The sequence below is a fragment of the Klebsiella sp. MISC125 genome (assembly GCF_051131775.1).
In the GTDB taxonomy this organism is placed as follows: Bacteria; Pseudomonadota; Gammaproteobacteria; order Enterobacterales; family Enterobacteriaceae; genus Klebsiella.
This window is the reverse complement of record NZ_CP180448.1, coordinates 5622004-5734974: the sequence shown is the minus strand read 5'-3', so window position 1 is coordinate 5734974 and position 112971 is coordinate 5622004. Positions and strand designations below refer to the sequence as shown.

Annotated in this window: 113 protein-coding genes, 4 tRNA genes and 1 pseudogene (1 of these 118 only partly in view); 54 read left to right on the top strand and 64 right to left on the bottom strand. The window is 53.1% G+C overall.

The window, feature by feature from the left end:
- The 12 genes from phnP to ACMYSL_RS26805 form a co-directional block, all read right to left on the bottom strand.
- On the bottom strand, positions 1-528 hold the 5' portion of the coding sequence (gene phnP / locus ACMYSL_RS26860) for a phosphonate metabolism protein PhnP (RefSeq protein WP_434660573.1). The gene continues 231 nt to the left of window position 1, outside the view; 528 of the gene's 759 nt are visible here — the first part of the coding sequence; it begins with the start codon at positions 526-528; its stop codon lies off the left edge, out of view.
- A gap of 18 nt (positions 529-546) precedes the next feature.
- On the bottom strand, positions 547-1110 hold the full coding sequence (phnN, locus tag ACMYSL_RS26855; protein WP_434660571.1) for a ribose 1,5-bisphosphokinase: 564 nt from the start codon (positions 1108-1110) through the stop codon (positions 547-549).
- Positions 1110-2246 carry an alpha-D-ribose 1-methylphosphonate 5-triphosphate diphosphatase gene (gene phnM / locus ACMYSL_RS26850; RefSeq protein ID WP_434660569.1) on the bottom strand — a complete coding sequence of 379 codons (1137 nt, stop codon included), beginning with the start codon at positions 2244-2246 and terminating at the stop codon, positions 1110-1112. The genes phnN and phnM overlap by 1 nt, the downstream gene beginning before the upstream one ends.
- Positions 2243-2929 carry a phosphonate C-P lyase system protein PhnL gene (phnL, locus tag ACMYSL_RS26845; protein WP_434660567.1) on the bottom strand — a complete coding sequence of 229 codons (687 nt, stop codon included), beginning with the start codon at positions 2927-2929 and terminating at the stop codon, positions 2243-2245. The genes phnM and phnL overlap by 4 nt, the downstream gene beginning before the upstream one ends.
- A 215-nt stretch (positions 2930-3144) precedes the next feature.
- Positions 3145-3903 carry a phosphonate C-P lyase system protein PhnK gene (gene phnK / locus ACMYSL_RS26840; protein WP_181483976.1) on the bottom strand — a complete coding sequence of 253 codons (759 nt, stop codon included), beginning with the start codon at positions 3901-3903 and terminating at the stop codon, positions 3145-3147.
- A complete protein-coding gene (locus tag ACMYSL_RS26835) occupies positions 3900-4748 on the bottom strand; it encodes an alpha-D-ribose 1-methylphosphonate 5-phosphate C-P-lyase PhnJ (protein ID WP_434660565.1) in 849 nt (282 codons plus the stop codon). The genes phnK and ACMYSL_RS26835 overlap by 4 nt, the downstream gene beginning before the upstream one ends.
- Complete coding sequence (locus ACMYSL_RS26830) at positions 4741-5805, bottom strand: carbon-phosphorus lyase complex subunit PhnI (RefSeq protein WP_434660563.1); 1065 nt, start codon at positions 5803-5805, stop codon at positions 4741-4743. Before ACMYSL_RS26830 ends, ACMYSL_RS26835 begins: the two co-directional genes overlap by 8 nt.
- Positions 5805-6389: a phosphonate C-P lyase system protein PhnH gene (phnH, locus tag ACMYSL_RS26825; RefSeq protein WP_434660561.1), complete on the bottom strand. Its 585-nt coding sequence runs from the start codon at positions 6387-6389 to the stop codon at positions 5805-5807. Before phnH ends, ACMYSL_RS26830 begins: the two co-directional genes overlap by 1 nt.
- Positions 6386-6838, bottom strand: a complete 453-nt coding sequence (phnG, locus tag ACMYSL_RS26820) for a phosphonate C-P lyase system protein PhnG (protein WP_110274526.1) — start codon at positions 6836-6838, stop codon at positions 6386-6388. Before phnG ends, phnH begins: the two co-directional genes overlap by 4 nt.
- Entirely contained in the window at positions 6839-7564 is a 726-nt protein-coding gene (gene phnF / locus ACMYSL_RS26815; RefSeq protein WP_434660558.1) for a phosphonate metabolism transcriptional regulator PhnF, read from the bottom strand. It abuts the gene before it with no gap.
- Between the two features lie 313 nt (positions 7565-7877).
- Positions 7878-8312, bottom strand: a complete 435-nt coding sequence (gene yjdN, locus ACMYSL_RS26810) for a VOC family metalloprotein YjdN (protein ID WP_434660556.1) — start codon at positions 8310-8312, stop codon at positions 7878-7880.
- 212 nt (positions 8313-8524) lie between these two features.
- A complete protein-coding gene (locus ACMYSL_RS26805; RefSeq protein WP_139540880.1) occupies positions 8525-8860 on the bottom strand; it encodes a zinc ribbon domain-containing protein YjdM in 336 nt (111 codons plus the stop codon).
- A 539-nt stretch (positions 8861-9399) separates the two neighbouring features.
- Here ACMYSL_RS26805 and proP point away from each other — a divergent pair.
- Positions 9400-10902: a glycine betaine/L-proline transporter ProP gene (gene proP, locus ACMYSL_RS26800; RefSeq protein WP_434660554.1), complete on the top strand. Its 1503-nt coding sequence runs from the start codon at positions 9400-9402 to the stop codon at positions 10900-10902.
- A gap of 51 nt (positions 10903-10953) precedes the next feature.
- Here proP and melR read toward each other — a convergent pair whose 3' ends face one another.
- Positions 10954-11895 (bottom strand): transcriptional regulator MelR, encoded by a 942-nt coding sequence (melR, locus tag ACMYSL_RS26795; protein WP_434660552.1) that lies wholly within the window; start codon positions 11893-11895, stop codon positions 10954-10956.
- Between the two features lie 237 nt (positions 11896-12132).
- On the opposite strand from melR, the gene ACMYSL_RS26790 reads away from it, so the two are divergent.
- Positions 12133-13479 carry an alpha-glucosidase/alpha-galactosidase gene (locus ACMYSL_RS26790; RefSeq protein ID WP_304255223.1) on the top strand — a complete coding sequence of 449 codons (1347 nt, stop codon included), beginning with the start codon at positions 12133-12135 and terminating at the stop codon, positions 13477-13479.
- Positions 13472-13666 carry a hypothetical protein gene (locus ACMYSL_RS26785; RefSeq protein WP_434660550.1) on the top strand — a complete coding sequence of 65 codons (195 nt, stop codon included), beginning with the start codon at positions 13472-13474 and terminating at the stop codon, positions 13664-13666. The genes ACMYSL_RS26790 and ACMYSL_RS26785 overlap by 8 nt, the downstream gene beginning before the upstream one ends.
- Positions 13667-13931: 265 nt before the next feature.
- On the opposite strand, the gene cbpM is transcribed toward ACMYSL_RS26785, so the two are convergent.
- The 3 genes from cbpM to ACMYSL_RS26770 form a co-directional block, all read right to left on the bottom strand.
- Positions 13932-14237 (bottom strand): chaperone modulator CbpM, encoded by a 306-nt coding sequence (gene cbpM / locus ACMYSL_RS26780; protein ID WP_139540885.1) that lies wholly within the window; start codon positions 14235-14237, stop codon positions 13932-13934.
- Positions 14237-15157, bottom strand: coding sequence for a curved DNA-binding protein (gene cbpA, locus ACMYSL_RS26775; protein WP_434660547.1), 921 nt, complete (start codon positions 15155-15157; stop codon positions 14237-14239). The genes cbpM and cbpA overlap by 1 nt, the downstream gene beginning before the upstream one ends.
- Positions 15158-15301: 144 nt before the next feature.
- Positions 15302-15982, bottom strand: coding sequence for a TerC family protein (locus ACMYSL_RS26770; protein WP_434660545.1), 681 nt, complete (start codon positions 15980-15982; stop codon positions 15302-15304).
- A 222-nt stretch (positions 15983-16204) separates the two neighbouring features.
- Here ACMYSL_RS26770 and ACMYSL_RS26765 point away from each other — a divergent pair, with 222 nt between their 5' ends.
- Positions 16205-16987: a DsbA family protein gene (locus tag ACMYSL_RS26765; protein WP_434660543.1), complete on the top strand. Its 783-nt coding sequence runs from the start codon at positions 16205-16207 to the stop codon at positions 16985-16987.
- A gap of 32 nt (positions 16988-17019) precedes the next feature.
- On the opposite strand, the gene ACMYSL_RS26760 is transcribed toward ACMYSL_RS26765, so the two are convergent.
- Positions 17020-17616, bottom strand: coding sequence for a TetR/AcrR family transcriptional regulator (locus tag ACMYSL_RS26760; protein WP_434660541.1), 597 nt, complete (start codon positions 17614-17616; stop codon positions 17020-17022).
- 114 nt (positions 17617-17730) lie between these two features.
- On the opposite strand from ACMYSL_RS26760, the gene ACMYSL_RS26755 reads away from it, so the two are divergent.
- Positions 17731-18318, top strand: coding sequence for an NAD(P)H-dependent oxidoreductase (locus ACMYSL_RS26755; protein WP_434660539.1), 588 nt, complete (start codon positions 17731-17733; stop codon positions 18316-18318).
- A 46-nt stretch (positions 18319-18364) separates the two neighbouring features.
- On the opposite strand, the gene ACMYSL_RS26750 is transcribed toward ACMYSL_RS26755, so the two are convergent.
- The 7 genes from ACMYSL_RS26750 to aspA all read right to left on the bottom strand — a co-directional run bounded on the left by ACMYSL_RS26750 (position 18365) and on the right by aspA (position 26335).
- Positions 18365-18440 (bottom strand) — tRNA-Phe (locus ACMYSL_RS26750).
- 115 nt (positions 18441-18555) lie between these two features.
- Entirely contained in the window at positions 18556-20643 is a 2088-nt protein-coding gene (locus ACMYSL_RS26745) for a DUF1176 domain-containing protein (protein ID WP_434660537.1), read from the bottom strand.
- 68 nt (positions 20644-20711) lie between these two features.
- On the bottom strand, positions 20712-21287 hold the full coding sequence (locus ACMYSL_RS26740; protein ID WP_434660536.1) for a transcriptional regulator: 576 nt from the start codon (positions 21285-21287) through the stop codon (positions 20712-20714).
- Between the two features lie 35 nt (positions 21288-21322).
- On the bottom strand, positions 21323-23086 hold the full coding sequence (locus tag ACMYSL_RS26735) for a protein-disulfide reductase DsbD (protein WP_434660535.1): 1764 nt from the start codon (positions 23084-23086) through the stop codon (positions 21323-21325).
- Positions 23062-23385 (bottom strand): divalent cation tolerance protein CutA, encoded by a 324-nt coding sequence (gene cutA / locus ACMYSL_RS26730; protein WP_112216238.1) that lies wholly within the window; start codon positions 23383-23385, stop codon positions 23062-23064. Before cutA ends, ACMYSL_RS26735 begins: the two co-directional genes overlap by 25 nt.
- A 93-nt stretch (positions 23386-23478) precedes the next feature.
- Positions 23479-24780 carry an anaerobic C4-dicarboxylate transporter gene (locus ACMYSL_RS26725; RefSeq protein ID WP_110274511.1) on the bottom strand — a complete coding sequence of 434 codons (1302 nt, stop codon included), beginning with the start codon at positions 24778-24780 and terminating at the stop codon, positions 23479-23481.
- Positions 24781-24898: 118 nt separating this feature from the next.
- On the bottom strand, positions 24899-26335 hold the full coding sequence (gene aspA, locus ACMYSL_RS26720; RefSeq protein ID WP_110274510.1) for an aspartate ammonia-lyase: 1437 nt from the start codon (positions 26333-26335) through the stop codon (positions 24899-24901).
- A gap of 338 nt (positions 26336-26673) precedes the next feature.
- Between aspA and ACMYSL_RS26715 the strand changes: the two genes are divergently transcribed.
- Positions 26674-27150, top strand: a complete 477-nt coding sequence (locus tag ACMYSL_RS26715) for an FxsA family protein (RefSeq protein ID WP_434660533.1) — start codon at positions 26674-26676, stop codon at positions 27148-27150.
- A gap of 26 nt (positions 27151-27176) precedes the next feature.
- Here the strand turns inward: ACMYSL_RS26715 and yjeH are convergent, their stop codons facing one another.
- Positions 27177-28427, bottom strand: coding sequence for an L-methionine/branched-chain amino acid transporter (gene yjeH / locus ACMYSL_RS26710; RefSeq protein WP_434660532.1), 1251 nt, complete (start codon positions 28425-28427; stop codon positions 27177-27179).
- Between the two features lie 233 nt (positions 28428-28660).
- On the opposite strand from yjeH, the gene ACMYSL_RS26705 reads away from it, so the two are divergent.
- From ACMYSL_RS26705 to ACMYSL_RS26695, 3 genes are all read left to right on the top strand, one after another.
- Positions 28661-28954 (top strand): co-chaperone GroES, encoded by a 294-nt coding sequence (locus ACMYSL_RS26705; RefSeq protein WP_003855929.1) that lies wholly within the window; start codon positions 28661-28663, stop codon positions 28952-28954.
- A 44-nt stretch (positions 28955-28998) separates the two neighbouring features.
- Entirely contained in the window at positions 28999-30645 is a 1647-nt protein-coding gene (gene groL / locus ACMYSL_RS26700; protein ID WP_182235703.1) for a chaperonin GroEL, read from the top strand.
- Between the two features lie 134 nt (positions 30646-30779).
- Positions 30780-31133, top strand: coding sequence for a DUF4156 domain-containing protein (locus ACMYSL_RS26695; RefSeq protein WP_434660530.1), 354 nt, complete (start codon positions 30780-30782; stop codon positions 31131-31133).
- Positions 31134-31192: 59 nt separating this feature from the next.
- Here ACMYSL_RS26695 and yjeJ read toward each other — a convergent pair whose 3' ends face one another.
- The 8 genes and pseudogenes from yjeJ to ACMYSL_RS26655 all read right to left on the bottom strand — a co-directional run bounded on the left by yjeJ (position 31193) and on the right by ACMYSL_RS26655 (position 41189).
- Complete coding sequence (yjeJ, locus tag ACMYSL_RS26690) at positions 31193-32056, bottom strand: YjeJ family protein (protein ID WP_434660529.1); 864 nt, start codon at positions 32054-32056, stop codon at positions 31193-31195.
- Positions 32057-32079: 23 nt separating this feature from the next.
- Positions 32080-34203 (bottom strand): peptidase domain-containing ABC transporter, encoded by a 2124-nt coding sequence (locus ACMYSL_RS26685; RefSeq protein WP_434660528.1) that lies wholly within the window; start codon positions 34201-34203, stop codon positions 32080-32082.
- Positions 34196-35482, bottom strand: coding sequence for an HlyD family secretion protein (locus ACMYSL_RS26680; protein WP_434660527.1), 1287 nt, complete (start codon positions 35480-35482; stop codon positions 34196-34198). Before ACMYSL_RS26680 ends, ACMYSL_RS26685 begins: the two co-directional genes overlap by 8 nt.
- Before the next feature lie 103 nt (positions 35483-35585).
- Entirely contained in the window at positions 35586-35954 is a 369-nt protein-coding gene (locus tag ACMYSL_RS26675; protein ID WP_434660526.1) for a hypothetical protein, read from the bottom strand.
- Between the two features lie 292 nt (positions 35955-36246).
- Positions 36247-37281 carry a fimbrial protein gene (locus ACMYSL_RS26670; protein WP_434660525.1) on the bottom strand — a complete coding sequence of 345 codons (1035 nt, stop codon included), beginning with the start codon at positions 37279-37281 and terminating at the stop codon, positions 36247-36249.
- 21 nt (positions 37282-37302) lie between these two features.
- Positions 37303-39846 (bottom strand): annotated as a pseudogene (locus ACMYSL_RS26665) (fimbria/pilus outer membrane usher protein).
- 35 nt (positions 39847-39881) lie between these two features.
- A complete protein-coding gene (locus ACMYSL_RS26660) occupies positions 39882-40568 on the bottom strand; it encodes a fimbrial biogenesis chaperone (RefSeq protein ID WP_434660524.1) in 687 nt (228 codons plus the stop codon).
- 57 nt (positions 40569-40625) lie between these two features.
- Positions 40626-41189 (bottom strand): fimbrial protein, encoded by a 564-nt coding sequence (locus ACMYSL_RS26655; RefSeq protein WP_434660523.1) that lies wholly within the window; start codon positions 41187-41189, stop codon positions 40626-40628.
- Positions 41190-41684: 495 nt separating this feature from the next.
- Here ACMYSL_RS26655 and ACMYSL_RS26650 point away from each other — a divergent pair, with 495 nt between their 5' ends.
- Positions 41685-42239, top strand: coding sequence for a winged helix-turn-helix domain-containing protein (locus ACMYSL_RS26650; protein WP_434660522.1), 555 nt, complete (start codon positions 41685-41687; stop codon positions 42237-42239).
- 167 nt (positions 42240-42406) lie between these two features.
- On the opposite strand, the gene epmB is transcribed toward ACMYSL_RS26650, so the two are convergent.
- On the bottom strand, positions 42407-43435 hold the full coding sequence (epmB, locus tag ACMYSL_RS26645; RefSeq protein WP_434660520.1) for an EF-P beta-lysylation protein EpmB: 1029 nt from the start codon (positions 43433-43435) through the stop codon (positions 42407-42409).
- 42 nt (positions 43436-43477) lie between these two features.
- Between epmB and efp the strand changes: the two genes are divergently transcribed.
- From efp to sugE, 4 genes are all read left to right on the top strand, one after another.
- The gene (gene efp / locus ACMYSL_RS26640) at positions 43478-44044 is read left to right on the top strand and encodes an elongation factor P (RefSeq protein ID WP_110274494.1); all 567 of its coding nucleotides are present in this window, start codon (positions 43478-43480) and stop codon (positions 44042-44044) included.
- 70 nt (positions 44045-44114) lie between these two features.
- Positions 44115-44246, top strand: coding sequence for an entericidin A/B family lipoprotein (locus ACMYSL_RS26635; protein ID WP_434660519.1), 132 nt, complete (start codon positions 44115-44117; stop codon positions 44244-44246).
- 162 nt (positions 44247-44408) lie between these two features.
- On the top strand, positions 44409-44555 hold the full coding sequence (ecnB, locus tag ACMYSL_RS26630; RefSeq protein ID WP_434660518.1) for a lipoprotein toxin entericidin B: 147 nt from the start codon (positions 44409-44411) through the stop codon (positions 44553-44555).
- 139 nt (positions 44556-44694) lie between these two features.
- A complete protein-coding gene (sugE, locus tag ACMYSL_RS26625) occupies positions 44695-45012 on the top strand; it encodes a quaternary ammonium compound efflux SMR transporter SugE (protein WP_434660517.1) in 318 nt (105 codons plus the stop codon).
- Here sugE and ACMYSL_RS26620 read toward each other — a convergent pair.
- The 5 genes from ACMYSL_RS26620 to frdA form a co-directional block, all read right to left on the bottom strand.
- Complete coding sequence (locus ACMYSL_RS26620) at positions 45009-45539, bottom strand: lipocalin family protein (protein WP_434660516.1); 531 nt, start codon at positions 45537-45539, stop codon at positions 45009-45011. The two genes, sugE and ACMYSL_RS26620, sit on opposite strands and share 4 nt — an antisense overlap.
- A 141-nt stretch (positions 45540-45680) precedes the next feature.
- The gene (gene frdD, locus ACMYSL_RS26615; RefSeq protein WP_434660515.1) at positions 45681-46040 is read right to left on the bottom strand and encodes a fumarate reductase subunit FrdD; all 360 of its coding nucleotides are present in this window, start codon (positions 46038-46040) and stop codon (positions 45681-45683) included.
- Positions 46041-46050: 10 nt separating this feature from the next.
- On the bottom strand, positions 46051-46446 hold the full coding sequence (frdC, locus tag ACMYSL_RS26610) for a fumarate reductase subunit FrdC (protein WP_112216222.1): 396 nt from the start codon (positions 46444-46446) through the stop codon (positions 46051-46053).
- 10 nt (positions 46447-46456) lie between these two features.
- On the bottom strand, positions 46457-47191 hold the full coding sequence (locus ACMYSL_RS26605; RefSeq protein WP_434660514.1) for a succinate dehydrogenase/fumarate reductase iron-sulfur subunit: 735 nt from the start codon (positions 47189-47191) through the stop codon (positions 46457-46459).
- On the bottom strand, positions 47184-48974 hold the full coding sequence (gene frdA / locus ACMYSL_RS26600; RefSeq protein WP_434660513.1) for a fumarate reductase (quinol) flavoprotein subunit: 1791 nt from the start codon (positions 48972-48974) through the stop codon (positions 47184-47186). Before frdA ends, ACMYSL_RS26605 begins: the two co-directional genes overlap by 8 nt.
- A gap of 276 nt (positions 48975-49250) precedes the next feature.
- On the opposite strand from frdA, the gene epmA reads away from it, so the two are divergent.
- Positions 49251-50228, top strand: a complete 978-nt coding sequence (gene epmA, locus ACMYSL_RS26595) for an elongation factor P--(R)-beta-lysine ligase (protein WP_142514463.1) — start codon at positions 49251-49253, stop codon at positions 50226-50228.
- A 151-nt stretch (positions 50229-50379) separates the two neighbouring features.
- On the top strand, positions 50380-51882 hold the full coding sequence (yjeM, locus tag ACMYSL_RS26590; protein ID WP_434660512.1) for a glutamate/gamma-aminobutyrate family transporter YjeM: 1503 nt from the start codon (positions 50380-50382) through the stop codon (positions 51880-51882).
- A gap of 36 nt (positions 51883-51918) precedes the next feature.
- Here yjeM and mscM read toward each other — a convergent pair whose 3' ends face one another.
- The 3 genes from mscM to rsgA all read right to left on the bottom strand — a co-directional run bounded on the left by mscM (position 51919) and on the right by rsgA (position 57385).
- Positions 51919-55245 carry a miniconductance mechanosensitive channel MscM gene (mscM, locus tag ACMYSL_RS26585; RefSeq protein ID WP_112216218.1) on the bottom strand — a complete coding sequence of 1109 codons (3327 nt, stop codon included), beginning with the start codon at positions 55243-55245 and terminating at the stop codon, positions 51919-51921.
- 24 nt (positions 55246-55269) lie between these two features.
- Positions 55270-56232, bottom strand: coding sequence for an archaetidylserine decarboxylase (gene asd, locus ACMYSL_RS26580; RefSeq protein WP_434660511.1), 963 nt, complete (start codon positions 56230-56232; stop codon positions 55270-55272).
- 94 nt (positions 56233-56326) lie between these two features.
- Complete coding sequence (gene rsgA, locus ACMYSL_RS26575; protein ID WP_434660510.1) at positions 56327-57385, bottom strand: small ribosomal subunit biogenesis GTPase RsgA; 1059 nt, start codon at positions 57383-57385, stop codon at positions 56327-56329.
- Positions 57386-57479: 94 nt separating this feature from the next.
- Here rsgA and orn point away from each other — a divergent pair, with 94 nt between their 5' ends.
- Entirely contained in the window at positions 57480-58025 is a 546-nt protein-coding gene (orn, locus tag ACMYSL_RS26570; protein ID WP_112216216.1) for an oligoribonuclease, read from the top strand.
- A 41-nt stretch (positions 58026-58066) separates the two neighbouring features.
- Here orn and ACMYSL_RS26565 read toward each other — a convergent pair whose 3' ends face one another.
- The gene (locus ACMYSL_RS26565) at positions 58067-58798 is read right to left on the bottom strand and encodes a transporter substrate-binding domain-containing protein (RefSeq protein WP_304255318.1); all 732 of its coding nucleotides are present in this window, start codon (positions 58796-58798) and stop codon (positions 58067-58069) included.
- A gap of 286 nt (positions 58799-59084) precedes the next feature.
- Here ACMYSL_RS26565 and ACMYSL_RS26560 point away from each other — a divergent pair.
- The 3 genes from ACMYSL_RS26560 to ACMYSL_RS26550 all read left to right on the top strand — a co-directional run bounded on the left by ACMYSL_RS26560 (position 59085) and on the right by ACMYSL_RS26550 (position 59360).
- Positions 59085-59160, top strand: a tRNA-Gly gene (locus ACMYSL_RS26560).
- A 24-nt stretch (positions 59161-59184) separates the two neighbouring features.
- Positions 59185-59260: transfer RNA gene (locus ACMYSL_RS26555), tRNA-Gly, on the top strand.
- Between the two features lie 24 nt (positions 59261-59284).
- Positions 59285-59360: transfer RNA gene (locus tag ACMYSL_RS26550), tRNA-Gly, on the top strand.
- A 272-nt stretch (positions 59361-59632) separates the two neighbouring features.
- Here ACMYSL_RS26550 and queG read toward each other — a convergent pair.
- The gene (gene queG / locus ACMYSL_RS26545) at positions 59633-60772 is read right to left on the bottom strand and encodes a tRNA epoxyqueuosine(34) reductase QueG (protein WP_434660508.1); all 1140 of its coding nucleotides are present in this window, start codon (positions 60770-60772) and stop codon (positions 59633-59635) included.
- Between the two features lie 13 nt (positions 60773-60785).
- On the opposite strand from queG, the gene nnr reads away from it, so the two are divergent.
- From nnr to hflC, 9 genes are all read left to right on the top strand, one after another.
- Entirely contained in the window at positions 60786-62297 is a 1512-nt protein-coding gene (gene nnr, locus ACMYSL_RS26540; RefSeq protein WP_434664279.1) for a bifunctional ADP-dependent NAD(P)H-hydrate dehydratase/NAD(P)H-hydrate epimerase, read from the top strand.
- Entirely contained in the window at positions 62290-62751 is a 462-nt protein-coding gene (tsaE, locus tag ACMYSL_RS26535; RefSeq protein WP_112216212.1) for a tRNA (adenosine(37)-N6)-threonylcarbamoyltransferase complex ATPase subunit type 1 TsaE, read from the top strand. Before nnr ends, tsaE begins: the two co-directional genes overlap by 8 nt.
- Before the next feature lie 16 nt (positions 62752-62767).
- Positions 62768-64105, top strand: coding sequence for an N-acetylmuramoyl-L-alanine amidase AmiB (gene amiB / locus ACMYSL_RS26530; protein WP_434660507.1), 1338 nt, complete (start codon positions 62768-62770; stop codon positions 64103-64105).
- 10 nt (positions 64106-64115) lie between these two features.
- Positions 64116-66005, top strand: a complete 1890-nt coding sequence (gene mutL / locus ACMYSL_RS26525; protein WP_434660506.1) for a DNA mismatch repair endonuclease MutL — start codon at positions 64116-64118, stop codon at positions 66003-66005.
- Positions 65998-66948 carry a tRNA (adenosine(37)-N6)-dimethylallyltransferase MiaA gene (gene miaA, locus ACMYSL_RS26520; RefSeq protein WP_112216209.1) on the top strand — a complete coding sequence of 317 codons (951 nt, stop codon included), beginning with the start codon at positions 65998-66000 and terminating at the stop codon, positions 66946-66948. The genes mutL and miaA overlap by 8 nt, the downstream gene beginning before the upstream one ends.
- Positions 66949-67040: 92 nt before the next feature.
- Positions 67041-67349, top strand: a complete 309-nt coding sequence (hfq, locus tag ACMYSL_RS26515; protein ID WP_110274473.1) for an RNA chaperone Hfq — start codon at positions 67041-67043, stop codon at positions 67347-67349.
- A 75-nt stretch (positions 67350-67424) separates the two neighbouring features.
- Positions 67425-68705 carry a ribosome rescue GTPase HflX gene (gene hflX / locus ACMYSL_RS26510; RefSeq protein WP_434660504.1) on the top strand — a complete coding sequence of 427 codons (1281 nt, stop codon included), beginning with the start codon at positions 67425-67427 and terminating at the stop codon, positions 68703-68705.
- A gap of 65 nt (positions 68706-68770) precedes the next feature.
- Complete coding sequence (gene hflK / locus ACMYSL_RS26505; RefSeq protein WP_182235728.1) at positions 68771-70027, top strand: FtsH protease activity modulator HflK; 1257 nt, start codon at positions 68771-68773, stop codon at positions 70025-70027.
- Positions 70028-70029: 2 nt separating this feature from the next.
- Positions 70030-71034, top strand: coding sequence for a protease modulator HflC (hflC, locus tag ACMYSL_RS26500; RefSeq protein WP_181483922.1), 1005 nt, complete (start codon positions 70030-70032; stop codon positions 71032-71034).
- A 62-nt stretch (positions 71035-71096) separates the two neighbouring features.
- On the opposite strand, the gene ACMYSL_RS26495 is transcribed toward hflC, so the two are convergent.
- The gene (locus tag ACMYSL_RS26495; RefSeq protein ID WP_434660503.1) at positions 71097-71384 is read right to left on the bottom strand and encodes a hypothetical protein; all 288 of its coding nucleotides are present in this window, start codon (positions 71382-71384) and stop codon (positions 71097-71099) included.
- A 218-nt stretch (positions 71385-71602) separates the two neighbouring features.
- Between ACMYSL_RS26495 and ACMYSL_RS26490 the strand changes: the two genes are divergently transcribed.
- The 6 genes from ACMYSL_RS26490 to ACMYSL_RS26465 all read left to right on the top strand — a co-directional run bounded on the left by ACMYSL_RS26490 (position 71603) and on the right by ACMYSL_RS26465 (position 78832).
- The gene (locus ACMYSL_RS26490) at positions 71603-71800 is read left to right on the top strand and encodes a DUF2065 domain-containing protein (protein WP_004097978.1); all 198 of its coding nucleotides are present in this window, start codon (positions 71603-71605) and stop codon (positions 71798-71800) included.
- Between the two features lie 102 nt (positions 71801-71902).
- The gene (locus ACMYSL_RS26485; RefSeq protein WP_110274469.1) at positions 71903-73201 is read left to right on the top strand and encodes an adenylosuccinate synthase; all 1299 of its coding nucleotides are present in this window, start codon (positions 71903-71905) and stop codon (positions 73199-73201) included.
- Between the two features lie 151 nt (positions 73202-73352).
- Complete coding sequence (gene nsrR / locus ACMYSL_RS26480) at positions 73353-73778, top strand: nitric oxide-sensing transcriptional repressor NsrR (RefSeq protein ID WP_110274468.1); 426 nt, start codon at positions 73353-73355, stop codon at positions 73776-73778.
- Positions 73779-73815: 37 nt separating this feature from the next.
- The gene (gene rnr, locus ACMYSL_RS26475; RefSeq protein WP_434660502.1) at positions 73816-76263 is read left to right on the top strand and encodes a ribonuclease R; all 2448 of its coding nucleotides are present in this window, start codon (positions 73816-73818) and stop codon (positions 76261-76263) included.
- 89 nt (positions 76264-76352) lie between these two features.
- Positions 76353-77084 carry a 23S rRNA (guanosine(2251)-2'-O)-methyltransferase RlmB gene (gene rlmB, locus ACMYSL_RS26470; RefSeq protein WP_304255345.1) on the top strand — a complete coding sequence of 244 codons (732 nt, stop codon included), beginning with the start codon at positions 76353-76355 and terminating at the stop codon, positions 77082-77084.
- A 125-nt stretch (positions 77085-77209) separates the two neighbouring features.
- Positions 77210-78832: an isovaleryl-CoA dehydrogenase gene (locus ACMYSL_RS26465; protein ID WP_434660501.1), complete on the top strand. Its 1623-nt coding sequence runs from the start codon at positions 77210-77212 to the stop codon at positions 78830-78832.
- On the opposite strand, the gene ACMYSL_RS26460 is transcribed toward ACMYSL_RS26465, so the two are convergent.
- From ACMYSL_RS26460 to bsmA, 3 genes are all read right to left on the bottom strand, one after another.
- Positions 78829-79554 (bottom strand): glycoside hydrolase family 25 protein, encoded by a 726-nt coding sequence (locus tag ACMYSL_RS26460; protein ID WP_434660500.1) that lies wholly within the window; start codon positions 79552-79554, stop codon positions 78829-78831. The two genes, ACMYSL_RS26465 and ACMYSL_RS26460, sit on opposite strands and share 4 nt — an antisense overlap.
- A 45-nt stretch (positions 79555-79599) precedes the next feature.
- Complete coding sequence (gene yjfN, locus ACMYSL_RS26455; RefSeq protein ID WP_181421806.1) at positions 79600-79875, bottom strand: DUF1471 family protease activator YjfN; 276 nt, start codon at positions 79873-79875, stop codon at positions 79600-79602.
- Between the two features lie 137 nt (positions 79876-80012).
- Positions 80013-80321, bottom strand: a complete 309-nt coding sequence (bsmA, locus tag ACMYSL_RS26450) for a biofilm peroxide resistance protein BsmA (RefSeq protein ID WP_220022289.1) — start codon at positions 80319-80321, stop codon at positions 80013-80015.
- 197 nt (positions 80322-80518) lie between these two features.
- On the opposite strand from bsmA, the gene yjfP reads away from it, so the two are divergent.
- A complete protein-coding gene (yjfP, locus tag ACMYSL_RS26445; RefSeq protein WP_434660499.1) occupies positions 80519-81235 on the top strand; it encodes an esterase in 717 nt (238 codons plus the stop codon).
- Here the strand turns inward: yjfP and ulaR are convergent.
- Both ulaR and ulaG read right to left on the bottom strand, forming a co-directional pair.
- Positions 81232-81987 carry an HTH-type transcriptional regulator UlaR gene (ulaR, locus tag ACMYSL_RS26440; protein ID WP_142514473.1) on the bottom strand — a complete coding sequence of 252 codons (756 nt, stop codon included), beginning with the start codon at positions 81985-81987 and terminating at the stop codon, positions 81232-81234. The two genes, yjfP and ulaR, sit on opposite strands and share 4 nt — an antisense overlap.
- Before the next feature lie 118 nt (positions 81988-82105).
- Positions 82106-83170 (bottom strand): L-ascorbate 6-phosphate lactonase, encoded by a 1065-nt coding sequence (gene ulaG, locus ACMYSL_RS26435; RefSeq protein ID WP_182235735.1) that lies wholly within the window; start codon positions 83168-83170, stop codon positions 82106-82108.
- A 365-nt stretch (positions 83171-83535) separates the two neighbouring features.
- Here ulaG and ulaA point away from each other — a divergent pair, with 365 nt between their 5' ends.
- Genes ulaA through ACMYSL_RS26405 form a run of 6 tightly spaced genes read left to right on the top strand, consistent with a single transcriptional unit; the run spans position 83536 to position 87944 of the window.
- Positions 83536-84936 (top strand): PTS ascorbate transporter subunit IIC, encoded by a 1401-nt coding sequence (gene ulaA / locus ACMYSL_RS26430; RefSeq protein WP_434660498.1) that lies wholly within the window; start codon positions 83536-83538, stop codon positions 84934-84936.
- Positions 84937-84948: 12 nt separating this feature from the next.
- Complete coding sequence (ulaB, locus tag ACMYSL_RS26425; protein ID WP_045439008.1) at positions 84949-85254, top strand: PTS ascorbate transporter subunit IIB; 306 nt, start codon at positions 84949-84951, stop codon at positions 85252-85254.
- Between the two features lie 9 nt (positions 85255-85263).
- A complete protein-coding gene (gene ulaC, locus ACMYSL_RS26420; protein WP_110274457.1) occupies positions 85264-85731 on the top strand; it encodes a PTS ascorbate transporter subunit IIA in 468 nt (155 codons plus the stop codon).
- A 12-nt stretch (positions 85732-85743) separates the two neighbouring features.
- The gene (ulaD, locus tag ACMYSL_RS26415; RefSeq protein WP_110274456.1) at positions 85744-86394 is read left to right on the top strand and encodes a 3-keto-L-gulonate-6-phosphate decarboxylase UlaD; all 651 of its coding nucleotides are present in this window, start codon (positions 85744-85746) and stop codon (positions 86392-86394) included.
- A 9-nt stretch (positions 86395-86403) separates the two neighbouring features.
- A complete protein-coding gene (gene ulaE, locus ACMYSL_RS26410) occupies positions 86404-87258 on the top strand; it encodes an L-ribulose-5-phosphate 3-epimerase UlaE (protein WP_434660497.1) in 855 nt (284 codons plus the stop codon).
- The gene (locus ACMYSL_RS26405) at positions 87258-87944 is read left to right on the top strand and encodes an L-ribulose-5-phosphate 4-epimerase (RefSeq protein WP_434660495.1); all 687 of its coding nucleotides are present in this window, start codon (positions 87258-87260) and stop codon (positions 87942-87944) included. Before ulaE ends, ACMYSL_RS26405 begins: the two co-directional genes overlap by 1 nt.
- A 154-nt stretch (positions 87945-88098) precedes the next feature.
- Here ACMYSL_RS26405 and ACMYSL_RS26400 read toward each other — a convergent pair whose 3' ends face one another.
- Positions 88099-88374: a DUF1471 domain-containing protein gene (locus tag ACMYSL_RS26400; RefSeq protein WP_181483908.1), complete on the bottom strand. Its 276-nt coding sequence runs from the start codon at positions 88372-88374 to the stop codon at positions 88099-88101.
- A gap of 340 nt (positions 88375-88714) precedes the next feature.
- Between ACMYSL_RS26400 and rpsF the strand changes: the two genes are divergently transcribed.
- The 5 genes from rpsF (at position 88715) to ACMYSL_RS26375 (ending at position 91230) form a co-directional block, all read left to right on the top strand.
- Complete coding sequence (gene rpsF / locus ACMYSL_RS26395; RefSeq protein ID WP_004098001.1) at positions 88715-89110, top strand: 30S ribosomal protein S6; 396 nt, start codon at positions 88715-88717, stop codon at positions 89108-89110.
- Between the two features lie 5 nt (positions 89111-89115).
- Positions 89116-89430, top strand: a complete 315-nt coding sequence (gene priB, locus ACMYSL_RS26390) for a primosomal replication protein N (RefSeq protein WP_110274451.1) — start codon at positions 89116-89118, stop codon at positions 89428-89430.
- Positions 89431-89434: 4 nt separating this feature from the next.
- Positions 89435-89662 (top strand): 30S ribosomal protein S18, encoded by a 228-nt coding sequence (rpsR, locus tag ACMYSL_RS26385; RefSeq protein ID WP_002210155.1) that lies wholly within the window; start codon positions 89435-89437, stop codon positions 89660-89662.
- Between the two features lie 39 nt (positions 89663-89701).
- The gene (gene rplI, locus ACMYSL_RS26380) at positions 89702-90151 is read left to right on the top strand and encodes a 50S ribosomal protein L9 (protein WP_110274450.1); all 450 of its coding nucleotides are present in this window, start codon (positions 89702-89704) and stop codon (positions 90149-90151) included.
- A gap of 146 nt (positions 90152-90297) precedes the next feature.
- Positions 90298-91230, top strand: a complete 933-nt coding sequence (locus ACMYSL_RS26375; RefSeq protein WP_182235742.1) for a DMT family transporter — start codon at positions 90298-90300, stop codon at positions 91228-91230.
- 53 nt (positions 91231-91283) lie between these two features.
- Here the strand turns inward: ACMYSL_RS26375 and ACMYSL_RS26370 are convergent, their stop codons facing one another.
- The 6 genes from ACMYSL_RS26370 to ACMYSL_RS26345 all read right to left on the bottom strand — a co-directional run bounded on the left by ACMYSL_RS26370 (position 91284) and on the right by ACMYSL_RS26345 (position 98756).
- Positions 91284-92564, bottom strand: coding sequence for an MFS transporter (locus ACMYSL_RS26370; protein WP_112216190.1), 1281 nt, complete (start codon positions 92562-92564; stop codon positions 91284-91286).
- 126 nt (positions 92565-92690) lie between these two features.
- A complete protein-coding gene (locus ACMYSL_RS26365; RefSeq protein ID WP_434660494.1) occupies positions 92691-94775 on the bottom strand; it encodes an FAD-binding protein in 2085 nt (694 codons plus the stop codon).
- On the bottom strand, positions 94772-96313 hold the full coding sequence (locus tag ACMYSL_RS26360; protein ID WP_434664278.1) for an acyl CoA:acetate/3-ketoacid CoA transferase: 1542 nt from the start codon (positions 96311-96313) through the stop codon (positions 94772-94774). The genes ACMYSL_RS26365 and ACMYSL_RS26360 overlap by 4 nt, the downstream gene beginning before the upstream one ends.
- Before the next feature lie 10 nt (positions 96314-96323).
- Positions 96324-97100, bottom strand: a complete 777-nt coding sequence (locus ACMYSL_RS26355) for an enoyl-CoA hydratase/isomerase family protein (protein ID WP_434660493.1) — start codon at positions 97098-97100, stop codon at positions 96324-96326.
- Positions 97101-97109: 9 nt separating this feature from the next.
- Entirely contained in the window at positions 97110-97955 is an 846-nt protein-coding gene (locus ACMYSL_RS26350; protein ID WP_434660492.1) for a sugar phosphate isomerase/epimerase family protein, read from the bottom strand.
- 9 nt (positions 97956-97964) lie between these two features.
- Positions 97965-98756, bottom strand: coding sequence for a 3-ketoacyl-ACP reductase (locus tag ACMYSL_RS26345; RefSeq protein WP_434660491.1), 792 nt, complete (start codon positions 98754-98756; stop codon positions 97965-97967).
- A gap of 209 nt (positions 98757-98965) precedes the next feature.
- On the opposite strand from ACMYSL_RS26345, the gene ACMYSL_RS26340 reads away from it, so the two are divergent.
- Positions 98966-99616, top strand: coding sequence for a TetR/AcrR family transcriptional regulator (locus tag ACMYSL_RS26340; protein WP_434664275.1), 651 nt, complete (start codon positions 98966-98968; stop codon positions 99614-99616).
- Here the strand turns inward: ACMYSL_RS26340 and ACMYSL_RS26335 are convergent.
- Complete coding sequence (locus tag ACMYSL_RS26335; RefSeq protein WP_434660490.1) at positions 99600-100262, bottom strand: OapA family protein; 663 nt, start codon at positions 100260-100262, stop codon at positions 99600-99602. The two genes, ACMYSL_RS26340 and ACMYSL_RS26335, sit on opposite strands and share 17 nt — an antisense overlap.
- Before the next feature lie 255 nt (positions 100263-100517).
- On the opposite strand from ACMYSL_RS26335, the gene fklB reads away from it, so the two are divergent.
- Together fklB and cycA are read left to right on the top strand one after the other, a co-directional pair.
- The gene (gene fklB, locus ACMYSL_RS26330) at positions 100518-101138 is read left to right on the top strand and encodes an FKBP-type peptidyl-prolyl cis-trans isomerase (RefSeq protein ID WP_182235749.1); all 621 of its coding nucleotides are present in this window, start codon (positions 100518-100520) and stop codon (positions 101136-101138) included.
- Positions 101139-101444: 306 nt separating this feature from the next.
- A complete protein-coding gene (gene cycA / locus ACMYSL_RS26325; RefSeq protein ID WP_434660489.1) occupies positions 101445-102848 on the top strand; it encodes a D-serine/D-alanine/glycine transporter in 1404 nt (467 codons plus the stop codon).
- A 115-nt stretch (positions 102849-102963) separates the two neighbouring features.
- Here the strand turns inward: cycA and ytfE are convergent, their stop codons facing one another.
- The 4 genes from ytfE to ACMYSL_RS26305 form a co-directional block, all read right to left on the bottom strand.
- The gene (ytfE, locus tag ACMYSL_RS26320) at positions 102964-103626 is read right to left on the bottom strand and encodes an iron-sulfur cluster repair protein YtfE (RefSeq protein ID WP_181483897.1); all 663 of its coding nucleotides are present in this window, start codon (positions 103624-103626) and stop codon (positions 102964-102966) included.
- A gap of 83 nt (positions 103627-103709) precedes the next feature.
- Complete coding sequence (locus tag ACMYSL_RS26315) at positions 103710-104681, bottom strand: DMT family transporter (protein WP_434664273.1); 972 nt, start codon at positions 104679-104681, stop codon at positions 103710-103712.
- Positions 104682-104756: 75 nt separating this feature from the next.
- Positions 104757-105581, bottom strand: coding sequence for an AraC family ligand binding domain-containing protein (locus ACMYSL_RS26310; protein ID WP_434660488.1), 825 nt, complete (start codon positions 105579-105581; stop codon positions 104757-104759).
- A gap of 80 nt (positions 105582-105661) precedes the next feature.
- Complete coding sequence (locus ACMYSL_RS26305) at positions 105662-106510, bottom strand: SDR family oxidoreductase (RefSeq protein ID WP_434660487.1); 849 nt, start codon at positions 106508-106510, stop codon at positions 105662-105664.
- A gap of 90 nt (positions 106511-106600) precedes the next feature.
- On the opposite strand from ACMYSL_RS26305, the gene ACMYSL_RS26300 reads away from it, so the two are divergent.
- Positions 106601-106978 (top strand): winged helix-turn-helix transcriptional regulator, encoded by a 378-nt coding sequence (locus tag ACMYSL_RS26300; RefSeq protein ID WP_112216241.1) that lies wholly within the window; start codon positions 106601-106603, stop codon positions 106976-106978.
- Between the two features lie 28 nt (positions 106979-107006).
- Here the strand turns inward: ACMYSL_RS26300 and ACMYSL_RS26295 are convergent, their stop codons facing one another.
- Positions 107007-108959, bottom strand: coding sequence for a bifunctional 2',3'-cyclic-nucleotide 2'-phosphodiesterase/3'-nucleotidase (locus tag ACMYSL_RS26295; RefSeq protein ID WP_434660486.1), 1953 nt, complete (start codon positions 108957-108959; stop codon positions 107007-107009).
- Positions 108960-109148: 189 nt separating this feature from the next.
- On the opposite strand from ACMYSL_RS26295, the gene cysQ reads away from it, so the two are divergent.
- Positions 109149-109892 (top strand): 3'(2'),5'-bisphosphate nucleotidase CysQ, encoded by a 744-nt coding sequence (gene cysQ, locus ACMYSL_RS26290; RefSeq protein ID WP_434660485.1) that lies wholly within the window; start codon positions 109149-109151, stop codon positions 109890-109892.
- Here cysQ and ACMYSL_RS26285 read toward each other — a convergent pair.
- Positions 109882-110439: a YtfJ family protein gene (locus tag ACMYSL_RS26285; protein ID WP_139540969.1), complete on the bottom strand. Its 558-nt coding sequence runs from the start codon at positions 110437-110439 to the stop codon at positions 109882-109884. The genes cysQ and ACMYSL_RS26285 overlap by 11 nt on opposite strands.
- A 322-nt stretch (positions 110440-110761) precedes the next feature.
- Here ACMYSL_RS26285 and ACMYSL_RS26280 point away from each other — a divergent pair, with 322 nt between their 5' ends.
- Together ACMYSL_RS26280 and ACMYSL_RS26275 are read left to right on the top strand one after the other, a co-directional pair.
- Entirely contained in the window at positions 110762-110968 is a 207-nt protein-coding gene (locus ACMYSL_RS26280; protein ID WP_110274431.1) for a DUF1107 domain-containing protein, read from the top strand.
- Positions 110969-112300: 1332 nt separating this feature from the next.
- Positions 112301-112882: a hypothetical protein gene (locus tag ACMYSL_RS26275; RefSeq protein WP_182235763.1), complete on the top strand. Its 582-nt coding sequence runs from the start codon at positions 112301-112303 to the stop codon at positions 112880-112882.
- Positions 112883-112971 lie beyond the last annotated feature (89 nt).

Genomic DNA, 112971 nt, shown 5'->3' with positions numbered 1-112971 from the left:
CAGGAACTTCAGCGTTTTTTCCGGCAGGGCGGTGGTGTCGGACAGCCAGGCAACCCGGCTATGGGCTGCCTCCAGCAGATAGCCGAAAGTCAGTTTTGAGTGGTTTAGCGGCAGCGGGGTCACGCGTAGTCCTTGCAGCTCAAACATGACAAACGGCTCGACGGTGTGGCTAAAATCGAGCAGCCCCGGATGCTTAAACAGGTCATCGCAGCCCTGTTCATCAGGCGGGCCGTAGACCGTAATAGGCTTGCCCACGCCCCAGCGTAGCGGGAACAGGCCCTGAACATGATCCATATGATAATGGGTGAGCAAAAACTGCTGAAAGCTACCGGCAGGCCACTGCTCCATCAGATCCGGCAGCCCGGCATCGAGCAGCGTTACCGCGCTGTTGAATTTGACCACCGCGCTACAGGGGCGACGGCGATGAGTCTCGTCGCTGCGGGCGCGGCGGCAGGCGGGGCAATCGCAGCCGAAAACCGGCACCAGCTGCGCACCGCCGGTGCCGGTTAAGCGGATAGTCAGGCTCATGTTTTCACCTCGCGTCATTCAGGCAAGCTGCTGTTCGCGTCGGTTGCCGTGAACGCGGATCAGCGACACCAGGGCATCCACCGACTGGCTCAGGCGACCATCGTTGTTGAGGGTTAGGCACGCGCTCGGCGTATAACGTGCCGCGCGCTCCAGCCGCTGAGCGATCTCCGTTTCGTTCTCTCGCCCGCGCTGCTCCAGACGTTGACGCAGTACTTCTGGCGAAACCTGCAAACAGATGGGCAGCAGGGCGTCAGCATAGCGCGTTTTTGCCTGAGCCAGATGAGCGCGGGAGCCGTTAGCGACGACGTCAAACCCGGCGTGCAGCCACAGGTCAATCTCGATGCCAATGCCGTAGTAATTGTTATTGGCGTGCCAGCTAAGCGCAAACAGATGCTGCTCGGCGCGGGTGAAAAACTCATGCTCGCTGAGGGCAATATGGTTCTCACAGCCCGCATTGTGCGGGCGAGTAATGTAACGGTGCGCCACCAGTAGCTGCGGGTGTTCGCGCTGGCGCAGCGCCGCCAGCAGGCTATCTTTGCCGGAGCCGGATGGGCCGACCAGCCAAATCAGTTTCCCTGCCATTAAAAGACCCTCTTACCTTGACGCCAGACGTTATCGATATGGACATGCTCGCCGCGACGGTGTGCCAGCACCAGATCCGCGCGCTTACCTTCGGCAATCGCGCCGCGATCGTGTAGCCCCAGCGCCTGCGCGGGGTTTTTGCTCACCAGACGAATAGCCTGGGCGAGGGTAAACGCGTTGCCGTCGTCATCGGCGATGCGGAAAGCGGCATCCAGCAGGCTGGCGGGATAATAGTCGGAAGAGAGAATATCCAGCAGGCCGTTGCTCGCCAGGTGATGAGCGGCGACATTGCCTGAATGCGAGCCGCCACGCACGATGTTCGGCGCGCCCATCAGGACGTTCATCCCGTGCTGACGCGATGCCTGCGCTGCGGCTAATGTGGTAGGAAATTCGGCGATCACGCTGCCAAGCTGGTGCGATTCGACCACATGTTCATGGGTGGCGTCGTCGTGGCTGGCCAGCGCGATATTGCGCTCGCGGCACATGGCGGCGATGGTTTGCCGGTTGGGCTGTGACCAGGCCGCCGCCAGCGCCATCTGCTCCTCTTCGAATTTATCCATCTCTTCGTTGGTCAGATGATATTTCCCCTGGTAGTAGTCGCGATATTTGCTGCGGTCGGCGTACTGGCGCTGGCCCGGTGAGTGATCCATCAGGGAGACCATGCTTACCGGCTCGCGGCTAACCAGCTTCTCAAACAGCGGCAGAGTGGTGTGATGCGGCAGCTCGCAGCGCAGATGCAGCCGGTGCTCGGCGCGGTTGAGGCCGCGTTTTTGCGTCTCTTCCACGGCATTGATCATCTTTTCCAGATTCTCCAGACGGTCGCCACCATCGCGCACGTCACCAATGGCGACGGCATCCAGCACGGTGGTGATGCCGCTGGCGATCATCAGCGCGTCGTGGCTGCTCATCGCCGAGTGGGCGGGCCAGTCCACCTTGGGACGCGGGGTGAAAAACTTGTCCAGATTGTCGGTATGCAGTTCAATCAGCCCCGGCAGCAGCCAGCCGCCTTCGCCGTCAATCGCTTCTGCCAGGCGACTCTGGCTTTCGGCAAAGGCAGAAATTCTGCCATCCTGCACTTCCAGCGAACCGTTGATCACCTCATCTTCGAGGACCAGCTTTACATTATTGATAATCATGCTGAAATCCCCATAGGGTGCAGGCGGTCGGCGACCTGATTACGCGTTGCCTCATCGTGAAAAATGCCGACGATGGCCGCGCCGCGCGCTTTAGCTTCGTTAATCAGTTCCACTACCGCAGCGCTGTTTTTCGTGTCCAGCGAGGCAGTAGGTTCGTCGAGGAGCAAAATCGGGTAATCGACCGCGAAGCCGCGGGCGATGTTGACGCGCTGCTGTTCGCCGCCGGAAAAGGTGGAAGGAGCCAGGTGCCACAGGCGTTCAGGGACGTTCAGGCGCGTCAGCAAGCGGGCGGCCCTTGCGGCGCTCTCTTCGTGCGGAATACCCAGTTCGAGCAGCGGCTGCATCACCACGTCGAGAGCCGAGATGCGCGGGATCACCCGCAAAAACTGACTGACCCAGCCGATGGTGGTTTTACGGACTTCCAGCACTTTACGCGCCGAGGCGCTGACCAGATCGACCCATTCGTCGCCGTGGCGAATATGGATGTGGCCGCTATCGGGCAGGTAGTTGGCGTACAGCGAGCGCAGCAGGGTTGATTTTCCGCTGCCGGAGTGGCCGTGCAGCACCACGCATTCACCGGTGTTAACGGTTAGCGAGGCGTCGGCGAGAACCGGCAGACGAGCGCCGTGCTGCTGGTGCAGAACAAAGGTTTTATATACGTTTTCAACGCGGATGGCGTTCATTTGTTGCCTCATCGTGCCTGAGTTTCCCCGGATCGCGGCGTAAACGCCTTATCCGGGCTACCGATTCAGTGGTTCCAGTTAGCGTCGCGGACCAGGGAATTCCCGGAGGCGGCGCGGTGCGCCTGTCCGGGCTACCGTTCGCTGCGCCTTACCCGGCCTACAGGTGCGCTATTCGTAGGCCCGTGCAAGCGAAGCGCCGCCGGGCAACAGCAACATCAGTTCTGCAATACCGACGACACCAGCAGCTGGGTGTAGGGGTGATGCGGATCGTCGAGCACCCGGTCGGTTAAGCCGCTTTCCACCACCTGACCCTGCTTCATCACCAGCAGGCGGTTAGCCAGCAGGCGGGCGACGCCGAGGTCATGGGTCACAATCACCACCGCCAGGTTCAGCTCTACCACCAGACCACGCAGCAGGTCGAGCAGGCGCGCCTGTACCGAAACATCCAGCCCGCCAGTAGGCTCATCCATAAACACCAGCTTCGGCTGGGTCACCAGATTACGAGCGATCTGCAAACGCTGCTGCATGCCGCCGGAAAAGGTGGTGGGCAGGTCGTCAATGCGTGAAGGCGGGATCTCTACCTCCTGCAACCACTGCTCGGCGGTGGCGCGAATATCACCGTAGTGCCGCGCGCCGGTCGCCATCAGGCGCTCGCCGATATTGCCTCCCGCCGACACCTGGCGGCGCAGGCCATCCATCGGATGCTGATGCACTACGCCCCATTCGGTGCGCAGCAGGCGACGGCGATCCGCTTCGCTCATCGCGTACAGCGAACGACTCTGATACAGCACTTCGCCCTGCTGCGGCGTCAAGCGGGCGGAAATCGCCTGCAGCAGAGTGGTTTTCCCCGAACCTGATTCGCCGACGATACCCAGCACTTCGCCCGGCCACAGTTCAAACGACACATCGCTGAAGCCTTTGCCCGGCGCATAAAGGTGGGTCAGGTTATTGACCGCCAGTAACGGATGACTCATTTTTTCTGCGCCTCGCTCTGTTGGCGGCAATAGTCGGTATCGGAGCAGACAAACATTCGTTTGCCGCTGTCGTCGAGCACCACTTCATCAAGATAGCTATGGCGCGACCCGCAGATGGCGCACGGCTCATCCCACTCCTGAACGGTAAAAGGGTGATCGTCGAAATCGAGGCTTTCCACCGGGGTATAGGGTGGCACCGCGTAGATGCGTTTTTCGCGCCCGGCACCAAACAGCTGTAGCGCAGGCATCATATGCATCTTCGGATTATCGAATTTAGGAATCGGCGACGGGTCCATCACGTAACGGCCATTGACCTTTACCGGATAGGCGTAGGTGGTGGCGATATGGCCGAAACGGGCGATGTCCTCGTACAGCTTCACCTGCATCACGCCGTACTCCTCCAGCGCGTGCATGGTGCGGGTCTCAGTTTCGCGCGGCTCGATAAAACGCAGCGGCTCCGGGATCGGCACCTGGAAGATCAGGATCTGATCTTCAGCCAGCGGCGTTTCCGGGATCCGGTGACGGGTCTGGATCAGCGTGGCGTCTTCGGTGCATTCGGTGGTGGCGACGCCGGTGACGCGCTTGAAAAACTGGCGAATCGACACCGCGTTGGTGGTGTCGTCGGCGCCCTGATCGATGACCTTCAGCACGTCATTTTCACCAATGACGCTGGCGGTAAGCTGAATACCGCCGGTTCCCCAACCGTAGGGCATTGGCATTTCGCGTCCGCCGAACGGCACCTGGTAACCGGGGATCGCCACCGCTTTGAGAATAGCGCGGCGGATCATGCGTTTGGTCTGTTCGTCGAGATAAGCAAAGTTGTAACCGGTCAGCGCGTTAGCCACGTGGATTCTCCCGTTGCAGGCGTTTGAGTAGCGCCAGTTCGGCCTGGAAATCGACATAGTGGGGAAGTTTGAGGTGCGAAACGAAACCGGCGGCCTCGACGTTATCGGCATGAGCCAGCACAAACTCTTCGTCCTGGGCGGGGCCAGCCACCTCTTCGCCATACTCCGGCGCCTGGAGCGCGCGGTCCACCAACGCCATCGCCATCGCTTTGCGCTCGCTCATGCCAAACGTCAGGCCGTAGCCGCGGGTAAAGTGCGGCGGCTCATCCTGCGGGTCGACAAAGCCGTTAACCATTTCACATTCGGTCATCAGCAGTTCACCGATATTGACAGTGAATCCCAGCTCTTCAGGGGTAATTTCCACCGCGACGTAGCCGCTACGGATTTCGCCAGCAAACGGGTGATTGCGCCCGTAGCCGCGCTGGGTGGAGTAGGCCATCGCCAGCAGATAGCCTTCGTCGCCGCGCACCAGCTGTTGCAGGCGCGACGAGCGCGAACAGGGATAAACCGGCGGATGGCGGGTGATGTCATCGGGCTGCGCGTTGCTGTCTTGCTCGGCTTTTGCCAGTTCTTGCTGGACCAGCAGATTAAAGACGTGCGGCGTCGGTTCCTGTGGTGCGCTGTTGGCCGCCAGCGTCGGCGTTTCGCCGTTAGCCAGCAGGGTAAAATCGAGCAGGCGATGGGTGTAATCGTAGGTCGGGCCGAGCATCTGGCCGCCGGGGATATCTTTATAGACCGCCGAAATTCGGCGCTCAAGGCGCATATTGGCGGTATCGACGGGCTCGCTGACCGCCAGCCTTTGCAGCGTGGTGCGGTAAGCGCGTAGCAGAAAGATGGCTTCAACGTTATCGCCGCTGGCCTGCTTCAGCGCCAGCGCCGCCAGCTCCCGGTCGGCGATGCCGCCTTCGGTCATCACCCGGTCCACCGCCAGGTTGAGCTGCTGGGTAATCTGTTCAACGCTGATTTCCGCAAGCCGTCCATCGCCCCGGCGTTTATGTTCCTGTAGGGCGTGAGCGGCGACGATCGCCTTCTCACCGCCTTTGACGGCTACGTACATTAGCAGACCTCTACATGGGTGGTGCGTGGGATGGCCAGCAGCCGTTCGCCGCAGGTCAGGATCAGGTCGATGCCCAGCGGGAACGGGTGCGGGCGCTCGGTCAACTCTTCAATAATGCATTCCGGCAGCTGCGGGGCGATCATGCGCTCTTCAGCGATACCCGCGCCGGTCAGACGCAGCATGCGTCCGCCGCTAAGGCTGGCAAGCTGGACAATCAGCGTCACACCAGTTTCAGGGGCGACGACGGTTCCGGAGGAAAGTACGTTCAACTGTTCGGCGCTGATGCTGTCGTTGGCGATGGCGAAGGTCGCCTGCTGCGGCTGTTCAACCAGCGGCGCGCCGGTATGAAAGCGTAAATTCTGCCCGACGAGGTCGTTATGCAGCGCTGGAGCCAGCCAGACCGGCGTGTCGTGATCGACCAGCGTCAGCAGCAGGCTGGTGGAGGCGATATTCAGCGGCTGCCAGCCATGCTGGAGCTGTTGCAGGGAGACGATCACCCCCGGCTCGCTCATCGCTTTCAGCAGACGGCGGAAACTGTGTTGGGCGTCCTGCACAGCCAGGGTAAAAGCGGGTTGTAATGTCATGCGTTATCTCCGCGAACCAGAGTAAAGAAGTCGACCCGGCTGGCGTTGACTTCGGCGCGTCGGGCTTCAATGCGCGCGCTACGTTGTTCTTCCAGCGGGGTTATCAGGGTTTCCATCAGGGTGTGAAAATGGTGTGGCGACTGCATCAGGGCATCGATAGCCGCACAGCGTTCGGCGTGCGGACGGTCGCGGCCCAGGATCCAGCTATAGCCGAGCGTTCCGTCGGCCAGGCGAATCGCGGCGCGAGTTAATGTGGTATCACCAGCAAAGAAACGATCGCCGATGCCGCCCATGCGCGCCTGTAGCTGCACCAGGCCGGTTTCCGGGGTGCGAATCAGCTCATACTGCGGCGCGAGGTTTAGCGTTTGCATCCGCGCAGCAAGTTCTTGTGGTTCACTGTGGGCCAGCACGGACATCCAGCGCTGGCGGGTAGCGGTATCAAAGTGCATTCAGTGCTCCATCGTGAATTCAATCATGTCGGCGCGGGTCAGGCTGACGGAGTACTCCGTCGCGCTCTGTTCGTTCTGACGATGATTCAGCGTGCGCACGCACAACAGCGGCGCCATATTGGGAATGTTGAGGATCTTGCTCTCTTTGGCCTGCGCGCGGCGGGCGCTGATTTTGGTGCGTACGCGGGTCAGCTCGATATCAAGCTGGTCGCGCAGCAGGTCATGGAGAGAGCCGTGGGTAAAGGTTTGCAGCACCGGCCACAGGCGCAGGTCGGTAAAGTAGTGGTCAATCAGGCACAGGGCGACGCCGTTAACGCGGCGCAGGGTGCGCAGGTGAATAACGTTATCGCCTTCGTTAATGGCAAAGGCTTCGGCCACGTGACTGCTGGCCGGGCGCAGGACCGACAGCAGCTTCTCGCTGGTCGGATGGCTGCCCTGTTCGAGAAGATTCTGGCTAAAGCGTGCCTGGGCATTGAGCGGATAATCAATCGGGCGCATCAGCACCAGTACGCCGATGCCTTGACGGCGCTGGACCCAGCCGCGATCAACGAGCTGATCGATAGCCCGGCGCAGGGTATGGCGGTTGACTTCGAAGCGGGTCGCCAGCTGCTGCTCAGCGGGAAGATAGTCGCCGCAGCGGTAGTGGTGGCGAAGCTCTTGCTCAAGTTTGGCGGCAATTTCCTGATACCGTGTCGGGTAACTGGTCGGATGTCTGGATAAGTACATGTCAATCGAGCCTCACTAAGGACAAGAAGGTTTTCCCCTCTGAGCGTGGGCCGATCCTGACGGATTATTGTTACATTTCGGTTAAAATATGATGACCGGAGGATGAAGAGTGGGTGCCAGTGAGATGACAAGGTGAGGGGATATCTGCGCGCTGACCCTCACCCCGGCCCTCTCCCGGAGGGAGAGGGAGAAAAGCGGGTTCGGAGTGGTCTGCCTGCGGGGCTAACAGAACGGCTCAGTAGCTGAAGATGGTACCGTCCTATCCCCTCTCCCTTTTGGGGAGAGGGTTAGGGTGAGGGGGGAAATATAGGCTTCAAGGCTCTTTCACCACGTTGACCATCCAGGGGACGCCGAAGCGGTCGGTCACCTTACCGAAACCGTGGGCCCAGAAGGTTTCCTGCCAGACCATCTCTATCTGCCCGCCGTCGGCGAGGCAGTCAAACCAGCGTTTACCTTCCTCAATATCTTTTGGATCCAGCACGAGGGTAAACCCGGCGTAGCGCTCCGTTTTGCTGGAGGGACTGTCGCTGAGCATCAGGATGCCGTCCGCCACGCGCAGGCTGGCGTGGGCGATACCGTCGGCGGCGAGATGCTGGCCCGAAGGGCAACCGTCTTCGGCATCCTGTATATCCTGCGGCATTTCGCCATAAGTGATTTGGTGGATGAGCTCAGCACCCAATGCCTGCTGGTAGAACGCGATGGCTGCGGCGCAGTTGCCGCTAAAAGCGATGTAGGGACTTAAGGGCATAACCATTACCTCGGGTAACGAATATCTCATTAAGCGTAGAAGGGGATTGCAAAATTAAGCCAGGCGGCAGCGGCGGAATACCAGATACGCCAGCAGGTCTGCGTAGGGTGACCGGGGAATAATGACCACTTTTCAGATTTTTCTATCGAGAAATATATTCCCGCCCGACGGCGTGCGCTGGGGAATAATAGCGACGCCGGGCAGGAAATAAATCAGTTCTTTTTAACAAATTCAGATTTTAACTTCATCGGGCCAAAACCATCGATTTTGCAGTCAATATTATGATCGCCTTCAACGAGGCGGATATTCTTCACTTTTGTGCCGATTTTCAGCATAGAAGAGCTACCTTTAACCTTCAGATCTTTCACCACGGTAACGCTATCGCCGTCGGCCAGTAAATTACCGTTGGCATCTTTGACAATCAGCGCGTCGTTATCGTCAGCAGGCTCGGCATTGTTCCATTCGTGGGCGCATTCCGGGCAGATAAACATGCCGCTGTCTTCATAAGTGTATTCAGAATGGCATTTTGGGCAGTGTGGCAGTGACATGACGTTCCTCGCGATTACTGGATAAAACAGGACGTTGGTCCATTAAATGGCGGCTGATAGCCGAAAGTAACGCTGATTATAACGCAATTCCGCACTTTTGTCGGGCCTTTTTTACGGGCGTTCTCGGGGAAGAAAGCAAATATATATCGCGAAAAACCGCCAGGTTATTTCCATAAAATCGGCCAGATATTTCCGGAAATGTATCGTTAACTTCCAATATTCATTGAACTTATTGGTTTTGGGTGACTCTGTTTAAGGGTAGGTAAATTTTTGTGAAGTTGATCCCATAATTAAACGCTGTTAGGGTAAAAAGGCGAGATCGCAAATTCACCATACTTATAGCGACTCCGTTTATTCATTTATGGCCAGAGCAGGCGTCAACAGGTTCGGTTGTACAGACTGTCAGCAGACAGTGCAGGCAAACCTGCTACGCTTGAAAGGTGGAGCACAGCAATGAATTGCTCCCAACGCATGACGCGAATGACCTTGTCATTCGGCGGAGATTCGTGCGCTCAAGGCGAGAGCAAAAGAGGAAAATTATGCTTAAAAGGAAAAAAGTAAAGCCCATCACGCTTCGGGATGTGACCATCATTGATGACAGCAAACTGAAGAAAGCGATTACCGCAGCCTCGCTGGGTAACGCGATGGAATGGTTCGATTTTGGGGTTTATGGTTTTGTTGCGTATGCCTTAGGTAAAGTCTTCTTCCCCGGTGCAGACCCCAGCGTGCAGATGATTGCCGCACTCGGTACATTCTCGGTTCCCTTCTTAATTCGTCCGCTAGGCGGCCTGTTCTTCGGGATGCTGGGCGATAAATATGGCCGACAAAAGATTCTGGCGATAACTATCGTCATTATGTCGATAAGTACATTCTGTATCGGTCTTATTCCGTCGTATGCCACCATTGGTATCTGGGCACCGATCCTGCTGCTGCTGTGTAAAATGGCGCAGGGCTTCTCGGTAGGCGGGGAATATACCGGTGCATCAATCTTCGTCGCTGAATACTCGCCTGACCGCAAGCGTGGCTTTATGGGCAGCTGGCTGGACTTTGGTTCGATTGCCGGTTTTGTCATGGGCGCGGGCGTGGTGGTGCTGATTTCCAGCGTGGTGGGCGAAGAGAACTTCCTCGACTGGGGCTGGCGTATCCCGTTCTTCCTGGCGCTGCCGTTAGGGCTTATTGGTCTTTATCTGCGTCACGCGCTGGAAGAGACCCCGGCGTTCCAGCAGCATGTTGATAGCATGGAGCAGGGCGATCGTGAAGGCCTGCAGGAAGGACCAAAAGTCTCGTTTAAAGAAATCGCCACCAAACACTGGCGCAGCCTGCTGACCTGTATCGGTCTGGTGATCTCCACTAACGTCACCTACTACATGCTGCTGACCTACATGCCGAGCTACCTGTCGCATAACCTGCACTATTCGGAAGATCACGGGGTGCTGATTATTATCGCGATTATGGTCGGGATGCTGTTTGTGCAGCCGGTTATCGGTATGCTCAGCGACCGCTTTGGTCGTCGCCCGTTTATTCTGGTGGGTAGCGTAGCGCTGTTTGCGCTGTCGATTCCGGCCTTTATCTTGATTAACAGTAACGTTCTCGGCCTGATTTTTGCCGGTCTGCTGTTGCTGGCGGTGATCCTGAACTGCTTTATCGGGGTGATGGCTTCGTCGCTGCCGGCGATGTTCCCGACCCATATTCGCTTTAGCGCCCTGGCCAGCGCCTTCAACATCTCGGTGCTGATTGCGGGTCTGACGCCAACCCTGGCCGCCTGGCTGGTGGAAACCACGCAGAACCTGATGATGCCAGCTTACTATCTGATGGTGATTGCGGTTATCGGTCTGGTTACTGGCCTGTCGATGAAAGAGACCGCCAATCGTCCGTTGAAAGGGGCGACGCCTGCGGCATCCGATATTCAGGAAGCGAAGGAAATCCTCGGTGAGCACTACGATAACATCGAGCATAAAATCGAAGATATCGATCAGGAAATCGCCGACCTACAGGAAAAACGTTCTCGTCTGGTGGATCAGCATCCGCGTATTAACGACTAATCTGTTAGCGTTGTGAATCATGCCGCCGCGGGCTTTCCCCGGCGGCATTTTTTATGACTCGGCGGGCGGCAGGCTGTGGCGACGCTGTTGGCTCAGCTTGCGATACTGCTGCGGCGGCATGCCGACATACTTGTTAAAGGTGCTGTAGAAGCGGCTGCTGGAGCGAAAACCGGCGGCCAGGGCAATATCAAGAATGGTTTTATCGGTGTCGCTGAGCAGAGCGCGAACGTGATTAATGCGCATCGTCGTAATGTACTGCTTCATGGTCTGCTGCATCACCCGCTGAAAAATCCCCATCGCGTAGTTGGCATTCAGCTTCACGTGTTCGGCGACGTCGTCGACGGTGAGCGCCTGATCGTAATGGGCAGCGATATATTCCAGCATCTGGCTAACGTAAAACTGGGCGTGGCGCGACACGCTGTTCTTGTGCGTACGCGAGGTTTTGTTTACCAGAATTGGCTGCCAGCCGGAGAGGCTCAGGCGTTTGAGCATCAGGGCAATTTCATCGATCGCTAGCTGGCGGATCTGTTCATTGTTGCTGTTCAGCTCATGCTGCCAGCGCTGGATTTCAAACACGCTCAACTGCTGGGCGGCTAGCGATTTCACCACCATCCCGTGAGTGACGTGGTTGATAAGCTCCCGGTCCAGCGGCCAGGACAAAAACAGATGCATCGGCAGGTTAAAGATAGCCATCTGCTTGCAGTCGCCGGGACGAGTCAGCCGATGAGGCGTGCAGGCCCAGAACAATGTGATATAGCCCTGCTTAATGCGTACTACTTCATCGTTGATCAGATATTCCACATCGCCATCGAAGGGAACGTTTACCTCCACCTGACCGTGCCAGTGGCTGGCGGTCATCGCATAAGGCGTGCGCAGTTCGATATCCATCCGCTGATATTCAGAGTAGAGCGCCAGCGGGCTGCGGGGTTGATGCTCATCGCTACTGCTCATATAGGAGTCGGCAGGCTGCGCCGCGTGGGATTTATCGATCATGATGTGGATTCCTGAATCATCATACTTGCCGATTTTTGCGCCAGTGAGCCCTCATCTTAGTCGAAATAACGGCCCGTTTTCTCTTCTTTTCCGTCTATTTATTCCCAGAACCTCATATTTTATGCTTGCAGATTGTCGATCTGAGCTTCCGGGAATGCTCCAGGGGGAACAGGGCAGCGCGGCAAAGGCCCGACGTGCCACTCTGTCACCGTTCAATGACCTTATGGAGAGAGCCCTATGTCTGCCCCAAAAATTACCTTTATCGGTGCCGGTTCGACGGTGTTCGTCAAAAATATTCTCGGTGATGTTTTTCAACGCCCGGCGCTGAAATCGGCGCATATTGCCCTGATGGATCGGGATGCGACCCGTCTGGAAGAGTCACATACTGTGGTGCGTAAACTGATGGATTCACTCGGCGCTGATGGAGAAATCAGCTGCTATCGCGACCAGAAAGCGGCGCTACAGGATGCGGATTTCGTGGTGGTGGCCTTCCAGATCGGCGGCTATCAGCCCTGCACGGTGACCGATTTTGAAGTCTGTAAGCTGCATGGCCTGGAGCAAACCATTGCCGATACCCTTGGCCCGGGTGGGATCATGCGCGCGCTGCGTACCATTCCGCACCTGTGGCGCATTTGCGACGACATGACTGAAGTTTGCCCGAACGCCACGATGCTTAACTACGTCAACCCGATGGCAATGAATACCTGGGCGATGTACGCCCGCTATCCGCATATTAAGCAGGTTGGGTTGTGCCATTCGGTGCAGGGGACGGCGGAGGAGCTGGCCCACGATCTGGACCTCGACCCGGCGGATTTACGCTACCGCTGCGCCGGTATCAACCATATGGCTTTTTATCTGTCGCTGGAGAAAAAGCTTGGTGACGGCAGCTACGTCAGTATTTATCCGGAGATGTTGCAGGCGTTTGCTGAGGGCCGCGCGCCGAAGCACCGCGAGGATTCGCGCTGCCAGAATATCGTGCGCTACGAGATGTTCAAAAAGCTCGGCTACTTCGTGACGGAATCCTCCGAGCACTTCGCCGAATACACCCCGTGGTTTATCAAACCGGGGCGTGAGGACCTTATCGAGCGTTATCAGATACCGCTGGACGAATACCCGAAACGCTGCGTGGAGCAGGTGGCAAACTGGCACAAGGAGCTGGAGCTGTATAAAACCAGCGAGCGTATTGAGGTGAAACCGTCGCGCGAATACGCCAGCACCATTATGAACGCCATCTGGACCGGTGAGCCGAGCGTGGTGTACGGCAACGTGCGCAACGATAATCTTGTCGACAATCTGCCGCAGGGGTGCTGCGTGGAAGTGGCCTGTCTGGTGGATGCTAACGGCATTCAGCCGACCAAAGTGGGCAAGCTGCCTGCTCATCTGGCGGCAATGATGCAAACCAACATCAACGTGCAGACTCTGCTGACCGAGGCGATCCTCACCGAAAACCGTGACTACGTCTATTACGCGACCATGATGGACCCGCATACGGCGGCGGTGCTGGGTATTGAAGAGATCTATGCGCTGGTGGATGACCTGATCGACAGCCACGGCGACTGGCTGCCGGCGTGGGTGCATGGTTAATTATTGTGCGGTATTTGTGCCGGATGGCGGCTTTGCGTTTTTCTCCCGGCTCGCGCTGCGCTTAGCCGGGCTACTGGTTCACTGTTATCTGCGGATGGGTAGCCCGGACAAGGCGCGTCAAGCGCCGCCTCCGGGGAAACAGCGTACAATGTTGCTTCAGGTTATCTTCCCGGTGGCGCTGCGCTGACCGGGCTACGGGTTCACCGCCGTCTGTGGACGGGTAGCCCGGACAAGGCGCGTTAAGCGCCTTGTCCGGGGGAACAACGCGCAATGGCGCTTCATATTATCTTCCCGGTGGCGCTGCGCTGACCGGGCTACGGGTTCACCGCCGTCTGTGGACGGGTAGCCCGGACAAGGCGCGTCAAGCGCCGCCTCCGGGGGAACAACGCGCAATGGAGCTTCAGATTATGTTCCCGCTGGCGCTACGGGTTCACCGCCATCTGCGGACGGGTTTAACTATGCGTCAGAAAGCGCGCCAGCCGATGCTGCAGGATTTGATTTTCGCGGCTCAGGCGCGCGTTCTCATCCAGCAGCGTCAGCGCCACGGCGATACCCGGCCAGTCCAGTTCCAGCTCCTGTCGCAGGCGTAGGGCGCGGTGAACGAGCGTCACCGCGCTATCATCAAACAGCCAGTTTTCCCGCTGCGGCTGGCGTGGTTCAATCATGCCGAGGCCGACGATTTCGTTCAGCTCCTCCTCGGAAACGCCGGTGTGGAGACAAAACTCGGTAATCGTGAACGTCACTGTTATCTTAGCCATCAGGCTTTCCCCCATGTCTTACGCGGCTCGAAGCTGGCTTGCGCATCGGCCAGCTGTTGCCAGAGCGCGCGGCTCTTCTCATCTGGTTTTGGCGGCATAACGATTTTAATCACCGCATACAGATCGCCGGTGGTGGTTTTACTGACCAGCCCTTTACCTTTCACGCGCAGGCGCTGCCCGGCCTGGCTGCCCGGTGGGATAGTCAGCAGAATGCTCTCTTTCAGCGTCGGGATGGTGACTTTGGTACCTAACGCAGCTTCCCACGGTGACAGCGGCAGGACGATTTCAAGATTATGGCCGACGACATCAAACAGTGGATGCGGAGCGATATGAATCACCAGCCACAGGTCGCCGTTCGGGCCGCCATTTTCGCCGGGGGTGCCCTGGCCTTTGAGGCGGATGCGTTGACCGTCAACCACGCCCGCAGGAATTTTCACGTTCAGCGTTTTCGGCGTTTCGCTTTCAACCATGCCAAAGACGTTATAAACCGGCAGCTTATAGCTGATGGTGCGCGTCTGCTCGGCCAGAGTCTCTTCGAGGAATACCGCGACTTCTATCTCTAAATCGTGCCCCCGGACGCCGTGCTGGCGGCGGCTGTGGTGTGCCTGCTGGCCAAACATGGTTGAGAAAATATCGTCGAAGTCCTGCTGGCTGTAGCTCTGCTCGTGGGAGTGTTGCTGCTGACGACCAAACTGCGGATCGTTGCGGTGCTGCCAGAGCTGGTCATATTCGGCACGGCGCTGGTCGTCTTTGAGCACTTCCCAGGCTTCGGCGAGGTCTTTGAATTTGGCTTCGGCCTCGGTTTCTTTGCTGACATCGGGGTGATATTTGCGTGCCAGACGGCGATAGGCGGTCTTGATAGTTTTCAGATCGTCCGTTGGCTGAACCCCTAAAATGGCATAATAATCCTTTAATTCCATGATGTTATCTCATTTATGCGCAATATTACGGTTACAGATCCCTGGATCAGGTGTCTTTAATAAGCGTAGGGCAAATGAGAGCAGGTGTGGGGGAAAAGTGGCGCAAACTTGACGCCGTCGGGATTGACGGCGCCAGAGTGGGCGCTATTCGGCGGAGGGCTTGCGGTTTCTGCGTAGCCCTTCCAGCAGCACCAGTATTGCGCCAACCGCCCCGCCTATGAGCGGTAGCGCGTCGGGCGCGTTGGGGAACAGATGCACGATGGTCACGTCGGTCACCATCATCGAACCGGCAATCCAGCCAATCAGCGCGCCGCCCAGCATCACCACGGACGGGAAGCGGTTAAGGATTGCCAGCACCAGTTTACTGCCTGCGACGATAATCGGGATGCTGATCAGCACGCCCAACGCGACCAACACCAGGTGGCCTTTCCCGGCTGCGGCAACCGCCAGCACGTTATCTAGCGACATAATCACATCGGCGACGGTAATAGTGACCGCGGTGCGCCACAGACTGCTGGAGCTGCTGACTTCGCTCTCTTCTTCCTGATTGGTGACCAGCTTGATGCCAATCCACAGCAGCATCAGCGCACCGACCACTTTTAACCACGGTAGTGAGAGCAAATAGATAGCCACTGCCAGCAGCAGCACGCGCGCCACTATTGCGCCGAAGGTGCCGATAATAATGGCTTTGGTTCGCTGATGTGGCGGCAGCTTACGGCAGGCCATCGCGATCACCACCGCGTTGTCGCCGCCTAATAACAGGTCGATAGCAATAATTTGCAGCAGAATAACCGCCACGTCCCACTGACTGAAAAACTCGTTCATACCCAACTCATCTAACTAAAAAAGGATCCCACAGGGAAAAGCAGGGGGCGAAGCGTACTCCCGTTCGGTCGCGTTGACCACCGGGCGGAAAGCCGGAACGTATCCGGTTATTGAAAAATATAGTTACCAATCATTGCCCTGTCTGGTGATGATTCGCCGGCAAAGGATGATATTTTGTGCATAAGACTCACCTGCCGTTTACCTATCGCAAGGACTACCCACATGCCCGGCCATAAGAATTTACTGACACTCGCTTTTATTGGCGCCGCTCTGCTTCCGGTGATGGCGACCGCTGCTGATGCGCCAACCTTCACGCCCGAACAGGAAGCCCGTATTGGCAAAATTGCCGCGGATTATTTAGTCGCGCATCCGGAAGTGCTATTGCAGGCCAGCCAGAAGCTGCAACAGATTCAGGAGCAGCAGCAGGCCAGCGCCGCAACTCAGGCGGTACTGAAGAACGCCGCCGCGCTGACTCAGGATAAAAATACGCCGACCTATGGCCCTAAAGAGGGCAAAGTGACGGTCATTGAGTTCTTTGATTATCAATGCGTTTATTGCAGTCGTCTGGCGCCGGTTATGGAGCAGGTGATCAAAGAGAACCCGCAAACTCGCTTTGCTTTCAAAGAGTGGCCTATTTTCGGCAGCCGTTGGGAAACCTCTCTGGAAGCGGCGAAAACCGGCCTGCAGATTTACCAGCAGAAGGGCGCAGAGGCCTATCTGACCTACCACAACGGGATCTATTCCACCGGGCATAACGAAGGCAAGCTGACGGCTGCCGACATCCAGCAGCAGGCGAAGAAAGTGAATTTCGACGCGAAAAAAGCGACGGATGTTGGAGCGGTGCTGGATGGCACGAATCAACTGGCGCAGGAAATCGGCCTGAGCGGCACGCCCGGGGTTATCGTGATGCCAACAACGGGTGCCACGGAAGCGACGATTACCGTGTTCCCAGGACTGGCGGATAAAGCCTCGCTGGATGCGGCGATTAAGAAAGCAGGCGGCTGATAAGCAAAGCGTCCGCCGCCAGCGGACGCTTCTTAACCACGGCAGCAGCGCTGCAACATCGACATAATCACCTGAAATAGCTCATCTTTAGCCTGTTGTTCTGTGATGACGCCGTTCACTACCGCGGCCGCTAGCCCGTCAGCGGAGCCGAGCATGGCAAGAATGGCGGCCTTGCTGAGATTATCGCTGCCACAAAGCGGTGAAAAGTATTGCCGGCATTTTGCGGTAAATGCGGCGATGCACTCTTGTTTGATCTTCTCCAGCTCAGGCGTCCCGGCCAGCGCGGCCATCACGCTCGGCATTTCCCGTCCCTGATGTAACACGCACTCGATGTAAGCGTTGGCTATCGCCGAGGCCAGTTTTTCCGCATCAGGCTCGGTGTTGCGCAATATCTCATCCATCTTCACCGTCTGGCGTTGGTCGTACTCGGTATAAAGTGTGGCGAAAAGTCCCGAACGGCTGTCAAAATGATCGTAAACCACCGGTTTGGTGACGCCCGCCTGTGTCGCCAGGTAGCCTAGCGTCAGGGCTTCGGTCCCTTCTTCACGAATAATATGCCAGGCGACATCAACCAGTTGCTTGTGCCGCTCTTCTCGCGATAAACGCTGCCGTACGAGTGGTTCAGACATAGAGCATTCTCCCGTTGACAAGCTTATATACCAAAGGTAACTTACCATTGGTAGGTTACTGTTAGTATATAAGACTACGTCCGATATCGTCATATGGCAACTGGAGTCTCCGTCATGCATGCATTAATCGTGGTTTCTCACCCCCTCAACACTTCTTTGACGCATAGCGTCGCCACGGCGATTGCCCAAGGGGTCGCTGAATCTAACCCGCACAATACTGCTGAACTCGCTGATTTAACTCAGGAAGGTTTTAACCCCGTTTTTGCTGCGCCGGATATCGCAGCTTTCCTGCAAACCGACGTCACGCCGGCAGATGTGATTGCTGAACAGGCCCGGATCGACAACGCCGACGCGCTGGTGCTGGTTTTCCCTATTTATTGGTGGTCGATGCCAGGGCTGCTAAAAGGATGGATCGATCGCGTGTTCTCAAATGGCTGGGCTTATGAGGAGACCGCCGATGGTAACGTAGTGAAGAAGCTGGGCCACCTGCGGGTGCATCTGGTTGCCTTAGGCGCAGCGAATCAGAAAACGTATGATAAGCATGGGTTTACGGATGCGTTTAATGCACAAATCTCCCATGGAATTTTTGACTATTGCGGAGCTATGGTGGTGAGTTCTCGGATGATGTTGTTGCCGGAACTGGAAACGGCGGAAGCTCATCTGGAAGCGGGGCATCAGCTTGGAAGGACGATGTTTAGCTGAAAGCAGAAAAGCAAAAACCCAGCCATAGGCTGGGTTCTTTAAATAGTGGTGCCCGGACTCGGAATCGAACCAAGGACACGGGGATTTTCAATCCCCTGCTCTACCGACTGAGCTATCCGGGCAACGGGGCGCATTAAACCGTAATCCGTACGCTCCGTCAATCAAATTTCTCGATTTATCTATCGGTTGCTTAACTTTGCGGCAATTCTGCGCCTGAAGGCGCTTTTTTGCCCAAAATCACATCATGCCGTTATCGCCTTCGCGGGTTTTCCAGCCGCTGGTCACCGAGATGGCGTGGCGTAATCCGGATATCGTGTAGTCGCCGATGACCTCTTCATCATCGCGCGGTGAGCTGATGGTGATTTCCGCATCAACGCTGTGACGGTATGCACCGTGGTGGCTAAAGATGGTACCGATAAAACATTTTTCGTTCAGCCAAACCGGAATGTAAGCCACGGTTTCATAAATATAATTAGACGCCACGCCGCTGTAGTAGCTATCCGCATCGTCGGCTGATGTACCTGGGGGAATAGGGCAAATCGGCGCGTCGCTGTCGCTCTGTGGCTTATCCTTCAGCAGGCTGCTCTGCATCACTTCTAGCGACTTCAGCAGATCTGACTTTTCCCCGTCGCTCAGTGCAGGCGTCAGCGGCTGGTCTTTTTCCGGCGAGCTGATGTCGTCGAGGCTGTAGCGATAGCGAATTGTCACCGCCGGGGTGCTGCTGGAGGGGCTGAATGGGCGTAATAGATAGAGATTATCTTCGCCAAACTGGCCGTTGTACCAGAGGGCATACACCTGGCCGTTAATTCGCACCCAATGGCTCCATTGGTTAGCGCCGCGACCGTTAAGGGAATAGAGTGCACCAGGAACGCCTGCGTCAAAGTCATCGCCGTTGCCGCTGTCGTCGTTATTGACCGCATCAAAAGCATCATCCCCGCGTTTTAATACGCCGGTGTAGCTAAAGAGGCCCGTGCCGCCGACGTAGCTGTCGATGATTAAATCGCGTCTGCCGTCGCCGTCGAGGTCCACTAGCGTAAAGCTGACTTTGCCGTTTTCGGAGTCGGCGCTGATATCGGACTGGAGAAACGCCTGCCACTCATCATCGCTAATATCGGCGGAAGGCTTCGTCGTCGTTACCAGAGAGTCATCTGCATAGCTCAGCGTAAAATGGCTGACATGACCGCTTAGCGGGAACTGTTCGGCGATTTTATTGAGATCCAGTTCCGGGTTGGCCTTTTGCTCTTTTAACACGGCGCTGTACAACGCCTTCAGTGCGCTGTTATCGGCATCTTTCTGCTGCTTTGGGATCACCTGGCTAACGAACGTTGGCAGCATCCATGCACCGCCGGGGGCGATTTCACGGCAGTCGCCGGTGGTGTATTTCAGGCTCTGGACAAACGTTTTGCCATCCCAAACGCGCTCTTCTCCGCTAATACAGTCGGCGATACCGCGGCCTTTGTGGAAAAAGGTGATAACACCATCGGCATAGCTGGAGGCGTCGGTGGTTACCAGTTGAGGCTGAGTCAGCAGCGTTTTATCCACGACCCACATGGCGTAGCCGTCGTTATAGGCCGCGCGCCAGCACAGCGCCTCAATCAGCATATGATTTTTATCCAGCGGAGTTGAGGTGAGTTGTCGTTCCGACGCCGGGATATCTGCGTTTTGCCAGTCATCACAATGACTGTTAAGCGCTGGCGTCAGCCGCGGCAGGAGTTTCTCCCGTAGCTTTGTCGTGAGTGCCGTGGAGGCTGCATTGTGAATGACCGGCGCGGCGATAATTTCCGGCGCAGGCGTTGCCGCCAGGATGTTGTCATCTCCGGCATCGCCTTTACGCACTAGCGCATCGGCGGTGCCCAGACGTTGCTGAAACTCATCCATTTTCAGAAATACTGCGCTGCTGCCTGTGCTGGAGAGCTGCTTGCGCTCGTCGTTAAGCGCCAGCTCAATTTTGCCGCTGTGCTCCAGAGCCTGAATTAGCGCGGCGGTCTGGGTATCGTCAAAGCGAAAATGGCTCTCGTCGTTGGCATCAAGCGCGCCGTTATCCTGACCGTCGATGAATAAATTCACCGTCGCATCGGGCGGAATATCGTGCTCGGTTTGGGCGAAGGTGGCGAGAGCGATGACGTGCTGTGCCTCGCCCGCGTTACGGGTCAGCAAGACGCTGACTTCACCCATTGTCGTGCCATAGCCCGCAGCCCGACAGGTGCCGGTGTTGTCGCAGGCAAGTTCCCAGTCTTTGTGCGCGAAAGAAAAACCTTGCGGGGAAGCTGCCAGAAGCGGTGTTGAACACAGCCCCATGATGGCAACCCAAAGAAGAGAACGCATATAAAACCCTGTCAGCATATCCGTGAGGGGGAAATTATATGCGTGATGTATCGGTTAAGATATCGGAATCAGGTTAGAGCCCCGCCCATTCGACACTGAGCAAAACGCAAAATGTCTTCCGCCAGGCGACGTGCGGTATCGACATCGGCCTGACTGCGTTTGATCAACAGGCGACTCAGGCAGCCTTCGATGATAAGTTCCATCTGCTTCGCAACCATCCCCGGATCGTCAACTTCGAGCTGGCTAAGCAATTCATGAGTGTAGGCTAACGAAGCCTGCTTTTGCTGCTCTGCCAGTTGATGGATCGGATGCTGGGCGTCCGGATAGAACGTACAGGCAGCAATAAACAGACAGCCTGGATAGCGATGATTACTCACGCATGTGGTCAGCGCAGCGTAACGCGCCAGCAGCTTCTGCTCCGCGCTTAGCGACTCGTCCAGCAATAGCTGACGACGCCAGACGTCGACCTGATGGCTGAGATAGCGTAGCGCGTCATACAGCAGGGCTTCGCGGTCGGGCCAGAAACGTTTGAGGTCATCGAGCGGGTAAGCCACGCGCTCGGCGACCATTTCCAGCGTGGTGTTCGCGATACCCTCGATTTCGAGGATTTGGATGGCTTCACCCAGGACATCTTCACGTTGCACGGTCTTCTCCTCCATTTTTCCTCCTAAAGTGTCGCTCACGGTTGTCGATCGCGCAAATGGGCGCTGAATGCCGTAGCATCCATAAAACCCGTGACGCGCTGTGCGGGCTGTTCCTCTCCCTGTTCGTTGAAGAACAGAATCGTGGGTAGGCCGAGCACCTGCAGGTGCTTCAGCAGAGCCGCGTCTTCAGCGCTGTTCTTTGTGACATCCACTTGCAACAGAACGGTATCTTTTAGGGCCTGCTGTACGTCAGGCGAACTAAAGGTGTATTTCTCGAACTCTTTACAGGCCACGCACCAGTCGGCATACAGATCGAGCATCACCGGTTTGCCTTTAGCCTGCGTCAGCGCCTGGTTGAGCTCGGCGATATTATTGATACGGGTAAATTCCAGATGCGCCTGCTGTTGGGCGACCGCTGTGCCGAAAGCCCAGTCCTGTAACGGACGAGCGCTGACCAGCGCGGCACCAAGCATCACAATCTGCACAATGCGCAACCATGGACGGGTGGCGCCAAGCGAGGTAATAAACGCCCAGCTAAAGAAGGCGACACCAAGCAGAGACCAAAGCCGCAGGCCCCAGAGATCGCCGATGATACGTTCCAGTAAAAATACCGGCAGGGCGAGGATCACAAAACCAAAGGCGGTCTTGACGTGAGCCATCCACGGGCCGCTTTTGGGCAGCAGGCGGTTGCCGAATACGGTCACCAGGATCAGCGGTAGTCCCATACCGAGCGCATAGAGATACAGCGTCCCGCCGCCCAGCCACAGATTACCGCTCTGGGCGATATACAGCAAAATGGCGCTCAGTGGGGCGGTCGTGCAAGGCGAGCAGATGAGTCCGGCAATCGCCCCCATCGCAAATACGCCACCCGGCGAACCGCCCTGACGTTTGTTGCTCATCAGCGTCAGACGCGTTTGCAGCGACGAAGGCAATTGCAGCGTAAACAGACCAAACATCGACAGCGCCAGCAGGATAAATACCACCGATAGACCGATTAGCACATAAGGATGTTGTAGCGCCGCCTGGAACTGTAAACCCGCAGCGGCGACCACCAGTCCCAGTGCAGTATAGGTTAACGCCATCCCCTGAACGTAAATAAACGCCAGCAGCAGAGCGCGGGCGGTGGAAAGCCGCTGCTTACCGCCCAGCACGATGCCGGAAATCAGCGGGTACATCGGCAGCACGCAGGGGGTAAACGCGATGCCGATACCAATTAACAGCGCCCATAGCGCGGTAAAGGGCAGGTCAGAACCTTTGTTATCCGGGGCCGGAGAAGAAAGATCAGACGGCGACTCTACCGGCAGCGTCGGGCGTGTTTCCAGTGGCAGAGGCGGATTGAGCTTCGGGGCTACAGCGTCGCTGCTGGAGAGGGCGAGCGCCTTGCCGAGCGGCACAATTTTAGTTTCTGGCGGATAGCAAAAACCGGCATCCGCGCAGCCCTGATAAGTCACGGTAAGGGTTGCGCCTGCGGCTGCCTGAGTCAGGGTTACCGGTACGCTCAGGCGCTGGCGGTAAATTTCACTTTTGCCGTAGAACTCATCTTCATGCCATTCTCCTGACGGCAGAGAGGGTTCGGTAAACGTCGCATCGGCGGACGTCAGTTTGATCTGCTTGCGATAGAGATAGTAACCATCCTTGATTTGCCAGGTCAGATTTAAGTCGTGTTGATTCTGCTGAAAATCAAAGGCGAAAGCCTGATCAGCAGAAACAAAGTTCGAACGGCCAGGAGTGTCGAACAGTCCGGCAATGGCTGATGTGCTGCAAAGTAGCAGGATCAGCGTAATGATGCGTTGAGCCATGAGAGGTAATCGTTGTCTCCGTGAATGACGGGCAGAACCAGAAGTTCAGGGGTTTGATACGGGTGATGGGACTTCAGGCAGTCCAGCAACGCCTGCTGGTGGGCGAGATCGGTTTTCAGCAGCATTTGTACTTCATACTCCTGCTCCAGCTTCCCTTCCCAATAGTAGAGCGAAGTCGCTCCCGGCAGGAGAGTGGCGCAGGCGGCGAGTTTTTCCGCCAGCACTTTGGCCGCCAGATCCTGGGCGGTTGCTTCATCCGGCGCGGTACAGAGTACAACAACAGCATCAGGCGTAGTCATCGTGAACCTCGTATCAGCGAAAAGAGGCACTATAGCACGCAAGGTAAAGGGATTAACGAAACGGGCCAGGATCTGGCCCGAATTTGAAGAGATTTACAGCAGAATGCCACCAAAAATAAACCCGAGGATCACGCACAGCGTAATGGCGATCACGCCGGGGATCAGGAAGGCATGGTTAAAGACGTATTTGCCAATGCGGGTCGAGCCGGTGTCATCCATTTCGACTGCTGCCAACAGCGTTGGGTAGGTTGGCAGGACGAACAGCGCGGAGACGGCGGCAAACGAGGCGATGGCGGTCAGCGGCGTCACGCCCAGCATCAGCGCAGCGGGCATCAGCGCCTTGGTGGTGGCGGCCTGGGAGTAAAGCAGCGTCGCGGCGAAGAATAACACCACCGCCAACAGCCACGGATAGTTGTGCAGCAGGTCGCCTGCGACGGTCTGAATATCGCTAATATGCGCTTTGACGAAGGTATCCCCCAGCCAGGCGACGCCGAGAACGCAGACGCAGGCGCTCATCCCGGATTTAAAGGTGCTGGCGTTGAGCACTTCACCAGTATCGATTTTGCAGGTGATGCTAATCAGCGTGGCGATGGTCAGCATAAACACCACAATCGCTTCATTACGCGGCAGGACCGGGTTTTGAATCAGGCCAACGGTGTCGCTGATGGCGGTGGCGTAGAACATCACTGCCACAATACCGACCAGGAACAGCAATACGGAGCGTCTGGCGTGTGGCTTAAGCTCAAACACCTGGCTACCGCGCAGTTTGACTTCCCCTTTTGCCAGACGCTCCTGGTAGACAGGGTCATCTTTGAGCTCACAGCCGAGGAAGTTACATACGATGGCGGTGAGCATGACGGCAACCAGGGTTACCGGAATACAGATCGCCAGCAGGGTCAGGTAGCTCACACCCAGCGGTTCGAGGATCCCGGCAAAGAACACCACTGCTGCGGAAATCGGCGAGGCGGTAATCGCAATCTGCGAGGCCACCACGGCGATCGAGAGCGGGCGTGAGGGGCGAATACCCTGTTCTTTCGCTACTTCGGTGATAACCGGCAGAGTGGAGAACGCGGTATGCCCGGTTCCCGCCAGCACGGTCATAAACCAGGTGACCAGCGGGGCGAGAAAGGTGATGTATTTAGGATGACGCCGGAGCATTCGTTCGGCGAGGCTGACCAGATAGTCCATCCCCCCGGCGACCTGCATGGCAGCGATAGCGGCGATGACCGCCATAATGATTTCGATGACGTCGAAGGGGATCGCGCCGGGTTGAATTTGAAAGACGAGGGTCAGGACGAGGACGCCCAGGCCACCGGCAAAACCAATGCCGATGCCTCCGAGTCTGGCTCCCAGATAAATAGCCAGCAGGACAATAACGAGTTCTGCACTAAACATATATGCCTTCCTTGTTTTATTAACAAGTTGATATTGGATTGTTGTAATTTGGTGGAACTATAAGAACAAAAAAGGCATGTCATCGCTGACATGCCTGTGGTTAGTTTAATCGGAAAGCTTACTGTTCGCTTTCATCGGTGTATCGCTTCGCTTTATAGGCCGGATGCATCAGGTTCTGCGCAGAGAAGATGTCATCCAGCTCGGCTGCGGTCAGCAGCCCGCGCTCAAGCACTACGTCCCTGACGCTCTTACCCGTTTCGGCGCAAATTTTGCCGACGATATCGCCATTGTGGTGGCCAATATACGGGTTGAGATAGGTGACGATGCCAATCGAGTTATAGACGTAGCTTTCACATACCGCTTTGTTGGCGGTGATGCCGCTCACGCATTTTTCCAGCAGGTTGTAGCAGGCGTTGGTCAGAATATGGATAGATTCAAACATCGCCTGGCCAATCACCGGTTCCATGACGTTCAGCTGTAGCTGACCGGCTTCGGAAGCCATGGTGACGGTAGTGTCGTTGCCGATAACTTTGAAACAGACCTGGTTCACAACTTCCGGTACCACCGGGTTAACCTTGGCTGGCATGATGGAAGAACCCGCCTGCAGTTCCGGCAGGTTGATTTCGTTCAGGCCAGCGCGCGGACCGGAAGAGAGCAGGCGCAGGTCGTTACAGATTTTCGACATTTTGACCGCCAGACGCTTCAGGGAGCTGTGTACCATCACGTAGGCACCGCAGTCTGAAGTGGCTTCAATCAGATCTTCTGCTGGTACAACCGGTAGGCCGCTGACTTCTGCCAGCTTTTGTACCGCCAACTGTTGATAGCCATCCGGGGTGTTCAGGCGGGTACCGATAGCGGTCGCGCCGAGGTTCACTTCCAGTAGCAGTTCAGCAGTGCGCAGAATGCATTTGGTTTCTTCGTTCAGTAGAACGCTAAATGCATGAAATTCCTGGCCGAGGGTCATCGGTACCGCATCCTGCAGTTGGGTACGGCCCATTTTCAGAATGTCCTGGAACTCGACGGCTTTATGCTGGAAACCTTCGCCAAGCTGGTTGATAGCATCGATCAGCTTGAGGATTGAGGCGTAGACCGCGATGCGAAAACCGGTCGGGTAGGCATCGTTGGTGGACTGGCATTTGTTAACATGGTCGTTAGGGTTGAGGTACTGGTATTCACCTTTCTGGTGACCCATCAGCTCAAGGCCGATGTTCGCCAGCACTTCGTTGGTGTTCATGTTAACGGAGGTACCTGCGCCGCCCTGGAATACGTCAACCGGGAACTGGTCCATGCATTTACCGTTGTTCAGCACCTCGTCGCATGCGGCGATAATCGAGTTCGCTACGCTCTTGGGGATAGTTTGAAGTTCCTTGTTAGCCAGCGCTGCGGCCTTCTTCACCATCACCATGCCCCGGACAAATTCAGGGATGTCGCTGATTTTGCTGTTGCTGATGTAGAAGTTTTCAATCGCTCTCAGAGTATGAACGCCGTAGTAGGCGTCAGCTGGAACTTCCCTGGTACCCAACAGATCTTCTTCGATACGAATGTTGTTTAACATGTGAACCTTCTTTTCAAGCTGCTATATGAATTCACCCAATACGCAGAATTTATGAGATCTCGCGCATTTTCTAGCCGCAGATTATTTCTTTAACCGGCCCGGTGCCCACGATCATATGCTGATGATAGCGAATATCAGTCATCCTGATCACTTATTATGTAGTGAATTCTATAAGAATTATTAATTTGTGAAATGAATCACCGCTTTTCCATTCTTGAAAAAAATAAGCTTTTTTTACGATTGAAAAATGGCGCTTTGGCCCAACATCTTACTAATGCGAATAGCACATCTATGACTACGGGCGCCGACATCGGCGTCTGTTAATGAAGGAGACGCCGGTGCGTTGGATTCCGTTAATTGCCGTTTTTTTATACGTTTACATTGAGATATCGATCTTTATCCAGGTCGCCCACGTGCTTGGGGTGCTGCTGACGTTGATTCTGGTGATCTTTAGCTCGGTGGTGGGGATATCGCTGGTGAAAAACCAGGGCTTTAAAAACCTCATGCTGATGCAGCAGAAAATGGCGGCAGGGGAGAGTCCGGCTGCTGAGATGATCAAAAGCGTATCGCTGATTATCGCGGGTCTGCTGCTGCTGTTGCCGGGATTCTTTACCGACTTCCTGGGTCTGCTGTTGCTGTTGCCGCCGGTACAGAAACACCTGACGTTGAAGCTGATGCCGCACCTGCGCTTTAGCCGGATGCCGTGCGGTGGATTTAGCGCCGGAACGGGCGGCGGTGATACTTTTGAAGGTGAGTATCAGCGTAAAGACGATGAGCGCGACCGTCTGGATCATAAAGACGATCGCCGCGACTAAGATTCCTCAGGCCGGGCAGCCCCGGCCTATAGTATCCTCTCAGCTAATCTGCGCTTTGGTAAAAACAGCCACAGCACCGCCAGCATGATAAATGCGTACAGGCTCTTCCAGCCAACCATCGCCAGCAGCAGCAGGCACAGCACGCTGCCAATCGCCGCCAGTACGCGATAACGCCCCTGAAGTAACCGACAACCCGCCAGCATGCACAGCAGATAGATCATGATGAAAATGCCGTTGGCGTAGACGATCAGGGCATCGAGATTGATATTGAGTGCATAAATGCACAGAGCGCTGATCACACAACAGCCCAGCACCGCATTCAATGCATTGCGCGGAATTTGCCGTGGCGACAGCCGGGCCAGATAGCTATCTGGCTTGTATTGCGCTTGCGACCAGACCAGTCGGGCAAAGCTCTGAATATAAATATTGAGGCTGGCGAAGCAGGCGAGGTAACCAATAACACAGGCAATCCACAGTGCCTGAACGCCGAACAGACGCACGACGATATTGGGCAATGACGCAGCGGCGGCCATCTCTTCGCCAAAGGCATGAAAATGCAGAACCAATACGGTACATGCCCAGTAGACGGAACCTGCGAGCAATAAGCCAATCATCAGCGCACGGGGAAAATCACGTTCCGGTTGCTTAAATTCAGACGCCAGATGAGCGAAAGCCTCAAGGCCGACAAAACACCAGAACATCACCGAGAGCGCAGAGAAAAGCTGTGAACTGTCGATATCAGCAGCGGCAGGAAAGGGGATCTGCGTTGGGTTGATTCCGCCACGCCACCAGATAGCGGCGATCAACGCGACAATGAGGACCGCAACCAACGTTTGCAGATTGGCGCTGGAGCTGGCACCGCGTGAGCCGACCCACCAGATGATCGCCAGCGTTCCCAGCTCGGCCAGCAGCAACTGGCTATCATGCCAGCCAAAAAGCGCCTGACCAAAGCCGGTGGCAATATGCAGCGCAGCAGGCAGTCCTACCGGGATCACCGATAAAAATAGCCAGCCGGTAACGCGAGCCAGGCGCGGGCCAAAGGCCATATCAACAAAATGCGCGACGCCACCTGCGCTGGGAAAATGGCGACCAAGGATGGCAAAGACGATAGCTATCGGGAACACCAGCAGGATCAACGCAGGCCAGGCCCACAGGCTATTGTCACCGGCGACCAGTGCAGCCAGTGCCGGGACGGCAAAGACACCGGTTCCCAGTAATGATGTGGAAAGTAACCCAACTCCTTGAGCAAGCCCCAACTCCTGTTTCAAACCACTCATGATTCAACCTTGCGCCCGGCAAAAAATGAATGGTATCACAATCGCTTTTGCTTATGACGGCTGGCTGCAGCCGCATTTTTGTGTGCGTAAGAGCACGACGGCAAATTTTTTTTTAGTTTTCCCCTTGAAGCGGGAAATCCCCATCCCCATCTCTCAGGGCACTAGCCGGAAAACAGTGTGCGGACCGGCGTCATCCATAACTGATAATGACTTTCTCAAAGGAGAGCTATCAAATGAGTATTCGTCCGTTACATGATCGTGTGATCGTCAAACGTAAAGAAGTTGAAACCAAATCTGCTGGCGGCATCGTTCTGACCGGTTCTGCGGCAGCCAAATCAACTCGTGGCGAAATCATCGCTGTCGGTAAGGGCCGCATCCTGGAAAACGGAACCGTGCAGCCGCTGGACGTTAAAGTTGGCGATATCGTGATTTTCAACGATGGCTACGGCGTGAAATCTGAGAAGATCGACAATGAAGAAGTGTTGATCATGTCCGAAAGCGACATCCTGGCAATTGTTGAAGCGTAATCCGCGAACGACACTGAACATACGAATTTAAGGGAAAGATTAAAATGGCAGCTAAAGACGTAAAATTCGGTAACGACGCTCGTGTGAAAATGCTGCGCGGCGTAAACGTACTGGCAGACGCAGTTAAAGTAACCCTGGGCCCGAAAGGCCGTAACGTGGTTCTGGACAAATCCTTCGGTGCACCGACCATCACTAAAGATGGCGTTTCTGTAGCACGTGAAATCGAGCTGGAAGACAAGTTCGAAAACATGGGCGCGCAGATGGTGAAAGAAGTTGCCTCTAAAGCGAACGACGCTGCTGGCGACGGTACCACCACCGCAACCGTACTGGCGCAGGCTATCATCGCTGAAGGCCTGAAAGCCGTTGCTGCGGGCATGAACCCGATGGACCTGAAACGTGGTATCGACAAAGCTGTCGTTGCTGCTGTTGAAGAGCTGAAAACCCTGTCCGTACCGTGCTCCGACTCTAAAGCTATTGCTCAGGTTGGTACCATCTCCGCTAACTCCGACGAAACCGTAGGTAAACTGATCGCGGAAGCGATGGATAAAGTCGGTAAAGAAGGCGTGATCACCGTTGAAGACGGTACCGGTCTGGAAGACGAACTGGACGTAGTTGAAGGTATGCAGTTTGACCGTGGCTACCTGTCCCCGTACTTCATCAACAAGCCGGAAACTGGCGCTGTTGAGCTGGAAAGCCCGTTCATCCTGCTGGCTGATAAAAAAATCTCCAACATCCGCGAAATGCTGCCGGTTCTGGAAGCAGTAGCAAAAGCTGGCAAACCGCTGGTTATCATTGCTGAAGATGTTGAAGGCGAAGCGCTGGCGACTCTGGTGGTTAACACCATGCGCGGCATCGTGAAAGTGGCAGCGGTTAAAGCACCGGGCTTCGGCGACCGTCGTAAAGCTATGCTGCAGGACATCGCAACTCTGACCGGCGGTACCGTTATCTCTGAAGAGATTGGTATGGAGCTGGAAAAAGCGACTCTGGAAGACCTGGGTCAGGCGAAACGTGTTCTGATCAACAAAGACACCACCACCATCATTGATGGCGTGGGTGAGGAAGCTGCAATTCAGGGCCGCGTGACTCAGATCCGTAAGCAGATCGAAGAAGCGACTTCTGACTACGACCGTGAAAAACTGCAGGAACGCGTTGCTAAACTGGCAGGCGGCGTTGCGGTAATCAAAGTCGGTGCGGCTACCGAAGTTGAAATGAAAGAGAAAAAAGCACGCGTTGACGATGCTCTGCACGCGACCCGTGCTGCAGTAGAAGAAGGCGTGGTTGCCGGTGGTGGTGTTGCGCTGATTCGCGTGGCAAGCAAACTGAGCGACCTGCGTGGTCAGAACGAAGATCAGAACGTGGGTATCAAAGTTGCGCTGCGCGCAATGGAAGCTCCGCTGCGTCAGATCGTTCTGAACTGTGGCGAAGAGCCGTCTGTAGTGGCTAACACCGTGAAAGCGGGCGATGGCAACTACGGCTACAACGCTGCAACTGAAGAATACGGCAACATGATCGACATGGGTATCCTGGACCCAACTAAAGTGACTCGTTCTGCTCTGCAGTACGCGGCCTCTGTTGCTGGTCTGATGATCACCACCGAGTGCATGGTCACCGACCTGCCGAAAAGCGACGCACCTGATTTAGGTGGCGCTGGCGGTATGGGTGGCATGGGCGGTATGGGCGGCATGATGTAATCGTGCGCTATACCCCTTAGAAACAAAGAAACCCTCGGGCAGAAATGCTCGGGGGTTTTTCTTTTTGTCGTCTTTTTAGTATAAGGTTGTACATCCGGGCCAGCGCGTCCAGCTCATTGATCGTGGGGAATAACATGCAGGTAAAATATTTAGCAGGGATTGTCGGCGCAGCATTATTGTTAGCAGGTTGCAGCTCCAGCAACGAACTGAGCTCTGGGGGCCAGAACGTCCGCTTCATCGAAGATAAACCGGGTTCGGAATGCCAGCTGTTAGGAACCGCGACGGGGACGCAAAGTAACTGGTTATCCGGGCAGAATGGCGACGAAGGTGGCTCTATGCGCGGCGCAGCAAACGCCCTGCGTAATCAGGCGGCAGAAATGGGTGGCAACGTGATTTATGGCGTCAGCAGCCCGACGCAGAACCTGCTGTCGAGCTTTGTCCCGACCGATAGCCAAATGAATGGCCAGGTTTATAAGTGCCCGAATTGATTTAACAGGTGCCTCTCTTTCGTTAAGTGAGGCACTGCTTTCTATTATGGCTTTCAGGGCTAAGCGTTGATTTGCGCCTGGGTTTCAAGGTAGAAGGCATGCAAAGGACGTAAACACTCTTCCAGCGTCATCATTTTCCCTGGCTGAGACGGAATGATTTGGCTAACTATTTGGCTGGGTTGATGTTGTGCATGAATTTCTTTTAGTTTTGGACTTCTCTCGACTAAGCGCATCACGATGCTATTTTCATGTTCTGATGGATGCGGAACGCTGGTTTTAATGACGGCACCAGAGACAATCTTCTTACCTTCATCTGTATCACAACAAAATAGTACGCCCAGATAATGGGAAAATAAATTTAGCTTCCACTCATCCTGAAGATATTGTTGGTAATCGACGCTCTGGGTATTAGTTAAATCCACGGCATACAGCATCAGAAAATCCAGCGATGAGCCTAAATACTCAATTACTGCATCATCGCCGGTGTTTTTTAACGCTTGTTGAATTCCAATCAGCAATGCTTCGACCTGCATATCGTCAATGCGCAGCGAGGCGATTTGTTCGTTTTGCAGCACCAGAATCAGCGTTGACCAGCTCTCGCCCGGCTTTAAGGTAATGGACATCACGCGGCGTTCTGGATTGGGTTGCTCCAGTTCAGTCATATCTACCGTTGGCGTATTGGCGAGAAGTTGCTCATTAAACGCAACCAGCTCAGCCTGATAGTCTTCACCTTCATTCTTTAAGCGCTGCAGTACGATCATCATTCTGTTTTGCAGTACTAATAGCAGGTCAGTAAGCACCTGGGCCTGGAGATAATAGGTCTGGCAGAGCTGGTTTTGCTGTTTAGTTTTAAGCATTAAAGCTAAAAAACTGTCTTCATATTTTATCCCTGCGGTATTAAAACCAATAAATGTTCCTTGCATATGGTTCTCCTTTTCCTGGGTGATTACGCTGTTGCTAATGAACTGGGCTGAGATAAATCAATGATGCGATCGGCTGAGGCAATGGTGGATGGCCGATGAGCAACAATAATGCGGGTAATACTCAAACCAGATATAGATTGGTTAATGACCGATTCATTTTTAAGGTCGAGATGGCTGGTGGCTTCATCCATAAACAGAATGCTGGGTTTACGATAGAGCGCACGGGCGATTAAGATTCGCTGTTTTTGCCCGCCAGAGATGCCTAAACCCAGTTCACCGACAATCGTTTCGTAACCCATCGGCATTTTCATAATTTCGTCATGAATATTGCACCTGCGCGCACATTCGATGATGAAATCCATATCGGCGTTATCTTCAAAGCCGCTGATATTATCGATAAGTGAGCCAGAAAAAAGGCGGTCTTCCTGGAGGACGCAGGCCGTTCCAAGACGGAAGTTATTAAGGCCAATTTTTTGAATATCGAGGTTATCGGCTATTACATCGCCGCTAGTCGGAGCGAGCAGTCCGCACATCACTTTCAACAGGGTGGTCTTACCGACGCCTGAAGGGCCGATCAGAGCCACTGACTCCCCTGGTTCAACGGTAATGTTTAAATTAGAAAAAATAGGCTGTGAGAACGGATCGTACTGATAGCTGAGATTCTTCACTTCTAATTTAACGCCAGAATTTTCAGCAAAAACGCGGCGTGAAGGCAGCTCTTTTTCCGGCTCGCTAAAGACAATTTCGGAAAGACGCTCATTATGTAACGACAGCATACGCAGCTGCATGACCAGGTCGATCAGGCTTGATGCACGCTGCGAGAATTGCCCGCGATAGGCGTTAAAGGCCATAAACATACCGAGGGTCATATTGTTATCAATAACCATAATGGCACCCAGCCAGAGTACGGCGACCTGGTCGATTGAGGTAATAAAGGTATTGATACCGCCAAACATCATATCGAAGCGGGTTTGTTTAATCCCGGCATTGCAGGCATCAATATTAATATTTAACCAGTGCTGCGAGCGACGCTCTTTTAAGTTCAACGCTTTAATAGTCGAAATGCCATACAGCGACTCCATAAAGTGCGAACTGGATCGCGCACCCTTGATAACCTGCTCTTCGGCAACGCGACGATAGAAGCTGTAGGTGGCAAAACGCATGATGGCGTAGCATAACGTAAAGCCCACCACGACCCAGACCAGCCAGCCGCCATAAAGAGTTAGCATGACCAGCAGACCGACGGTCATAATCGAATCGATAATTCCGGTGACAATGCTATTGGTGAAGGTTGAACGGATAGTATCCAGCGATGAAAAACGAGACTGAATATCACCTAAATGACGTTTTTCAAAAAAGGATAATGGCAGGCTCGTCAGATGATCGAACAACGTAGTCTTCCACTGAATATTGGTCAGGGTATTTAACGTTAATGAGGTCCATGCCCGCAGCATACTGATAAAGGTGCGGAAGAGCGTAAAGACCACCAGGCCAATACAGATGACCGAAAGCAGGCTCTGGTCGTGGGCCATAATGACGTGGTCTGTCACCAGTTGCGTACCAATAGGTAGCAACAAACCAATGGCTTCAACAACGACTGAAAAGGCAAAGATCTTTAGCAGGACGGATTTTAAGCCGACGATATTACGCATCAGGTCCAGCAGCCGCAGACGAGACTTTGCCTGCTCCTGCTGGAAGTTTTGATCTGGCCATAATTCCAGCGCAACACCAGTAAAGTTATTGGACATCTCCTGAATACCAATAACCCTTTTTCCCAGCGCCGGGTCATGAACGATAAAGCTACTTTTACGTACTTTAGTCAGTACAACGTAGTGGTTCATACCCCAGTGGATAATGCAGGGGAGCTTTAGCTGCTTGATTTCATCGAGGTCGAGAGAGAGTGCCCGGCTTTTTAGCCCGGCGTGCTCCGCCGTTTTACTTAATGACATCAGCGTGACGCCCTGAGAGGGGCTACCGTAGCGATGACGGAAGTTAAACAGATCGATATTGAGGCCGTAAAAGCCGCATACCATTGCCAGACAGGCAATTCCGCATTCGGCAGCCTCTGACTGTAATATAACCGGCGTTTTATGACGGAGTGAAAAGTTGAGTTTATCCGTAATGGTTTTAAACAGTTCTTTATTCATCGATCGGACCACTCACGCTTTGTGTCATTTTATAGAAAGGGGTAAACATCCACATATAAAGCGGGCGTTCTTCGAGGAAAACCACCGCCTGAGCCTTCAGGCCATTAGAGAGGGTGAGCGTTTTTCCATTGTAATTGAACGTTTTATTTTTAATTTTTATAATGGCCTTATACAGCGCCAGTTCCTGCTGATTAATGCCGTTATTAACGTTAGTATATTCGGCCATCTCCTGACGGGATGCCGGAACTGAAGATATGCTCAGCACCTTTCCAGGAAACTGGCCAAATTTATCCGCCGGAAATGCATCATAGCGAATATTAATCGTATCACCTGGCTTCACGTAGGGGATAGTATTGTTGGGCAGCCAGAGAATAAGGTAATACTCGATGTCCCCGGTAGGTTTAATCTGGGCAAGGCTGCTACCATTTTCAACCATCTGACCTTTGGTCACAGCTAACGATTCTATTTTTCCATCGGTAGTGGCTTTGATAATAATATTGCCATTGGCGTTTGACTCCACTAGCTGATTTTTATAGTCATTAATTTGGTTATGCTGGCTCGATATCTGATTATCAAAATCCGCCGCTTTCGTGACTTTATCACTGTTTATTTGCGTAAGCTGGGAATCCAGTTGCATCTTTTGGCTTACCAGAGACTGATAAGCACTTTGCTGCTGGAAATATAATGAATGCTGGTAGTTATACTGATCTTTAGTGATCATACCGTCTTTCAGATATTTGTCATAGCTGGCTAAGTTATTATTCATTTTTTTTAAGCCCGCCTGAGTGTTTGTCAGCATACGATTTGTTTCTACCAGTGAGTCACGGGTGGTTTTTATTTGCTTTTCCAGAGCGCTTAGCGTTTCAGATTTATTATGTGAAAGTTTGCTAATGATATCCTGAGCGTTAGCAATTTTCTCATTGATGACCTCAATCTGTGCCGTGCTGACATTGCCATTAATGGTATTACGTGAAACATCCAGTTCATAAAGCGGTTGGCCTTTATGGACGAGATCACCCACTTTGACGTGCTGGTTAACAACAAAGCCTTGCTGCGGGGCGAAGACATTAACGGAGTGTGGGAGAGTGATAACTTCACCACGTACATCGATGCGCTGAGTAAATGTGCAGAAAATAAGTGTGGTTATAAGTATGATTAGAAACACACTTGCGAGCAGAATGATTAACCAGGCAGGCAAGCCAGCGAGCAATAAGGCTTTCCCTTTCCAGTGATTCCTTTTGTATTCAATCGCTTCCTTGCGATAGAGATTCTTTGACATGGGTACCGCTTTTTATTATTGAAAAGGTCTGCCTGGACAGACCTTTGTTAAATATATCGAATATGTTAAGACCAATTACAAGTCTATAACTTCGAAAACTGTTTTAAGAAAGCCAAGGGGTGAGAGTTCCTTTATTTATTCCTTCCATCGCTCCCCCGAGCAGTTCTAAACTTTTATCCCAGCCCAGTGCAAGACCTGTAGCAGCGCCACCAATTGCGCCCACAACCAGACCCCAAACCCCCCCGATACACATACCGATAGTGCCAACACCCAGGAGACCGCCGCCATTGCCGCCATGAGAGCCGCCAACGATCGAGCCATACATACCATAAAGTGCGCCGCCTAATAAAGCACTGCCCGCCGCCTCAACTCCATTCGATGCAATCGAGGTGATTGCAGAAGTTAAAGATGAAAAATCCCATGAATATCCGCCGGAAATCTCTTCCATTTCAAAAATGGTTAATTGTTTCATTGCTATTATTCCTTTAAATTTAAATAAATTTTACATGTTAAACATTGCTGGGGAATTAATCGCCCGGTGTAGAAAGATAGGTGAATGTCTTACGATGATCAATAAAATGATTATGAATTGTATGTGAATTTATTTGGCTGGCTTTGGTTTCATATGCTTGAGAGATGCAGGTGTCAACTTTAGAGGTGAAATAGTATGTGGTTTATATTTTCTTTAAGTAATTCATAAAGGTGCCTGTGATTTTTTTGGGGAGGGAGGTATCACCCCCCCAAAAAAATGTAATGGGGATGATTTAATCTTCCTGAATTACAATCTCAACCATCCCTTTAACGAGACCCATTGTGACATCGGAACTACTATCACTTTGTCGATAATAATCAGTTGTCAAATTGATGGTTTTATTGAGGTCATTTGTGGTGTTTATTTTATATTTATAACTATCAGTATCATAGAAAACAACAGGGCTGCCCGATAGTTTGAATATAATTCCTACCTTATTCGCAGCATCACTACCGGTAAGCATATTGTCTACAACCCCATCACCTGAGGTGCTTATCCCTCCTACAGGATTAAACCAATAGGTGACAGTATTACCTACGGAGTCATTCGGGCAGCTAATATTCATAGAAATATTTTTCTGCGCTGGAGTTGTTGCCCCTCGAGGCAGTGACATGAGTTGTCCTTTGTCGATGCGATTCAGCGTAACTTGCGATTGTGGCGTAGAAATATTACAAGATGTAGTGCGATAATTGATGTCTTTAATCGTGATAGATAGTGCTTCATATAAGAGTCTATCGTTCGCGACCGGATTGGTTTGTAAATTACCTACTGAAAAGGAAACCGAAGGGGTTGAACCGGTCTTAGTACTAGTGTCAATAACGGTCTTAGTTTTGATTAACCATATGGTAATAAATCGATAGTTGTTCTCAGATGATTTTGTTATTGGTACCAGGGTTGATCCAGCCTCGGCAGCAACCAGCGAACCATTTTTACTGCGCAATAAGTCCGAGATCTGAAAGCCAATTCCATCAATCCCCGTTTCATATACGGTACCACCTTGAATACCGGTGACGCCTGGAACAACGGCGGCACCGACATTAATAATATATTGGTCATCGGTATTTTTATCACAAGTAAATGTTTTATATGCACCAATACCAAACTTACTCGTATACAAAACAGTACCTACCGGAATGGAGGTATCAGTCGGAATTTTGACCTTGTTCAGTGTTAAGCCTTGACGCTTGGGACTACCGTCATATGTACATTTAGCAGAAGCTTCGCCACCAATTATTAGTAACGTTATTAGAGTAATTATTCTTTTCATCAATATATTCCCTATGAATGACTAACGGCAAACCGTTTCGATTTGACTGATGCCAGTCGCTTTGCCTTCCCTGGCCGGTAATGTAAAGGAGGCGTTGCACTGCTGCGCTGCGCTTTTGCCCCACTGAACGTTAAGGATCCCGGTCTCTTGCAGGCCAGACATATAGACCATCCCGGCGTCGCTGACGATATTTGGCTGCGCTTTGCTGTCCCCGGCCAACAGTACCATCGCGCCATAAGGCACATCCTGACCGCTGGCAGTTTTCAGGTGGACAAATGCCCGCTGGCCGATATTGCCAGCATAATTGGCACGCACGATGGCGCCGCGCGTCGGAACGACGCTTTGCGTGGTTTCGGGCAGCTCCATATCTTCGCCAAGCGTAGTGCTGTCAAGCGTAATATCGGTGCGACGGTAAGGAGTAACGTACGGCACGATGGCGTAGCCGCGATAGTCGGTGGAGAGGGTGTTGTCGTTGGTCAGTCTAACGTTATCCAGTCCTGGCGCTTTAACCAGCACTGCGGCGTCAGTGATGTCCTGGCCAAGTGTGATGCCATCGGCATGTGCGACGATGCTGCCGTTGGCGCCGTAGTCAATACGCTCGCTACCGCGATCGTAGCTGTAGCCAGCATTGACGCTGCCGCGGGCACCATTGTAGGTCGCGCGCATATCGCCGCTGTAGTATTCCCGGTTGCTGTACCCTTGCTGCAGGCTCCATTCCAGGCTGTCGTTATCCAGCCCGACACCGCCGATAGAGACCGACTGGTCGGTGGAGCCCGGGTTGCTGTTAGTTAACTGATAGCTGGTATAGGTACCTGGCAGCCAATTGCTAAGCGGCAGGGTCACCGTTAGGGTAATGCGCTGATCGTCCTGAGCATCTTTACCGGAGTTATCCCCACTCCAGGTATAGCGGTTATAGCTATAACCCAGGTAATAGTTCACATTGCGGAAGCCGCCGTTGTAGCCCACACTGATCGATTTGTTGGTGCGCTTATCGTCCCAGTAATCTTCAATTAATCCGCTTATGGACAGGCTACCCAGGCCTTTACCCAGACTTTGGTTAAGCGTCAGGTTAGTGCGGTTGCGCAGAGAGCGCGAGCTATAGTTGCCGTCATTTGAATAGCTATCCAGCACTTCAGAGAGGGTATTGAACCCGCGGGTAGAGTAGCGATAGCCGGCGATGGTGACGTTGGTACCGGTTTCCACGATGTTTTTTCCGTAGCGTATGCGCCAGGACTGTCCGGAAGTTTTTTCATCGTCTTTCTTTTTCGACTAGGCTTGAGTGACGTCAGCCGAGGCTGCGCCAAGTTCGCCAAGGTTATAGCCGAGACCCGTTGACAGAGCCTGGTAGCGCGAGGCAGCCTGGACACCACCATATACCGTCAGGCTACTGGAGACGCCGTAGGTTGCAGTAGCTTGGGTGAAAGGTGTTTCATCGACGCCGCCATCGTAAGGGCGATACTTACCGGAAGTGATTTCATACTCCAACTGATCTTCGCGAACCATCACCGGCAGCGTGGCGAACGGCACGACAAATTCTTGTTTTGAGCCATCGGATTCTTCCACGGTAACGTACAAATCGCCGCTGCCGCCGCTCGGGTACATATCGGCGATTTCAAATGCCCCCGGCGCCACGTAGGTCTGGTATACCTGATAACCATTCTGTTTAATGATGACGCGGGCATTGGTTTTGGCGATGCCGCGAATAATTGGCGCATAGCCGCGCATACTTTCCGGGAGCATCGAAGTATCGGTAGCCAGCTGTATCCCGGTAAACGGTACGCTGTCGAAGATGCCGGAGAGCGAGGAGCTCTCGCCCATAACCAGATTACTGTTAATAGGGCGTATGCTGCGTTGCATATAGAGATAAGCCGATTCCCAGTCTCCTGCATCACCGTTATTTTTGTTCCAGGTGCTCAGATTACGGATACGCCATGGACCCACGTTGAGGCCAGACTGCAGGTTCAGGCTGTAATATTCATCATTGGCCTGCATGTCATTTGAGCCGCTGAACTGATAGTTCATCAGCAGAGCGTTGATACCATCATCAAACTGATCCGGGGGAATATACCCTTGCGCGGTCGTGGATAGCGCCGCCTGCGGAATAGAGATATTTAAACGCTGGGCGGTGAAGTTAAAATCTGTTTTGGTGTCAGGAATTACCGTAAAGTTGGCACAGCCGTTTTTATCTTCGACCAGTTCAGGAAAGGCTTTAACGCGTACGCCGTACTCCGCTAACGCTTTCAGGCTCAGACAGGGAACCAGAGCTGGCTCGCGGTTATTTCCAGTCGCACGACTATTGGTGACAAACTTCATCGTCCTGGTGTCCAGATAGCGACTATTAAACATAATATCGACTCGATAATCCCCGGGTGCCTGCGCATTCTGAGTCTGGAATATGGATAAGTCCGGTGTCGTTGATGGATCACTACCATTCAATGAACTAATGAATGAGGGATCGAAAAAGTCACGTGCTTGCGCTTTATTATTCAAACCAGAAAGCAATGCCGGAAGCATTGCAAGACAGACCGTGGACAGTTTGAATAATCCATTATTCTTATTTGGCATAGACACATCCCTATAATGATAAAATAAATTTCTTATTACAGCGATGAGGAATAGAGCGAACCTGCTCCGCCATAATCATTGACGACTTTCCAGGTGATGCTGGAGGCGCTGATATTTCCTTTTAACGTTACTTCTTTGGTCGCCATTGGGGCGACAGAGTTTACTTCCGGTTTCACTTCTTTCCCGCCAATCTGGATACTGTGGAAATAGAAGAAAAAGGGTGTCGGGTTTTTGATCGTCAGTTTGGTTCCGGCTTTACGCCATTCGAGCTTTTTCGCTTCCGTATTTGGGGAGAGGTCAAAAAGCGCTTTGGGGCGGTAGACCAGGCGCATACGGTGGCGGACTGCCAGTTGAATGGTGTTGTTATTCGCTTTGGCATCATCCGCCGGAGGGATAGCCATTACGTTAAAATAGTACATGGACTCCCGGTCAGTTGGGGCATTAACGTTTCCCGTAGAAAACAGACGCACGGTATTCTGCTGCTTTCCCTCAAGGCGGAACAGCGGCGGGGTGGCCATAAACGCAGGGGATTTCCCGGTAGGGGTCTCAACCCAGGATTTAATTAGATAGGGAATATCATCTTTATTTTCGATTTGCGCGGTAATTTCGCGGGCACCTTCTTTATAAAGATAGCGGGTGGATTCAATCACAATACCGGCATGGGCAATACTGCTGAGGAGTAATGCACAGGATGCGGTGAGATTTAATAAGGTCCTGAACATGGTTTTTCTCTGAATGCGAAAAAGGGCCCACCGTGAAGCGGGCCCTTTGGGAAAAAATTAGAGGGTGTAATCGATAGTAAAGGTCGCAACACCTTTAACCGGACCTTCGGTAACCGGGGTGGCAGCGTTTGTTCTTACATAACCAGTGGTGTATTTCAGCTGAGTACCGCTGGTAGCAGAGTAGCTTTCAGTCATGGTGTCGGAACCATCGAAGGCTACACGATGCGCATCGCTGACGCGCTGGATACCGATACCGATACCGGTTGCACCGCCTGGAGCAGTGTTGTCCAGAATGGTTGCAGCGCTGCTGGAGGCGCCAGTAACATTTACAGTCACGCCTGTAACCGGCGTTTTGCTGCCCTGTGCACAGTCTTTCACGTCAAAACCGAAGTCCTGAGCTTTGAACAGTGCACCAGCCGCTTCAGCATTCGCTTCGACAGTGGTCACAGTGATCAGTTGAACGATACCGTTGTTCAGGGTACCAGTTGGGGTCACTACGCAAGAGTTAGCTGCATCAGAGACTTCACCCAGCACAGTTACCTGAGCGGTGTTGGTTGCCATTGCCTGAGCGCTCAGAACTGCAGAAGCAGCGACCATTACAGCTAAAATTGTTTTTTTCATTTATTTAATCCATTTATAGATACTAAAGTCCTGAATAGATGCTGGGCTCGATTGTTAATTAGTGGTGTGGGTAATAATTAACAATCCACTATCTATGCCTGAGCACTATCGTTATCTTTCTCCCGCCGCAGCTATTGTATACATAGTGTATACAGCGAACTGAATGTGCCGGAGCGACGACAAATCTAAGTCGAAGAACGATAAAGTGCATGTGAATTTTTCTTGAATTTAAAGTTTGTTTTTTGAAGGTGGTAAATTCACATGATGATTACGTTGATAATAATAGCTATGGATGAAATGGATAGTGGTAAAATTGGTCTTCCATTCAGTTCAAATATCATGATAACCTTATCTTTGCTCCAGGTCTGGAGTTGTTAATTTATACTTGAAATTATCTAATCTGGTTGGTTTATAGGGATGTATCCTGATTTCTAAAGATGAAATTGAATTTAATTCATCGTTATTTCACATAGTTAATGAGGGCGGAAAGGGACTATGATATTCAATGAATATATCATTAATAATGAAGTTATTTTTAATGTAAATGTAAACGAACTACAACCTCTGGGCGAGAACGGCGAAGGTGTGAGCTTAAACGCGCCTACTGCACGCTGTCTCCAGCTTTTATTGGAAAGTAATGGGAAAATTATATCCAGAGAGGAGTTTCTGGATACGGTGTGGAAGACCAGAGGTGTTGTTGTATCTCAAAACACTTTTTATCAAAATATATCCTTACTGAGAAAATCGTTACTTAAGGCGGGATTATCGCAAGATATTATAGTGACGGTAAGGCAGCGTGGGTTTGTTCTCGCTTCAGGATCGCATATCGCGTCGTTCTTCAGAACGGAAGAGGAAAACTCGGAAAACACTTCAAATATTCAAGTAATAAATAATGTCTCTTCGCCCCCGTTAGAGAGAAATAAAGTTAATAATTTGCTTACTCAGGAGGATAAGATGAAAAGTGTTGATGCAGCGTTTAAGTTACCTAAGTGGATCCTACCTTTGCTATTGGTGATGATAGCAGCTGACATAATTGCTCTCTTTTTGTAAGTAATAACTAATGAATAAGCTTATAACTTCCTTTTATATTTACGCCTAATAGGCCACTGGGTTCACTTTCTGGTAGTTATGTAAACTTTATTAAATATCTGTATATCAGATCAGATATGAACTGATTAATTGACAGTCTGCCGGGCGATGCTCGGCAGAAAATGTAACTAGCACTGCTTTAAACCTAAATCTAGTGGCGTTTTACTCGGCTCCCCGCCGATTTCCCGCGCTAGCTTTGGCACCAAATAACCGGATACCAGGGTAAGTAACTCTCGTATAATCGACCGGGCTTCATCATCGCTAACCATAAAATGCGCTGCACCCTGAACTTTATCCAGAACGTGCAGGTAATAAGGCATGACTCCGACATCAAACAACGCGTTACTCAGGTCTGCCAGGGTCTGAGCGTTATCGTTTACGCCGCGTAGCAGTACGCTTTGGTTCAACAACGTGACGCCAGCCATGCGAAGCCGCTTCATAGCTGCGTGAAATTCTGCATCTATTTCGTTGGCGTGGTTGATATGGTTCACTAACAGCACCTGTAACGATGATGTAGAAATACGCGCAACTAACGCATCGGTAACACGCGCTGGGATGACAATGGGTAAGCGACTGTGAATACGCAGGCGCTTGATATGTGAAATAGATTCCAGCTGCGTTATTAACCAATCAAGTTCATGATCTTTCGCCATCAGCGGGTCGCCGCCGGAAAAGATGATCTCATCAAGCTCCGGGTGGGCTGAGATATACTCCAGTGCCGCCTGCCAGTTGCGCTTATTGCCTTGATTTTCGGCATACGGGAAATGACGACGGAAACAATAGCGACAATTTACCGCGCAGCCGCCTTTAACCAGCAGGAGCGCACGGTTACTGTATTTATGCAGCAGACCAGGCACCACGCTGTGTTGTTCTTCCAGCGGGTCGGTGGAGAATCCGGGGGCAGTAATAAACTCATCCTGAGAGGTAAGTACCTGACGAAGAAGAGGATCGTTAGGGTTTCCTGGTTCCATGCGAGCGATAAATGCTCGTGGAACACGCAGTGCGAACAGGCGCTTTGCATCGCGTCCTGCCAATAGATTCGCATCTGCGTCTACATTTAAAAGATGCAGCAGTTCATCTGGACTGGTCACAACATCTGCAAGTTGCGCTAACCAATCTTCTCTGGATGGGGTATTTAGGGTTACAATATGCGCCATTTTGTGGCTTAGCTACCAATTAACAAAATTTCAGAGGGCCTTATGGCGACTTACTATAGCAACGATTTTCGTGCCGGTCTTAAAATCATGATGGACGGCGAACCTTATGCAGTTGAAGCCAGTGAATTCGTTAAACCAGGGAAAGGCCAGGCTTTTGCGCGCGTTAAGCTGCGCCGCCTGCTGACTGGTACCCGCGTTGAGAAAACCTTCAAGTCAACTGACTCTGCTGAAGGTGCAGACGTTGTCGATATGAACCTGACTTACCTGTACAACGACGGTGAGTTCTATCATTTCATGAACAACTCTACTTTCGAACAGCTGGCTGCGGACTCAAAAGCAGTTGGTGATAGCGCTAAATGGCTGCTGGATCAGGCCGAGTGCATCGTGACCCTGTGGAACGGTCAGCCTATTTCCGTAACTCCGCCGAACTTTGTTGAGCTGGAAATCGTTGAAACTGACCCAGGTCTGAAAGGTGACACCGCAGGTACCGGTGGTAAACCAGCGACCCTGACCACTGGCGCAGTCGTTAAAGTTCCGCTGTTCGTGCAGATTGGCGAAGTCATCAAAGTGGATACTCGTTCCGGCGAATACGTATCCCGCGTGAAGTAATTTCTGCAATGAGATGGTTGGCGCAGCGCGACGCTGCGCCCTCTACGAATCGACATAGCTGGTAGGGTAGATGAACCGTGCGATCAAATTGTTGGTACTGTTAGCTCTCGGTTGCTCGCTGTTGGCTGGATGCAATACAGCTCGTGGTGTTGGCGAAGATATTCAGAGTTTAGGACACGCGATTTCTCACGCTGCTGGTTAATTTGATTTCATCAGGCAATTCTTATTCATATCCCCACAATCTCTTTGCTTCACACTTGTAATCTCTTTTTCTCTTAAAAAGCGTTGAGCTCCCCTCATCCTGGACCAGGTTGTCTATGCTTATAGGGCACGATAACTAAAACTGGTAAATAAGGATGACATTATGGTGAAAAAAGCGATTGCAACGTTCTTTACGGTTTTGGCTCTCTCTTCTGTATTGACTGCATGTAACACCACGCGCGGTGTAGGTCAGGATATTTCCGATGGCGGTGATGCGATTTCCGGTGCCGCGACCAAAGCTCAGCAATAGACCATGACGGTACGGCCAGCGGTCGTACCGTTCTTCCTCGACTCATCCTCGTTGTGTATACTCTCTGCGAGTTATCATCCACCTTACGGGACGACCCGTAAGCGTTTCACATCTGGGGACGGCCCCATCAAGGAGCCATATGTCCTGGATAGTGTTATTTGTTGCTGGTCTGCTGGAAGTTGTGTGGGCAGTCGGCCTGAAATATACCCACGGTTTTAGCCGCCTGGTACCAAGCGTGATTACCATTGTTGCGATGGTCGTCAGCATGGCCTTGCTGTCATGGGCGATGAAAAGCCTGCCCGTAGGGACAGCCTATGCGGTGTGGACGGGAATTGGCGCCGTTGGTGCGGCGATAACCGGTATTCTGCTATTAGGTGAATCCGCCAGCCCGATGCGCATTGCCAGCCTGGCGTGTATTGTGATTGGCATTATTGGCTTGAAAATCAGCGCCCATTAATAGTGTTGATTGACCCATAGCAATTTACTCACGTCGAAGCCCTGCTGGGTAGCGATATCCAGCATTTGCTGTTTCACTTCCTGTGGGATTTTCGGCGTGCGTGCCAGTAGCCAGAGATAATCGCGGTCTGGGCCGCAAACCAGCGCGTAACGGTAATCCTTGTCCAGCGCAATCACGTTATAGCCGCCATAGAAGGGGCCAAAAAATGAGACCTTCAGCGCGGCGCGTGTGGGTTCACCGGTAAAGTAAGCCACGCCATCAGTTTTTTGCCATATGCCTCGATCGGGGTTGTATCCTTTATTGACCACATCCAGTCCACCGTCTTCGCGCAGGCTGTAAGTTGCGGTGACTTTCTCTAAACCACGCTCAAAATTATGGTCAAAGCGGGCAATCTCATACCAGGTCCCCAGATATCGCTGTGTGGCGAATGGGCTCACAACAGTCACGCCTTGTGGTGGCGTGGGCGTGCTACAGGCAACAAGCAGAAATGAAGCGGCAACAACCGCAATGACGGGAAGCATACGCATAATTTTTTCCTTGCCAGCTTTTAAGCTAAGTGTAGATTTCGGCAGGAAAAGTGCGGCAGAATTTTCTTGAGAAGAGAGCCCGGTAACAAAATGCTACCGGGCTTGCCGGGGTCGAGGTGAACGCGGAGTCGACTCTCGGTTTTAAATGAATATGATACCGACCAGAGTCACGACGGTCAGAATCGCCGCCAGGCCGTAAAATACCCACTTACCGCTGGGAACGTGAATTTTTAAATCATGCATCGCATGATGAATACGGTGGAGTCCGCACCACAGCGGCAGAACAATCATCAAGAAAATGAATGCGCGACCAATAAAGCTGTGGGCAAAGCCCAGTACGCGTTCATAACTGAAGGCGTCACCGGGTGCGAGGCCCAACGGCAGTAAAATACCGACCAGCAGTATCATTACGGGTGCTATAATCGCACTCCACATGCCGCCTGCGCCAAACAGTCCCCAGAATACCGGTTCATCGGAACGTTTTGGATTAGGGTTAATCATGCCAGTCTCCTTACCAGAACAGGGCGATAAACAGAATCACCACGCTGACCACTGCGGTCACCACCCAAAGCCCTTTGATAACCGGCTCTGGCCCCATTTTTTCGCCCTTCAGGATAATATTGGCGGCTTTCGGCGCCAATTCAAACCAGGTTTTGGTATGCAGCAATGCGGCCGCCAGCGTAATCAAATTCAGGATGACTACTATCGGGTTTTGTAGAAAACCAATATAGCCCGCCCAGCTCTCCGCGCCATGCTTCAGCGCGAACAGTCCGTAAATCAGCACAATGCTGAACCAGACCGTGGGTACTGCTGTTCCTTCACGCAGCATATAGAAGCGATAAAACGGCAGCTTTTTCCACCAGGTGGACGGCATTGGCCGCACGTAGGGTTTGCGTTTAGTCGTCATACTGCACTCCTTAGCGTGGTTTCAGGGTGGCGATAAGAAAGTCTTTCGAGCTTTCTACTTTACCCTGCTGTATCGCGGCCGCCGGGTCGACGTGTTTAGGGCAGACTTCGGAGCAGTAGCCCACGAAGGTGCATGTCCAGACGCCATTTTGGCCGTTAAGCTGCGCCATACGTTCCTTTTTACCGTGGTCGCGGTTGTCTTCGTTATAACGATGGGCGAGGGTGATCGCCGCCGGGCCGATAAACTCTGGATTCAGACCAAACTGCGGGCAGGCGGCATAGCACAGACCGCAGTTGATGCAGCCGGAGAACTGATGATACTTCGCCATTTGCGCTGGGGTTTGCTTGTTGGGCCCCTGGTCAGTTGTGCGCGGGTTACCAATGATGTACGGCTTAATCGCTTCCAGGCTTTCAATAAAGTGGGTCATATCGACCACCAGGTCGCGCTCAACCGGGAAATTGCCCAGCGCCTCAACCTTAATGCCTTTGGTGTATTCACGCAGGAAGGTTTTGCAGGCCAGCTTTGGCACTTTGTTCACCATCATGCCGCAGGAGCCGCAAATCGCCATGCGGCAGGACCAGCGGTAGCTCAGGTCAGGCGCAAGGTTATCTTTGATGTAGCCCAGGGCATCAAGTAGCGAGGTTTGCTCATCGTAGGGAACTTCATAGAAAGCGCTATGGGGTGCAATGTCCACTTCCGGGTTGTAGCGCACCACTTCGACTTTCATATTTTTCATATCAGCCATTCGTCGTCTCCTTCTTCTCGGCTGCTTCCGCTTCAGCACCGTACACACGTTTTGCTGGTGGTAGAGTGGTGATTTTTACGTCACCATACTCCAGGCGCGTGGTGCCATCGGCATCGCGAAAAGCGAGCGTGTGTTTGAGGAAATTGACATCGTCACGCTCGGTGCAGCCTTCATCCAGACGCTGATGCGCGCCGCGGGACTCTTTACGAGCGATGGCTGAGTGCGCCATGCATTCAGCGACGTTCAGGCCATGACCCAACTCAATGGTATAAAGCAGGTCGGTATTGAACACGCTGGAGGTGTCGGTGACGCGTACACGCTTGAAGCGTTCCTGCAGTTCGGCCAGCTTATCGATGGTTTTCTGCATTAGCTCTGGCGTACGGTAGATGCCGCAGCCTTCCTCCATCGACAGACCCATTTCGTCACGGATCTTCGCCCAGTTCTCGTTACCTTCCTGATTCACAAGATCTTTCAGGCGTTTTTCGATATCGACGACCTGCGCGTCCAGCGCCGCGTTATTGGCTTCTCCGGCTTCAGCGGCGCGCTTGATGGCCTGCTCACCTGCCATACGGCCAAAGACCACCAGCTCTGCCAGCGAGTTGGAGCCCAGACGGTTCGCGCCGTGCAGGCCCACAGAAGAACACTCGCCGACGGCGAACAGTCCTTTGATTCGGGTCTCACACTGCTGATCGGTTTCGATGCCGCCCATGGTGTAGTGCGCAGTTGGGCGAACTGGAATCGGCTCTTTCACCGGGTCTACGCCGACGTAGGCTTTCGACAGTTCACAAATGAACGGTAATCGTTCAAGTAGTTTTTTCTCACCCAAATGGCGCAGATCAAGATAAACCACATCGCCACGCGAAGTTGGAATGGTGTTGCCTTTACGCCATTCGTGCCAGAAAGCCTGGGAGACTTTGTCGCGTGGGCCAAGTTCCATGTATTTGTTTTTCGGTTCGCCCAACGGCGTTTCCGGCCCCATACCGTAATCCTGGAGATAGCGGTATCCGTCCTTGTTGACCAGAATGCCGCCTTCACCGCGACAGCCTTCGGTCATCAGGATGCCGGAACCCGGCAGGCCGGTCGGATGATATTGCACGAACTCCATGTCACGCAGCGGTACGCCGTGGCTTAGCGCCATACCCATACCATCGCCAGTGACGATACCACCGTTGGTATTGTAGCGATAAACGCGTCCTGCACCGCCGGTCGCCAGCACGACTGCGTTGGCGCGGATCTGCACCAGCGAGCCTTCCATCATATTCATCGCGACCAAACCACGCGCCTGACCATCATCGACCAGAATATCGAGGACGAAATGTTCATCGAAGCGTTGGATTTGCGGGAACTGAAGGGAAGTCTGGAACAAGGTGTGCAGTATATGGAAACCGGTTTTATCGGCCGCGAACCAGGTGCGTTCGATTTTCATGCCGCCGAAGCGTCGGACGTTGACGCTGCCGTCCGGGCGGCGGCTCCAGGGGCATCCCCACTGTTCGAGCTGGGTCATTTCCTTCGGGCATTGGTGGACGAAGTAGTCAACGACATCCTGTTCGCACAACCAGTCGCCACCGGCAACGGTGTCGTGAAAATGGTACTCAAAGCTATCATGATCCTGCGCGACGGCAGCGGAACCCCCTTCAGCGGCCACGGTGTGGCTGCGCATAGGATAGACTTTAGAAATTAGAGCGATTTTAGCATTTGGATTAGCTTGCGCGGCGGCAATTGCGGCGCGAAGACCTGCTCCGCCAGCGCCAATTATGGCAAGATCGGCTTGAAAAGTTTGCACGACATTCCTCCAGTTTTTGTTTATTTCGCCGCCGGGCTGGCGAAAATGTATCACTGCTCCTTTATGGTTAAGGAGTATAGCCGTAGGGTCACCAGGGAAAATTGACGTGTTCGATTTTTTTATCGATCTGTGCGGCGGTTTATTCATTTCTTTTATGCGTTGCGGTTAACGACAAATATAACGATATGTAATGGATTCGCGAATTCGCACAAAATTTGTTTCACCTGCCAGTTACGAGTAGACTTCGTGCCCTTGTTTCAAATCGGAGAAAGTACCATGAGCGAAACGGCAACCTGGCAGCCGAGCGCGTCCATTCCAAATCTGTTAAAACGTGCAGCGGTGATGACGGCAATTCGTCGTTTCTTTACCGACCGCGGCGTGTTGGAGGTGGAGACGCCCTGCATGAGTCAGGCGACGGTGACGGATATCCATATGGTCCCGTTTGAAACGCGTTTCGTAGGACCGGGGCATTCTCAGGGACTGAACCTGTATCTGATGACCAGCCCGGAATACCACATGAAGCGCCTGCTGGCGGCCGGCTGCGGCCCGGTGTTTCAGTTATGCCGTAGCTTCCGCAATGAAGAGATGGGGCGTCACCATAATCCTGAATTCACGATGTTGGAGTGGTATCGTCCATGCTATGACATGTACCGGTTGATTAACGAAGTCGACGATCTGTTGCAGCAGGTGCTGGACTGCCAGCCGGCGGAGAGCCTTTCTTATCAACAAGCTTTCCAGCGTCACCTGGAAATCGACCCACTGTCGGCGGATAAAACGCAACTGCGTGAAGTGGCGGCGAAGCTGGATCTGAGCAATATTGCTGATACCGAAGAAGACAGAGACACGCTGCTCCAACTGCTCTTTGTCATGGGCGTTGAGCCGCATATTGGTAAAGATCGTCCGACCTTTATCTATCACTTCCCGGCAAGCCAGGCCTCGTTGGCGCAAATTAGCACCGAAGATCACCGCGTGGCGGAGCGTTTTGAGGTCTATTACAAGGGCATAGAGCTGGCAAACGGCTTTCACGAACTGACGGACGCGCGCGAACAACAACAGCGTTTTGAGCAGGATAACCGTAAGCGTGCGGCTCGTGGCTTGCCACAGCAGCCGATCGATCGCAACCTGCTGGCTGCCCTGGAGGCAGGACTGCCAGATTGCTCAGGCGTCGCGCTGGGTGTTGACCGCGTAGTGATGTTGGCGCTGGGTGCTGAAAGCATCGGCGACGTTATCTCCTTTACTGTCGACCGCGCCTGATTATCCCCTGCGCTTCCCTTTTCGCCATGAAGAGGGAAGCCGGCATTTAGCCCTTATACCCACAATAATGATTTGGTCTTTTGCTACTATCCGCGCTCAATTTTTTGTGGCCTGGCGTTCCTGCCTGTGATGCCCGCATTTGGATAGATTTATGCACCAGCAAATTAAGAAGATGAGCCTGATCGGGCTGATATTAATGATCTTCACCTCCGTATTCGGTTTCGCAAATAGTCCTTCCGCGTTCTACCTGATGGGCTATAGCGCGATGCCGTTTTACCTTTTCTCCGCATTATTTTTCTTTATTCCTTTCGCGCTGATGATGGCCGAGATGGGGTCGACCTATCGCAAAGAAGAGGGCGGGATTTATTCATGGATGAACCATAGCGTCGGGCCGCGTTTTGCGTTTATCGGCACCTTCATGTGGTTTTCCTCTTATGTGGTCTGGATGGTTAGTACGGCGGCTAAAATCTGGGTGCCGTTTTCCACTTTCTTATTCGGCGCCGATAAAACGCAGTCCTGGACCATTGCCGGACTTACTTCCACGCAAACGGTCGGTATTCTTGCCGCGTGCTGGATGCTGTTGGTGACTTTTGTCGCGGTAAAGGGAATTAATAAAATCGCTAAAATTACCGCCGTCGGCGGGATTGCGGTGATGGGCCTTAATTTGGTGCTGTTGCTGGTGAGTGCGGCTATTTTGCTGCTTAATGGCGGCCATTTTGCCCAACCGCTGGATTTTACGGTGTCGCCAAATCCGGGATATCAATCTGGACTGGCGATGTTGTCGTTCGTGGTTTTTGCCATATTCGCCTACGGCGGTATTGAGGCGGTTGGCGGTCTGGTGGATAAAACCGAGAAGCCGGAAAAGAATTTTGCCAAAGGGATTATTATTGCCGCGATTGTTATTTCTATCGGCTATTCGCTGGCGATTGTGCTGTGGGGCGTAAGCGCCAACTGGCAGCAGGTGCTGAGCAACCGCTCGACTAACCTTGGTAATATCACCTACGTGTTGATGACCAGCCTTGGCGCGACGCTGGGCAATGCGATGCATTTGCCGCCTGCCATCGCTGCGGCGACCGGCTTGTGGTTTGCCAGAATTACCGGCCTGTCGATGTTCCTCGCCTATACCGGCGCTTTCTTTACCCTGAGCTACTCACCGCTGAAAGCGATTATTCAGGGCACGCCAAAAGCGCTTTGGCCCTCATCGATGACGCGGATTAACGCTAACGGGATGCCTGCTAATGCCATGTGGTGGCAGTGCCTGTTGGTGAGCGTGTTTATTCTGCTGGTTTCCTTCGGCGGTGATACCGCATCGGCGTTTTATAACAAACTGACGCTGATGGCGAACGTCTCAATGACCCTGCCGTACCTGTTTTTAACGCTGGCGTTTCCGTTCTTTAAAGCTAAACAGAATCTCGATCGCCCCTTTGTGATTTTCAAAAATCGGCTATCGACGCTGCTGGCGACTGCTGTTGTCGTGCTGGTGGTGGCTTTTGCGAATATCTTTACCGTGATTCAACCGGTGATGGACGCAGGGGACTGGAGCAGCGCGCTGTGGATGGTCGGCGGGCCGATTTTCTTTTCGCTGCTGGCGCTGGGGATTTATGAGAATTACCGCCGACGTACGGCGGTATTGTTTGTGGTTTCCGAAGGCTAAAGCGCTGGCCTTGCCCTTTGCCGGGCAAGGCCATTCTTACAGACCGCCAGGCGCGCGGCTGGATTTCCCTGCTGATGTCAGCGCTCTGCTGCTCTTTCTGCCATCGATACTTTCCAGACGCATCTGGAACGGTGGGAACGGCATGTCGATACCATGTTCGCGGAAGCCCGCCAGAATCAGCTGGTGCATCTCGTGGCGCAACGGCATGCGGTGGCCCATTTCGGCGGCGAAAATACGCAGCTCGAAAATCTGGATCCCCTGCTGTAGGTCAACCAGGAAGGCTTCCGGTGCAGGGGTGTCGATGACTAACGAGCAGCGGTGCGCAGCGGTCAACAGAATCTGCGCGACCTCTTCAGTATTAGCATCCACCGGCGCGGGAACGGTTAACACCACGCGCGTGACCGAATCCGACAGCGACCAGTTGATGAACTGTTCGGTAATGAACGCCTTGTTCGGCACAATAATCTCTTTGCGGTCCCAGTCGCTGATAGTGGTGGCGCGGGTATTAATGCGCGTCACGCTCCCTGTGAGATCGCGGATAGTCACCGTATCGCCAATACGTATCGGTTTTTCGAACAGGATAATCAGGCCGGAGATAAAGTTGGCGAAAATCTCTTGTAAGCCAAAACCGAGGCCGACACCGAGGGCGGCGATGAGCCACTGTAGCTTCGACCACTCAATCCCAATCATCGAGAAGCCGACCAGGCCGCCAATCAGCATCAGCAGATACTTGGTAATAGTGGTGATGGCGTAACCGGTACCCGGCGTCAGTTCCAGATGCTGAAGAATTGCCAGCTCCAGTAATGCGGGCAGGTTACGCACCAGCTGCGTGGTGATAATCAGCACCAGGATGGCAATAAGCACCGCACCGAGGGTAATCGGCTCCAGGCTCTCAACACCCTGCACCGTAGAGGTGACATCCCACAGAGAGATATTTTCCAGGAAACCGAATGCGGAGTGGATTTCTGACCATAGTACGATGACCGACACCAGTGCGATCAGCATCAGCAGGGAGCGTACCAGGCGTAAAGACTGGGTACTGATGGCGTCGAGATCGATTTCGCTGACCTCGGCTTCCATTGAGCCTTCCGGGCTGCTGGTGTGCTGCACTTCTTCTTCGCCACGGGCACGTTGGGCGAGGATCTCCGCCCGTCGATGCTTCGCGCGATCGAACGCCAGGCGGCGGCGCTGAATCAGCATCCAGCGGCGGATGATGTGATAAACCACCAACAACAGGAACCAAATAGCGACCGAAGTTTCCAGCCTGGCGAGTAGCGCCTGTGAGGTAGCGAGATAGCCAACCGCAGCCGCCAGCATCGCGATCAGCGGCGCGCCGAGCAGCATATTCCATAGCAGCCGGTTCACCATATTGTCGCCGCTGCCTTCTTTGTCGAGATACAGCGGTATTCCGGCGCGTTTCAGGCTCAGGGTGACCATTGCCAGTGCGCCGCAAATCAGCATAAAGCAGAGGCGGCCGAGAGAGGCGGAAAACTCGCGATCGTTGAGGTTATCAAAGGTGATGAGCGCCATAATCAGCGGCACAATCAATCCGATGCTCATCAGGTAGTAGCGCATTGCTTTGCTGACGCGGCTGCGCGGCCAGCCGAAGTGGGCGATAAACAGGCCGTTTGGGCGGGCGAAGGTGGCGCAAATCATCACCACCCACAGCAACGGTACCGTAGCGGTGACGCTATCGCCAATAGCTACCGCCAGCGGGAAAGGCCAGGCCGCCTGCAGGCCGTAGCCCAGCGTCATCCACAGTACCGGCAGCGGCGAGGCCACCAGTATCGACCAGAAAACCGTGCGCAGCGTGAGCCAGAAATGGTCCTGTGTGACCTTGCCGACCCGCGCGCTGGAGCGCTCAAGGAAGCTAGTGAAGTGACGGCGTGAGCTGATACTGAACCCGACCAGAATGAGCGCGCCGAACAGCGGCAGTATCGTCTCTTTGCTGGTCAGCATCATCATGCTGGCTTTGCCGAGCTGGCTCATGGTGTCGAGTGAGATCAGGCGGCGTAAATCCTGAACTATCTCCAGCGGCCATGAAAAACCAATCGGGCTGACGTCGGAGGTCCAGAACAGATAGCGATGGGTGGCTTCGTTTATCTCTTTAAGCGCATCCTCTAGCTGACCGTTAGCCACTTTCAGCTTGGTTAGTTCGAGCATGAGCGTATCACCGCCGCGCAGCAATGAGTTAAGCAGCTCAGTTTGCGTACGCATCTGGGCTTGCAGAATGCGGTTTTGCTCGTTGGTTAGCGGTTCACCGTCCACCTGACGAATCTGCTTCAACTGCGGCTGTTTACCGAGCTGATCTTCATAGCGTAAGCGCTGCACGCGCAGTTGCGCCATTTCCGTATCTAACTGTTGCGGGCGCGGTATTTCCGGCAGGCGTGCAACCTGGGCACGCAAAGCTTCACCGAGCAAATTAGAAGAACCCAGCCATTGAGACTGCTCGCGCAGGGTGTTCAACGCCTGGCGCACCTGCAGGGTTTGATTGGTGGCCTGACGCTGCTGCGAGGCGATCAGATCCATGCGCTGGGCCTGCTGATTCAACGCCTGCGAAAGCTCGCGGTTAACCTTGAATTGGGTCACGATATCCGGCGGCAGGTTTTCGCTGTTTTCCGCCAGCAGTTCGGTGCTTTCCAGCGCTTTTTCCGCTTCGCGCTGCCGTTGGTTGTTAAGCTGGTTGCGTAGCGCCTGTAGCCAGGCGTCGAGCTGTTCACTCTGTTTCTGCGCCAGTTCGGAGCGCATGCGCGAAAGCTCCTGGCGGTTATTTGCGGAAAGCTGCGCCAGGTCCAGTTCATCAACCAGCGCTTTCAGACGTGCAGATTCCGCTTGTAGTCCGAGATTCTGCGCCTGCGCCAGCGGCGTATTGCTGTTTTGCGCACCAACCCGACGTTCAACATCGTTTAACTGACGGCGGGCGTCGGTCTGCTGCTGCGGTAACTGGTTGAGTGAATCGGCGATATCACGGGCGCGATCCTGCTCCTGCTGCGCCTTACGACTGGCTTCCAGTAGCTGACTGCTGACCTGGAGAATCTCCTGGTTCAGGGCATCAGAGGAGAGGGTGGTTGAAACCTCGCGCGGCTCATCGCTCAGATTATTGAGCTGCGCGCGCAGGTTTTGCGACAGCTTGGGGAAGTTATCGATAACGTCCTGGTACTGACGAGCGCGCTCAAGGGAGGCATTACGTTCCTCAAGCGCGTTCAGGGCAGATTGCAGAACCTCAACGGTTTCAGGCTGGGCGGGTTTTGCCGCCTTCGCCTGCTCCAGTTCCTGCGCTATCTGTTTTGCATCCGGGGCGGTTGCTGCGTACGCCCCAAAACTGAGGCTCAAGGCCAACAGGAAAGTGTATATCAGGCGCACGGTGTAACCTTTTTCTCTCAGGAATTAACCTTCGTCTTGTTTATCGCTAACCAGCGGGCTGGCTGCGTGTTCGGCGCGGACTTCTTCTTCCGACGGCGGTGCAGGCTCAACGGGAGCGACGGCTTCAGGCGCGATCGCCAGCGGCTGGCCAATTTTGGTCACCGACAGGCTTTGCAATTGCTCAACCAGCTTCACCTGGCCTGGGGCAAACAGGTTAATCACCGTGGAGCCAAGCTTGAAGCGACCCATCTCCTGGCCTTTAAGCAGCGCGACAGACCCTTCGTTGTCACCGGCAGGCCAGGTCCAGCGTTTGATGATACCTTCGCGGGGCGGAGTCACGGTCCCGGACCAGACGGTTTCGATACTGCCGACGATAGTGGCACCCACCAGAATTTGCGCCATTGGCCCAAACTCAGTGTCAAACAGACAGATAACGCGCTCGTTGCGGGCAAAAAGATTTGGCACGTTTTGCGCGGTCAGATGGTTTACTGAGAACAGATCGCCTGGCACATAGATCATCTCGCGCAGAATACCGTTACACGGCATGTGAACGCGGTGGTAGTCGCGCGGTGAAAGATAAGTGGTGACAAAGCTCCCGTTACGGAACAGGGCAGCCATCTGATAGTTACCGGCCAACAGAGCTTCAAGACTGTAGTTGTGGCCTTTGGCCTGCAGAATTTTATCTTCTTCAATAGCGCCTAACTGGCTGATTACGCCATCAGCAGGCATCACCAGCACGCTCGGGTCGGTGTTTAATGGGCGCACGTCATCGCGCAGCGGGCGAACGAAGAAGTCGTTAAAGGTGCGGTAGCTGGCGGTATCAGGCTTTTGCGCCTCTTTCATATCGACCTTGTAGTATTTCACGAACAGATCGATGACCAGTTTTGTCAGCCAACCTGCTCGCTTGCGTGCACCCCAGCCTGCGAGGCGGGTGAGCCACAGTTTAGGCAGAATGTATTGCAGTGAAAGTTTAAGATCGTTTAACAAGGTAGCCTCCAGGCCATTATTTATCGTTCCTGACCACCCGCATTAGCGAGGGTCTGAAAAAAGGGGGCGATTCTAACGATGCTCAGCTTAAATGTCAGTCATCGGTTGATGAAAAGCTTTTACGCGTTTTTACCTGTACCTGCGCCATGCTTTCCAGAATGCGGTGATAGTTTTCAAACCGGCTCTCTGCAATTGCGCCATTCTCTACCGCTTCGCGAATTGCGCAGCCTGGGTCGGTATCGTGTTTGCAGTCGCGATATTTGCAGCGGCCTAAATAGTCATGGAATTCGACAAAGCCGTGGGTGATTTGTTCCGCGTCGAGATGCCACAGGCCGAACTCGCGTACGCCCGGGGAGTCAATCACATCGCCGCCGTGCGGGAAGTGATAAAGGCGCGCGGCAGTGGTGGTGTGCTGGCCCAGCCCTGAGTTGTCAGAGACGTCATTGGTGAGAATTTCTTCCTGCAGGCCCAGGAGAGCATTCAGTAAACTGGATTTACCCACCCCGGACTGCCCGGCAAAGATGCTGATTCGGTCAGTGAGCGCTTCTTCAAGCGGCTTCAGACCATCCTGAGTACGGCTGGAGACCATCAGTACGCGGTAACCTATCTTGCGGTAAACATCCATTTTCTCGTTGACAAAGGCCATGGCGTCTTCATCCAGCAGATCGGTCTTATTGAGCACAATCAGCGGCTCAACGTTCAGCGTTTCGCAGGCGACGAGATAACGGTCGATAATATTCGGTGATAGCTCAGGCAAAATTGCTGAAACAATGACTATCTGATCGATATTGGCGGCGATGGGTTTCACACCGTCGTAGAAATCCGGGCGCGTCAGCACTGAGGTTCGTTCATGCACCGCTTCAACGATACCTTTAACGTTAACCCCTGCAGCTGCGCTTTTGCCTGGACGCCAGACGACGCGATCGCCAGTGACCAGCGAACGGATGGTGCGACGAATATTGCAGCGATGGACGCTACCGTCGGCGGATTCGACATCGGCATGCATACCAAAGCGGCTAATGACGATACCTTCGGATTTCTCGCCGAACAAATTGTCATCAAAATCGGCCTTCTCCGAAGTCGTTTTCAGGCGGCGCTGGTGGTTGGCCTTCACGCGGCGCTCTTGGCCTTTGGAGAGTTTATTTTTACTCAATCGAACTGGCTCCTGGTCGCCCTGTGTGGGCAAAACCTCTATGATACACGCTATTTTAGATCAATATAGTTACGTAAGAAGGGTGGAAAATAACATGAGTGCAGATGAAAACAACCTGATTTGGATCGATCTTGAAATGACGGGACTGGATCCGGAGCGCGATCGCATCATTGAAATCGCCACCCTGGTGACCGACGCGAACCTGAACATCCTGGCGGAAGGGCCGACGATCGCAGTGCATCAGTCTGATGCGCAGCTGGCGCTGATGGATGAGTGGAACGTACGCACCCATACCGGTAGCGGGCTGGTGGAGCGCGTGAAAGCGAGCACTGAGGGCGATCGTGAAGCGGAGCTGGCGACTATCGAATTCCTCAAACAGTGGGTGCCTGCGGGTAAATCACCGATTTGCGGTAACAGCATCGGCCAGGATCGTCGCTTTTTATTTAAATATATGCCGGAACTGGAAGCTTACTTCCACTATCGTTATCTGGACGTCAGCACGCTAAAAGAGCTGGCGCGTCGCTGGAAACCGGAAATTCTTGACGGCTTTAAGAAGCAAGGGACCCATCAGGCGATGGACGATATCCGTGAGTCGGTGGCGGAACTGGCTTACTACCGCGAGCACTTCATTCAGCTCTGATATCTGTGCCGGGGCCAGAAACGCCCCGGCAATACTTTCTGCTATTTAAACCACTTCTGCTCCATTTCCAGGAATTCTGGCGACGCTTTGACGACGTCCAGTGCGGCATTGAGGTTATTCAGCAGCTCCGGGTCATCTTTGCGCACTGCAATGGCGAACTGCTTGCCGTAGTAGGCGGGATCCGTTGCGCGTTCATCCATGATGCCGTAATCAGGGTTATCCTGCTGCCATTTAGTCAGCGTTTCCTGGTCGCCGATTACTCCGCTAATAGCGCCTTCTTTCAGCGCGTTTAAGGCGCTTTCGTCGCTTTCATACGCAATGGCGTGCACCGCTTTTTGCTTATCCCGCAGATAGTGCTGGTGAATTGTACCTTTCACGACGCCGAGCTTTTTATCTTTTAGATCGGCAAAGGTGTGGGCCGCATCTTTGGCTGTCACCACGACGCCAGAGAGCTCTTGTCGATAGGGATGAGTAAAAGCGACCTGTTTTTCTCGCATCGGAATCACTTCGACGCCAGCGATAACGGCGTCGAACTTTTTAAATCGCAACGCCGGGATGAGCGTATCGAAGCTTTGGGGGGTAAATTTACATTCGACTTGCATCTGCTTGCAGAGCGCATTGGCCAGGTCGATATCAAAACCCGCAGGCTGATTTTTACTGTTGACGGTTTCATACGGCGCATTGGCCGTGGTTGTCCCAAAATGTAGCGTTGTTGCCGATGCTGTTCCTGCGGCAAGCGTAGTCAGCAGCAGGACGGTAAGCGCTTTTTTCATTTTATTTCCCTGGTTGTCATCGTTGTTGACCGTCAGCGGGCGATGTCTGCCCATAAACGGGAACGATTTTGCGCCTTTAGTGGGGCTGGAAAAAGCTATTTTGCCGCATGTGATGGTTATTTAGGCAATTTAAGAGTATGTCTGGTGATAAAGTGGTCACTTGAATCAAAAACAAAAAAAATTGCTCTCAGGGGGGTTGCAGGTAAATCGAATTCTCGTATAATGCGCCTCCCGTGACGAAGCAGAAATGCAAATCACGACGCCATAGAAATATGGCCAGAAGTATGCGGGAATAGCTCAGTTGGTAGAGCACGACCTTGCCAAGGTCGGGGTCGCGAGTTCGAGTCTCGTTTCCCGCTCCAAAAATTTGAAAAGTACCATCCTAAGCGGGAATAGCTCAGTTGGTAGAGCACGACCTTGCCAAGGTCGGGGTCGCGAGTTCGAGTCTCGTTTCCCGCTCCAAAATTTGAAAGTCACCACACCCAAGCGGGAATAGCTCAGTTGGTAGAGCACGACCTTGCCAAGGTCGGGGTCGCGAGTTCGAGTCTCGTTTCCCGCTCCAAAAATTTCTTCCGATACTCATTTTATCCACAGCGCAAAATCGCGCCGGGGATGATTTTCGTTGTACCCAGGAAAATACTGTGAACAGAGTTATCCACAGGTTAATCTTTTGCCATTAGTCGGGAAAATACTTCGTTATATAAATAGTATCTTCTTATTTTGTTGAAATATAAGAATAAAATTTCATTTCAAAGTGTTAATTCGATCACTTGACGAACGACTGCACGTTGAAACGCAATGTGTTTTTATTTTTATTCACACCCTGTGAATGAATCAGGCATCTCGTGGTAACCCTTTCTCAACTACCCTGACCAGCCGTAGTTTCTTCGGCAACTGCACCTCAACCACGTTGCTATTTCGCTTCTCAATTTGCTGCGCAATCGCCCATTCAATGTGCTCATCGAGAAGTGGGTGCTCACCTCGGCGACTTTCCAGAGTCTTCAGATTGGCTTCATTCCAGGGGGCATTGCCTAATGCGACGGCGATATTACGCAGCCAGCGCAGATGACCAATACGCCGAATGGCCGATCCTTCCGTCACTTTCAAAAAATAAGGTTCACTCCAGGTGAATAGTTCCAGTAACGCCGGGGCATGCAACGCTTTACGCGGGCTGAAGTCTTCTTCATTGGTTAGCTGTGCGAAGCGATTCCACGGACAAATTAGCTGGCAGTCATCGCAGCCGTAGATGCGGTTTCCAATAAGTGGACGAAACTCTTCCGGGATTGCGCCTTCCAGTTCTATGGTCAGGTAGGAGATACAGCGGCGGGCATCCACGGTATAAGGCTCAACGATCGCACCGGTTGGGCAGATAGTCATACAGGCGACGCAGCGACCGCACTCTTCTTCGACGGGGCGATCGACAGGTAAAGGGAGGTCGACGAGCAGTTCGCCAAGGAAAAAGAACGAGCCGGCGTCGCGACTGAGGATAAGTGAGTGCTTACCTGTCCAGCCAAGTCCGGCTTTTTCAGCTAAAGGACGTTCAAGAATCGGCGCGGAATCGACAAACGGTCTAAAATTGAGCGAAGCACACTGTCCCTGAATCATCTCACCGAGTTTTTTAAGGCGGTTACGTAACAGCTTATGATAATCCCGCCCGAGGGCATAACGGCTAACGTAACCCAGGGAGGGATCTTTCAGGGTACGGGCGAAAGCGGCGTTAGCAGGCAGATAGTTCATCCGTACGCTAATCACGCGTAACGTACCGGGCTGGAGTTCATGAGGGCGCGCGCGCATCATGCCATGGCGCGCCATCCATTCCATTTCGCCATGGTATTGTTTATCCAGCCAGGCCTGCAGTTTAGGTTCGCTGGCGCTGAGATCGGTATCGGTGATGCCAACCTGCTGGAACCCTAATTCTTTGCCCCATTGTTTGATTTGTTGCGCTAACTGATTGAGATCGAGGGGCTGTGACATGATGGACCATCTGATGACGAAAAACGCTGACAGTATACCACACATCATCTGGCCTGCGGATGCGCTACGGCTGGCGGAAAAAGAAGCGGCAGATAGTTTAGGGCTCACGCTGTTTGAACTGATGCGTCGCGCGGGTGAAGCGGCTTTCCAACTCGCTCGTGCACAATATCCTGATAGTCAGCACTGGCTGATTCTTTGCGGTCACGGTAATAACGGCGGTGATGGCTATGTGGTGGCTCGCCTGGCGCAGGCGCAAGGGATTCAAGTAACGCTGCTGGCGCTGGAGAGCGAGAAACCGTTGCCGGAAGAGGCTAGCGCCGCGCGCGAAGAGTGGCTCAGTGCGGGCGGTATGATTCATGCCGCTAACATTCCCTGGCCGGAAAATATCACTTTAATTATTGATGCCCTGCTGGGTACCGGGTTGCATAGCGCTCCACGACAAGACATCGCGGAGATTATCGACCATACAAACGCACATTCGGCACCGGTTATGGCGCTGGATATCCCATCCGGGCTAAACGCGCAGACGGGCGCGACGCCGGGAGCCGTTATCAACGCTGCGCACACCATCATCTTTATCGCACTTAAACCTGGGTTGTTGACCGGTAAGGCCCGCGATGTTGTCGGCCGCTTGCATCACCACGCGCTCGGTCTGGAGGGTTGGTTAGCTGGTCAGGCTACCGTACTGCGCCGCTTTGATGCCTCGCAACTCGCCGACTGGCTACCGCCGCGACGCCCCACATCACATAAAGGCGATCACGGTAAGCTGGTGATTATCGGCGGTGAACCGGGTACTGCGGGGGCCATCCGTATGACCGGCGAGGCATCTCTGCGTGCGGGGGCGGGGTTAGTGCGAGTGTTAACTCACCAAGACAACATCGTCCCCATTCTAACCGCCAGACCAGAGTTGATGGTCCACGAGCTGACGGCTCAGTCGCTGGAAGAGAGCTTGCAATGGGCCGATGTGGTGGCGATTGGACCAGGGCTGGGCCAGAGCGAGTGGGGCAAAAAAGCGCTGCGCCAGACGGAGAATTTTCGTAAACCGATGGTCTGGGATGCGGATGCGCTGAACCTGCTGGCAATCAATCCCGATAAACGTCACAATCGCGTGCTAACGCCGCATCCCGGCGAAGCCGCCCGTTTGCTGAACACGAGTGTGGCAGAAATTGAAAGCGATCGCTTACATTCTGCACAACGTCTGGTAAAACGTTATGGTGGTGTCGTAGTGCTGAAAGGCGCGGGTACGATAGTCGCGAACGAATCAGGCGAGATGGGCATTATCGACGTGGGTAATGCCGGCATGGCCAGCGGTGGAATGGGCGATGTGCTGACCGGTATTATTGCCGCATTGTTAGGCCAGCGCCTGACGCCGTATGATGCCGCCTGCGCTGGATGCGTTGCTCATGGCGAAGCCGCCGATCGTCTGGCCGCCAGAAATGGCACTCGCGGAATGCTGGCGACCGATCTTTTTTCCACGCTCAGGCGTGTTGTTAACCCGGATGTGATTGACGTAGACCATGATTAACCGAGTGATTTCTTTACCCGACGAGCAGGCGACTTTAAACCTTGGCGACCGCATAGCGCAGGCGTGTACTGGCGCCACGGTTATCTATTTGTATGGCGATTTAGGTGCGGGTAAAACCACCTTTAGCCGCGGCTTTCTTCATGCGCTTGGCCATCGTGGTAATGTCAAAAGCCCAACCTATACGCTGGTCGAACCCTATAGTCTCGATAATCTGATGGTCTATCACTTTGACCTGTATCGCCTTGCGGATCCTGAGGAGCTCGAATTTATGGGGATTCGCGATTATTTTACCGATGATGCCATCTGCCTGGTGGAATGGCCGCAACAAGGCACAGGTGTACTGCCTGACCCGGATGTTGAAATTCACCTTGAATACCAGGCTCAAGGGCGGGAGGCGCGCGTAACGGCGGTCTCCACATTGGGTGAGTCTCTATTGGCGCGTTTGGCTAATTAGCCTGAAGGACGACGGGATGATGTATCGCATAACCAGTTGGCTGGCCGCTGCACTGATGCTGTTTAGCATTCAGGCCACCGCGGCAAGTTTATCCGACATCCAGGTCTCAAATGGAGATCAGCAGGCCCGCATTACCATTAGTTTTATCGGCGATCCTGAATATTCGTTTAGCCCACAGGGCAAGCGAACCGTGGCGCTGGATATAAAACAGACTGGCGTGCTCCAGGGGCTACCGCTGCAGTTTAGCGGCAATAATCTGGTGAAAAGTATCCGTTCCGGGTCGCCGCAGGACGCGCAGTCGCTGCGTCTGCTGGTGGATCTGACCGCCGATGGGAAAACTCGTGCGGTGAAGCAACAGAATGGTTCTAACTATACCGTGGTGTTTACCATCAATGCTGATGCGCCTCCACCACCACCTCCGCCGCCAGTGGTAGTGAAACAGGTTGAGAAACCCATTGTGCAACCTTCTCGTCCGAGTGAACCGGCGCGTAATCCGTTTAAAGCCGATAACGATCGGCTGACTGCGGTGACCAGCACAAGCACAAGTACCATCACGCGTCCCGCGACTCGCACCGTATCGACCGACGATAAAGTGATTATCGCTATAGATGCCGGTCACGGCGGTCAGGACCCGGGAGCAATTGGTCCGAATGGCACAAAAGAGAAGAATGTGACCATTGCTATCGCCCGTAAGCTTCGCACGTTGCTGAATGCCGATCCGCAGTTCAAGCCGGTACTGACGCGCGATGGCGATTATTTCATTTCCGTTATGGGACGTTCAGACGTAGCGCGTAAGCAAAATGCTAACTTCCTCGTATCGATTCATGCTGACGCTGCGCCAAACCGTGATGCAACCGGGGCCTCGGTTTGGGTGCTTTCCAACCGTCGTGCCAACAGTGAAATGGCCGGCTGGCTCGAACAGCATGAGAAACAGTCTGAGTTGCTGGGCGGCGCGGGCGATGTGCTGGCGAATAGTCAGTCGGACCCTTACCTGAGCCAGGCGGTGCTGGATTTACAGTTCGGCCATTCTCAGCGCGTCGGGTATGATGTGGCGACTAATGTGTTGAGCCAGCTACAGCGAATCGGCGACTTGCATAAACGTCGCCCTGAGCATGCCAGCCTGGGCGTTCTGCGCTCGCCGGATATCCCGTCAATCCTTGTCGAAACCGGGTTTATCAGCAATACCGGCGAAGAGAGATTGCTGGGTAGTGATGCTTTTCAACAGCAGGTCGCCGAGGCGATTTATAATGGTCTGCGTAACTACTTTATGCAGCATCCGCTGCAATCAGCGCCGCGCGGGACGGCGGCGCAGACTGCCAGCGCGGGGTCATCAGACGGAACGTTGTTAAATTAAGGAGACGGCTATGCCGATTCAGGTTCTACCGCCGCAGCTCGCCAACCAGATTGCCGCTGGTGAAGTGGTGGAACGTCCGGCGTCTGTCGTCAAAGAGTTAGTTGAAAATAGCCTCGATGCAGGGGCTACGCGTATTGATATTGATATTGAGCGCGGCGGTGCGAAGTTGATCCGCATCCGCGACAACGGCTGCGGGATTAAAAAAGACGAACTGGCGTTGGCGCTGGCGCGTCATGCCACCAGTAAAATCGCCTCGCTTGATGATCTGGAAGCGATAATCAGCCTCGGATTTCGTGGTGAAGCCTTAGCCAGTATCAGTTCTGTCGCCCGCCTGACGCTAACCTCGCGTACTGAGGAGCAGCAAGAAGCCTGGCAGGCCTACGCAGAAGGGCGCGATCAGGACGTTACCGTCAAACCGGCGGCGCACCCGGTGGGAACAACGCTGGAAGTACTGGATCTGTTTTATAACACCCCCGCTCGCCGCAAATTCATGCGTACCGAAAAAACCGAGTTTAATCATATCGACGAGATCGTGCGGCGCATCGCGCTGGCGCGTTTCGACGTCACGATTAACCTCAGCCACAACGGTAAAGCGGTGCGCCAGTATCGCGCCGTGTCACAGGATGGTCAGCGTGAACGGCGGTTGGGGGCGATTTGCGGTACGCCGTTTCTTGAACATGCCCTGGCTATCGAGTGGCAGCACGGCGATCTTACCCTTAGCGGCTGGGTGGCCGATCCTCTGCATACGAATCCGGCGCTGGCAGAAATTCAGTATTGCTACGTCAACGGACGGATGATGCGTGACCGCCTGATTAATCATGCAATTCGTCAGGCTTGTGAAGATAAGCTGGGGGCCAATCAGCAGCCCGCTTTTGTGCTTTACCTGGAAATCGATCCGCACCAGGTGGATGTGAATGTTCATCCGGCCAAGCATGAAGTTCGTTTTCATCAGTCGCGACTGGTTCATGATTTTATTTATCAAGGCGTGCTGAGCGTGCTTCAGCAGCAGTTGAGTGCGCCATTGGCAGAAGAGGGCGATGAACCTGCACCTCGCCAGGTTCCGGAGAACCGCATTGCGGCAGGCGGCAACCATTTCGCCCAGCCGGCGGTTGCGCGTGAAGCGGCGCCTCCCCGATATCATGATGAGACTGCCGTGCCGCGCTTTAATGCGGGAGGCTCGCGAGAATCCACCGCTTCGGGTTCCGCTAGTGGAGCAAGTTGGCCCCATGCGCAGCCAGGCTATCAAAAACAGCAGGGTGCGCTGTATCGCCAACTGCTGGATACTCCGGTCCCGGAGCGAAAGCCAGTATCACCCACACCAGTGACAGAAGGATTGGCTGGACACAGTCAAAGCTTTGGTCGCGTGTTGACGATTGTTGATGGCGACTGCGCGCTGCTAGAGCGCGATGGCAAGTTAGCGTTATTGGCTTTGCCGGTCGCAGAACGTTGGCTGCGTCAGGCGCAACTGACGCCCGGCGTAGAAGCGGTTTGCGCCCAGCCGCTGCTTATCCCGCTGCGGCTAAAAGTGTCTGAAGGGGAAAAAGTCTCGCTGGATAACGCGCAATCGGCGCTGACGCAGGTCGGTATTGAGCTGCAATCTGATGCGCAGCACGTGACGATTCGGGCGGTGCCTTTACCCTTAAGACAACAAAATTTACAAATCTTGATTCCTGAACTGATAGGCTACCTGGCGCAGCAAAAAACATTCGACGTCAACAATATTGCCCAGTGGATAGCGCGCAATCTGGCGAGTGAGCACGGGCAGTGGAATATGGCGCAGGCGATTGCTGTCCTGGCGGATATAGAACGTTTGTGCCCGCAGCTGGTTAAAGCGCCGCCGGGTGGTCTGTTACAACCTGTTGATTTACATTCGGCGATGAATGCCCTGAAAGATGAGTGATGTAACCGAGGCGAGCCTGCCTAAGGCAATATTTTTAATGGGCCCGACGGCCTCCGGTAAAACCGCGTTAGCTATCGCTTTACGTAAAGTTTTGCCCGTAGAGTTGATTAGCGTTGATTCAGCCCTCATCTATCGAGGAATGGATATCGGTACGGCTAAGCCGGATGCGCAAGAGCTAAGCGCTGCGCCGCATCGACTGCTGGATATTCTTGATCCGGCTGAAGCTTATTCTGCGGCAGATTTTCGTCGCGATGCGTTGGCAGAGATGGCTGATATTGTCGCTGCCGGGCGTATTCCGCTGCTGGTCGGCGGAACAATGTTGTATTTCAAAGCGTTGTTGGAAGGATTATCGCCGTTACCTTCGGCGGATCCTGCAGTCAGAGCCAGAATTGAGCAACAAGCCGCAGAGCAAGGGTGGAACGCGTTACACCAGCAATTACAGGAGATTGATCCGGTTGCCGCGGCGCGTATTCATCCAAATGATCCGCAAAGACTTTCCCGAGCACTGGAAGTTTTTTTCATTTCGGGTAAAACTTTAACGGAACTGACGCAAACGTCAGGTGACGCTCTGCCGTATAAGGTGCATCAGTTCGCCATCGCCCCGGCGAGCCGTGAACTGCTCCATCAACGCATAGAACAGCGTTTTCATCAGATGTTGGCTTCGGGTTTTGAAGCAGAAGTACGGGCGCTATTTGCCCGGGGAGATTTGCATACGGATATGCCTTCCATTCGTTGTGTCGGATATCGCCAGATGTGGTCGTACCTTAATGGCGAGATCCCGTATGATGAGATGGTTTATCGAGGTGTTTGCGCCACGAGACAGTTAGCTAAACGTCAGGTCACCTGGCTGCGCGGTTGGGAAGGTGTCCACTGGTTAGATAGTGAACAACCTGAACAGGCGTTCAACAAAGTATTACAGGTAGTTGGTGCTAGCCTGGACTGAACGTGTACAATTGAACGGTTATCGTGCGTAATTTTTTTAAGAATCGTAAGGTTCTGAGTACAAAACAAGCATACATATAAGGAAAAGAGAGAATGGCTAAGGGGCAATCTTTACAAGATCCGTTCCTGAACGCTTTGCGTCGGGAACGCGTTCCGGTTTCTATTTATTTGGTGAATGGTATTAAGCTGCAAGGGCAAATTGAGTCTTTCGATCAGTTCGTGATCCTGTTGAAAAACACGGTCAGCCAGATGGTCTATAAGCACGCAATTTCTACAGTTGTCCCGTCTCGCCCGGTGTCTCACCACAGCAATAATGCTGGCGGCGGCACAAGTAACTATCACCACGGTGGTAGCGCGCAAGGCTCTTCTGCGTCGCAGCAAGACAGCGAAGACGCCGAATAAGGCTGATGCTGTTTTTCCACGTCGGGGAGCCAGGTTTTCTGCGTTCCCCGCTGGTATTTTATAAGGGGTTTACGCTTGTTTGACCGTTATGATGCCGGTGAGCAGGCGGTACTGGTACACATCTATTTTTCGCAAGACAAAGATATGGAAGACCTCCAGGAGTTTGAAACTCTGGCCTCTTCCGCCGGTGTCGAAGCAATGCAGGTGATTACCGGTAGCCGTAAAGCACCGCACCCGAAGTATTTTGTTGGTGAAGGTAAAGCAGTCGAAATTGCGGAAGCCGTAAAAGCGACCGGTGCATTGGTCGTGCTCTTCGATCATGCCCTGAGTCCGGCACAGGAACGAAACCTTGAACGCTTATGCGAATGTCGGGTTATCGATCGTACCGGACTGATTTTAGATATTTTTGCCCAGCGAGCGCGCACCCACGAGGGGAAGCTGCAGGTCGAGCTGGCACAGTTGCGGCATATGGCGACTCGCCTTGTCCGTGGCTGGACCCACCTTGAAAGGCAGAAGGGCGGGATTGGTTTACGTGGCCCGGGTGAAACCCAGCTCGAAACCGACCGCCGATTGCTGCGTAACCGTATTATGCAGATCCTGTCGCGACTGGAAAAAGTTGAAAAACAACGCGAGCAAGGACGGCGGTCACGCGCCAAAGCCGATATTCCTACCGTGTCGCTGGTAGGTTATACCAACGCCGGTAAATCAACGCTGTTTAACCAGATAACCGAAGCCGAGGTCTATGCCGCGAACCAACTGTTCGCTACCCTGGACCCGACGCTACGCCGCATTGATGTCACTGATGTTGGCGAAACCGTACTGGCGGACACCGTTGGCTTTATTCGTCATCTGCCACATGATTTGGTCGCGGCGTTTAAAGCAACTCTGCAGGAGACACGTCAGGCGACGCTGCTGCTGCACGTCATTGACGCGGCCGATGTCCGCGTGCAGGAAAATATTGATGCAGTGAATACGGTCCTCGCCGAAATCGAGGCCGATGAGATCCCGGTGCTGCTGATTATGAACAAAATCGATATGTTGGACGATTTTGAGCCGCGTATTGACCGGGATGAAGAGAATAAACCGATCCGGGTCTGGCTCTCCGCCCAGACCGGGGTTGGCGTACCACTCCTTTTTCAGGCTTTAACGGAACGGCTTTCCGGTGAAGTAGCTCAGCACACGCTGCGTTTACCACCGCAGGAAGGTCGACTAAGAAGCCGGTTTTATCAGCTTCAGGCGATAGAAAAAGAGTGGATGGAGGATGACGGTAGCGTTGGTCTGCAGGTACGCATGCCGATCGTTGACTGGCGTCGCCTTTGTAAACAAGAGCCAGCGCTGGTTGAATACGTGATTTGACCTTGCAGCTTGCCTGAAGATATTAACCCCTGTGGGGATATCAAAAACAAATATGGAGCATATACATGGCGTGGAATCAGCCCGGTAATAACGGACAGGACCGCGACCCGTGGGGAAGCAGCAATAACCAAGGCGGCAACTCTGGGGGAAATGGCAACAAAGGTGGTCGCGAGCAGGGACCTCCCGATCTGGATGATATCTTCCGTAAGCTAAGTAAAAAACTCGGCGGTCTGGGTGGCGGAAAAGGTGGACTGGGGGGCGGTAGCGGCTCTCAGGGGCCTCGTGGCCCAATGGGCGGACGTGTCGTCGGCATCGTTGCCGCCGCTGCGGTGATTATCTGGGCAGCCAGCGGTTTCTATACCATTAAGGAAGCTGAACGTGGTGTGGTCACACGCTTTGGTAAATTCAGCCATCTGGTTGAGCCTGGCCTTAACTGGAAACCCACTTTCGTTGATAACGTTCAGGCGGTTAACGTTGAATCAGTACGTGAACTGGCGGCTTCTGGCGTCATGTTGACCTCTGACGAAAACGTGGTGCGCGTCGAGATGAACGTGCAGTATCGCGTGACCGATCCGGAACGTTACCTGTTTAGCGTTACCAGCGCAGATGATAGCCTGCGTCAGGCCACCGACAGCGCTCTGCGTGGTGTTATCGGTAAATACACCATGGATCGTATCCTGACTGAAGGCCGTACCGTGATTCGTAGCGATACCCAGCGCGAACTGGAAGAGACGATTCGTCCGTACAACATGGGGATTACTCTGCTGGACGTTAACTTCCAGACAGCGCGTCCGCCAGAAGAAGTGAAAGCCGCGTTTGACGATGCGATTGCCGCGCGTGAAAACGAACAACAGTACATTCGTGAAGCTGAAGCATACACCAACGAAGTTCAGCCGCGAGCGAATGGTCAGGCACAGCGTATCCTTGAAGAAGCGCGTGCGTATAAAACTCAGACCGTTCTCGAAGCCCAGGGTGAGGTTGCTCGCTTTGCGAAGATCCTGCCTGAATATAAAGCAGCTCCGGAAATTACCCGTGAGCGTCTGTATATCGAAACCATGGAAAAAGTACTGAGCCATACTCGCAAAGTGCTGGTTAACGATAAGGGGAGCAACCTGATGGTTCTGCCTCTGGATCAGATGCTGAAAGGTGCTGGCGCACCAGCGGCAAAGAGTGATAGCAGTGGCGCAAGCGATCTGCTGCGTCTGCCGCCTGCATCCAGCTCAAGCAGCGCCAGTAACGCTCAGACCTCTACGGGAGGCAACATTATGGACCAACGCCGCGCCAACGCGCAGCGTAACGACTACCAGCGTCAGGGGGAATAACGATGCGTAAATCTGTTATCGCGATAATTGTCATCGTGCTGGTGGTGCTCTACATGTCCGTCTTTGTTGTTAAAGAAGGCGAGCGCGGTATTAGCCTGCGCTTTGGTAAAGTTCTGCGCGACGATGAAAACAAACCACTGGTCTATGAGCCGGGCCTGCACTTTAAGATCCCGTTCATTGAATCAGTGAAAATGCTGGATGCGCGTATCCAGACCATGGATAACCAGGCCGATCGCTTTGTGACCAAAGAGAAGAAAGACCTGATCGTTGATTCGTACATCAAGTGGCGTATCAGCGACTTCAGTCGTTACTATCTGGCAACTGGCGGCGGCGACGTCTCCCAGGCTGAGGTTCTGCTGAAGCGTAAATTCTCTGACCGTCTGCGTTCTGAAATTGGGCGTCTGGATGTGAAAGACATCGTAACGGACTCACGTGGTCGTTTGACTCTGGAAGTGCGTGATGCGCTGAACTCTGGTTCTGCAGGCACAGAAGATGAAGTCAGCACCCCGGCTGCTGATGATGCGATTGCCAAAGCGGCAGAGCGTGTTGAAGCAGAAACTAACGGTAAGGTGAAGGTGATCAACCCGAATAGTATGGCGGCACTGGGTATTGAAGTTGTCGACGTACGAATCAAACAGATCAACCTTCCTGCTGAAGTTTCTGAAGCGATCTATAACCGTATGCGCGCTGAGCGTGAAGCAGTAGCTCGTCGTCACCGTTCGCAGGGTCAGGAAGAAGCTGAAAAACTGCGTGCGACTGCGGACTATGAAGTCACCAAAACGTTGGCAGAATCTGAGCGCCAGGGACGTATCATGCGTGGTGAGGGTGATGCTGAAGCAGCGAAGCTGTTTGCTGATGCATTCAGCCAGGATCCGGGTTTCTATGCCTTTATCCGTAGCCTGCGTGCTTACGAGAATAGCTTCCAGAGCAATCAGGATGTGATGGTTCTCAGCCCGGATAGTGATTTCTTCCGCTATATGAAATCACCTGCGGCGACCACCCACTGATAAGTGATTCTGTAAGCAAAAAGGCGCCTGTTAAGGCGCCTTTTTTACAACTGAGCGTGAATTTAGTTGCCCAGCAGTTTATTCAGCAGGCCACCGATCACAGGTACGCTTGCCAGAGTGCTTTCAATCGTTCCACCGATAGTTGAACCAATCGTATTACCGATCGTTTCGCCCAGGCCCGGCGCGATGGTTGCAAGGTTTACCGTGCCCAGAATAGGTAAATCAATGCTCAGATTACTGCCGAGCGACCATACTGCAGCACCTGTTTTACTCCCCAGTGATGCCAGTCCATCTTGTAGCCAGCCTGCGCCGCTTACCGCGTCGATTTCGATTGCAGTTAATTCTCTCATAATAATCATCCTAATTATTTTATGCTCGTATCCAAAGTTGATACGCACGGGCATACTTGCAATTTTAAAAATAACCTGCAATACAATGGGTTATGAATTTTGTTTCATAAAATAAGTTCATAATAAAGAGGAAATACCGGACAATATGAAGTGAGAGTAAACACAACATTGATAAACCACTGGTACTACACAGCGCGATATTTATATAAAGGTGAATAATGAACTCAACAATCTGGTTGGCACTGGCGCTGGTTTTAGTACTTGAAGGACTCGGGCCATTACTTTACCCACGGGCATGGCGGCGAATGGTCGCCACGATGAGTCAGTTGCCGGATAATTTATTGCGCCGTTTTGGTGGGGGTCTTGTGGTTGCCGGTATCGTGATCTACTACATGTTGAGGAAAACGATTGGCTGATTAACAAGTAGCCTAATTTACCGTATCTTGAGTGCAAAAAGTGCTGTAACTCTGAAAAAGCGATGGTAGAATCCATTTTTAAGCAAACGGTGATTTTGAAAAATGGGTAACAACGTCGTCGTACTGGGCACCCAATGGGGTGACGAAGGTAAAGGGAAGATCGTCGATCTCCTGACTGAACGGGCTAAATATGTTGTGCGCTACCAGGGTGGTCACAACGCAGGCCATACTCTCGTAATCAACGGTGAAAAAACCGTCCTCCATCTCATTCCATCAGGTATTCTTCGCGAGAATGTTACCAGCATCATCGGTAACGGTGTCGTGCTGTCTCCTGCTGCGCTGATGAAAGAGATGAAAGGACTGGAAGACCGTGGTATCCCTGTCCGTGAGCGTCTGCTGCTGTCTGAAGCCTGTCCGCTTATCCTCGATTATCACGTTGCGCTGGATGTTGCGCGTGAGAAAGCTCGTGGCGCGAAAGCTATCGGTACTACCGGTCGCGGTATCGGCCCGGCTTATGAAGATAAAGTCGCTCGCCGCGGTCTGCGCGTTGGTGACCTGTTTGATAAAGCAACCTTCGCTGACAAACTGAAAGAAGTGATGGAATATCACAACTTCCAGTTGGTGAATTTCTACAAAGTTGAAGCGGTTGACTACCAGAAAGTCCTGGATGATGTAATGGCGATTGCCGACATCCTGACAGCCATGGTTGTTGATGTCTCCGATCTTTTGGATCAGGCGCGTCAACGTGGCGACTTTGTGATGTTCGAAGGTGCGCAGGGTACGCTGCTGGATATTGACCACGGTACCTACCCGTACGTAACCTCTTCCAACACCACCGCAGGTGGCGTGGCCACCGGTTCCGGCCTGGGCCCACGTTATGTTGATTACGTTCTGGGTATCATCAAAGCCTATTCTACTCGTGTAGGCGCGGGTCCATTCCCGACTGAACTGTTTGATGACATCGGCGAGTTCCTGTGCAAACAGGGTAACGAGTTCGGCGCTACTACCGGCCGTCGTCGTCGTACCGGTTGGCTTGACGCCGTTGCGGTGCGCCGTGCGGTGCAGATTAACTCCCTGTCTGGCTTCTGCCTGACTAAACTGGACGTCCTGGACGGCCTGAAAGAAGTTAAAATCTGCGTAGCTTACCGTATGCCGGATGGCCGTGAAGTGACCACCACTCCGCTGGCTGCTGACAACTGGGAAGGTATTGAACCGATTTATGAAACAATGCCAGGTTGGTCTGAAACCACCTTCGGCGTGAAAGAGCGCAGCGGCCTGCCGCAGGCAGCGCTGAACTATATCGCGCGCATTGAAGAACTCACCGGCGTACCGGTTGATATCATCTCTACCGGTCCTGACCGTACCGAGACGATGATTCTGCGCGACCCGTTCGACGCATAATTATCCCCAGGGGCGCCGTTCAGGCGCCTCTTGTTTTTGCTGTTCGCCCGCCCCATTTAAATAAATTAGCGGCCTGAGCGCTGGCTGGTTTATCATCAATAGTAATTACGTCTATCGACATACCCTGTTTTTCTTTTCCCTGAGGTTGATTGTGCAGTTAACGAGTTTCACTGATTACGGATTACGTGCGCTGATATATATGGCGTCGTTGCCGGATGGAAGGATGACCAGTATCTCCGAAGTCACGGAGGTTTACGGTGTCTCTCGTAATCATATGGTAAAAATAATCAATCAGTTAAGTCGTGTCGGCTACGTCACGGCAGTACGGGGAAAGAACGGCGGAATTCGCCTTGGCAAACCGGCAAACACGATTCGAGTCGGCGATGTTGTCCGCGATTTGGAGCCGTTATCGTTGGTCAATTGCAGCAGCGAATTTTGCCATATTACGCCCGCCTGCCGCCTGAAGCAGGCGCTTGCAGAAGCCACACAAAGTTTTCTTAAGGAACTAGATAACTACACGTTGGCCGATTTGGTTGAAAAGAATCAACCACTTTATAAATTATTACTGGTGGAGTGACGTAAACTTCACTGGAGATGACAACGGAGGAACCGACATGTCACAAGATCCTTTCCTGGACCGCGAAACTGAAAAGTACGCCAATCCAATCCCAAGCCGGGAATTCATCCTCGATCATTTAGCAAAACGCGAAAAACCGGCCAGCCGTGATGAGCTGGCAATAGAGCTGAATATCGAAGGCGAAGAACAACAAGAAGCATTGCGCCGTCGACTGCGCGCAATGGAACGTGATGGTCAACTGGTCTTCACTCGTCGCCAGTGCTATGCGCTGCCTGAGCGTCTCGATCTGCTGAAAGGCATCGTTATCGGTCATCGCGATGGCTATGGCTTCCTGCGCGTCGAAGGCCGTAAAGATGATCTTTATTTATCATCTGAACAGATGAAAACCTGTATTCATGGCGATCAGGTGCTGGCACAGCCTCTGGGTGCGGACCGTAAAGGCCGCCGGGAGGCTCGTATCGTTCGTGTCCTGGTACCAAAAACCGGGCAGATCGTCGGCCGCTACTTTACCGAGGCGGGTGTGGGCTTTGTTGTTCCCGATGACAGCCGCCTAAGCTTCGACATCCTGATTCCGCCGGAAGCAGTGATGGGTGCGCGCATGGGGTTTGTGGTCGTGGTTGAGCTCACCCAGCGCCCGACCCGCCGCACCAAAGCGGTGGGTAAAATCGTCGAAGTGCTGGGCGATAACATGGGAACCGGAATGGCGGTCGATATGGCCCTGCGTACCCATGAAATCCCCCATGTCTGGCCGCCGGAGGTGGAAAAACAGGTTTCAAGTCTGAAAGAACAGGTGCCGGAAGAGGCGAAGGCTGGACGTGTTGATTTACGTAATCTGCCGCTGGTCACCATTGATGGCGAAGATGCTCGCGACTTTGATGACGCCGTATACTGTGAGAAGAAACGCGGCGGCGGCTGGCGTCTGTGGGTGGCCATTGCCGATGTGAGCTACTACGTGCGTCCCGGCACGCCGCTGGATGGTGAAGCACGCAGCCGTGGTACCTCGGTCTACTTCCCATCTCAGGTCGTCCCGATGCTGCCGGAAGTGCTTTCCAACGGTCTGTGCTCGCTGAATCCTCAGGTCGACAGGCTCTGTATGGTTTGCGAGATGACGATTTCATCAAAAGGCCGTCTGACCGGCTTCAAATTCTACGAAGCGGTGATGAGTTCCCATGCTCGTCTGACCTACACCAAAGTCTGGCATATGCTGCAGGGCGATCAGGACCTGCGTGAGCAGTATGCGCCGCTGGTTAAGCATATTGAAGAGCTCCATAACCTCTACAAAGTGCTGGATGTTGCTCGTGAAGAGCGCGGCGGCATCTCATTTGAGAGTGAAGAAGCTAAATTCATCTTCAATGCTGAACGCCGCATTGAGCGCATCGAGCAAACTCAGCGTAACGACGCACATAAGCTGATTGAAGAGTGCATGATTCTGGCGAACATTTCCGCTGCGCGCTTTGTGGAGAAAGCTGAAGAACCGGCGCTGTTCCGTATTCACGATAAGCCGAGCACGGAGGCGATCACCGCATTCCGTTCAGTTCTTGCTGAGCTTGGACTTGAACTGCCTGGCGGTAATAAGCCGGAGCCGCGTGATTATGCCGAACTGCTGACGTCGATCGCCGATCGACCAGATGCAGAAATGCTGCAAACCATGCTGCTGCGGTCGATGAAACAGGCGGTGTACGACCCGGAAAATCGCGGTCACTTTGGCCTTGCGCTGCAATCTTACGCTCACTTCACTTCGCCGATTCGTCGTTATCCGGATCTCTCTCTGCATCGCGCTATCAAGTATCTGCTGGCGAAAGAGCAGGGGCATAAAGGCAATAGCACTGAGACCGGTGGCTGGCACTACAGCATGGAAGAGATGCTGCAACTGGGAGCTCACTGTTCGATGACGGAGCGCCGTGCTGACGAAGCTACCCGCGATGTGTCGGACTGGTTGAAGTGTGATTTCATGTTGGATCAGGTGGGTAACGTCTTCAAAGGCGTGATCGCCAGCGTGACCGGTTTTGGTTTCTTCGTGCGTCTGGATGAGCTGTTTATTGATGGTCTGGTGCACGTCTCTTCGCTCGATAATGACTACTATCGTTTCGACCAGGTGGGTCAGCGGCTGATCGGCGAGTCCGGCGGCCAAACCTACCGTCTGGGCGATCGCGTAGAAGTGCGCGTTGAAGCAGTCAACATGGACGAGCGCAAGATTGATTTCTCGCTTATCTCCAGCGAGCGCGCTCCGCGCAACGTGGGTAAAACCGAGCGAGAGAAGGCGAAAAAGGGTTCCGCTGGCAAATCCTCCGGGCGTCGCCGTCAGGCAGGAAAGCAAGTGAACTTTGAGCCAGATAGCGCATTCCGCAAAGAGAAAGGCAAATCTCAACCGAAGGCTGCTCAGCCAAAAGGCGAGAAAAAAGCGAAGAAACCGTCGGTGAAAACCCAAAAGATCGCTGCGGCGACCAAAGCCAAGCGCGCGGCGAAAAAGAAAATCGCTGAGTGATTGGATTCCCTTCATCCTGATTCCGTCTAATGTAGCGGAGAACGTCTGGGTGAAGGGAACGGCTAACAGAACCTAAAACGAGTACATAAATGAGTGAAATGATTTACGGCATCCACGCGGTGCAGGCACTGCTGGAACGCGCTCCTGAGCGTTTTCAGGAAGTCTTTATTCTGAAAGGCCGTGAGGATAAGCGCTTGCTGCCGCTGATCCATGCCCTGGAGGCTCAGGGAGTGGTGATTCAGGTTGCCAACCGCCAGTATCTTGATGAGAAAAGCGAAGGTGCTGTTCATCAGGGGATTATTGCTCGCGTGAAGCCTGGGCGCCAGTATCAGGAGAACGATCTGCCGGATCTGATCGCTTCTCTCGATCAACCGTTCCTTTTGATCCTCGACGGTGTGACCGATCCACATAACCTCGGCGCCTGCTTACGTAGTGCCGATGCCGCTGGCGTGCACGCGGTGATTGTGCCGAGAGATCGCTCCGCGCAGCTCAATGCGACGGCGAAAAAAGTCGCCTGCGGGGCGGCAGAAAACGTTCCGCTTATCCGCGTGACTAACCTCGCGCGTACCATGCGACTGCTGCAGGAAGAGAACGTCTGGATCGTGGGTACCGCTGGCGAAGCCGACCACACTCTGTTCCAGAGCAAGATGACCGGTCCGATGGCGCTGGTGATGGGCGCGGAAGGCGAAGGTATGCGCCGTCTGACCCGCGAACACTGCGATGAGTTAATCAGTATTCCGATGGCCGGCAGCGTTTCGTCGCTGAACGTGTCTGTCGCGACCGGGATTTGTCTGTTTGAAGCGGTGCGCCAGCGCAGTTAAGCGCCGTAGCCATAAGCTAAATACCAGAACCATCCTTCGGGATGGTTTTTTGTGACTCCTTTCGCGAGCGGGTTTGCCCAGCGTGACCATACTTAATGGCAACGCCATTGAAGGAGGGAAACACAATGCACTGGCAAACTCACACCGTATTCAATCAGCCCACCCCACTTTGTAACAGCAACTTATTCCTGTCAGATACCGCTTTGCGTGAAGCGGTGGTGCGCGAAGGCGCTGGCTGGGACGGTGACCTGCTGGCGAGTATCGGTCAGCAGCTGGGAACCGCAGAATCTTTGGAGCTTGGTCGTCTGGCAAACAGCAATCCGCCGGAGCTTTTGCGTTACGACGCAACAGGCTCACGCCTTGATGATGTGCGCTTCCATCCCGCATGGCATCTGCTGATGCAGGGGTTGTGTGCTAACCAGGTCCATAATCTTGCCTGGCAGAAAGAGGCTCGTGATGGTTCCTTCGTTGCCCGCGCTGCTCGCTTTATCCTGCATGCGCAGGTGGAAGCAGGAACCCTATGCCCCATCACCATGACCTTCGCCGCCACTCCGCTATTGCAGCGTTCGCTGCCGACACTATTTAGCGACTGGTTATCGCCATTATTGAGCGATCGTTACGATCCGCATCTTGTGCCGGGTAACCAGAAACGCGGGCTGCTTATTGGGATGGGAATGACCGAAAAGCAGGGTGGGTCTGATGTATTGAGCAATGCCACCCGGGCAGAAAAAACGGCCGGAGGCTTTTATCATCTGGTTGGGCACAAATGGTTTTTCTCAGTACCGCAAAGCGATGCCCATCTGATATTAGCTCAGGCACCCGCGGGTCTTTCCTGTTTTTTTGTCCCGCGTCTGTTACCTGACGGACAACGTAACGGTATTCGTCTGGAAAGACTGAAAGACAAATTAGGTAACCGTGCGAATGCCAGTAGCGAAGTCGAGTTTTTTGATGCCTGCGGTTGGCTGGTTGGGGAAGAGGGGGATGGCGTCCGGCAAATCCTCAAAATGGGCGGTATGACCCGCTTCGATTGCGCGTTGGGCAGTCACGCGTTGATGCGCCGGGCCTATTCAGTGGCGCTGTACCATGCGCTGCAACGTCAGGCATTTGGAAAAAATCTGGTCGACCAGCCAATGATGCGCCAGGTTCTGGGGCAAATGGCATTGCGGCTTGAGGGGCAAACCGCCTTTTTGTTCCGCCTCGCGCGCGCGTGGGATAAGCGTGATGATGTGCAGGAAGCGCTATGGGCAAGGTTGTTCACTCCTGCAGCGAAGTTTGCTATCTGCAAATCCGGGATTCCGTTTGTCGCGGAGGCGATGGAGGTCTTGGGTGGTGCTGGTTACTGTGAAGAGAGTGAACTACCGCGCTTATATCGCGAAATGCCGGTCAATAGCATCTGGGAAGGCTCTGGCAATATCATGTGTCTGGACGTGATACGCGTTCTGACGAAGCAACCGGCGGCGCTGGAACTTCTGGCGGCGGAATGTGCGGAAGTGAAAGGGCAAAATCGTCATTTCGATCGCTCATGGCGGCAATTGCAACAGTGGTTACGGCGACCAGCGGAAGGGCAGGCCAGGGAGATAACCCAACTGGTCTATATGTTAGGCGTGGGCGCGCAGGTATTGCGCTATGCTTCACCACCGACGGCTGAAGCCTGGTGTCGTATGATGCTCGACGCGCGCGGCGGCTTGTTGCTTAGCGAGCCGATGCTAAGCGAAGTATTGAGCCGGGCGACCGGCGGTGCCTTCTAGGGATGGAGCAGGGCGGTAAATTGCTCGTCGCTGCCCTGAAACACATTCAAATCCACAAAGGCGTCTATTCCAGCAAGGCGACCACGATTAGCGAACTGCCAGAAGACCCATTGGCGCGAACTTTCCAGCCTGGGCTGGCGCCAGATATCACGGATCCACAACGGATTATCGTTAAATTCATTCTGTAGGTGGTCGTCATAAAATTCGCGGGTGGCATAAAGAATGACTTTTTGCTGATAAACCGTCTCCAGCATGGCGGTCATGGCCCGCACTTCAGCAACGATTTGTTGGTGGCTCTGAGGCATACAGTTACCTCCGTATTCCAGATCCAGCACCGGCGGCAGCGCGTGAGGGCTGACGGGCACAGTGGCGATAAAGTTGCCCGCCTGCGCAATACCGGATTTACAAAAAGTAAAAAAATGGTAGGCGCCGGTGATGATTCCCTGCTTCCGGGCATTACGCCAGTTGGCATCAAAAGCGCTATCTTTAAAGCTCTCGCCTTCCGTTGCTTTGATAAAGGCGAATTGAATGTTTTGTTGTTTGAGCTGCGCCCAGTCAATGGATTGCTGGTGGTGGGAAACATCAATTCCCTGGATTGGGAACGTTTGACGAGAAGGGTAATTAAAGCGGAGCCAGCCTTCATAGAAGGCAATTCTGGTCAGTCCGGCGAATAGCGCTAACGCCAGCAGCAACCAAATGATCTTTCGTCCCTGGGTAAACATGACTTCCTGCCATGAGAAATGAAACACGAACGCATGCTAGCACATTCAGGCATAAAGAATGGCCTGCACCCGCCAGTTATCCGGCTGTTGCTCTTCATACATCTGGACGATGCGATACCAGGATGCACCTTGCTCATCGGCCTGTACGGCGATGGCATGCTCAACATCCTGCTGGCTACCGGAGATGTTGTTAACGCAAATCAGGCCAATTTCATTGAGGCCCGTTACGCAATCCGCACTGGCAAATTCCGCTGACTGCGCGGAGGTATTGGCCGTTGCCGAGGTCAGCATTAGGCTGGGTAGGGTAAAAGATCGTTTCATCGTCAGCTCCATTTTACGTAGTCCTGAGGGCAGTCCGTTGCTAACGTCCTGCCAGGTTACAGCTGGCCGAACGTTATTATGCACAGGAAAACGTGAATGGGCGCAAAGCAGTGTAAAGCTCGTTTAAAGATTAACCGCTATTTACGGTAGAGAATCGCTTGCGAATACCACTGGCCGGGAACCATCGTGTCATCAATCATGATGATGACGTAGTAATCTGCTTTCGCTTTCTCTGCTTTGACCTTTAACGCAGCTTCTACATCCATCGGTGAGCCGTACATTAATACGCTCACCGTGCCCATCTTTTGTAGACCCGTCGTCTGGTTACGCTGGATCTCTTGCGGATGGTCGGTTGCGGGCGGTGGTGCTTCTGGCGTTCCTTGTAAGGCACTACAGCCAGTCAAGACGATAGCCAGTAACCATGGTGTAAACCTACGCATAACCATATCTCGTTTCCTGATAGTCATAGTGTAGTGGTAGCCTGAATGTCATTTCCGGGGAATGTTCCCAAATTGTTATCTCGGACGCGATTTTCGAATGAAAATATTCTGAAAGCGTAACCGGGTTCTCAACATTATGAATCATGCGCGAACGAGTTTCGTGCTCAATAACACAACATCACTATAGAGAAAGGAGACGATAAATGATTGCACTAGAAATGCGTAGCCTTGCGGGCGGGGAGATTCTGCATGCATATCCACAGAACGCGGCCAATAAACCGTTGCCGTGTATCGTCTTTTATCATGGTTTCACTTCTTCTAAGCTGGTCTACAGCTATTTTGCTGTCGCGTTAGCAGAAGCCGGGTTTCGGGTGATAATGCCAGATGCTGCAGAACACGGTGCGCGCTATGTCGGCGATGAACAAGGCAGGATGCAGCGGTTTTGGCCGATCCTGATGCAGAATTTTGTTGAATTCCCGGCGCTGCGGGAGGCGATTCGCGAACAGGGATGGCTTGCTGACGATAGACTGGCGGTTGCCGGAGCATCAATGGGCGGAATGACGGCGCTGGGCATTATGACCCATCACCCGGAGTTGAAAAGCGTGGCCTGCCTGATGGGGTCTGGCTATTTCAGTTCGCTTTCGCAGAACCTATTCCGGTCGCCCGATTTTTGCGTAAAACAACTGGTCGAGTGGGATGTTAGCGAGCAGCTAGATACACTTGCCAGCCGACCGCTGTTGCTTTGGCACGGTGACGAAGATGATGTCGTACCACCGGGAGAAACGTTCCGCCTTCAGCGCTCATTGCAGCAAAACGACCTGGCCGACAATTTGACTTGTATCTGGCAGAAAGGCGTCCGTCACCGCATTACGCCTGAGGCATTAGCGGCGACGGTGGCGTTCTTTCAGCGTCATCTTTAAACGCGAATCACCTGAACGCCCTGATCTTCAAGCTGCTTGAGGATCGCTTCATCCGCCTGCCTGCCGGTAATCACCAGGTCGATTTGTGCAGCCTGGCTGAATAACATTCCGGCACGCTCGCCAACTTTGCTGCTATCGACCAGCACCGCGAGTTTACCGACGACGTTAAGCATTTTTTGCTCCGCCATTGCCGTCAGCATATCGGTTTTGTAGAGCCCTTCGGCGGTCAGCCCTTTGCCGCTGGTAAACATCCAGTGCCCGGCATACAGGCTATTATCGCTACCTTGTGGGCTCAGAGTGATGGAGTGGCTGCGGTTATACTGCCCGCCCATAATGATAACGCTGTCATGTTCTTGATCGATCAGATAGTTGGCCAGAGGCAGGTAGTTAGTGATGATTTGTACCGGCTTTCCGCACAGTTCCTGGCCCAGCAGGAATGCGGTAGAGCCGCAGTTGATAACGATGCTTTCGCCTGGGTTAACCAACTGCGAAGCCGCGCGCGCAATGCGCACTTTCTCATCGTGGTTTTGCGCCTGGTGAATATTCATAGGTGACCAGCGCGGGCGCTGCTCACTGATAGCCTCCGCACCGTTGCGAACTTTTTTCAGCTTGCCGCTTTCGTCGAGTTTATTGATATCGCGTCGTGCCGTCGCTGGCGAAATTCCTAGCCGGGAAATCACCTGCTCCACGGTGACAAATCCCGTTTGTGCCAGCAAATCCAGTAAAATTTGATGTCTTTGCGCTTCCGTCATGAGCAAATCCGATTAAAAGTGATAAGCAAAGATGATATTTGAAATCAGGTGAAAATACTAATGCCGACGGGGATAATTTCCGGCGGGCGGTCAACGATTACCGCTCGCCGGAGAAGTGTTACAGGAAGGACTTAAACGGTAGGTCCGGTTCCATGGTGAAGCAGTCGTCGAATCCGCGTGGATAGTGGTACTCGAAATTATCCTTATCCAGCGGCCAGGTGAATTTCCCGCCAACCTGCCAGATGAAAGGCTTGAAGCCGTATTTCAGACGATCTTTCTTCATGTCCCACAAGACGCGGATTTCCTGCGGGTCAGCCTGGAAGTTTGACCAGATATCGTGATGGAACGGGATGACGACTTTGGTGTTCAGCGACTCAGCCATGCGCAGGATATCAGCGCTGGTCATTTTGTCGGTAATACCGCGCGGGTTCTCGCCGTAGGAACCCAGTGCGACGTCAATTTGATGTTCGTTTCCGTGCTTAGCGTAGTAGTTGGAATAGTGTGAATCGCCGCTGTGATACAGGTTGCCGCCCGGCGTTTTGAACAGGTAGTTCACCGCACGCTGATCCATTCCATCCGGCAGTACGCCCGCCGCTTTTTGATCCGCTGGCAGGGTAATCAGTGCGGTACGGTCAAAGGCGTCGAGCGCGTGGATTTCAACGTCCTTCACTTTTACCACATCGCCCGGTTTCATCACGATGCAGCGCTCTTTCGGCACGCCCCAGCCGATCCACAGATCAACACAAGTTTGCGGGCCGATAAATGGTACGTTATCGGCGCAATTCTGCATCACCGCGGCGGCAACGTTAACGTCGATATGATCGTTGTGATCGTGCGTAGACAGAACGGCGTCAATCTGGCGAATAGCGAACGGATCGAGTACGAACGGGGTGGTGCGCAGATTTGGCTGGAGTTTTTTGACGCCTGCCATGCGCTGCATCTGATGGCCTGTTTTCATCAGCGGATTGCCATGGCTTTGTTTGCCCGTACCGCACCAGAAATCGACACAGATATTGGCCCCGCCTTCTGATTTCAGCCAGATGCCCGTACAACCCAACCACCACATGGCAAAGGTACCAGGTGCAACCTGCTCTTGTTCAATTTCTTCATTCAGCCAGCTACCCCACTCAGGGAAGGTGTTCAGGATCCATGATTCGCGGGTGATGGTTTGTACTTTACTCATTGCGCTTTCCCTCACATATTGTCAAAAGTAATCACATTGTGATTTGTTTTGAAGAATGCTGCCATCGTTTGTTCAGGAATGCAATCCTGAATTTTACGCTTTGCAGGGATGGAAAAGGGCTCCCCAGGTGATGCCTGGCTTTCTTTATTGACTCTGTTGTTTATTATTATGTTGATTTTAATGGGTTAATTTTTGGTTTTGATAAATGAGAATTAATTCGTGTACAGATTGAATAATTATTTGCGGCGTGCGTCACATTTAATCAAATATAATCTTGTTGTGATTATTTTTGATTATTAGAGTGATCGCAACAACAAACCCTGGACGTAATGTACGTTCAGAGCTTTCACCTTCTGGAGCGTGTTATGGAGATTCTCTACAACATCTTTACCGTTTTCTTTAACCAGGTCATGACCAATGCCCCGCTGCTGCTGGGTATCGTGACGTGTCTGGGCTACATCCTGTTGCGTAAAAGCGCCAGCGTTATTGTCAAAGGAACGATTAAAACCATTATCGGTTTTATGTTATTGCAGGCGGGTTCCGGCATTTTGACCAGCACCTTCAAGCCGGTCGTCGCGAAGATGTCTGAGGTTTACGGCATCAACGGGGCGATTTCCGATACCTACGCTTCCATGATGGCAACCATTGAGCGTATGGGCGATGCCTATAGTTGGGTCGGCTATGCGGTATTGTTAGCGCTGGCGCTGAATATCTGTTACGTCCTGCTGCGGCGCATTACCGGTATTCGCACCATCATGCTGACCGGACACATCATGTTTCAGCAGGCCGGGCTGATTGCGGTTTCGTTCTATATCTTTGGTTATTCGATGTGGACCACCATTATTTGCACGGCGGTCCTGGTCTCCCTGTATTGGGGCATCACCTCCAACATGATGTACAAACCGACCCAGGAAGTGACCGACGGTTGCGGCTTCTCGATTGGCCACCAGCAGCAGTTCGCTTCGTGGATTGCCTATAAAGTCGCGCCATATCTGGGGAAAAAAGAAGAGAGCGTTGAGGATCTTAAGCTGCCGGGCTGGCTGAACATCTTCCACGACAATATCGTTTCCACGGCCATTGTAATGACGGTTTTCTTCGGCGCGATCCTGCTCTCCTTCGGCATTGACACGGTGCAGGCGATGGCGGGTAAAACCCACTGGACGGTCTATATCCTGCAAACCGGCTTCTCTTTCGCGGTGGCAATTTTCATCATCACTCAGGGCGTGCGCATGTTTGTCGCCGAGCTCTCTGAGGCCTTCAACGGTATATCTCAGCGTCTGATCCCTGGCGCCGTACTGGCTATCGACTGCGCGGCGATTTATAGCTTTGCGCCGAACGCCGTGGTCTGGGGATTTATGTGGGGCACCATCGGTCAACTGATCGCTGTCGGTATTCTGGTGGGCATCGGTTCTTCCATTCTGATCATTCCTGGCTTTATCCCGATGTTCTTCTCTAACGCCACCATTGGCGTGTTTGCTAACCACTTTGGCGGCTGGCGCGCGGCGCTCAAGATTTGCCTGGTGATGGGCATGATAGAGATCTTCGGCTGCGTTTGGGCTGTGAAGCTGACGGGCATGAGCGCCTGGATGGGCATGGCGGACTGGTCCATCCTGGCGCCACCGATGATGCAAGGCTTCGCCTCCGTCGGCATCGCATTTATGGCCGTTATTATTCTGATTTCACTGGCTTATATGTTCTTCGCAGGACGCACGCTGCGTGCTGAAGAAGATGCGGAAAAACAACTGGCAGATGCTTCTGCTCAATAAGGAGTTTTGACTATGACCGTACGTATCCTGGCTGTATGTGGCAACGGGCAAGGCAGTTCCATGATCATGAAAATGAAAGTGGACCAGTTTTTGACCCAGTCAAATATTGATCACACGGTGAATAGCTGCGCGGTGGGTGAATACAAAAGCGAATTAAGCGGAGCAGACATCATCATTGCCTCCACCCATATCGCCGGTGAGATCACCGTCTCCGGCAACAAATATGTGGTTGGCGTACGCAACATGCTATCGCCTGCTGACTTTGGTCCGAAGCTGCTGGAAGTGATCAAAGAACATTTCCCGCAGGACGTGAAGTAAGGACGCACCATGAAATTACGAGATTCACTGGCGGAAAATAACTCGATCCTCTTACAGGCCGACGCCAGCACCTGGCAGGAAGCGGTAAAACTGAGCGTTGATCTGTTGGTTAAGGCTGACGTGGTCGAGCCTCGTTACTATCAGGCCATTCTTGATGGAGTTGAACAATTTGGCCCGTACTTTGTGATTGCGCCGGGCCTGGCGATGCCGCACGGGCGCCCGGAAGAGGGCGTGAAGAAAACGGGTTTTGCACTGGTGACGCTGAAAACGCCGCTGGTCTTTAACCACGAAGATAACGACCCGGTCGATATCCTGATAACGATGGCGGCGGTCGATGCCAACACTCATCAGGAAGTGGGCATCATGCAGATCGTTAATCTGTTTGACGATGAAGCCAACTTCGACCGTTTACGCGCCTGCCGCACCGCGCAGGAAGTGCTGGATTTAATTGATAACGCCACCGCGGCGGCTGTTTAAAAGGAATATCAAATGTCATTACCTATGTTGCAGGTTGCGCTGGATAACCAATCAATGTCTTCTGCGTATGAAACGACGCGCCTGATTGCTGATGAAGTGGACATTATTGAAGTCGGCACCATTCTTTGCGTCGCCGAAGGCGTTCGCGCGGTTCGCGACCTGAAAGCGCTGTATCCGCATAAAATCGTGCTGGCGGATGCCAAAATCGCCGATGCGGGCAAAATTCTCTCCCGTATGTGTTTTGAAGCCAATGCTGACTGGGTGACCGTGATCTGCTGTGCGGATATCAACACCACCAAAGGCGCGCTGGACGTGGCGAAAGAGTTTAACGGCGATGTGCAGATCGAACTGACCGGATACTGGACCTGGGAACAGGCTCAGGAGTGGCGCGACGCGGGTATCGGGCAGGTCGTGTATCACCGCAGTCGCGATGCGCAGGCCGCAGGCGTGGCGTGGGGCGAGGCGGACATCAGCGCCATCAAGCGCCTGTCTGATATGGGCTTTAAGGTTACCGTCACCGGCGGCCTGGCGCTGGAAGATCTGCCGTTGTTCAAAGGCATTCCAATTCACGTCTTTATCGCTGGTCGTAGCATTCGTGATGCCGCTTCGCCGGTTGAAGCCGCGCGTCAGTTTAAACGCTCTATTGCCCAGCTTTGGGGCTAAGGAGCAACTATGCTGTCGAAACAAATTCCGCTCGGCATCTATGAAAAAGCGCTCCCCGCAGGAGAGTGCTGGATGGAGCGGCTGAAGCTTGCGAAAAAGCTGGGTTTTGACTTCGTCGAAATGTCGGTGGATGAAACTGATGCCCGACTGGCGCGTCTCGACTGGAGCCGCGAGCAGCGTCTGGCGTTGGTCAACGCGATTGCTGAAACCGGCGTGCGCGTTCCGTCCATGTGCCTGAGCGCACATCGTCGCTTTCCACTTGGCAGCGAAGACGACGCAGTACGTGCGCAGGGGCTGGAGATTATGCGTAAAGCGATCCAGTTCGCCCAGGACGTCGGCATTCGCGTGATCCAACTGGCCGGTTACGACGTTTACTATCAGGAAGCCAACAACGAGACGCGTCGTCGCTTTCGTGATGGACTGAAAGAGAGCGTCGAGATGGCAAGCCGCGCGCAGGTGACGCTGGCGATGGAAATTATGGACTATCCGCTGATGAACTCCATCAGCAAGGCGCTGGGCTACGCGCACTACCTAAACAATCCATGGTTCCAGCTTTACCCGGATATCGGCAATCTGTCGGCGTGGGATAACGACGTGCAGATGGAACTCCAGGCGGGGATCGGGCACATCGTGGCGGTGCATGTGAAAGATACCAAACCCGGCGTATTCAAGAACGTGCCGTTTGGTGAAGGGATTGTCGATTTCGAGCGCTGTTTCGAAACCCTCAAGCAGAGCGGCTATTGCGGGCCGTATCTGATTGAGATGTGGAGTGAGACCACTGACGACCCTGCGCTCGAAGTGGCGAAGGCTCGCGATTGGGTGAAGGCGCGCATGGCAAGCGCCGGTCTGGTGGAGGCGGCGTAATGCAAAAGCTCAAACAGCAGGTTTTTGAAGCCAACATGGATCTACCGCGCTACGGGCTGGTGACCTTTACCTGGGGCAACGTCAGCGCTATCGACCGTGAACGCGGGCTAGTGGCGATCAAACCCAGCGGCGTTGCTTATGAAACCATGAAGGTAGACGACATGGTGGTGGTGGATATGGACGGTAATATCGTAGAAGGCCAGTACCGTCCTTCTTCTGATACCGCCACCCATCTGGCGCTGTATCGTCGCTATCCGAGTCTTGGCGGCGTGGTGCATACCCACTCTACTCATGCAACGGCCTGGGCGCAGGCGGGGTTAGCCATTCCCGCGCTAGGGACGACCCATGCGGACTACTTCTTTGGCGATATTCCCTGCACCAGGGCATTAAGTGCCCAGGAGGTTGAAGAGGCCTATGAGCTGAACACCGGGCACGTCATCATCGAAACGCTGGACGAGGCTGAACCTCTGCATACGCCGGGTATCGTGGTCTATCAGCACGGTCCGTTTGCCTGGGGCAAAGATGCGCATGATGCGGTGCATAACGCGGTAGTGATGGAAGAGGTGGCGAGAATGGCGTGGATTGCCCGCGCGATTAACCCGCAACTAAAGCCCATCGATAGCTGGCTGATGGACAAACACTTTATGCGTAAACATGGGCCAAACGCCTATTACGGGCAAAAGTAAGGTACGTGCTCCGGAGCTTTTCATCGTAATGATGAATCAACCGGTCTGGCTCCGGAGCCTTTTTTAATTTTGTTGATAAGCCAGGAAGCGAAATAATGCGCAATCGCATTAAGACTTCGCCCCGCAATGGAGGCGAAGTCAAAAAGACGGGGAGTTAACGGTAAATAGCTGCACTGGCATGAATCAGGCCATTGCTTCCTGGCTCATGGAGCAGGATCGGCTGAAAATATTTCGCTCCCTCGGCATCGCTCTGCTGGCTAAGCGCCCGATCGGCTTCTTGCTCAGTGGCCATGTTGTGGTTGATATAGATAACGCCAAGGCTCTGCACATCGTCCATGTTGCGTGCCTGACGCCCATCGATTTTGATGGCGGCCAGCGCGTTGGCGCTCAGCAAAAGCGCAGCCATCATGGTAATGAGGATATATTTCATACTCTACGCTCCTTACTGACAGTCCTGACGTTAACCCGGCTCCTTTAGGTTATGGATTGCTGCTGATCTAAGTGTAATAGCTGTCTGCCGGGCGTATCGCGACCATTTCTGATGCAGTTGTTCAAAAAATTGTCGCATCCGTTATTGATGAATTTTAAATCACTGGTTTAGTGTGACTTTGCGCTTAGTGCGAATTATCTACGCAATTCACTTGTCTTAAACCGCTTACGCACGTATTATGACGCGTCAATTTTTCAGCCGCCCTTTAATCACGTTCCTTGCCTCCATGGGCCGCGGCTGACCCAGACAGGAGGCTGAATAATCCGTAAGGAGCAATTCGATGCGTCATTACGAAATCGTTTTTATGGTCCATCCTGACCAGAGCGAACAGGTTCCGGGTATGATCGAACGTTACACTGGTGCAATCACTGCAGCAGAAGGTACGATCCACCGTCTGGAAGACTGGGGCCGCCGTCAGCTGGCTTATCCGATCAACAAACTGCACAAAGCTCACTACGTTCTGCTGAACGTTGAAGCCCCGCAGGAAGCGATCGATGAGCTGGAAACTAACTTCCGCTTCAACGACGCCGTTATCCGCAGCATGGTAATGCGTACTAAGCACGCAGTTACCGAAGCATCTCCGATGGTTAAAGCGAAAGACGAGCGCCGTGAGCGTCGCGAAGATTTCGCAAACGAAACCGCAGATGATTCCGAAGCTGGGGATTCTGAAGAGTAATCCTGATGACCAATCGTCTGGAACTGTCCGGCATAATCTGCAGGACTCCACTTCGTAAGGTCAGCCCGTCAGGAATTCCACACTGCCAGTTCGTGCTTGAGCATCGTTCAGTGCAGGAGGAAGCCGGTTTTCACCGGCAGGCATGGTGCCAAATGCCCGTTATTATTAGCGGACACGAAAACCAGGCCATTACTCACAGTATAACGGTCGGTAGCGCAGTAATCGTTCGAGGGTTCATTTCTTGCCACAAGGCAAAGAACGGCTTGAGCAAAATGGTTCTGCATGCCGAGCAGATTGAATTGATAGATTCTGGAGACTAGCCATATGGCACGTTATTTCCGTCGTCGCAAGTTCTGCCGTTTCACCGCGGAAGGCGTTGTTGAGATCGATTACAAAGACATCGCAACGTTGAAAAACTACATTACCGAAAGCGGTAAAATTGTCCCGAGCCGTATCACCGGTACTCGTGCAAAATACCAGCGCCAGCTGGCTCGCTGCATCAAGCGCGCTCGCTACTTGTCCCTGCTGCCGTATACCGATCGTCATCAGTAATCGGCCGCTGTCTATTAACGACTTTAAGAGGATAAGGTAATGCAAGTTATTCTGCTTGATAAAGTAGCAAACCTGGGTAGCCTGGGTGATCAGGTTAACGTTAAAGCGGGCTATGCTCGTAACTTCCTGGTACCACAGGGTAAAGCTGTTCCTGCTACCAAGAAAAACGTTGAATTCTTCGAAGCACGCCGTGCTGAACTGGAAGCCAAACTGGCTGACGTTCTGAACGCTGCTAACGCACGTGCTGAAGCAATCAACGCACTGGGCACCGTTACCATCGCGTCTAAATCTGGCGACGAAGGTAAACTGTTCGGTTCCATCGGTACCCGCGACATCGCTGACGCTGTAACTGCAGCTGGCGTTGCCGTAGCTAAGAGCGAAGTTCGCCTGCCGAACGGCGTTCTGCGCACCACCGGTGAGCACGAAGTGGACTTCCAGGTTCACAGCGAAGTCTTCGCTAAACTGGTTGTTAACGTTGTAGCTGAGTAATTTTTTACTCAACTCGCGTCGAGACGCCGGCCTTGTGCCGGCGTTTTGCTTTTCTACCTTTGCCCAATCTTTTCCCTGTATGGTAGCTATTCTTAGCAACTTTCTGGATAATAAAATAAAACACTATTTTATTTCTGGTGAAGTGAATGGATGCACCCTCAATTTTTTCCCGTAAGAATGTAGCCTATGCCTGTGCAACCCTCTGCTGCTTGTTGTGGGGAAGCGCCTACCCTGCGATCAAGAGCGGTTATGAACTGTTTCAGATCGCCACTGATGATATCGCGTCAAAGATAGTTTTTGCTGGCTACCGTTTTTTATTTGCCGGCATGCTCTTGCTGCTCTTCGCCCTGCTACAGCATAAACCTATCAGTCGCCTGAAGGGCCGCCAGTATGGACAGCTGGTGGTGCTGGGGCTGACGCAAACCTCCATCCAGTATATTTTTTTCTATATTGGATTAGCGTTTACCACCGGCGTCAAAGGGTCGATTATGAACGCCACCGGTACCTTCTTCAGCGTACTGCTGGCACATTTTATCTACCAAAATGACAAACTAAGCTACAACAAAACGCTCGGCTGTATTCTTGGTTTTACTGGCGTGTTGCTGGTGAACTTTAACCACTCGCTAAGCGACTTTAGTTTTATCTGGCTGGGTGATGGCTTTGTGGTGCTGGCGGCTTTTGTTCTGTCGGCGGCGACGCTCTACGGTAAACGCATTTCGCAGACGGTAGACCCAACGGTGATGACCGGCTGGCAGTTGTCTTTTGGTGGTATTGCCCTGCTAGTTGGCGGCTATTTGAGCGGAGGAACGCTCGCCGTACATGGCACTGCATCCGTGTTGATTCTGGGCTATCTGACGCTCCTCTCTTCAGTCGCTTTTGCACTATGGAGCATCTTACTCAAGCATAATCGCGTGGGCATGATCGCGCCGTTTAACTTTCTGATCCCCGTTTCCGGCACGGTACTGTCGGCTATTTTCCTCGGCGAAAATATTTGGGACTGGAAATACGTTGTTGCGTTGGTACTGGTGTGTACCGGGATCTGGTGGGTGAATAAGGCGAGTAAAAGCCAGGCACGGTAAGATAAACAGGCACTATAAACAAGGTTATAGTGCCTGGCCCTCATTAAGAAGCGTTAGTTGGTCGCCAACTGCATCTCTTCAGTTGTTACCGTTGGTTCTTTAATTAATACCCATAGCGCGATTGCGCCGATAATATCAAAGAACGCCAGAGCAACGAAGAAAGGGGCGAAGCCAATGATGCTGACGAAAGCGCCGATGAACAGGTTAAACAGCAACTGTCCTGACCATGCGCATGCGCCGGCCATTCCCACAACGGTAGCGACCTCGTCTTTTTTAAATAAATCTGCGCCCAATGTTGCCGCTACCGTGGACAGCAACTGGTGAGAGAAGGCACCAATACTGATGAGAACCACCGCGATGTAGGGGTTGTCAACAATACTGACTAACCCAATTGTCATCATAATGATGGCAGCGATAGTGAATGTAATACGACGAGAGTTGATCAGGCTGATACCCCTGTCATTAAAGAACTTCGCTACAAAACCGCTTGCCAGACAACCCAAATCACCTAAAAGAAATGGCAGCCAGACGAACATCGCTATCTCTTTTAAGCTGAAATGCAGCGTTTCAACGAAGAATATCGGTACCCAGAAATTAATTGTCCCCCACGCCGGGTCTGCCAGGAAACGCGCAATGCCAATTCCCCAGAAATTACGTTGCTTAAGAATTGAGATAACTGAAGCTCTCTCCTTTTTTTCCGAGCTAAGATGTTTTTCTTGCCCGGATTCAATATAGTCGCGTTCTTCCTGAGATAATCCTTTGGCGTCTTTTGGATCTTTATAGAAAATGAACCAGAAGATGGCGGCAAATAAAGCCATGGCTCCTGAGACAATAAAGGCAAATTGCCAGCTATGGAACATGATGCACCAGGCGATAAGCGGCGGTGCGAGCATTGCCCCCAGAGATGTCCCCATGTTGAAGACGCCAGTGGCAATACCACGTTCTTTTGCCGGAAACCATGTGGAAGCCGTTTTGACGCCTGCAGGAATTGCCGAGGCTTCGCTAAATCCCATGATGCTACGCATAAATGCCAGACCTTGCCATGTCCCGGTCAGAGCATGTCCCATCGTTGCCAGACCCCAGATAGCGGCGCAGATGGCAAAACTAATTTTTAATCCTACGGTATCAATAAAGAATCCCATAATGGGTTGGCCAAGCGTATAAGCGAGTTGGAAAGCGCTGACAACCCAGGAATATTGCTCTTTGGTAATCCCTGTTGTTTCCATTATTGTGGGAGCGGCAATGCCTAATGCCGTACGGTCTAAATAATTTATCACGGTAATAAAGCATACGAGTGCAATCATATGCCATCTATAATTTTTAATTTTCTTCATGGGCAGACCTTTATAATAGATATATATTTTGATTCCCTGGTGTTGATTCACTCACCAGGGAAAGTCAGGCATGTCACAGAGCTGTTTTTATGTATTGGCCGTAGGGCGCGGTGGTGTGTTAAATATCTACTTTGAACTTTCGCTTAAATAGATTTTACCGCAAAGAAAGTCTGGCCAGTTTTTTTCAAAATAATTATTCTTAATATCGCAAAGGCTCCTTAGTTTTTTGTCAGCAATAATCCATTTGTTTTGATGATATTTGATCGTGATTTTACACTCTTTATCATGGCTCTTTTCGGGGCGGAAGCGCCAGGCTTCTACCGCGCCCTGGCGAGCGACTGGCAGGCATTCTCCGTTGGCATCCAGAATCATTCTTGCGCCCCGGCTTCCCCCGCCAGCCGTGACATAATGGTCCAATGCGGTGAGAACCGCTGCCGACGTCACCGTTAGCTGCCGCCACATAAACAGTTCTGCAATTTCAGCCGGGTGGTTGATGGTCAGCCCATGCTGCCGGACAAACTCCAGCAGGAGCTGCGCATCGCGGCTGGCATGGCCAATATCTTCAGCACGGCAAATAAAACCGGCTGAATCGGACATCCGCGCCTGAATTTGCTTTTTGACCATCAGTAACGACATTCCGGATTGATTCTCCAGCGCCTGGCCGATGACCTCTCTGACCGTCGCCATCGCCGTTGCAGCCAGCGCGTGCAGATCGTCCGGATGATCATGCCTGCCCGCTTGCGCAATATAACGTGCCAGCCGCACGGCAAAGACCTGTCCGGCGTTGAGCGCCGCGCCGCCGGGGCGGGTGACGCCGTGGGTTCCGGCGACTTCACCTACTGCAAAGCAGCCGGGCAGGGACGTTTGCCCCCAGATGTCGACCTCAATACCACCATTCATATGCTGGTTGTTCATGGCGAACTGCAATGGCTCTTGCGCCAGGTCGTGACCGTGCATTTTATACAGGGCGATCGATAGCGGGTTCATTTGTCGCAAGCGTTCAATCGGTAGCGCCGCCAGCGCGTCGTTGTTGTCCAGATAAGCCCGCACGTCGTCTTCGAGCCGTTCCAGCGAGAAGGGGAGATCGCCCGGCACCGCTTCAGGATTGCGGTTAAAGTCCATATAGACTTTGCGGTCCAACTGCTGCTCATGCGCCACCGCCATATCTAACAGGCTGGAGCCAAAGTCCATCACCCTGGTCGCATGGAACGGCCATTGATACCCTTTACGGAAGATATTGGACGCCAGCTCCTTGGTGGTGCGGTAGTAGTCGGCGAGGAAATTATGCTCGTTACCGTCGCTATCAACCGAATAGATATAGGGGATCACCTGCACGTAGGTGCCGGATAAATTCCACGGAAAGAGGCTGCGCGGTGTACCGATACCAAACTGGCTTTCCGTCAGGTTGGCCAGCGTCATTCCCTCCTCCAGCGCCAGCCCCAGTGAACCGAAGCACTTATGGGGGTAGACGCTGTCGCGATACAACTCTCCAGGGCCGCCGGTGGCCAGCACCACGTTAGGTGCGACGACCAGCGCCAGTCCCCACGGATTATGGGCGCGGGAGCCGGTTGCCATAATCGCCCCGACAACGCGTTCGCTACCTGAGTCATCGCGCTGACGCAGCAGCTTGATAATCGTCGCGCTGCTCAGCAGCGGGATATGCAGCCGCTGCACTTCTTCCAGCAGAACCTTCACCATCAGGCGCGAAGTTCGTGGGCCGCATGAGGTGGCGCGCCCAGCTTCATCGTGGTCGGTTTGATAGCGCAGAATCGCGCCATATCGGTCTTCCGGCAGCTCCAGCCCAAGGAATTGCAACCCGCCCAGCGTGTGCAGAGAACCTACCGCTTCCACATAGGCGGTGTCGTGATCCATGGCGCCGCCGCTGGCCAGCGCGTCGGCCAGTTTAAGGAAATTATCGCCATTGCCTGCGGTGGCGGCGGTAAACAACGTCTGCTTATCCGAACCGGAACAGGCGGAGGTCCCCATATATAATCCGGCGGTTGCCAACAGCACGTTTTGCTGGCGGCGTTTTAGCTCAACGGCAGCGCGTAGCCCCGCAGCGCCGCTACCGACCACCAGCGCATCGGCTTTCCATACCGGGTAGTTGACGTTATCAAGCGTCAGAACGGAATTTGGTTCTGCCTGAGTGAATCCCTTAGGAAAAGAGACATGCGTCAGGGCGTCAAGGATGGCGTCATTAATCTGGCTCATGCTTCCCCCATCGCGCTAAACAGCGCGCTGTCCATCAGGCGCGGCTGGTTGAACAATGGGCGGAAAGCCATATACGGCAGAATATCGCGCTCAATATCGACGCCAGGGGCTACCTCGATTAACTCAACGCCCGCCTCCGTTAACTGAAACACCGCGCGTTCCGTGATATACAGCACTTCCTGTCCGCTCTGGCGGGCGTAGCTGGCGCTGAAAGTGATCTTTTCCACCGCGGTAACCAGCTTCGGGATCTGCCCTGATTGCTCGATTTGCAGGCCGTCTGGCGTGACGTTAACCCTGCTGCCTTTGGCGTCAAATGTGCCGCAGAACACCACCTTGCGGGCGTTCTGCGCGATTTCCAGAAAGCCGCCGGGTCCAATCAGATTGCCGTTGAGATGCGACACGTTGACGTTGCCCTGCTGGTCCATCTCACCCATGCCGAGGAAAGTGATATCGATCCCGCCGCCGCTGTAAAACTCAAACTGGTCCAGCGAAGGAATAATGGCATCGGCGTTGCGCGCGCAGCCAAAAAATGCGTCGTCCAGCATCATGCCGTTATGCACGCCTTGCTCCACGCTGAGCCACAAGCTCTGATAAGGCACACCTTCGCGCAGGGCGATGCCGGGAATGCCGCCGGGAATCCCAAAGCCGAAGTTGGTGGATGCACCAGCCACCAGCTCACGGGCGGCGCGGCGGGCAATCAGGCGACGAACCGGATGGCTGACCAGCTCTATTGCATCACTGGAACAAAGGCGGCGATGCTGGCCGCTGATCGTCAGATCGTAGCCGCCGAGGTAGGTCTGCGGCTGTTCGCGATACTCCACGATACCATCGACCAGAATCCCCGGCAGAGTGACGCTACGCGGGGCAATTGCGCCCGACTCCAGCACGTCGCGTACCTGAGCGAACACCTTGCCGCTGCTATTGTGCGCCGCCAGCGCCATCGAGTAGCTATCCATATTGATCGCTTCCTCTTCAAGACTGACGTTGCCGCGCGGATCGGCGTAGGTGCCGCGCACAATGGCGTAATCCACCTTAAACGGGCGGTAGCGCAGTTTCGTTTCGCCATCGATCTCAATCAGTTCGACCAGATCGTCAGTGGTGCAGGCGTTGGACTTTCCGCCACCATGGCGCGGATCGACAAACGATCCCAGCCCAACGTGGGTAATAAGTCCCGGCCGACCAGCGCCGATTTCCCGCAGTAGCGCCTGAATCACGCCGCCGGGAAAGCAGTAAGCTTCAATCTCTTCGTTTTTCACCAGCGCCTGCATTTTGGGCGACCAGGTGAAATGCCCGGCGATAATCCGCTTGAGCATCCCGGCGTGGGCGAAGCGGTTGGTGCCTTTGTGGTCGCGATCGCCAATGCCCAGCGAATGGATAAGCGTCAGGTCACGAGGGTGCCCGGTTTCCAGAAAGCGTTTTTCAATCGCTGCCAGTAAATAGTCGGCTTCGACCATGCCGCCGCCGTTGCCGCTAATAGCAATGGTGGCACCATCTTTAATCTGCGCGGCGACAGCGTCGGCGGTTGTGATTTTATTCATCATCCTTTCCTTATTGATTCTGGAAACTCGCCTGGCTTTTATTGGCAAAAGCCTGCGTCGCCTGCTGGCAGTCCTGGGTGGCGGACATTAATCCAGCCAGTAGTTGGTGCGAGTAGTCGGCATGTTTATTTTCCAACGCCAGAATGAGCTGCTTAATATGCGCCAGGGCGACCGGGCCGCATTTCTCTACTGCACTAAGCTGATTTGCAAGCCAGCTCTCCGCTGCCTCTTTTTCCACGACTTCATTAATCAGTCCTGCGGATTGCGCCTCCTGGGCGTTAAGACGTTGACCCAGCATCAGCATCTGGCGACCCACCACCGGACCGACCTGATTCAGCACCCGCTCGATGCCCAGCCAGCCGGGGACCATGCCGAGCATCACTTCCGGGGTGGAGAATTTTGCCGTCGGTCGGGCGATGCGAACATCGCAACTCAGCGCCAGTTCGATGCCGCCGCCGATGGTGTGACCGTTAATATTCGCCACGGTAAGCTGCGGTAAATTGCGCAGGCGGGAAAAAACCTCGTTGCCGCGCTTAATCCATTTTCGGCCCATATCCAGCGGTGAATAAGCGGACCAGGATTTAATATCACCGCCCGCGCAGAAAAATTTATCCCCGGTGGCGGTTAATTCCACCAGGCGCAGCGAGGTGTCATTTTCAATTTCGTTTAAATAGCGATCGAGTAATTCGATCATCTCTTCATTAATAGCGTGACATTTATCTTCACGGTTCAGCGTCAGGCGACAGGAAGCCGCCGCTCTGCTAAACAGAACGGGTTGTTCATTCATGATTCATCCTTAGCAATAATGCGCGATGCGGTCGACGCTAATATCCAGCGTGCTGTTGATATCCTTTTTCCACCAGTTGTGCGGTGAGAAAATCTCTAATTCCACCGCGCCGTTAAAACCGGCGTTTTCCACCAGCCGACGAATCGACGGGATATTAATCACGCCATCGCCCGGCATACCCCGGTCATTGACCAGATCGGTGGTTGGCACCAGCCAGTCTGAGACGTGAAAGGCCAGAATGCGTTTTCCCGCTCGCAGGATCTGATTTGCGAGATCCGGATCCCACCAGACGTGGTAAACATCCACCGCCACGCCCAGCCCGTATTCGCCGTCGGGATCGAGTTCATCGCACCAGTCCAGCGCCTGGCGCAGGGTGCACAGGCAGGAGCGGTCGGCGGCGGTCATCGGGTGCAGCGGCTCCAGGGCGATAGGCACGCCGACTTCCCTGGAGTGCGGCAATAGCTGACGAATGCCGTACTTCACCTGCTCCCGCGCCTCGTATAAATCTTTGCTCCCCTGCGGTAGTCCGCCTACCACCTGCATATAGCAGGCGGCATTCAGGGTTGCGGCATCGTCCAGAGCACGGCGGTTGTCATCAATGGCGATCTTACGTTCTGACAGGGTCGGCGCGGTGTAGTACGTGCTGCGGCAGTATCCGGACACCGCCATGTTGTTCGCCGCCAACTGACGGGCGATGTCCGCTAAATTTTCGCCCGTAAGCTCTCTTCGCCACGGCGCAATCGCGCCAATCCCGCGCTCCGCGCAGGCATCAATGATGGCGGGCAGCGGCGTTTTGTAGCCGAGCGTCGCGGTATTGATGCTAAACAGGTCGGGGCGTTGCAATAAATCTCTCATTCTTCGACCTCAGAAACGCGGCATGCTCAGGCCGCCATCAATCGCAACGGCCTGCCCACAGGTGTAGATCAGCTTGCCTTCCGCCATGGCGCGGACGGTTGAGGCGATATCTGCCGGGAAGCCCCAGCGGCCCCACGGCACCAGCCCTTTGGCGATCAGATCGTCATAGTAGGCGGTGGCGGGAACGGTCATTTCGGTTTTAATCAGCCCGGGGCGGACTTCATAAACGCCAATTTGCTCGTCGCACAGACGGGCAGCGAACAGGCGAGCGGCGGCAGAGACGGCGGTTTTGGCCATCGTGTATTCGCCACGATTCATTGCCAGCATGATGGCGTTGATTGAGCTGACGAAAATAATCGAGCGATGCGGGAGTTCGTTTTCCGGCTTCGGCTGCGCCAGCAGGCGCTTGCTGAACGACTGCGCGAGGAAGAAGGGGGCGCGGGTATTGACGGCAATATTTTCGTCAAAGCTGTCCGGCTGCATGTCGAGAATATCACCGCGCTTTTTGACCGAGATCCCGGCGTTGTTCAACAGGCAATCCAGCCGACCCCATTGATTTTGCGCGGCGTCGAGCATCTCTTCGTGCAGCGACAGGTCGGCAATATCCGCCGGGAAGCAGATAACCTGCGCGCCTTCGGCGATGCATTCCTGCAGGGTGGCTTTCAGCTTTTCAATACTTTCAGCATCCGGACGATCGTTGATTAAAAGATTGAATCCGGCACGAGCCAGCTCAAGCGCGCAGCCTTTGCCAATACCGCGAGCGGCTCCGGTGATGATGGCGACGGATTTATTCGATGTCATTTGTAACCTCACAATGAAGAAGGGCATCCCCTGGTGGTATCAAAATGCCTACGGAACATTAAAAGATCAACCATCTAGTTGGTTGGTTTGTGAGTTTGATCACTGGGTTCTTAATAACATACTGAATTATATTGTTTTTATGCTTTTTACTGGAGCTGGTGCAAAATAACGTTATGATAAGTACCGCGTGGGGCGAATGGGGAACCGGAATGTATCTTGATACCAGCAATGCACAAAGCCTGAAAGAAAAACTGCTTTTAAGCGCAGTCAATGAATTTGCCGAATATGGTTATGAAGGCGCCAGGGTTGATAATATTGTTAAAGCGGCAGAGTGCAGTAAACAAACCGTTTACCACCACTTCGGTAATAAAGAAAATTTATTTATCGAAGTCCTGGAATATATCTGGAACGATATTCGCCAGAAAGAGAAAAATCTTGATGTATCAGGGCTTTCCCCTAATAAAGCCATCGAGAAGATTATCGATTTTACGTGGGATTATTACATCGATAATCCCTGGTTTCTCAAAATCGTTCATAGTGAAAACCAGAGCAAAGGGGTTCATTATGCAAAATCAACGCGTCTGCCGGAAATTAACCACTCGCACCTGCAACTAATGGCTTCGCTGCTTGACGAAGGGAAGCGACAAAATATCTTCAAAGCCGATATCGACCCGCTGCAGGTCAATATTAGTATTGCCGCCCTTGGGGGGTATTACTTAATTAACCAGCATACTTTAGGGCTGGTTTACCACATCAGTATGGTCTCGCCGCAGGCTCTGGAAGTCAGGCGTCGGGTCATCAAAGAAACCATTCTGAGTTGGCTTCTCGTGACGCCTGATTCTCTCAGCGGGCGCGAATAAAGCTGCCGTTCGACTGGCGGGTAAACAGCACCTGTTGGCCGCTGCCGGTATCGATAGTCAGCCCCGTTACCACGCCGCTGGCGTTCTGGCGAATCTGCACCGTCTGCCCGGTTTGCAGTGAACTGAGCGGTTTACCCGGGCCTTCCACCTGCGCCATGGCGTAAACATCGGTTGGCGGCAGATTATGGTCGCGGAATAGCTGCGCGAGAGTTTTGCCTGATTCAATGCGATAGGTCCGCCACTGCTGCTCTATACCGGGGGTTGACTGTGGCTCCTGGTACGGTTGAGATGCAGTCTGCTGTGGTGCCTGGTCCGGTTGTTCATCCTGAATGGGCTCCGGCGCGACCGGTGCCATCTGATCGGCGTCGTTGACCGGCGGCGTGTTGGTGATAGGCGGCAGCGGGACGGCCTGATTGCCTGAAGATTGCGGCTGCGACTGAGATTGCAGGTCGAGATTTGCTTCACGGCTGGCCTGCGCCGGGCTGCTGTTATCTTCAGACGGGAGCAGAATACCGATAATCACCAGCAGGGCACCGGCAATGATGCCCCGGCGATGCATGGGCGGTAATGGATCCATGATGCGAATACGATCCGGGGCGTGCCAGATCTTCGCCAGGGTAGATGTCAGTTCAAAGCGCCCGGGCATGGCTTTCCTCCTGCTCCGCATATTTTTATCCTGCTCTCTAGAGTATAGATGGCTAACTTCCTGAAGGACGAGACAAAGATATGTTTCGTGAGGTTAACCTTATTTCTCTATTGTTTCTGTTTCCCTTAGATTTGTCATCATCCAGGCGACAAAGTTTTACCCGTCGTGCTGTGGCTGCTATGCTTCCCACCGGCTTTTTCCGCTTCTGCCGCGAAGCCGTAGAGTATGAAATTCTCACCCAATAAAGGAACAAAGATGGCAACCCCGACTTTTGACACGACTGAAGCACAGGCAAGTTACGGTATCGGCTTGCAGGTTGGACAACAGCTGAGCGAATCTGGCCTGCAGGGGCTGCTACCGGAAGCGCTGGTCGCCGGTATCGCTGATGCATTGGAAGGTAAACAGCCGCAGGTGCCGGTGGAAGCCGTTCATCGCGCGCTGCGTGAAATCCACGAACGTGCGGATGCCGTGCGTCGCGAGCGCTTCCAGGAAATGGCCGCGGATGGCGAGAAATACCTGGATGAAAACCGCGAACGCGAAGGCGTGAACAGCACCGAATCCGGCCTGCAGTTCCGCGTTCTGACCCAGGGTGAAGGCCCGATCCCAGCCCGTACTGACCACGTTCGCGTTCATTACACCGGTAAACTGATTGACGGTACCGTCTTTGATAGCTCCGTCGCGCGCGGCGAGCCGGCTGAGTTCCCGGTAACCGGCGTTATCGGTGGCTGGATTGAAGCGCTGACCCTGATGCCGGTGGGCTCCAAATGGGAACTGACCATTCCGCACAACCTGGCCTACGGTGAGCGCGGCGCGGGAGCATCCATTCCTCCGTTCAGCACCCTCATTTTTGAAGTTGAACTGCTGGATATTATCTAAACAGCAGGGGCTTCCTCTCCCGTTCGGGGGAGGGGGCGCTTTAAATAGTGTAAAACCCTTAAGTTAGGCATTTATTAGAGCTTTGTATTGCATATCTGCTTTATGGGTGTATTTTTGTGAGCTCTTTCGCGCAACTGGAGTGATATAACACTCACTTTAAACATAAAATTAACATTATCTCTAAATCATAGTATTCATCCCTCCGATTCTTACCTAATATCGATAAACCCCTCGTTCCAGGGTTAAGACGAATTAAGGGCCAATAGAGCCCGAACAACACAGACAGGTACAACAGGAAAAAATCACATGGTAGATCAGGTCAAAGTCGCTGCCGACGAGCAGGCTCCGACTGAACAATCGCTGCGGCGAAATCTCACTAACCGGCATATTCAGCTTATTGCTATCGGTGGTGCGATAGGCACCGGGCTGTTTATGGGCTCCGGCAAAACTATTAGCCTCGCCGGGCCATCAATTATTTTTGTTTATATGATAATCGGCTTCATGCTGTTTTTCGTCATGCGCGCCATGGGTGAATTACTGCTGTCGAATCTCGAATATAAATCGTTTAGCGACTTTGCTGCCGACCTGCTGGGGCCGTGGGCAGGATATTTCACCGGTTGGACCTACTGGTTCTGTTGGGTGGTCACTGGCATGGCGGACGTGGTGGCGATCACCGCCTACGCTCAGTTCTGGTTCCCGGGGCTTTCCGATTGGGTTGCGTCGCTGGCGGTTATTCTGCTGCTGCTGAGCCTTAACCTCGCCACCGTGAAGATGTTCGGTGAGATGGAGTTCTGGTTCGCGATGATCAAAATCGTCGCCATTGTGGCGCTGATCGTGGTTGGTCTGGTGATGGTGTTGATGCACTTCCAGTCACCGACCGGCGTCGAAGCCTCTTTCGCTCATCTATGGAATGACGGCGGCTGGTTCCCGAAAGGTATTAGCGGATTCTTTGCTGGCTTCCAGATAGCGGTCTTCGCTTTTGTCGGTATCGAGCTGGTGGGCACTACAGCGGCGGAAACCAAAGATCCGGAGAAATCCCTGCCGCGCGCAATTAATTCCATCCCGCTGCGTATCATTATGTTCTACGTTTTCGCGCTGATTGTGATTATGTCGGTGACGCCGTGGAGCTCAGTGGTACCGTCGAAGAGCCCGTTCGTTGAGCTGTTTGTTCTCGTCGGTCTGCCAGCGGCGGCCAGCCTGATTAACTTCGTGGTGCTGACCTCGGCGGCTTCTTCCGCCAACAGCGGCGTATTCTCGACCAGCCGTATGCTGTTTGGTCTGGCGCAGGATGGACAGGCACCGAAAATGTTCGCCAAATTGTCTAAGCGTGCTGTCCCGGCGAAAGGCCTGACCTTCTCCTGCATGTGCCTGCTTGGCGGCGTGGTGATGCTGATGGTCAACCCGAGCGTGATTGCTGCTTTCACCATGATCACCACGGTTTCAGCGATTCTGTTCATGTTCGTCTGGACGATTATCCTGTGCTCATATCTGGTGTATCGCAAAAAGCGTCCGCAACTGCATGAGCAGTCTAAATATAAGATGCCGCTGGGCAAGCTGATGTGCTGGGTATGCATGGCGTTCTTCGTCTTTGTGTTGGTGCTGCTGACGCTGGAAGCCGATACGCGCGAAGCGCTGATCGTGACCCCGCTGTGGTTTATTCTGCTGGGGGCAGGTTGGTTGTTTGCTGGTAAGAAACGTCTGGCGAAATAAAAAAATCTTCAGAAGAGATTTTCAACGTTGCTTGCAACGGCCCGTCATAAAAAAGGCCACCCGGAGTGGCCAATAAGACTGACAATGTCGAGGGCGCCTACGGGCGCCTTTTTATTTACTTTCCTGCGAGGGCACGCGGGAACAGCACGTTGTTTTCCAGGCTGATGTGCTCCATTAGGTCATCAATGAGTTCGTTGATGCCGTTGTACATCGCTTTCCAGGTGGTGCAGGCTTCCGGCGGCGGCGTCACGTTGTTGGTGATGTGTTTAATCACTTCCAGCAGCTCGCCAGCATCATCATGCTCACTTTCCATCACGCTGATGGGGCCGCCAGCCTGAGTGCCCATACCCTGTTTGATCATCGGGAACAAAATCTGCTCTTCCTTCATCATATGGCTGGAAAGCTCCTGATGCAGCATGGTCAGATATTTGGTCAAGCCTTTAGGAACGTTAGGTTTGTCGGCGTGAACGCGTTCCACTTTAGTGGCCTGTAAAATCAGCTCCGGCAGCTGCTCGCGGTGCCTGTCGTGGTAGCGAACGATAATATGATCGATGATTTCCGCATACGGCACCACTCGCCAGTCGCGCTCGACCGGCTGCTCCGCCAGTTTCGCCAACTCGGCCTCAATCACCGCGACGTCCAGCTCTTTGCGGGATGCCGCGCGATCCAGCGTCTGTTTGCCGCCGCAGCAGTAGTCCATATCGTATTTACGGAACAGCGCGGAGGCGCGCGGAATTGTCAGCGCCAGCTCACCTAAAGGTTGGTCACGGAAAGCCATATGCAGTTACCTCGTTATCAAAAATATAAAATGTATTTTAAATGCATCTTATTGGCAAGGGAATACCCATTTAGGGTACCAGGCTATTTTTTCTCGCTGACCAGTTCTTGTAATACAGGCTTTTCCGGACGAGCACGCACTGCGGACACCACGCCGAGCACCAGTAGCAGAATGCCGCTGAACGTCAGAAACGGCGGCAGACTCTGGCGCAAAATAAAGGTATACAGCAGCCCGGCGAGGGTTTCGAAGACAATCAGCGGCCCGAGGATCACCGTCGGCAGGCGCTGGCTGGCTACGTTCCAGCACCACGCGCCGACCCATGAACAGAACACGGCGATCGCCAGCATCAACGTGATAAACACCGTTGGGCGCGGGCCAAAGGGCAGCGGAAAGCTAACCTGCTGTCCGTGCAGCCACCAGCAGGCGGCAAGGTATCCGGCCAGCGAAACTGGCAGCGTCACCAGCGCCTGCGCCGTGGCCCACATCATCGGCGGTTTATCGGGGTTTTCCCGCAGCCAGCGCGCATTGCGCAGGGCATACCAGGCCCAACAGACCACAGAAATGCAGGCCAGACCAACGCCGGAGCCGTAGCGCCAGGGGCTGAAATCAGGCAGACCCTGACGCAGTTCGGCGATATTGACGCACGCCAGGCCGACGGCAATGCAAATCAGCGCCGGGAACAGACGTCGCCACGGTAGCTTACCGTCACGCTGGCTATAGAGCAGGTTGGCAAAGACCGGCAACACCACCGGCAGGGTACCGATAATCATCGTTGAGACCGGCGCGCCAGTACGTTGAATGGCGCTGGCCAGGCAGACGTAATAGATTAAGTTGCCCATCATGGTCAGCCCCAGCGCCGTCCACCAGTCTTTGCCGGAGAGCTGACGCAGCCGGGCGCGACCAAGCCAGGCCAGCGGCAGGGCAATTAGCCCCAGCGCCAGGTAGCGCCCCATCGACTGCAATACCGCCGGATATTCCGGTACCAATAATGGACCGACGAATATCAATCCCCACATCAACCCTGCCAGCAGGGCATACAGCACACCGCTAATCATCAAGTCTTCCATCGCTATTTCTGTTGGCGAAAGTATAGGTAGGGTGAATGCGAGAATATTGTATGAGATTGCGCTTTAGCGCGGGAGAACCTGTTTTTGATAACGCACTGGCGTAATGCCATAGCGGCGGGTGAAAGCGCGGGTCAGATGCGACTGGTCGGCCAATCCGGCGGCGAGAGCGACATCGGCGGCGGGCATGCCGCGGGTGAGAAAAGCTTTGGCGCGCCACAGGCGGATAGCCATCAGCATCTGGTGCGGCGTAACGTGGAAGTGGGCCTTAAACTGGCGCTGGAAATGATACGGGCTGAGCGCCGCCACCTGCGCCAGCTCATCCAGGGTAACTGTACGCATATAGTTGTCGTGCAGATATTCGCGTACACGCTCAAAGCGGTGAGCAGCCTCGGGCAATATAGCGGCGTGGTGGGCGAACGGACGGAAGGTGTCGATTAAATCCAGCAGCAGACCCTGCTGCGCCAGCGGATCGTCGGTGTGCCACAGGCCGTAGATCAAATTGCCAATTTGCCGGGAGCGCAGCGGGTCCTGACGTACCACTTCCCTGAACCACCAGTGGCGCACACCGGTCACCTCTTCCAGCATATCCGGATCGAGATATATCATTCGATAGCGCCAGCCATCGGCGGTTTCCGCCTCGCCGGTATGCAGTTCATCGGGGTTCATGGTGACGATGGAGTTGACCGACGCCACGTGCTGGCTGCCGCGATAGCGAAAACGCTCGGCGCCGAGTTCAATCGCGCCAATACCAAAGGCTTCATGGGTGTGTGGTTCAAAGGCGTAGCGGGAGATATGGGCATGGTACAGTTCGACGCCGGGCACCTGCGCCAGGTGGCGAAAGCGCGCGCTGTCTTTTTCATCGTTGAACTGTTCTGGTACGCCTTGCATGTAATCACTCCCGACGAACATCCTTTCATTATTGAGGATGGCCCGCCGGGATGCTACAAAAATTAACCAGTATGTAACAGTTACAGAATGCCTTTGACGCTCTCAGCCAGCGTAGTGGTCGGGCGGCCAATCAACGCGCTCAGGGTGCGGCTGTCGTCAAACAGGCCGCCTTTTGATGCGCCAACATCAGAGTCGGCCAGCATATCAGCCAGACCAGCAGGCAGGCCGACGCCTTTCAGCGCAGCGGCGAAGTCGGCTTCGCTGAGGTTTTGATATACCACGTTTTTACCGCTTTGTTTGCCCAGCTCTGCGGCAAGTTCGCTCAGCGTCCAGGCGTCGTCACCCGCCAGTTCATACACTTTCCCGGCATGGCCCTCTTCGACGATCACGCGAGCCGCGGCGGCGGCGTAATCAGCGCGGGTGGCGGAGGCGATTTTGCCGTTACCGGCGGCGCCGATAAACACGCCATGCTCAATCGACGGCGGCGCGCTGGCGAGGTAGTTTTCGGTGTACCAGCCGTTGCGCAGCAGGGCGTACGCAATGCCGGAGTCAGCGAGCATTTTCTCGGTGGCAATATGTTCATCCGCCAGTCCCAGCGGGGATATATCGGCGTGCAGCAGGCTGGTATAGGCGATAAATTTCACCCCAGCGGCCTTAGCGGCATTAATCACGTTGCGGTGCTGGACGGCGCGCTGGCCCACTTCGCTCGATGAGATCAGCAGCAGTTTATCGACACCCTGCAGGGCGGCGGTCAGCGCGGCTTCATCGCTGTAGTCGCCCTGACGAACCATTACGCCTTGTTGGCTTAGAGATTCGGCTTTGGCAGGATTACGCACAATAGCGACAATCTGCCCGGCAGGGATGGTGTTTAACAGGTTTTCCAGAACGTGTTGGCCAAGCTGGCCGGTAGCACCAGTAATTGCGATCATGGGTCTTCTCCTTCGTGTTCATAAGTAGTTGTGGTAAGCTAACACCTTAACTAACTTTTAGTAAGTACGTACAAAAAGGTAAGTATGAATATGGCGAATCTGACGTTGAGTGAGCAGCTACGCAACGGCAACCTGTTTGCCGAACAGTGCCCTTCACGCGAAGTGCTCAAGCATGTGACCAGCCGCTGGGGCGTACTGATTCTGGTGGCCCTGCGTGATGGCACCCATCGGTTTAGCGATCTGCGCCGCAAGATCGGCGGCGTGAGCGAAAAGATGCTGGCCCAGTCGCTGCAGGCGCTGGAGCTGGATGGGTTTATCGATCGCGTGTCGTATCCCGTTGTACCGCCGCATGTTGAATATAGTCTGACTCCGCTCGGCGAGCAGGTGAGTGAGAAGGTGGCGGAACTGGCAGACTGGATAGAACTGAATCTGCCCGCAGTTCTGGCGAACCACGAGCAGGTGGCGTGAGCCGGGAGAGTTCCCGGCTAACAGGTCATTACTTACTCAAATCCAGCTGATAAATGGCGAAACCAATCTTGTCGGTATCTACCTGATGCATCGGATACTGTGCTTTCTCTTTAATAAACGCTGCGGCTTTATTGTCCGGTGAAGTCTCAAAGCGAATATCCAGCGGTGTTTTACTGTGGATGGGGGCCAGGCGCCAGTTGTTATCCGCTGTTGGGTGGATCTCTCCATTTTTCTTCGTCTGTGCGTCAACCCAGTCTATCAGCACTGTGCGGTTCTCATCGGTCGAGGCGAAGGCAATATGGTCTTCGCCGGTGCCCTTGAATTTACCGCCGTAGGCGCGGTAGTTGTTGGTGGCAATGAGGAATGTGGCATTCGGGTCAACAGGTTTACCGTTAAAGGTCAGGTTCTTAATCCGCTCGGCTTGCGGATTAATTTCATTACATTCGCCGTCGTAGCGTGCTGGTTGAGTAATATCAATCTGGTAATCCACACCATCAATGACATCAAAGTTATAGGTGCGGAAGTCGTCCCAGTTAATTAGATATTGTGGTTTACTGCTGGTTGGGTCGATCTGATTGAACTGCCCGGCGGAGCACTCCAGCCACTCTTTGACCTCTGTACCGCTGACCTTCATCACCACCAAAGTATTTGGGAACGGATACAGGTCTGCCGCGTTGCGGAAGGTTAGCTCGCCTTTTTCCACAACAACAAAGCCAGCAGGGTCGTTTTTACGTCCGCCAACCTTGAACGGCGCGGCGGCGGAGAGTACCGGCAGTTTCGCCAGATCCGCCAGGTCAGAATTCTCCTCAAGATGGCGCTCGACATAGGCTTTCTGCGCCATATTCACCACCTGCACGGTCGGATCGTCTTGTACCAGCGCCAGGTAGCTGTACATGTTGTCCGACGATTTACCGATCGGTTTACCGACGAACTCGCGCGTAGCGTCATGGTCGGCTTTTAATACCGCCACCATTTTACTGTCCTGCGCCGCCAGCGATTTTTTTGCAACGGCATCATAAATTGGCCGAGCTTCGGCTTTCGCCTGGGTGACCTGCCATTTACCGCTGTCGTTATTTAGCACCAGATCGACGACCCCAAGATGATCTCCCCACATTCCAGGCATGACCGCCGGAACGCCGTTAAGCGTACCTTTGTCGATATCTGCGCCTTTAATATCGGCGAAATCTTTGCTCGGGAACACCGCATGAGCGTGGCCAAACATAATGGCGTCGACGCCGGGAACTTCGCTTAAATAGTAAACGGAGTTTTCCGCCATCGCCTGATAGGGATCGGCAGAAAGGCCGGAGTGGGCGATCACCACCACCACATCAGCGCCTTTTTCACGCATCTCCGGAACGTATTTTTTGGCAGTTTCGGTAATGCTCTCGACGGTGACCTTACCCTGGAGATTTTTTTTATCCCAGCTCATGATTTGCGGCGGCACAAGGCCAATATAGCCAATACGCAATGTGTGAGTTTTACCGTCATGATCCTGAACCTGAGTATCCTGAATGAGGTAAGGGGTAAACATCGGTTTGTTGGTCGTGGCGTCGATGATATTGGCGTTTACGTAGGGGAATTTCGAACCCGAAAGCGCTTTGCGCAGGAACTCGAGGCCATAGTTAAATTCGTGGTTGCCGAGGTTGCCTACCACATAATCCAGGGTATTCATCGCTTTATATACCGGGTGGATATCGCCTTTTTTCTGCCCTTCAGCAACCGTATAGTCAGCCAGCGGGCTTCCCTGGATAGCATCGCCGTTATCAACCAGCACGCTGTTTTTGGCTTCCTGACGCGCTTTTTCAATCAAAGATGCGGTGCGTACGAGACCAAATTTTTCCGTCGCGGTATCTTTGTAATAGTCAAAGTCCATCATGTTGCTGTGCAGATCGGTGGTTTCCATAATTCGTAGATCGACCGTTGCCGCATTTACGCTGGCAGCGATCAGCGTGGCCAGCAGCGTTGCGCTAAACTTAATCATCAGAGGCATCCTTTCATGAGCTATGACACAGTAGAAAATGTTTTTACATTCTGTTGCTTACATAAATGTGAATCATGCCAGAAAAACGGTCAATGAAACCGCCAGCGTTATCACAGATAGCGGAACTCACCATGATGCGATATAAATAAAACAACGAGTTAACGCCACTGTAACCAGAAGAGGTGGAGAATGTTAGAACAAGTATGTCAGCTTGCACGGATCGCGGGTGATGCCATCATGGATGTTTACGATGGAAAACAACCGATGGATGTTGCCAGCAAGAAGGACGATTCTCCGGTCACGGCGGCGGATATTGCAGCGCATAAGGTGATTATTAGCGGCCTGATGGCGTTGACTCCTGATATCCCGGTTCTGTCGGAGGAGGATCCGCCGGCATGGGAAATCCGCCAACACTGGCAGCGCTACTGGTTGGTAGACCCGCTGGACGGTACCAAAGAATTTATCAAACGTAACGGTGAATTCACCGTCAATATCGCCTTGATTGAAAACGGGAAACCGACGCTTGGTGTGGTTTATGCCCCGGTAATGAAGGTGATGTACAGCGCGGAAAAGGGGAAAGCATGGAAAGAAGAGTGCGGCGTCCATAAGCAGATTCAGGTTCGTGATGCGCGCCCGCCGCTGGTGGTGATTAGCCGCTCCCACGGCAATGACCCGGAGCTGCAGGAGTATCTGGAGCAGCTTGGTGAACACCAGACCACCTCAATCGGTTCCTCGCTCAAGTTCTGCCTGGTGGCTGAAGGTCAGGCCCAGCTTTATCCGCGTTTCGGGCCGACCTGTACCTGGGACACCGCAGCTGGTCACGCTGTTGCCAGCGCTGCCGGGGCGCACGTTCACGACTGGCAGGGGCGCACCCTTGATTACACGCCGCGTGAATCGTTCCTCAACCCCGGCTTCCGGGTCTCTATTTACTGAGTAGTTTGTGCAGCAGGGCGACCACCTGCTGCACTTCATCCTGAGTGAGCGCACCATCTTTGGCCCACTGCACGCGACCGTCTTTATCCAACACCACGATTGCGGAACTCTCTTCATTAAGCTGCCACGCTTTGCGCACCACGCCATTGCTATCGACAATAAACTGCGACCACGGATAGAGCTGCTTATTGCTCTCAATACTGCTGCGGACAAATATACTCGAGCCGGGGATAGCATCGTCGGTATTGACGATGGTGGTGGTTTGATAGCGATCGTGCGGCAACTTCGCGCTTTTAATCGCCTCAATCAGCGTTGCGTTTTTCTCTTTTGCCGATGAGCGTCCGGCAATGTGCTGCACGACGCGCACTTTTCCTGCCAGCAGCGAGCTATTCCAGTTTTTATAGCTAAACTTATCATTATCCAGCACTAATTCTCCCCGGTCCGCCACGCCGACCGGCGCGACGCGCTGACCGTCGACAAAGTTATGTGCCGACGCCACCAGTGGGAAGAGGAGACATGAAGCGGCCAGTAATCTACGTAGGGTCATGGTGTTTCCTTTTATTATTTTTGCAGGTGATCCGACCACTTGGTCTTCTTTAATCATAAGTGCGATCTATGAGCATTACCCGCAATGATGGTGCCAGTTTGCGGGTTAACGCACAAATTCGTCCAAAATCGGCGACTTATACTACCTTCATCGGATGCCTGAAACGAAAACTCTGAATTAATGTCATCAAAGAGTAAATAAACTTATACATACTGGGTATCACTCAGATTCTGGACTATAGTTTCAGGGCATTAAAATTTGCGCTCCCGGTACGTGGGCTAACTGTGGCACCACAAGAGCGTAACCCTGGCAGGAGACAACAATGAAAATTTTCCAACGCTACAACCCGCTACAAGTAGCGAAGTACGTGAAAATCCTGTTCCGTGGACGTTTGTATATCAAGGACGTTGGCGCTTTTGAGTTCGATAAGGGCAAAATCCTTATCCCGAAGGTTAGGGACAAGCTGCATTTGTCAGTGATGTCCGAAGTCAATCGTCAGGTTATCCGTCTGCAAACAGAGATGGCTTAACCTGAATAGTGGTATGGCAACACGGTAAAAAGGCGGCTCCCAACGGGAGCCGTTGATGTTTCTGGGCCTTTACTTTCCACAATACGTTGGCGATGTATTATCCAAACGCGGGTAAAAACCTCATCAAGTAAACTTTCGCAGCGTTTGCAATTGGTAGCCGCACTGTATCTGGCAGTAACCTTACACCTGGATTTAAATGTTTAAATTTTCTTCAGTTCAGGGTTTTTAAATATAAAATTCTTTTGTTTCAATGTGTTAGTGTGTTTTCTTTTTTTCTATTTTTAATTTGTTAATAATTATTAATTTATTCTTTGTTTAAATGAGTAAAATCTCAATTTCAATGTAAAATCATTTACATGCATACGTCATTAATTAATATGGTGAATTGTTTCTAATTAATTAGCACAATAACATAAATTTTATTATGGGGATTCCGTTAAGGTCTTTGCCACGAAAAATGAGCCATAAAGCAAGTGCTTTCTTTCATCTTAATTGCTAAGTAAGAGACGGAATTCTTATGTGTAAATCAATAATCTCCTTACCAGTGTCACATTATCGTATCTCTACGAGGTTCAGTAAACGGAACGAGCCTCCGTTACCCTGGAGATGAAGCTCGATTAAAAAAATGGATACCAGATCATGTTCATCACCGCTATTACTTAATGAAGTGTCATCTCATCTGAGTTTAGCTATGAAAGTTAATGTTTCCTTCCCTCTAGAGTGAAGGGTGGTGGTAGGGCAGAGCGCATATGGTTTTCGGGATTTGAGGACTTTTAAGCGTTTGCTCAACTCTTAAGTTCACATTGATGAGATAAGACAAGAAATATCTGAGTAGAACAAATTTATATTCTTAGGATTATTGTTATGGGTTAACTTTTCAGTAACTAATGTGATTTTCAGGTTTGGATGATGATTATAAATATTGGATAGGATTATTAGTGCCGTTTAACATTTGTTCCTTTAGTGTTGGTTTGTTGTTATTCAATTGGTGCTGTTATCTGCCTGGATCGTGATTATTTATTTTTATCTTAATCCAAAAGTTTGATTGGTCGTTTGATTGTGAATATTTGGAATTAACACCTGCTTTTGATGCATCTTTATGGTTTATTTATCTTTTATTTTGTTAATTGTTGTATTTTTATTTTGATAAGTGCTAGTGGTTTTTGATTTAATTTTTTATTTGTTTATTCGTGGCAAAAAAGCTTTTTCATAAAAAAATATTTTGCCAAAATAAGCACCAGATAAGATGTTTCTTGTGGGTATGATGTAGACGGAACTGAAAGCATCATAATTTGACTATGACTTTGCTACCCTGACGGAACAGGCGGCTATATGGTTAATTATTATATTATTTCTAACGATGGATATTTTTCCTATGGATTGGGGGAAACGTTAAAAAATCTAAAGAAAGCAGTAATGTCTTTTAATCCATCGGATATTATTCAAGGGAAGTTTCCTGAAGATGTGAACGGTTCAGTCATCCTTATTGATGTTGACTGTTGCTGGTCATTCAAGAACATTGTGTGGAAACTCAGGAATTGTAATGGGTTGATTATCCCGATATTTGACCTTACCCACAGTACTTCTCATAAGTCATGGGAGTTTGGTTATCTCTCTAAAAGGGAAACCATGGAGAATATTGTTTCTGGTCTGATTCGATTTTCGATTTCAGGGAATTACCGTACGCTTACTGCAAATCAAGAAACGGTCATTTGTGCGCAAATTGACGGAAAGGATAACCACAGCGTGGCATCCAGTCTGGATACGTCATTAGCCTCTGTATATCGTTTTAAAATTGAGGCGATGAAGCTTTGTGGTTTTTGGCCAATGAACTCTCAGGGCGTCAGATATCTTTATCAGATTTTATGCCGGAATAATTATCAGAAGCAGAAGAGTGTTCTGATAAGCCATTGAATAAACATGTTGATACCGCCGGGTATTAAATATGAGCAGTGCCAGTTCGCATGATGCTGGGGGTGCGCCTGAAATCATGAATTACCAAT

Coding starts and splice junctions, on each gene's coding strand:
- phnN (WP_434660571.1), bottom strand. CDS start 1,110: ATGGCAGGGAAACTGATTTGGCTGGTCGGCCCATCCGGCTCCGGCAAA.
- phnM (WP_434660569.1), bottom strand. CDS start 2,246: ATGATTATCAATAATGTAAAGCTGGTCCTCGAAGATGAGGTGATCAAC.
- phnL (WP_434660567.1), bottom strand. CDS start 2,929: ATGAACGCCATCCGCGTTGAAAACGTATATAAAACCTTTGTTCTGCAC.
- phnK (WP_181483976.1), bottom strand. CDS start 3,903: ATGAGTCATCCGTTACTGGCGGTCAATAACCTGACCCACCTTTATGCG.
- ACMYSL_RS26830 (WP_434660563.1), bottom strand. CDS start 5,805: ATGTACGTAGCCGTCAAAGGCGGTGAGAAGGCGATCGTCGCCGCTCAC.
- phnH (WP_434660561.1), bottom strand. CDS start 6,389: ATGACATTACAACCCGCTTTTACCCTGGCTGTGCAGGACGCCCAACAC.
- phnG (WP_110274526.1), bottom strand. CDS start 6,838: ATGCACTTTGATACCGCTACCCGCCAGCGCTGGATGTCCGTGCTGGCC.
- phnF (WP_434660558.1), bottom strand. CDS start 7,564: ATGTACTTATCCAGACATCCGACCAGTTACCCGACACGGTATCAGGAA.
- yjdN (WP_434660556.1), bottom strand. CDS start 8,312: ATGCCCTTAAGTCCCTACATCGCTTTTAGCGGCAACTGCGCCGCAGCC.
- ACMYSL_RS26805 (WP_139540880.1), bottom strand. CDS start 8,860: ATGTCACTGCCACACTGCCCAAAATGCCATTCTGAATACACTTATGAA.
- proP (WP_434660554.1), top strand. CDS start 9,400: ATGCTTAAAAGGAAAAAAGTAAAGCCCATCACGCTTCGGGATGTGACC.
- melR (WP_434660552.1), bottom strand. CDS start 11,895: ATGATCGATAAATCCCACGCGGCGCAGCCTGCCGACTCCTATATGAGC.
- ACMYSL_RS26790 (WP_304255223.1), top strand. CDS start 12,133: ATGTCTGCCCCAAAAATTACCTTTATCGGTGCCGGTTCGACGGTGTTC.
- ACMYSL_RS26785 (WP_434660550.1), top strand. CDS start 13,472: ATGGTTAATTATTGTGCGGTATTTGTGCCGGATGGCGGCTTTGCGTTT.
- cbpM (WP_139540885.1), bottom strand. CDS start 14,237: ATGGCTAAGATAACAGTGACGTTCACGATTACCGAGTTTTGTCTCCAC.
- cbpA (WP_434660547.1), bottom strand. CDS start 15,157: ATGGAATTAAAGGATTATTATGCCATTTTAGGGGTTCAGCCAACGGAC.
- ACMYSL_RS26770 (WP_434660545.1), bottom strand. CDS start 15,982: ATGAACGAGTTTTTCAGTCAGTGGGACGTGGCGGTTATTCTGCTGCAA.
- ACMYSL_RS26765 (WP_434660543.1), top strand. CDS start 16,205: ATGCCCGGCCATAAGAATTTACTGACACTCGCTTTTATTGGCGCCGCT.
- ACMYSL_RS26760 (WP_434660541.1), bottom strand. CDS start 17,616: ATGTCTGAACCACTCGTACGGCAGCGTTTATCGCGAGAAGAGCGGCAC.
- ACMYSL_RS26755 (WP_434660539.1), top strand. CDS start 17,731: ATGCATGCATTAATCGTGGTTTCTCACCCCCTCAACACTTCTTTGACG.
- ACMYSL_RS26745 (WP_434660537.1), bottom strand. CDS start 20,643: ATGCGTTCTCTTCTTTGGGTTGCCATCATGGGGCTGTGTTCAACACCG.
- ACMYSL_RS26735 (WP_434660535.1), bottom strand. CDS start 23,086: ATGGCTCAACGCATCATTACGCTGATCCTGCTACTTTGCAGCACATCA.
- cutA (WP_112216238.1), bottom strand. CDS start 23,385: ATGACTACGCCTGATGCTGTTGTTGTACTCTGTACCGCGCCGGATGAA.
- ACMYSL_RS26725 (WP_110274511.1), bottom strand. CDS start 24,780: ATGTTTAGTGCAGAACTCGTTATTGTCCTGCTGGCTATTTATCTGGGA.
- aspA (WP_110274510.1), bottom strand. CDS start 26,335: ATGTTAAACAACATTCGTATCGAAGAAGATCTGTTGGGTACCAGGGAA.
- yjeH (WP_434660532.1), bottom strand. CDS start 28,427: ATGAGTGGTTTGAAACAGGAGTTGGGGCTTGCTCAAGGAGTTGGGTTA.
- ACMYSL_RS26705 (WP_003855929.1), top strand. CDS start 28,661: ATGAGTATTCGTCCGTTACATGATCGTGTGATCGTCAAACGTAAAGAA.
- groL (WP_182235703.1), top strand. CDS start 28,999: ATGGCAGCTAAAGACGTAAAATTCGGTAACGACGCTCGTGTGAAAATG.
- ACMYSL_RS26695 (WP_434660530.1), top strand. CDS start 30,780: ATGCAGGTAAAATATTTAGCAGGGATTGTCGGCGCAGCATTATTGTTA.
- yjeJ (WP_434660529.1), bottom strand. CDS start 32,056: ATGCAAGGAACATTTATTGGTTTTAATACCGCAGGGATAAAATATGAA.
- ACMYSL_RS26685 (WP_434660528.1), bottom strand. CDS start 34,203: ATGAATAAAGAACTGTTTAAAACCATTACGGATAAACTCAACTTTTCA.
- ACMYSL_RS26680 (WP_434660527.1), bottom strand. CDS start 35,482: ATGTCAAAGAATCTCTATCGCAAGGAAGCGATTGAATACAAAAGGAAT.
- ACMYSL_RS26675 (WP_434660526.1), bottom strand. CDS start 35,954: ATGAAACAATTAACCATTTTTGAAATGGAAGAGATTTCCGGCGGATAT.
- ACMYSL_RS26670 (WP_434660525.1), bottom strand. CDS start 37,281: ATGAAAAGAATAATTACTCTAATAACGTTACTAATAATTGGTGGCGAA.
- ACMYSL_RS26660 (WP_434660524.1), bottom strand. CDS start 40,568: ATGTTCAGGACCTTATTAAATCTCACCGCATCCTGTGCATTACTCCTC.
- ACMYSL_RS26655 (WP_434660523.1), bottom strand. CDS start 41,189: ATGAAAAAAACAATTTTAGCTGTAATGGTCGCTGCTTCTGCAGTTCTG.
- ACMYSL_RS26650 (WP_434660522.1), top strand. CDS start 41,685: ATGATATTCAATGAATATATCATTAATAATGAAGTTATTTTTAATGTA.
- epmB (WP_434660520.1), bottom strand. CDS start 43,435: ATGGCGCATATTGTAACCCTAAATACCCCATCCAGAGAAGATTGGTTA.
- efp (WP_110274494.1), top strand. CDS start 43,478: ATGGCGACTTACTATAGCAACGATTTTCGTGCCGGTCTTAAAATCATG.
- ACMYSL_RS26635 (WP_434660519.1), top strand. CDS start 44,115: ATGAACCGTGCGATCAAATTGTTGGTACTGTTAGCTCTCGGTTGCTCG.
- ecnB (WP_434660518.1), top strand. CDS start 44,409: ATGGTGAAAAAAGCGATTGCAACGTTCTTTACGGTTTTGGCTCTCTCT.
- sugE (WP_434660517.1), top strand. CDS start 44,695: ATGTCCTGGATAGTGTTATTTGTTGCTGGTCTGCTGGAAGTTGTGTGG.
- ACMYSL_RS26620 (WP_434660516.1), bottom strand. CDS start 45,539: ATGCGTATGCTTCCCGTCATTGCGGTTGTTGCCGCTTCATTTCTGCTT.
- frdD (WP_434660515.1), bottom strand. CDS start 46,040: ATGATTAACCCTAATCCAAAACGTTCCGATGAACCGGTATTCTGGGGA.
- frdC (WP_112216222.1), bottom strand. CDS start 46,446: ATGACGACTAAACGCAAACCCTACGTGCGGCCAATGCCGTCCACCTGG.
- ACMYSL_RS26605 (WP_434660514.1), bottom strand. CDS start 47,191: ATGGCTGATATGAAAAATATGAAAGTCGAAGTGGTGCGCTACAACCCG.
- epmA (WP_142514463.1), top strand. CDS start 49,251: ATGAGCGAAACGGCAACCTGGCAGCCGAGCGCGTCCATTCCAAATCTG.
- yjeM (WP_434660512.1), top strand. CDS start 50,380: ATGCACCAGCAAATTAAGAAGATGAGCCTGATCGGGCTGATATTAATG.
- orn (WP_112216216.1), top strand. CDS start 57,480: ATGAGTGCAGATGAAAACAACCTGATTTGGATCGATCTTGAAATGACG.
- ACMYSL_RS26565 (WP_304255318.1), bottom strand. CDS start 58,798: ATGAAAAAAGCGCTTACCGTCCTGCTGCTGACTACGCTTGCCGCAGGA.
- queG (WP_434660508.1), bottom strand. CDS start 60,772: ATGTCACAGCCCCTCGATCTCAATCAGTTAGCGCAACAAATCAAACAA.
- nnr (WP_434664279.1), top strand. CDS start 60,786: ATGACGAAAAACGCTGACAGTATACCACACATCATCTGGCCTGCGGAT.
- tsaE (WP_112216212.1), top strand. CDS start 62,290: ATGATTAACCGAGTGATTTCTTTACCCGACGAGCAGGCGACTTTAAAC.
- amiB (WP_434660507.1), top strand. CDS start 62,768: ATGATGTATCGCATAACCAGTTGGCTGGCCGCTGCACTGATGCTGTTT.
- mutL (WP_434660506.1), top strand. CDS start 64,116: ATGCCGATTCAGGTTCTACCGCCGCAGCTCGCCAACCAGATTGCCGCT.
- miaA (WP_112216209.1), top strand. CDS start 65,998: ATGAGTGATGTAACCGAGGCGAGCCTGCCTAAGGCAATATTTTTAATG.
- hfq (WP_110274473.1), top strand. CDS start 67,041: ATGGCTAAGGGGCAATCTTTACAAGATCCGTTCCTGAACGCTTTGCGT.
- hflK (WP_182235728.1), top strand. CDS start 68,771: ATGGCGTGGAATCAGCCCGGTAATAACGGACAGGACCGCGACCCGTGG.
- hflC (WP_181483922.1), top strand. CDS start 70,030: ATGCGTAAATCTGTTATCGCGATAATTGTCATCGTGCTGGTGGTGCTC.
- ACMYSL_RS26495 (WP_434660503.1), bottom strand. CDS start 71,384: ATGAGAGAATTAACTGCAATCGAAATCGACGCGGTAAGCGGCGCAGGC.
- ACMYSL_RS26490 (WP_004097978.1), top strand. CDS start 71,603: ATGAACTCAACAATCTGGTTGGCACTGGCGCTGGTTTTAGTACTTGAA.
- ACMYSL_RS26485 (WP_110274469.1), top strand. CDS start 71,903: ATGGGTAACAACGTCGTCGTACTGGGCACCCAATGGGGTGACGAAGGT.
- rnr (WP_434660502.1), top strand. CDS start 73,816: ATGTCACAAGATCCTTTCCTGGACCGCGAAACTGAAAAGTACGCCAAT.
- rlmB (WP_304255345.1), top strand. CDS start 76,353: ATGAGTGAAATGATTTACGGCATCCACGCGGTGCAGGCACTGCTGGAA.
- ACMYSL_RS26465 (WP_434660501.1), top strand. CDS start 77,210: ATGCACTGGCAAACTCACACCGTATTCAATCAGCCCACCCCACTTTGT.
- ACMYSL_RS26460 (WP_434660500.1), bottom strand. CDS start 79,554: ATGTTTACCCAGGGACGAAAGATCATTTGGTTGCTGCTGGCGTTAGCG.
- yjfN (WP_181421806.1), bottom strand. CDS start 79,875: ATGAAACGATCTTTTACCCTACCCAGCCTAATGCTGACCTCGGCAACG.
- bsmA (WP_220022289.1), bottom strand. CDS start 80,321: ATGGTTATGCGTAGGTTTACACCATGGTTACTGGCTATCGTCTTGACT.
- yjfP (WP_434660499.1), top strand. CDS start 80,519: ATGATTGCACTAGAAATGCGTAGCCTTGCGGGCGGGGAGATTCTGCAT.
- ulaR (WP_142514473.1), bottom strand. CDS start 81,987: ATGACGGAAGCGCAAAGACATCAAATTTTACTGGATTTGCTGGCACAA.
- ulaG (WP_182235735.1), bottom strand. CDS start 83,170: ATGAGTAAAGTACAAACCATCACCCGCGAATCATGGATCCTGAACACC.
- ulaA (WP_434660498.1), top strand. CDS start 83,536: ATGGAGATTCTCTACAACATCTTTACCGTTTTCTTTAACCAGGTCATG.
- ulaB (WP_045439008.1), top strand. CDS start 84,949: ATGACCGTACGTATCCTGGCTGTATGTGGCAACGGGCAAGGCAGTTCC.
- ulaC (WP_110274457.1), top strand. CDS start 85,264: ATGAAATTACGAGATTCACTGGCGGAAAATAACTCGATCCTCTTACAG.
- ulaD (WP_110274456.1), top strand. CDS start 85,744: ATGTCATTACCTATGTTGCAGGTTGCGCTGGATAACCAATCAATGTCT.
- ulaE (WP_434660497.1), top strand. CDS start 86,404: ATGCTGTCGAAACAAATTCCGCTCGGCATCTATGAAAAAGCGCTCCCC.
- ACMYSL_RS26405 (WP_434660495.1), top strand. CDS start 87,258: ATGCAAAAGCTCAAACAGCAGGTTTTTGAAGCCAACATGGATCTACCG.
- ACMYSL_RS26400 (WP_181483908.1), bottom strand. CDS start 88,374: ATGAAATATATCCTCATTACCATGATGGCTGCGCTTTTGCTGAGCGCC.
- rpsF (WP_004098001.1), top strand. CDS start 88,715: ATGCGTCATTACGAAATCGTTTTTATGGTCCATCCTGACCAGAGCGAA.
- priB (WP_110274451.1), top strand. CDS start 89,116: ATGACCAATCGTCTGGAACTGTCCGGCATAATCTGCAGGACTCCACTT.
- rpsR (WP_002210155.1), top strand. CDS start 89,435: ATGGCACGTTATTTCCGTCGTCGCAAGTTCTGCCGTTTCACCGCGGAA.
- rplI (WP_110274450.1), top strand. CDS start 89,702: ATGCAAGTTATTCTGCTTGATAAAGTAGCAAACCTGGGTAGCCTGGGT.
- ACMYSL_RS26375 (WP_182235742.1), top strand. CDS start 90,298: ATGGATGCACCCTCAATTTTTTCCCGTAAGAATGTAGCCTATGCCTGT.
- ACMYSL_RS26370 (WP_112216190.1), bottom strand. CDS start 92,564: ATGAAGAAAATTAAAAATTATAGATGGCATATGATTGCACTCGTATGC.
- ACMYSL_RS26365 (WP_434660494.1), bottom strand. CDS start 94,775: ATGAGCCAGATTAATGACGCCATCCTTGACGCCCTGACGCATGTCTCT.
- ACMYSL_RS26360 (WP_434664278.1), bottom strand. CDS start 96,313: ATGAATAAAATCACAACCGCCGACGCTGTCGCCGCGCAGATTAAAGAT.
- ACMYSL_RS26355 (WP_434660493.1), bottom strand. CDS start 97,100: ATGAATGAACAACCCGTTCTGTTTAGCAGAGCGGCGGCTTCCTGTCGC.
- ACMYSL_RS26350 (WP_434660492.1), bottom strand. CDS start 97,955: ATGAGAGATTTATTGCAACGCCCCGACCTGTTTAGCATCAATACCGCG.
- ACMYSL_RS26345 (WP_434660491.1), bottom strand. CDS start 98,756: ATGACATCGAATAAATCCGTCGCCATCATCACCGGAGCCGCTCGCGGT.
- ACMYSL_RS26340 (WP_434664275.1), top strand. CDS start 98,966: ATGTATCTTGATACCAGCAATGCACAAAGCCTGAAAGAAAAACTGCTT.
- ACMYSL_RS26335 (WP_434660490.1), bottom strand. CDS start 100,262: ATGCCCGGGCGCTTTGAACTGACATCTACCCTGGCGAAGATCTGGCAC.
- fklB (WP_182235749.1), top strand. CDS start 100,518: ATGGCAACCCCGACTTTTGACACGACTGAAGCACAGGCAAGTTACGGT.
- cycA (WP_434660489.1), top strand. CDS start 101,445: ATGGTAGATCAGGTCAAAGTCGCTGCCGACGAGCAGGCTCCGACTGAA.
- ytfE (WP_181483897.1), bottom strand. CDS start 103,626: ATGGCTTTCCGTGACCAACCTTTAGGTGAGCTGGCGCTGACAATTCCG.
- ACMYSL_RS26315 (WP_434664273.1), bottom strand. CDS start 104,681: ATGATTAGCGGTGTGCTGTATGCCCTGCTGGCAGGGTTGATGTGGGGA.
- ACMYSL_RS26310 (WP_434660488.1), bottom strand. CDS start 105,581: ATGCAAGGCGTACCAGAACAGTTCAACGATGAAAAAGACAGCGCGCGC.
- ACMYSL_RS26305 (WP_434660487.1), bottom strand. CDS start 106,510: ATGATCGCAATTACTGGTGCTACCGGCCAGCTTGGCCAACACGTTCTG.
- ACMYSL_RS26300 (WP_112216241.1), top strand. CDS start 106,601: ATGGCGAATCTGACGTTGAGTGAGCAGCTACGCAACGGCAACCTGTTT.
- ACMYSL_RS26295 (WP_434660486.1), bottom strand. CDS start 108,959: ATGATTAAGTTTAGCGCAACGCTGCTGGCCACGCTGATCGCTGCCAGC.
- cysQ (WP_434660485.1), top strand. CDS start 109,149: ATGTTAGAACAAGTATGTCAGCTTGCACGGATCGCGGGTGATGCCATC.
- ACMYSL_RS26285 (WP_139540969.1), bottom strand. CDS start 110,439: ATGACCCTACGTAGATTACTGGCCGCTTCATGTCTCCTCTTCCCACTG.
- ACMYSL_RS26280 (WP_110274431.1), top strand. CDS start 110,762: ATGAAAATTTTCCAACGCTACAACCCGCTACAAGTAGCGAAGTACGTG.
- ACMYSL_RS26275 (WP_182235763.1), top strand. CDS start 112,301: ATGGTTAATTATTATATTATTTCTAACGATGGATATTTTTCCTATGGA.